109 protein-coding genes, 1 other RNA gene, 2 pseudogenes and 1 riboswitch are annotated in these 115,343 nt (G+C 43.5%); of the genes and pseudogenes, 14 read left to right on the top strand and 98 right to left on the bottom strand.

Annotated elements, in window-relative coordinates; all coding sequences use genetic code 11:
* Positions 1–27 precede the first annotated feature (27 nt).
* The 6 genes from mcrC to xerA are packed head-to-tail and all read right to left on the bottom strand — an operon-like array spanning position 28 to position 9,301.
* On the bottom strand, positions 28–1,056 hold the full coding sequence (mcrC, locus tag EDD59_RS08825) for a 5-methylcytosine-specific restriction endonuclease system specificity protein McrC (RefSeq protein ID WP_132381048.1): 1,029 nt from the start codon (positions 1,054–1,056) through the stop codon (positions 28–30).
* Positions 1,053–3,182 carry a DUF8426 domain-containing protein gene (locus EDD59_RS08820; RefSeq protein WP_207670388.1) on the bottom strand — a complete coding sequence of 710 codons (2,130 nt, stop codon included), beginning with the start codon at positions 3,180–3,182 and terminating at the stop codon, positions 1,053–1,055. Before EDD59_RS08820 ends, mcrC begins: the two co-directional genes overlap by 4 nt.
* Positions 3,183–3,199: 17 nt before the next feature.
* Positions 3,200–6,274, bottom strand: a complete 3,075-nt coding sequence (locus EDD59_RS08815; RefSeq protein WP_132381046.1) for a type I restriction endonuclease subunit R — start codon at positions 6,272–6,274, stop codon at positions 3,200–3,202.
* A 16-nt stretch (positions 6,275–6,290) separates the two neighbouring features.
* Positions 6,291–7,082, bottom strand: a complete 792-nt coding sequence (locus EDD59_RS08810; protein ID WP_132381044.1) for a hypothetical protein — start codon at positions 7,080–7,082, stop codon at positions 6,291–6,293.
* Positions 7,083–7,121: 39 nt separating this feature from the next.
* On the bottom strand, positions 7,122–8,303 hold the full coding sequence (locus EDD59_RS08805; protein ID WP_132381042.1) for a restriction endonuclease subunit S: 1,182 nt from the start codon (positions 8,301–8,303) through the stop codon (positions 7,122–7,124).
* Positions 8,304–8,317: 14 nt separating this feature from the next.
* Entirely contained in the window at positions 8,318–9,301 is a 984-nt protein-coding gene (xerA, locus tag EDD59_RS08800) for a site-specific tyrosine recombinase/integron integrase (RefSeq protein ID WP_132381040.1), read from the bottom strand.
* A 94-nt stretch (positions 9,302–9,395) separates the two neighbouring features.
* On the opposite strand from xerA, the gene EDD59_RS08795 reads away from it, so the two are divergent.
* The gene (locus tag EDD59_RS08795) at positions 9,396–10,073 is read left to right on the top strand and encodes a restriction endonuclease subunit S (protein WP_165920897.1); all 678 of its coding nucleotides are present in this window, start codon (positions 9,396–9,398) and stop codon (positions 10,071–10,073) included.
* Here the strand turns inward: EDD59_RS08795 and EDD59_RS08790 are convergent.
* The 5 genes from EDD59_RS08790 to EDD59_RS08770 form a co-directional block, all read right to left on the bottom strand.
* A complete protein-coding gene (locus EDD59_RS08790) occupies positions 10,070–10,573 on the bottom strand; it encodes a restriction endonuclease subunit S (protein WP_132381036.1) in 504 nt (167 codons plus the stop codon). The two genes, EDD59_RS08795 and EDD59_RS08790, sit on opposite strands and share 4 nt — an antisense overlap.
* A complete protein-coding gene (locus EDD59_RS08785; RefSeq protein ID WP_132381076.1) occupies positions 10,563–12,068 on the bottom strand; it encodes a type I restriction-modification system subunit M in 1,506 nt (501 codons plus the stop codon). Before EDD59_RS08785 ends, EDD59_RS08790 begins: the two co-directional genes overlap by 11 nt.
* Before the next feature lie 49 nt (positions 12,069–12,117).
* Entirely contained in the window at positions 12,118–12,324 is a 207-nt protein-coding gene (locus tag EDD59_RS08780; protein WP_118374201.1) for a helix-turn-helix domain-containing protein, read from the bottom strand.
* 186 nt (positions 12,325–12,510) lie between these two features.
* Positions 12,511–12,726, bottom strand: a complete 216-nt coding sequence (locus EDD59_RS08775) for a hypothetical protein (protein WP_132381034.1) — start codon at positions 12,724–12,726, stop codon at positions 12,511–12,513.
* A 155-nt stretch (positions 12,727–12,881) separates the two neighbouring features.
* Positions 12,882–13,217 (bottom strand): helix-turn-helix domain-containing protein, encoded by a 336-nt coding sequence (locus EDD59_RS08770; RefSeq protein ID WP_132381032.1) that lies wholly within the window; start codon positions 13,215–13,217, stop codon positions 12,882–12,884.
* A gap of 226 nt (positions 13,218–13,443) precedes the next feature.
* Between EDD59_RS08770 and EDD59_RS08765 the strand changes: the two genes are divergently transcribed.
* Positions 13,444–13,869: a hypothetical protein gene (locus EDD59_RS08765; protein ID WP_230398517.1), complete on the top strand. Its 426-nt coding sequence runs from the start codon at positions 13,444–13,446 to the stop codon at positions 13,867–13,869.
* 89 nt (positions 13,870–13,958) lie between these two features.
* Here EDD59_RS08765 and EDD59_RS08760 read toward each other — a convergent pair whose 3' ends face one another.
* The 68 genes and pseudogenes from EDD59_RS08760 to EDD59_RS08430 form a co-directional block, all read right to left on the bottom strand.
* Complete coding sequence (locus EDD59_RS08760) at positions 13,959–15,698, bottom strand: lysozyme family protein (RefSeq protein ID WP_132381030.1); 1,740 nt, start codon at positions 15,696–15,698, stop codon at positions 13,959–13,961.
* A 14-nt stretch (positions 15,699–15,712) separates the two neighbouring features.
* Entirely contained in the window at positions 15,713–16,207 is a 495-nt protein-coding gene (locus EDD59_RS08755; protein ID WP_132381028.1) for a hypothetical protein, read from the bottom strand.
* Between the two features lie 17 nt (positions 16,208–16,224).
* Positions 16,225–16,992 (bottom strand): class B sortase, encoded by a 768-nt coding sequence (gene srtB / locus EDD59_RS08750; protein ID WP_132381026.1) that lies wholly within the window; start codon positions 16,990–16,992, stop codon positions 16,225–16,227.
* A 12-nt stretch (positions 16,993–17,004) separates the two neighbouring features.
* Positions 17,005–17,406, bottom strand: a complete 402-nt coding sequence (locus EDD59_RS08745; RefSeq protein WP_132381024.1) for a DUF6075 family protein — start codon at positions 17,404–17,406, stop codon at positions 17,005–17,007.
* 651 nt (positions 17,407–18,057) lie between these two features.
* Positions 18,058–20,391 carry a VirB4-like conjugal transfer ATPase, CD1110 family gene (locus EDD59_RS08740; RefSeq protein WP_132381022.1) on the bottom strand — a complete coding sequence of 778 codons (2,334 nt, stop codon included), beginning with the start codon at positions 20,389–20,391 and terminating at the stop codon, positions 18,058–18,060.
* Positions 20,384–20,749, bottom strand: coding sequence for a PrgI family protein (locus tag EDD59_RS08735; protein WP_132381020.1), 366 nt, complete (start codon positions 20,747–20,749; stop codon positions 20,384–20,386). Before EDD59_RS08735 ends, EDD59_RS08740 begins: the two co-directional genes overlap by 8 nt.
* Complete coding sequence (locus EDD59_RS08730; protein WP_132381018.1) at positions 20,733–21,020, bottom strand: hypothetical protein; 288 nt, start codon at positions 21,018–21,020, stop codon at positions 20,733–20,735. The genes EDD59_RS08735 and EDD59_RS08730 overlap by 17 nt, the downstream gene beginning before the upstream one ends.
* 182 nt (positions 21,021–21,202) lie before the next feature.
* Positions 21,203–22,039, bottom strand: coding sequence for a VirB6/TrbL-like conjugal transfer protein, CD1112 family (locus EDD59_RS08725; RefSeq protein WP_132381016.1), 837 nt, complete (start codon positions 22,037–22,039; stop codon positions 21,203–21,205).
* Positions 22,040–22,110: 71 nt separating this feature from the next.
* Positions 22,111–22,470 (bottom strand): glutamyl-tRNA amidotransferase, encoded by a 360-nt coding sequence (locus tag EDD59_RS08720; protein ID WP_132381014.1) that lies wholly within the window; start codon positions 22,468–22,470, stop codon positions 22,111–22,113.
* A gap of 18 nt (positions 22,471–22,488) precedes the next feature.
* Positions 22,489–24,279 carry a VirD4-like conjugal transfer protein, CD1115 family gene (locus EDD59_RS08715; RefSeq protein ID WP_132381012.1) on the bottom strand — a complete coding sequence of 597 codons (1,791 nt, stop codon included), beginning with the start codon at positions 24,277–24,279 and terminating at the stop codon, positions 22,489–22,491.
* Positions 24,269–24,472 (bottom strand): hypothetical protein, encoded by a 204-nt coding sequence (locus EDD59_RS08710; RefSeq protein WP_002587806.1) that lies wholly within the window; start codon positions 24,470–24,472, stop codon positions 24,269–24,271. The genes EDD59_RS08715 and EDD59_RS08710 overlap by 11 nt, the downstream gene beginning before the upstream one ends.
* 11 nt (positions 24,473–24,483) lie before the next feature.
* On the bottom strand, positions 24,484–25,368 hold the full coding sequence (locus EDD59_RS08705) for an LtrC-like protein (protein ID WP_132381010.1): 885 nt from the start codon (positions 25,366–25,368) through the stop codon (positions 24,484–24,486).
* Positions 25,369–25,373: 5 nt separating this feature from the next.
* On the bottom strand, positions 25,374–26,180 hold the full coding sequence (locus tag EDD59_RS08700) for a PcfB family protein (RefSeq protein WP_132381008.1): 807 nt from the start codon (positions 26,178–26,180) through the stop codon (positions 25,374–25,376).
* A complete protein-coding gene (locus EDD59_RS08695; protein WP_132381006.1) occupies positions 26,164–27,528 on the bottom strand; it encodes a relaxase/mobilization nuclease domain-containing protein in 1,365 nt (454 codons plus the stop codon). Before EDD59_RS08695 ends, EDD59_RS08700 begins: the two co-directional genes overlap by 17 nt.
* Positions 27,519–27,860, bottom strand: a complete 342-nt coding sequence (locus EDD59_RS08690; protein ID WP_132381004.1) for a plasmid mobilization protein — start codon at positions 27,858–27,860, stop codon at positions 27,519–27,521. Before EDD59_RS08690 ends, EDD59_RS08695 begins: the two co-directional genes overlap by 10 nt.
* A complete protein-coding gene (locus EDD59_RS08685) occupies positions 27,829–27,987 on the bottom strand; it encodes a DUF3789 domain-containing protein (protein ID WP_132381002.1) in 159 nt (52 codons plus the stop codon). Before EDD59_RS08685 ends, EDD59_RS08690 begins: the two co-directional genes overlap by 32 nt.
* A 123-nt stretch (positions 27,988–28,110) precedes the next feature.
* A complete protein-coding gene (locus tag EDD59_RS08680) occupies positions 28,111–28,530 on the bottom strand; it encodes a DUF3846 domain-containing protein (protein WP_002594669.1) in 420 nt (139 codons plus the stop codon).
* Positions 28,527–29,489, bottom strand: a complete 963-nt coding sequence (locus EDD59_RS08675) for a DUF3991 and toprim domain-containing protein (RefSeq protein ID WP_132381000.1) — start codon at positions 29,487–29,489, stop codon at positions 28,527–28,529. Before EDD59_RS08675 ends, EDD59_RS08680 begins: the two co-directional genes overlap by 4 nt.
* Positions 29,490–29,509: 20 nt before the next feature.
* Positions 29,510–30,709 (bottom strand): annotated as a pseudogene (locus EDD59_RS08670) (helicase-related protein); the annotation flags it as partial.
* Positions 30,710–30,821: 112 nt separating this feature from the next.
* Positions 30,822–32,735 (bottom strand): group II intron reverse transcriptase/maturase, encoded by a 1,914-nt coding sequence (gene ltrA, locus EDD59_RS08665; RefSeq protein ID WP_132381074.1) that lies wholly within the window; start codon positions 32,733–32,735, stop codon positions 30,822–30,824.
* 284 nt (positions 32,736–33,019) lie between these two features.
* The gene (locus EDD59_RS17765) at positions 33,020–33,190 is read right to left on the bottom strand and encodes a hypothetical protein (RefSeq protein ID WP_165920896.1); all 171 of its coding nucleotides are present in this window, start codon (positions 33,188–33,190) and stop codon (positions 33,020–33,022) included.
* Between the two features lie 313 nt (positions 33,191–33,503).
* Complete coding sequence (locus EDD59_RS08660) at positions 33,504–39,515, bottom strand: helicase-like domain-containing protein (protein ID WP_330572000.1); 6,012 nt, start codon at positions 39,513–39,515, stop codon at positions 33,504–33,506.
* Between the two features lie 15 nt (positions 39,516–39,530).
* A complete protein-coding gene (locus EDD59_RS08655; protein ID WP_132380998.1) occupies positions 39,531–39,830 on the bottom strand; it encodes a hypothetical protein in 300 nt (99 codons plus the stop codon).
* Positions 39,811–40,071: a hypothetical protein gene (locus EDD59_RS08650; protein WP_023920501.1), complete on the bottom strand. Its 261-nt coding sequence runs from the start codon at positions 40,069–40,071 to the stop codon at positions 39,811–39,813. Before EDD59_RS08650 ends, EDD59_RS08655 begins: the two co-directional genes overlap by 20 nt.
* A gap of 12 nt (positions 40,072–40,083) precedes the next feature.
* On the bottom strand, positions 40,084–40,380 hold the full coding sequence (locus EDD59_RS08645) for a hypothetical protein (RefSeq protein ID WP_044682078.1): 297 nt from the start codon (positions 40,378–40,380) through the stop codon (positions 40,084–40,086).
* A gap of 160 nt (positions 40,381–40,540) precedes the next feature.
* Positions 40,541–44,791, bottom strand: coding sequence for a SpaA isopeptide-forming pilin-related protein (locus EDD59_RS08640; RefSeq protein ID WP_132380996.1), 4,251 nt, complete (start codon positions 44,789–44,791; stop codon positions 40,541–40,543).
* 285 nt (positions 44,792–45,076) lie between these two features.
* Positions 45,077–46,024 (bottom strand): ParB/RepB/Spo0J family partition protein, encoded by a 948-nt coding sequence (locus tag EDD59_RS08635; RefSeq protein ID WP_132380994.1) that lies wholly within the window; start codon positions 46,022–46,024, stop codon positions 45,077–45,079.
* Positions 45,981–46,805, bottom strand: a complete 825-nt coding sequence (locus tag EDD59_RS08630; protein ID WP_054754259.1) for a ParA family protein — start codon at positions 46,803–46,805, stop codon at positions 45,981–45,983. Before EDD59_RS08630 ends, EDD59_RS08635 begins: the two co-directional genes overlap by 44 nt.
* Positions 46,806–46,975: 170 nt before the next feature.
* Positions 46,976–47,104, bottom strand: coding sequence for a hypothetical protein (locus EDD59_RS18290; RefSeq protein WP_268885801.1), 129 nt, complete (start codon positions 47,102–47,104; stop codon positions 46,976–46,978).
* Positions 47,105–47,338: 234 nt separating this feature from the next.
* Complete coding sequence (locus EDD59_RS08625) at positions 47,339–47,518, bottom strand: hypothetical protein (RefSeq protein ID WP_055182540.1); 180 nt, start codon at positions 47,516–47,518, stop codon at positions 47,339–47,341.
* A complete protein-coding gene (locus tag EDD59_RS08620) occupies positions 47,515–48,900 on the bottom strand; it encodes a zinc-ribbon domain-containing protein (protein ID WP_132380992.1) in 1,386 nt (461 codons plus the stop codon). The genes EDD59_RS08625 and EDD59_RS08620 overlap by 4 nt, the downstream gene beginning before the upstream one ends.
* 145 nt (positions 48,901–49,045) lie before the next feature.
* Positions 49,046–49,435: an arsenate reductase ArsC gene (locus EDD59_RS08615; RefSeq protein WP_202030722.1), complete on the bottom strand. Its 390-nt coding sequence runs from the start codon at positions 49,433–49,435 to the stop codon at positions 49,046–49,048.
* Positions 49,436–49,437: 2 nt separating this feature from the next.
* Positions 49,438–49,803: a thioredoxin family protein gene (locus EDD59_RS08610; RefSeq protein WP_117568210.1), complete on the bottom strand. Its 366-nt coding sequence runs from the start codon at positions 49,801–49,803 to the stop codon at positions 49,438–49,440.
* 26 nt (positions 49,804–49,829) lie between these two features.
* Positions 49,830–50,828 carry a permease gene (locus EDD59_RS08605; protein WP_193735608.1) on the bottom strand — a complete coding sequence of 333 codons (999 nt, stop codon included), beginning with the start codon at positions 50,826–50,828 and terminating at the stop codon, positions 49,830–49,832.
* Complete coding sequence (locus tag EDD59_RS08600) at positions 50,828–51,124, bottom strand: ArsR/SmtB family transcription factor (protein ID WP_132380990.1); 297 nt, start codon at positions 51,122–51,124, stop codon at positions 50,828–50,830. Before EDD59_RS08600 ends, EDD59_RS08605 begins: the two co-directional genes overlap by 1 nt.
* A 254-nt stretch (positions 51,125–51,378) precedes the next feature.
* Positions 51,379–51,699: a TfoX/Sxy family protein gene (locus tag EDD59_RS08595; protein ID WP_072850661.1), complete on the bottom strand. Its 321-nt coding sequence runs from the start codon at positions 51,697–51,699 to the stop codon at positions 51,379–51,381.
* A gap of 220 nt (positions 51,700–51,919) precedes the next feature.
* Positions 51,920–53,890 (bottom strand): lysine--tRNA ligase, encoded by a 1,971-nt coding sequence (gene lysS, locus EDD59_RS08585; RefSeq protein WP_132380988.1) that lies wholly within the window; start codon positions 53,888–53,890, stop codon positions 51,920–51,922.
* Positions 53,891–53,965: 75 nt separating this feature from the next.
* Positions 53,966–54,451, bottom strand: a complete 486-nt coding sequence (greA, locus tag EDD59_RS08580) for a transcription elongation factor GreA (protein WP_132380986.1) — start codon at positions 54,449–54,451, stop codon at positions 53,966–53,968.
* A gap of 126 nt (positions 54,452–54,577) precedes the next feature.
* The gene (gene dusB / locus EDD59_RS08575) at positions 54,578–55,537 is read right to left on the bottom strand and encodes a tRNA dihydrouridine synthase DusB (RefSeq protein ID WP_132380984.1); all 960 of its coding nucleotides are present in this window, start codon (positions 55,535–55,537) and stop codon (positions 54,578–54,580) included.
* Positions 55,538–55,547: 10 nt separating this feature from the next.
* Entirely contained in the window at positions 55,548–56,321 is a 774-nt protein-coding gene (locus tag EDD59_RS08570; RefSeq protein WP_132380982.1) for a type III pantothenate kinase, read from the bottom strand.
* A complete protein-coding gene (locus EDD59_RS08565) occupies positions 56,305–56,646 on the bottom strand; it encodes a DUF6145 family protein (protein ID WP_132380980.1) in 342 nt (113 codons plus the stop codon). The genes EDD59_RS08570 and EDD59_RS08565 overlap by 17 nt, the downstream gene beginning before the upstream one ends.
* An 80-nt stretch (positions 56,647–56,726) precedes the next feature.
* Complete coding sequence (locus EDD59_RS08560; protein ID WP_132380978.1) at positions 56,727–57,707, bottom strand: biotin--[acetyl-CoA-carboxylase] ligase; 981 nt, start codon at positions 57,705–57,707, stop codon at positions 56,727–56,729.
* 59 nt (positions 57,708–57,766) lie between these two features.
* Positions 57,767–58,759, bottom strand: coding sequence for an ornithine carbamoyltransferase (gene argF / locus EDD59_RS08555; RefSeq protein WP_132380976.1), 993 nt, complete (start codon positions 58,757–58,759; stop codon positions 57,767–57,769).
* Positions 58,760–58,872: 113 nt separating this feature from the next.
* Complete coding sequence (locus EDD59_RS08550) at positions 58,873–59,652, bottom strand: TrmH family RNA methyltransferase (RefSeq protein ID WP_132380974.1); 780 nt, start codon at positions 59,650–59,652, stop codon at positions 58,873–58,875.
* A 4-nt stretch (positions 59,653–59,656) separates the two neighbouring features.
* Positions 59,657–60,349, bottom strand: coding sequence for a response regulator transcription factor (locus EDD59_RS08545; protein WP_132380972.1), 693 nt, complete (start codon positions 60,347–60,349; stop codon positions 59,657–59,659).
* Complete coding sequence (locus EDD59_RS08540; RefSeq protein ID WP_132380970.1) at positions 60,342–61,397, bottom strand: sensor histidine kinase; 1,056 nt, start codon at positions 61,395–61,397, stop codon at positions 60,342–60,344. The genes EDD59_RS08545 and EDD59_RS08540 overlap by 8 nt, the downstream gene beginning before the upstream one ends.
* 128 nt (positions 61,398–61,525) lie before the next feature.
* Positions 61,526–62,713, bottom strand: coding sequence for a methionine adenosyltransferase (gene metK, locus EDD59_RS08535; RefSeq protein ID WP_132380968.1), 1,188 nt, complete (start codon positions 62,711–62,713; stop codon positions 61,526–61,528).
* Positions 62,714–62,859: 146 nt separating this feature from the next.
* Positions 62,860–62,957: riboswitch (SAM riboswitch) on the bottom strand.
* Positions 62,958–63,057: 100 nt separating this feature from the next.
* The gene (locus EDD59_RS08530) at positions 63,058–63,630 is read right to left on the bottom strand and encodes a GNAT family N-acetyltransferase (protein WP_132380966.1); all 573 of its coding nucleotides are present in this window, start codon (positions 63,628–63,630) and stop codon (positions 63,058–63,060) included.
* Between the two features lie 4 nt (positions 63,631–63,634).
* The gene (locus tag EDD59_RS08525; RefSeq protein ID WP_243117373.1) at positions 63,635–65,149 is read right to left on the bottom strand and encodes a CapA family protein; all 1,515 of its coding nucleotides are present in this window, start codon (positions 65,147–65,149) and stop codon (positions 63,635–63,637) included.
* A gap of 135 nt (positions 65,150–65,284) precedes the next feature.
* Complete coding sequence (locus EDD59_RS08520; RefSeq protein WP_132380964.1) at positions 65,285–66,577, bottom strand: UDP-N-acetylglucosamine 1-carboxyvinyltransferase; 1,293 nt, start codon at positions 66,575–66,577, stop codon at positions 65,285–65,287.
* A gap of 200 nt (positions 66,578–66,777) precedes the next feature.
* Positions 66,778–67,296 carry a shikimate kinase gene (locus EDD59_RS08515; protein ID WP_132380962.1) on the bottom strand — a complete coding sequence of 173 codons (519 nt, stop codon included), beginning with the start codon at positions 67,294–67,296 and terminating at the stop codon, positions 66,778–66,780.
* 185 nt (positions 67,297–67,481) lie between these two features.
* Entirely contained in the window at positions 67,482–68,069 is a 588-nt protein-coding gene (locus tag EDD59_RS08510) for a hypothetical protein (protein ID WP_132380960.1), read from the bottom strand.
* A gap of 170 nt (positions 68,070–68,239) precedes the next feature.
* On the bottom strand, positions 68,240–68,899 hold the full coding sequence (locus EDD59_RS08505; protein ID WP_132380958.1) for a V-type ATP synthase subunit D: 660 nt from the start codon (positions 68,897–68,899) through the stop codon (positions 68,240–68,242).
* A gap of 30 nt (positions 68,900–68,929) precedes the next feature.
* Positions 68,930–70,303, bottom strand: coding sequence for a V-type ATP synthase subunit B (locus EDD59_RS08500; protein ID WP_132380956.1), 1,374 nt, complete (start codon positions 70,301–70,303; stop codon positions 68,930–68,932).
* Positions 70,304–72,070, bottom strand: a complete 1,767-nt coding sequence (locus EDD59_RS08495) for a V-type ATP synthase subunit A (RefSeq protein WP_132380954.1) — start codon at positions 72,068–72,070, stop codon at positions 70,304–70,306.
* A gap of 24 nt (positions 72,071–72,094) precedes the next feature.
* Positions 72,095–72,415: a V-type ATP synthase subunit F gene (locus tag EDD59_RS08490; RefSeq protein WP_132380952.1), complete on the bottom strand. Its 321-nt coding sequence runs from the start codon at positions 72,413–72,415 to the stop codon at positions 72,095–72,097.
* Positions 72,408–73,379 (bottom strand): V0D/AC39 family V-type ATPase subunit, encoded by a 972-nt coding sequence (locus EDD59_RS08485; RefSeq protein WP_132380950.1) that lies wholly within the window; start codon positions 73,377–73,379, stop codon positions 72,408–72,410. The genes EDD59_RS08490 and EDD59_RS08485 overlap by 8 nt, the downstream gene beginning before the upstream one ends.
* The gene (locus tag EDD59_RS08480; RefSeq protein WP_132380948.1) at positions 73,376–73,966 is read right to left on the bottom strand and encodes a V-type ATP synthase subunit E; all 591 of its coding nucleotides are present in this window, start codon (positions 73,964–73,966) and stop codon (positions 73,376–73,378) included. The genes EDD59_RS08485 and EDD59_RS08480 overlap by 4 nt, the downstream gene beginning before the upstream one ends.
* Positions 73,967–74,031: 65 nt before the next feature.
* Positions 74,032–74,508 (bottom strand): V-type ATP synthase subunit K, encoded by a 477-nt coding sequence (locus EDD59_RS08475; RefSeq protein WP_132380946.1) that lies wholly within the window; start codon positions 74,506–74,508, stop codon positions 74,032–74,034.
* On the bottom strand, positions 74,508–76,523 hold the full coding sequence (locus tag EDD59_RS08470; protein WP_132380944.1) for a V-type ATP synthase subunit I: 2,016 nt from the start codon (positions 76,521–76,523) through the stop codon (positions 74,508–74,510). Before EDD59_RS08470 ends, EDD59_RS08475 begins: the two co-directional genes overlap by 1 nt.
* A 22-nt stretch (positions 76,524–76,545) precedes the next feature.
* Positions 76,546–76,878 (bottom strand): ATPase, encoded by a 333-nt coding sequence (locus EDD59_RS08465; protein ID WP_243117372.1) that lies wholly within the window; start codon positions 76,876–76,878, stop codon positions 76,546–76,548.
* Positions 76,879–77,068: 190 nt separating this feature from the next.
* Complete coding sequence (gene xdh, locus EDD59_RS08460; protein ID WP_132380940.1) at positions 77,069–79,687, bottom strand: selenium-dependent xanthine dehydrogenase; 2,619 nt, start codon at positions 79,685–79,687, stop codon at positions 77,069–77,071.
* 21 nt (positions 79,688–79,708) lie between these two features.
* Positions 79,709–80,215 carry a tRNA (cytidine(34)-2'-O)-methyltransferase gene (locus EDD59_RS08455; RefSeq protein ID WP_132380938.1) on the bottom strand — a complete coding sequence of 169 codons (507 nt, stop codon included), beginning with the start codon at positions 80,213–80,215 and terminating at the stop codon, positions 79,709–79,711.
* A 6-nt stretch (positions 80,216–80,221) separates the two neighbouring features.
* On the bottom strand, positions 80,222–81,391 hold the full coding sequence (locus EDD59_RS08450) for an aminotransferase class I/II-fold pyridoxal phosphate-dependent enzyme (RefSeq protein ID WP_132380936.1): 1,170 nt from the start codon (positions 81,389–81,391) through the stop codon (positions 80,222–80,224).
* Positions 81,391–81,882: an Lrp/AsnC family transcriptional regulator gene (locus tag EDD59_RS08445; RefSeq protein WP_132380934.1), complete on the bottom strand. Its 492-nt coding sequence runs from the start codon at positions 81,880–81,882 to the stop codon at positions 81,391–81,393. Before EDD59_RS08445 ends, EDD59_RS08450 begins: the two co-directional genes overlap by 1 nt.
* 21 nt (positions 81,883–81,903) lie before the next feature.
* Positions 81,904–82,920: an AIR synthase-related protein gene (locus tag EDD59_RS08440; protein WP_132380932.1), complete on the bottom strand. Its 1,017-nt coding sequence runs from the start codon at positions 82,918–82,920 to the stop codon at positions 81,904–81,906.
* A gap of 92 nt (positions 82,921–83,012) precedes the next feature.
* A complete protein-coding gene (locus tag EDD59_RS08435) occupies positions 83,013–84,527 on the bottom strand; it encodes a VanW family protein (RefSeq protein WP_132380930.1) in 1,515 nt (504 codons plus the stop codon).
* A 301-nt stretch (positions 84,528–84,828) separates the two neighbouring features.
* Entirely contained in the window at positions 84,829–86,535 is a 1,707-nt protein-coding gene (locus EDD59_RS08430; RefSeq protein ID WP_132380928.1) for a B12-binding domain-containing radical SAM protein, read from the bottom strand.
* 56 nt (positions 86,536–86,591) lie between these two features.
* Here EDD59_RS08430 and ffs point away from each other — a divergent pair.
* Positions 86,592–86,854, top strand: an RNA gene (gene ffs / locus EDD59_RS08425) — signal recognition particle sRNA large type.
* Positions 86,855–86,861: 7 nt separating this feature from the next.
* On the opposite strand, the gene tadA is transcribed toward ffs, so the two are convergent.
* The gene (tadA, locus tag EDD59_RS08420; protein ID WP_132380926.1) at positions 86,862–87,341 is read right to left on the bottom strand and encodes a tRNA adenosine(34) deaminase TadA; all 480 of its coding nucleotides are present in this window, start codon (positions 87,339–87,341) and stop codon (positions 86,862–86,864) included.
* Between the two features lie 124 nt (positions 87,342–87,465).
* Between tadA and EDD59_RS08415 the strand changes: the two genes are divergently transcribed.
* Entirely contained in the window at positions 87,466–89,916 is a 2,451-nt protein-coding gene (locus EDD59_RS08415; protein WP_132380924.1) for a DUF6128 domain-containing protein, read from the top strand.
* Between the two features lie 96 nt (positions 89,917–90,012).
* On the opposite strand, the gene EDD59_RS08410 is transcribed toward EDD59_RS08415, so the two are convergent.
* The 13 genes from EDD59_RS08410 to EDD59_RS08350 form a co-directional block, all read right to left on the bottom strand.
* On the bottom strand, positions 90,013–91,425 hold the full coding sequence (locus EDD59_RS08410; RefSeq protein ID WP_132380922.1) for a deoxyguanosinetriphosphate triphosphohydrolase: 1,413 nt from the start codon (positions 91,423–91,425) through the stop codon (positions 90,013–90,015).
* A gap of 18 nt (positions 91,426–91,443) precedes the next feature.
* Complete coding sequence (locus tag EDD59_RS08405) at positions 91,444–92,421, bottom strand: helix-turn-helix domain-containing protein (RefSeq protein ID WP_132380920.1); 978 nt, start codon at positions 92,419–92,421, stop codon at positions 91,444–91,446.
* 129 nt (positions 92,422–92,550) lie between these two features.
* Complete coding sequence (locus EDD59_RS08400; protein ID WP_132380918.1) at positions 92,551–93,357, bottom strand: M15 family metallopeptidase; 807 nt, start codon at positions 93,355–93,357, stop codon at positions 92,551–92,553.
* Complete coding sequence (locus EDD59_RS08395) at positions 93,354–93,980, bottom strand: 4'-phosphopantetheinyl transferase family protein (protein WP_132380916.1); 627 nt, start codon at positions 93,978–93,980, stop codon at positions 93,354–93,356. The genes EDD59_RS08400 and EDD59_RS08395 overlap by 4 nt, the downstream gene beginning before the upstream one ends.
* A gap of 13 nt (positions 93,981–93,993) precedes the next feature.
* Complete coding sequence (locus EDD59_RS08390) at positions 93,994–95,613, bottom strand: bifunctional diguanylate cyclase/phosphodiesterase (RefSeq protein WP_132380914.1); 1,620 nt, start codon at positions 95,611–95,613, stop codon at positions 93,994–93,996.
* 138 nt (positions 95,614–95,751) lie between these two features.
* Positions 95,752–96,159, bottom strand: coding sequence for an ATP synthase F1 subunit epsilon (atpC, locus tag EDD59_RS08385; protein WP_132381070.1), 408 nt, complete (start codon positions 96,157–96,159; stop codon positions 95,752–95,754).
* Positions 96,160–96,171: 12 nt separating this feature from the next.
* Complete coding sequence (atpD, locus tag EDD59_RS08380) at positions 96,172–97,569, bottom strand: F0F1 ATP synthase subunit beta (protein ID WP_132380912.1); 1,398 nt, start codon at positions 97,567–97,569, stop codon at positions 96,172–96,174.
* A gap of 64 nt (positions 97,570–97,633) precedes the next feature.
* A complete protein-coding gene (gene atpG, locus EDD59_RS08375) occupies positions 97,634–98,524 on the bottom strand; it encodes an ATP synthase F1 subunit gamma (protein WP_132380910.1) in 891 nt (296 codons plus the stop codon).
* A 1-nt stretch (position 98,525) separates the two neighbouring features.
* Entirely contained in the window at positions 98,526–100,034 is a 1,509-nt protein-coding gene (gene atpA, locus EDD59_RS08370; RefSeq protein ID WP_207670387.1) for a F0F1 ATP synthase subunit alpha, read from the bottom strand.
* A gap of 5 nt (positions 100,035–100,039) precedes the next feature.
* Positions 100,040–100,576 (bottom strand): ATP synthase F1 subunit delta, encoded by a 537-nt coding sequence (gene atpH / locus EDD59_RS08365; RefSeq protein WP_132380906.1) that lies wholly within the window; start codon positions 100,574–100,576, stop codon positions 100,040–100,042.
* Positions 100,554–101,045, bottom strand: coding sequence for a F0F1 ATP synthase subunit B (gene atpF, locus EDD59_RS08360; RefSeq protein ID WP_330572011.1), 492 nt, complete (start codon positions 101,043–101,045; stop codon positions 100,554–100,556). Before atpF ends, atpH begins: the two co-directional genes overlap by 23 nt.
* A 46-nt stretch (positions 101,046–101,091) precedes the next feature.
* Positions 101,092–101,310: an ATP synthase F0 subunit C gene (gene atpE / locus EDD59_RS08355; protein ID WP_089983493.1), complete on the bottom strand. Its 219-nt coding sequence runs from the start codon at positions 101,308–101,310 to the stop codon at positions 101,092–101,094.
* 34 nt (positions 101,311–101,344) lie between these two features.
* Positions 101,345–102,007: a F0F1 ATP synthase subunit A gene (locus tag EDD59_RS08350; RefSeq protein ID WP_132381068.1), complete on the bottom strand. Its 663-nt coding sequence runs from the start codon at positions 102,005–102,007 to the stop codon at positions 101,345–101,347.
* Between the two features lie 797 nt (positions 102,008–102,804).
* Between EDD59_RS08350 and EDD59_RS08345 the strand changes: the two genes are divergently transcribed.
* Positions 102,805–103,479 (top strand): hypothetical protein, encoded by a 675-nt coding sequence (locus EDD59_RS08345; RefSeq protein WP_132380902.1) that lies wholly within the window; start codon positions 102,805–102,807, stop codon positions 103,477–103,479.
* Here the strand turns inward: EDD59_RS08345 and EDD59_RS08340 are convergent.
* The 3 genes from EDD59_RS08340 to EDD59_RS08330 form a co-directional block, all read right to left on the bottom strand.
* Positions 103,458–104,291 (bottom strand): DUF2238 domain-containing protein, encoded by an 834-nt coding sequence (locus EDD59_RS08340; RefSeq protein ID WP_207670389.1) that lies wholly within the window; start codon positions 104,289–104,291, stop codon positions 103,458–103,460. The genes EDD59_RS08345 and EDD59_RS08340 overlap by 22 nt on opposite strands.
* A gap of 87 nt (positions 104,292–104,378) precedes the next feature.
* Positions 104,379–104,963, bottom strand: a complete 585-nt coding sequence (locus EDD59_RS08335; protein ID WP_132380898.1) for a Maf family protein — start codon at positions 104,961–104,963, stop codon at positions 104,379–104,381.
* On the bottom strand, positions 104,960–106,258 hold the full coding sequence (locus EDD59_RS08330; RefSeq protein ID WP_132380896.1) for an amidohydrolase: 1,299 nt from the start codon (positions 106,256–106,258) through the stop codon (positions 104,960–104,962). The genes EDD59_RS08335 and EDD59_RS08330 overlap by 4 nt, the downstream gene beginning before the upstream one ends.
* A gap of 335 nt (positions 106,259–106,593) precedes the next feature.
* Between EDD59_RS08330 and EDD59_RS08325 the strand changes: the two genes are divergently transcribed.
* The 8 genes from EDD59_RS08325 (at position 106,594) to proC (ending at position 113,859) form a co-directional block, all read left to right on the top strand.
* Positions 106,594–108,258 carry a propanediol/glycerol family dehydratase large subunit gene (locus EDD59_RS08325; RefSeq protein ID WP_132380894.1) on the top strand — a complete coding sequence of 555 codons (1,665 nt, stop codon included), beginning with the start codon at positions 106,594–106,596 and terminating at the stop codon, positions 108,256–108,258.
* 11 nt (positions 108,259–108,269) lie between these two features.
* Positions 108,270–108,956, top strand: a complete 687-nt coding sequence (locus EDD59_RS08320; protein ID WP_132380892.1) for a propanediol/glycerol family dehydratase medium subunit — start codon at positions 108,270–108,272, stop codon at positions 108,954–108,956.
* Positions 108,957–109,349 (top strand): diol dehydratase small subunit, encoded by a 393-nt coding sequence (locus EDD59_RS08315; protein ID WP_132380890.1) that lies wholly within the window; start codon positions 108,957–108,959, stop codon positions 109,347–109,349.
* The gene (locus EDD59_RS08310) at positions 109,346–111,163 is read left to right on the top strand and encodes a diol dehydratase reactivase subunit alpha (protein ID WP_132380887.1); all 1,818 of its coding nucleotides are present in this window, start codon (positions 109,346–109,348) and stop codon (positions 111,161–111,163) included. Before EDD59_RS08315 ends, EDD59_RS08310 begins: the two co-directional genes overlap by 4 nt.
* Positions 111,160–111,489 carry a glycerol dehydratase reactivase beta/small subunit family protein gene (locus tag EDD59_RS08305; RefSeq protein WP_132380885.1) on the top strand — a complete coding sequence of 110 codons (330 nt, stop codon included), beginning with the start codon at positions 111,160–111,162 and terminating at the stop codon, positions 111,487–111,489. Before EDD59_RS08310 ends, EDD59_RS08305 begins: the two co-directional genes overlap by 4 nt.
* A gap of 45 nt (positions 111,490–111,534) precedes the next feature.
* Positions 111,535–112,107 (top strand): cob(I)yrinic acid a,c-diamide adenosyltransferase, encoded by a 573-nt coding sequence (locus tag EDD59_RS08300; protein WP_132380883.1) that lies wholly within the window; start codon positions 111,535–111,537, stop codon positions 112,105–112,107.
* A 15-nt stretch (positions 112,108–112,122) separates the two neighbouring features.
* On the top strand, positions 112,123–112,866 hold the full coding sequence (locus EDD59_RS08295; RefSeq protein ID WP_132380881.1) for an L-2-amino-thiazoline-4-carboxylic acid hydrolase: 744 nt from the start codon (positions 112,123–112,125) through the stop codon (positions 112,864–112,866).
* 195 nt (positions 112,867–113,061) lie between these two features.
* Positions 113,062–113,859, top strand: a complete 798-nt coding sequence (gene proC / locus EDD59_RS08290; protein ID WP_132380879.1) for a pyrroline-5-carboxylate reductase — start codon at positions 113,062–113,064, stop codon at positions 113,857–113,859.
* A gap of 120 nt (positions 113,860–113,979) precedes the next feature.
* On the opposite strand, the gene EDD59_RS08285 is transcribed toward proC, so the two are convergent.
* Complete coding sequence (locus EDD59_RS08285) at positions 113,980–114,576, bottom strand: VanZ family protein (RefSeq protein WP_243117371.1); 597 nt, start codon at positions 114,574–114,576, stop codon at positions 113,980–113,982.
* Between the two features lie 187 nt (positions 114,577–114,763).
* On the opposite strand from EDD59_RS08285, the gene EDD59_RS18085 reads away from it, so the two are divergent.
* Positions 114,764–114,859, top strand: coding sequence for a putative holin-like toxin (locus EDD59_RS18085; RefSeq protein WP_243117370.1), 96 nt, complete (start codon positions 114,764–114,766; stop codon positions 114,857–114,859).
* 211 nt (positions 114,860–115,070) lie between these two features.
* Here EDD59_RS18085 and EDD59_RS08280 read toward each other — a convergent pair.
* Positions 115,071–115,343: pseudogene (locus tag EDD59_RS08280) on the bottom strand (hypothetical protein); the annotation flags it as partial.

The raw sequence follows: 115,343 nt of genomic DNA, 5'->3' as shown, positions 1-115,343 counted from the left end.
TAAATTTTGCGAATATCCTGCCCATAATTAGGAACAGTCAAAATATCTTTGTACTATATCATCTAACTGCCTCTTTATTTCTGCAAATTCACAGTCCAAATCCAGTGTTTTTACTGATATTTGATTTCCACCCATTTTATAATCATTATTTGGCAACACAATCTCATCCGTTTTGGCATATAATAACATTCCAGCAACATTACCGGAGTTGCTTGTATCAAGATTTTTCACATAAGTAAATATCTGATACAAATTTCCAGAATGTAGCGTATTTGTATTGTACTGACTTTGCGTGGTATGAGCATAGTATTTTGCATCAATTACCAAAGTTTTATCTCCGCTTTTAAGCATAATATCGCTTTGCATAACAGGGAGCATTTCTCTGTAATCATCGTCAGTATCCCAAGGAATTTGAGACGCTGACGCCCGAATTTCAGGGTGTTCCTTACGGTAGTATTCAAGAATGAACTTCTCATAAAGCCTGCACATACGCTGCTCATCAAGGAAGTCCATTAACTTTGTGCTTCCGTCAGAAGTTGTTTGAAGCAAGCCTTTGAGTATCAGATAACAAATCGAAATCAACATCTGATAGGTTTGATTATTCTTATTAAATTGAAGCTTCCAATTTATGCTCTCACGATTCAAAGGTTCGACTTCTGCAAAATAAATGAGGAGTTTACGAAGTTGCTTTTTTCTATCCTTGCTGATATTGCTTCTTACGAGCGTGTCCATTGTTGTTCGGATAATTCTATTCATATATGAATTGACCGAAAACTCATCATAGTTGCAGACAAGGCGTTTTCTCAGCATAGTTTGCTCTTTTACCGAAGCAGAAATATCAATTTTACCCCTTAATGAAGATAATTCCTCCGTTTGAACAATATACTCTTTGCCCAATCCTCGTTTTAGCTGAGAAGAAACACCTTTTATCAATATGGCAGCACATAGTTCGGCTGCATTTTCAAATTCTTCGGTAGCAACCTGCTTATAGCCATCTTCGTTGAGAACCTGAAACGCATAGGAAAGCATATAGTATATGTTCTGTATGCGAATCATTTAATTGCACTCCTTAAAGTAGCAGACCAATCTCTAACTTTTGTCGGCTCGTCAAACCAATATTCTTTGATAAGCGGTATTACTTCATATTCCACAACGGATTTGAGCCATTCATCAGTAATTTCTCCATCGGTACAGAAATAGCTGTGACCGATTCTGAAACCATCTCCCAATGACTCATCAGCAGAAATAGTGTTATTCAATGACTCGACAGCAGTTATTAGGCTTTCTAATTTTGGAGAATTCTTTTCCGCCAAATAGTTCTTGAAGCCTTCCGAAGGAAACGCTGGTGCGAAATCAAAGAAAGCAAATCTTCTTCTCAACGCATAATCCATTAATGCAAGGCTTCTGTCAGCGGTGTTCATCATACCTATAATTCTGACATTCTGAGGTACAGTAAACCATTCATTAGAATAAAGCAGTTTGATTTTTTCGCCACGTTTATCTTTCTCGATTAACATCATAAGTTCACCGAGAATTTTGCTCAAATTACCACGGTTGATTTCATCAATAATAAAGAAATAGGGGCGTTCATTATCTTCTTCCGCTTCTTTGCAAAACTTATAGAATGTCCCGTTTTCAAGTTCAAAGCCGTCTTTTGACGGTCTGTATCCTTGAATGAAATCTTCGTAAGAGTAGCTTTGATGAAACTGTACCATTGCTACACGGCTGGTGTCTTTCTGTCCCATAATAGAGTAAGCAAGCCTCTTTGCTGCAAAAGTCTTACCTACGCCGGGTGCGCCTTGCAGAATAACATTGTATTTTGCTTCAAGCAATTCCGTAAGCGTGTTATATGTATCCTCATCCATATAGACTTCATTCAGGAAATCATCTTTTGAATACAACGGATACTTGATTTCCTTTTGTTCCGATACTTCCTCAGAAGTATCTTCCGCAAACAGAGCAAGCAGCTTTTGAACATAATCGGGATAAGCCGATATGTTGGTGAGCGTTTTCATAACTGCCTGACCGGGATGTTCCCATTCGCCCTTGTTTTGCCAGTCAACTTTTCTAATGTGCTTGTATGTGCTTCTTGAGGTATCATAGATATAATCGGAAGTTACAATGCCTTTTCCGATGATTTTATGCATTCCTTTTTTGACGAAAATCACATCGCCGACTTTAATTTCATTTGCAAACTGCCAAAGGCAATGAGCGTTGTTTTTGTAGGAGTAACTTGGGTCGTAAACCTTTTTCATATACTCTTTGATTTCCTCTTTTGAAGAAAATCCTTTAAGGTCTGTAACATCGTCCCAACCGATACCCATTATGCCGGATTTATAGAACTCGTCCCACATTGAAGCGTTGTCACCGGGAGAGTAAATCCAATAATTCGTTTCTTTTATATTTGAATCAACTGTGGTTGTTGTGGTTTCTTCTGTTTTGCCCGATTTGTTGCTTTTCCAAGCATAATAAGACAGTTCAGGGAAACTGTGATACTCATATTCTTTCTGATTAAGAGCGTTCTTTGCCTGCTCGCACATAAACAAATAGTTTCTTCCGTCGGGTAATCCTTTATTTATATCAGAGAATATGGTCGTGAAATAATGGGGCATATTGTCCACATCCGTAATAAAGGCTCCGTTGGTAGAGTCCAAATTGATGAATGTATATGGTCTTGCCCAATAAAGTCCCATCGTAATATTCCACTTAATCATTTTCTGCTTTGTAACTGTGTCATAGGCAGCAATGAAAGCATTTTTATTATCTGTGGAGGCTTCATCGGAATATGCTATTGCTTTTTCAAGCAAATCCCAAAGGTTATCTATGTCGTGTTCTCCACGATTTTCTTTATACGCAAAGAACCACGCACTTAAATTCATTACTACCGGAATACCGTCAAACTCTGTCGGCACAGCAGCCTTAATCGAAAATTGCTTTGCGAATTGTTCCAACAAAGCAATACGATTTGCATTTGTTATGCCCTTATTAAACGAGCCGAAAACGGTAAACGGGCAGATGTCCTCATATACTTCTTTTCCTCTTTCCTTAAACGGAAAATTCATTCCGGCATCGGCAAAGATAGTTTTGAGTTTAGCAATCAAGTCACTTCTATTGTTTTTGTAAGAAAGTAGGGCAGAAGCCAACTCCATATAAAATTCTGTCCATTGAAATCTCTTGTCCATATTCATTCTCCATCAACCTACGCTTCCATCATATTATCTGTCCAAAGTTCGCACTGAGTCATAACGGTTTGAACTGCATCGTCCATACCCTCCGGCGGATACTTATGCTTTTTCAAAAGTTTCTTAATGAGCATACGCATTTTTGCTCTTGCAGACTCACGCTTTTGCCAGTCAATCGTCTTGTTTCTGCGGAGTGTATCGGCAAGCTCTTTTGTAATGGCAATGAGTTCGTCGTTTTCGTAGAAGTCCTTGATTGCCTGCGGCTTTGTGAGGGCATCGTAGAATGCAAGCTCATCGGCTGTAAGTCCGAGTTGGTCTCCCTCTTTTTGTGCTGCCGCAATCTGCTTTGCCAGTTTCAGCATTTCTTCAATGACTTCTTCATTGGTCAGCATACCGTTCAAATACGCATTGAGCGCACGCTGCATAATCTCACTGAACTTTTCAGACTTAACCACATTCGTCCTGCGGTAAACAGAAACTTGCTCTGCAATCAACTTTTTCAAAAGTTCAACAGCAAGGTTTTTCTCTTTCATATTTGCAACTTCTTGCAGGAACTTTGGATCAAAGAGGGAAAATTCTTCTTTAACATCTGAGAATAGGTTTATTACTCCGTCGCTTTTGATACTCTGTTTTAATAATTCGTTAATTCTTGCATTCATTTCAGGTAGGGATATTTTCTTGCCAACTCCTGTGTTTGCAAGTCTCAAAACAAGTACACGAACTGCCTCAAAGAACGCTGCTTCTATACGGTCGCTTTCATCAACCATAGATGAACAGAGGGACAATGCTTGATGAAGCATAAGTGCTTCTTTTACAAACGAGTCCTTATCATCTATTTTTTCTCTGCCCATAATGAAGTTGACAGCACCGCTGATAGTCTTAGACCTTTCAAGGTCTGTGCCGGTTTGGAACTTGGAATAATCAAATCCGTGGAACTTATCACGGCAGACGGACAGCTTTTCTTGGAATTTCGGGAAAGCAACCTTTGCAACATCGGTGTCGCCATAATTCTTTTTATCACGGGCGGTATAGTCGTTCATTGCTTTTTTGAGTGCTGTTGCAATGCCGACATAGTCAACAACAAGACCGCCCTCTTTGTCACGGAATACACGGTTTACACGGGCAATAGCCTGCATTAGATTATGTCCCGACATAGGCTTATAAACATACATAGTGGCAAGGGACGGCACATCAAAGCCTGTGAGCCACATATCTACAACGATTGCGATTTTAAGCAGACTGTTGTTGTTCTTGAATTTCTTTGCAATCTCGTCCTTGTGGTGCTTATTACCGATTATCTCACGCCATTCTTCCGGGTCGTTGTTGCCGGAAGTCATTACAACCGCCACTTTTTCTGTCCAAGCAGGGCGCAGCTCTAAAATACGCTTATAAATTTTCATAGCGATAGGACGAGAGTAAGCAACAATCATTGCTTTACCTGTCAGCAGGTTTTCTCTGTTGTTCTCGTAGTGGTCGAGTATATCGCTTACAAGCGAATTGATGGTGTTATCGTTGCCAAGTATTGCTTCCATCTGACCGAGTTCACGCTTGCTCTTTTCGATAACTTCTTCGTCTGCGTTGGCGGACATAATATCATACTCGGTATCAATCATCCGTAGCGTTGCTTCATCGAGATTGAGCTTAATTACACGGCTTTCGTAATAGACAGGGCGTGTCGCTCCGTCCTCGACCGCCTGCGTCATATCGTAAATATCGATATAGTCACCAAATACCTCACGGGTGCTGCGGTCTTTTGAAGAAATAGGTGTGCCTGTAAAGCCGATATATGTAGCGTTAGGCAAGGTGTTGCGGATAACACGAGCCGTACCGATTTTAACCTTACCGGTTTTAGCGTCCACGGTTTCGGTCAGTCCATATTGTCCACGGTGTGCTTCGTCTGCCATAACCACAATGTTGCGGCGTTCGGATAACGCTTCGTAAGACTCCTCGAACTTTTGCATAGTGGTAAAAATAATGCCGTTTGCCTGTCTGCCATCCAACCAGTCCTTTAATCCGACATCATTTTTACCCGAAGTTTCTGTCAGCTTTCTGCAAGTAGCGTGTACCGGCTCTTGCCTTAAAAAGTCTTTGCACTTTGCAAACTGACCATAAAGCTGGTCGTCAAGGTCGTTTCTGTCTGTAATAACAACAATCGTCGGGCTGTCTAACGCTTCTTGCAACAAATGAGCATAAAACACCATAGACAGCGACTTTCCGCTGCCTTGGGTATGCCAAAATACGCCGCCCTTACCGTCGGTAACGGTAGCGTGTTTTGTGGATTCAATCGCTTTTCTGACCGCAAAGTATTGATGATACCCTGCAAGTATCTTAAACGAATTGATACCCTCGTTAGAAAAGCAAATAAAGTTTTTGATTATATCAAGCAGTCTTTCTTTTTGGAACATACCCTCAAAGAAAGTATCAAACTGTGCATATTGCGTGTTTTCGTAGTCGCCGTCTTTTGTTTTCCACTCCATAAAGCGGTCTTCACCGGAGGTGATCGTACCCGCTTTGGAGGTCAACTGGTCGCTCATTACACAAATTGCGTTGTAAATGAACATTGACGGAATCTCAATCATATAGTTACGGAGCTGCCTGTACGCTTCGGAAGCGTCCGTTTCTTCACGAGACGGAGATTTCAGCTCAACCAACACAACCGGCAAGCCGTTCAAAAAGAGAATTACATCGGGGCGTTTATTGCTGTTCTCAATAAAAGTCCATTGGTTAGCAACGATAAAGGAGTTATTGTCGGGATTTTTATAGTCAACAAGATAGACGATAGAGGAACGCTCCTCACCGTCAACAAAATATCTAACCGGGATACCGTTTTGCAGATAGTCCATAAACACGGCGTTTTTCTGTACAAGTTCTCCGTTTTCAAAGTTCTTCAGCTTGAATAGTGCGTCGGAAATGGCGTCATCGGGTAACTCTCTGTTCAAACGGTACAGAGAGTCAAGCAGAACTTCCTCATATAACGGACTGTAAAAGTCTCTTTCAATATCGGGACCGTATGCGTACTCGTATCCCAAATCATTTCTGAACAGCTCGATTACTGAATTTTCATAATCGGCTTCGGTATATAATCCCGGCATTTTCATTTCTCCTTTTTTACAGCTCGGAGCTGCATATTCTTTCTTCGTTATACTTGATTAAATTATCGTAGTTTCCGGTTTTACAGTCAAACATCACAACCTTAGGAAGTTCAAAAATCCCTTGTGAAGTTCTGAGCAGTTTATATGGTGCATACCAAATCAAATAATCAATACCGCTATGTAAAAAGACATTTACGAAGTTTTCATCCCAAAAGAACAAGTGTGGTTTTCCTGCTATCATTTCGCCTTCGTGTACTTCATCCATATTCGGCTTATTGCTTTCACATTGAAGATACGCAGAGGACTCATCCATAACGAACAAAACGGTTTTGTAACCGTCGTGGTTGCTTTGGTAAAGCGGAAGCTTTTTTATATGTTCGGAAACTATTCGTTCAAAGTTTGACTTGTAGAACAAATAGTTATGGTCTTGCTCTGACGGCAAAAGTGTTTTGGCATTAACTATAAGTTCTGCATTAGGGTAGATTTCTTGTATGCTGCTTTCTTTAAGTTCTTTATAAAGCTTGCTTTCTCCGGCGTTTGTCGGATTTTGAATTTTTCCCTTTTCATCTACAAAAGCGTGGTCGTCAACTCGCATAACATCCATCATCAGCTCGTCTTTTGGCGAATAGTAATCAGGCGGCGGGTCAGACTTGCCGGAACTATTTATCCAGTTTTTCCATAAGGTTTCTGTATGAATTGAGAAATAAACAGCTTCAATCGTCTCAGACTGAGTTGCAAACATAACCTCATTGTCGTTGACTTCCTGAAATTGAGATATTATCTTATCTTCATTATCAAACCTATTCACTTCTAACCCTCCTATCCTTATAAACAATAATTTAGCGGCTTAGATGTCTATATCAGAGACATCAAGTTCACTGGACATTAAACGAGGAAGCAAGGTATCACGAATATCCTGCAAACGGCAATTTTCATCGTAATTATTGCGAATGGTTAAATCCATCGGTGCTACAATCCTTTCAAATTCGTCCAAAATATCATCAGACGGTATAAGAATTGGCATATCATTCAACGAATTACGATTGATAGAACCAAAAACCGTTCCCTCGCCATTGAAAACATCTAACTGTTTTTTAAGCGAAAACATCGTGTAAAGAACAAAGGATTGATGGTGGGATTTAGAATGAATGGCAGCAAGTCCACGACCAATGCAGCAATCCATATGAGCGACATTTAAGTCGCCTACCGGTGCTCGAACGCTCATCAAAGTATCATTTGACCGTGCCATTCGTTTAGGTTCAGTGGTGTATAGACGAACTGACGGAAATCTAAATCCAAATTCCGCACGACCTTGAAAGAAAATTGTGCCAGTTCCGTCCTCGTTATAGCTACTGCCACTTGGCGACTGACCCATTGTAATATCAGCAATATCACTTAAAGTGCCTTCTGCCCAATCAGAACGAGCATTATCTATGAACATTTGCTGATAGATTGCCTGAGCTTGCTGCTCTAAATTATTGTTTATGATTTCATTTTGTTCTATTTTTCCGTTAATCGACTCAACAATGCTTGCAATTTTCTTTTGCGTTTCTAAAGTGGGTAGTTGGACACTAATTTGTCGGAAATTTTTCAACGGTTGCGATAACGCAGGTACACCAACCTGATTTGCAAAAGACAATATCTTATGTTTCCCCTCGTATGTATGAAAATAAAACACCAAATAAGGTACATATACTTTTGTTGTATCAAAAGTCACACGAAACTGTCTTTGCGAGCATAAATATTCTTCATAGTTGGAGTCATCAGGAATATATGCTATTTGTCCGAGTGTACCACTTATTGTAACAACAATGTCCCCACGCTTTGCGATAGAACGATGCAAAGAACGTGCCTTTTCTTCCGTAACAAATTTTGTTATATTGTCAGTAACCTTAAAACTCTTCAAGTTAGCACCATCAATAATGGGAAAACCATCATTTACAAAACAAGAAACTTTCAAATTTGAACCAAATGGTCCCGCTGCTATGTCCGTAATAACATCTGAAAGTTGAATTAGTTTTCTTTCCATAGTTTGTATCCTCTCTATCCAATGTATTTTCGATGTGCAATCTTAACATTGCTCTGCTTTACCATTGCATACTGCAAGGTTGTATCTATCTTTCTATGCCCCAAGAGTTGTTGAAGCTGTTCAATGGGCATTCCTTTATCTATTGCCATAGTTGCAAGTGTACGCCTGAACTTATGCGGGTGTACCTTGTTAATTCCTAATTGCTTTCCAAATTCTCTAAGGCGAACCTCAACACCGCCGATTTTCAGTCTTTCGTGTGGCGATTTCAGCGATACAAACAGCGCCGGATTGTCGTCCGTCCTGCTCTCCAAATAGTTCTGCAAATGTATCTTTGTGCGAGCGTCAAAATAGACTACTCGCTCCTTACTGCCTTTACCGAACACGATACATTCTCTCTCGTTGAAATCAATATCATTTCGATTAAGCAGTACCATTTCGCCGACACGCATACCCGTTGAAGCAAGCATATCAATAATCGCTAAGTCTCGAAGCTCTGAGCAGTTATCCCTCATAAGCTCTAACGCTTCATCGGAGTATGTCTCCTTGATATTCGTGCCGGTTTTTACTCTGTGTATGCGTCTTATTGGGCTTTTCAGTATGTAATCCTCGTCCTCTAACCAAGAGAAGAAGCTGGATAGAATACGGCGGATATTGTCTATCGTTACCTTGCTTGATTTCTTCTTTTCCTGATATTCCGTCAGGTATCCTCTGATGTCGTCTGTAACTATGTGTTTGACATCTTTTTTGAGTTCACAGAGCATAGCTTCGATAGTTGCCTTGTAGTATTTAAGAGATTTCTCGGAGCAGCCCTCAATTCGCTTTGCCGATAGGAACAGTTCTACATAGTTCTGCTCCGAGTATTCCTCTTTGTTTTGATTTTCCGTTACCTCATACTTTGCAAGGGTATATTTCAACACCTCTTGCAATTTTTCGTTTTGTGCGTTGTTCAAGTAGGGTAACATTCCCTGAATAACATCTTTGATTAACTCTTGTTTCATAGTCAATTCTCCTTTTTATTCTTAGAGAACGACTATGGGGCGGAAGTCCCCCGATATTAACTTCCGCCACCCACGGAAGTTATGGGTATGTTATATGCTAAACAATAATTTAGAGCAACAAGCAATGGCTCTTTTTAAATCGTGGTTTATAGACTTTGAACCATTTGACAGGCAAGTACCTAAAACTTGGATAAATGGTGTACTTGGCGATTTTGTTGAAATAAAACGTGGTGGTTCACCTCGACCTATCCAAAACTTTTTGTCAGATAGTGGATTTCATTGGCTGAAAATATCTGATGCAACTGGTATTACTTCTCCATTCATCAATGAAATTAAAGAATACATCATTGAGGCTGGTTTGAAAAAGACTGTTTACCTTAAATCAGGCAGTTTGGTTTTATCAAATAGCGCCACACCCGGTTTACCTAAGATACTTGATATAGATACTTGCATACACGACGGCTGGCTCTATTTTCCGTCATCAAAGTTTTCAAATGAATATCTGTATCTTTATTTCAAACACATTCGAGACAATCTAATTGCACTTGGTAATGGTAGTGTTTTCACAAATTTGAAAACGGATATTCTAAAGAACTATCCAACATATTTGCCTACCGAGGATGTCTTGAAAAAATTTGACGGATTAGTACAGCCTATTTTCTCTATGATTCTTTCAAAAACAAGAGAAATAAAGAGATTAGCTGAAATCAGAGACACGCTATTACCTAAACTTATGTCCGGCGAATTGGATGTCTCCGACACCGAACTCTAAGCCGCTAAATTATTGTTTATTTCATTATTAAGTTCAATTTTCTTGTCCAATGCCTTCAAAACACTTGCGATTTTCTCTTGCACCTGCAAATCAATCAGAGGAACTTCGTATTGCATTATTGAGGTTTTGTCTCCTCGTGGCATTTTTGTTCCCTTTGATGTTGCCATAGAATATGTAAAGAAATCATCATCCGCAAGTACATAATACAAGAAATCTTTATCTGTATTAGGTTTTGGAACAAAGACTAATACATCGTTTGAGCAACCGCCATCATATTGGGCTTGCCAAATTTTTTTGAAATAAGGGCGAATATTAGAAACAAGGACATCACCGTTTTTATATTCCTGTGTTAAAGAAACAGTCGGTAAAGAGCTTGCCTCCGTAATTCCACACTTATTTGGCAACATATTTTCGGTCGATATATAGTTTTTCGCATTTAGGCTTTCTACTTCTACTTTTCCTTTGCGAAAACTGCAAATATCAGAAAGCTTACATTTCATACCCAATCGCCCCCAGTTTCTTACGGATTTCGTTCTCCAGTTTGTGAGACTTTGCAAACATCTCCGATAATTCAGAAGTAAGACGGGTCATCTTTTCTTCAAACGGTTCTCCATCATCCTCAACTTCTTCGATACCTACATATCTGCCCGGAGTCAAAATGAAGTCCTGCTTTTCGATTTCCTGCAAATCAGCAACAGCGCAGAAGCCTTTCACATCTTCAATCGTTCCTTCTTGGAAAGAGGTAAATGTATCTGCCAACTTCTGAATATCGTCATCGGTAAAATCTCTGTGCTTACGGTCAACCATATAACCCATTTTGCGAGCGTCGATAAACAAGGTTTTGCCTTTTTGCTTTTTATTCTTTGTGATGAACCAAAGGGTAACAGGAATAGTAACGCTGTAAAAGAGCTGCGTAGGCAGAGCAACAATTCCTTCTACAAGGTCGGCTTGAATTATGTTCTTTCTGATGTCGCCCTCGCCGCTTGACTGAGAGGACAAAGCACCGTTTGCAAGAACAAGACCGATTTTTCCGTTAGGTGCAAGATGATGTATCATATGCTGAATCCACGCATAGTTGGCATTGCCGGCAGGCGGTGTGCCGTACTTCCAACGCACATCGTCTTTGAGCTTTTCCTGTCCCCAGTTAGAGAGGTTGAAAGGCGGATTTGCCATAATAAAATCTGCTTTCAAAGTCTTGTGCAAATCATTGAAAAATGTATCTGCCTGATACGGGCCGAAATCGGCGTCAATACCACGAATAGCCATATTCATTTTTGCCATTTTCCAAGTGTCGGCATTGGACTCTTGACCGTAAACGGCGATTTCGCCACGCTTACCGCTGTGAGCCTGAATGAACTTTGCACTCTGTACGAACATACCGCCCGAACCGCAGCAAGGGTCATATACACGGCAGTTTTTGAATGGCTTTAAGATAGCAACAATGGTTTTAACAATACTTGCAGGCGTGTAGAACTCACCACCCTTAACACCTTCGTAAGCGGCAAACTGCTGAATACAATACTCATAAGTTCTGCCGAGCAGGTCTTTGCTTTCCTCGGTGTCGCCCATATCCATATTAGTGAACAGGTCAACAACATCGCCCAAAACACGCTTGTCCAAATCAGGACTTGCGTAATTCTTAGGCAATACGTTTTTAAGGGTAGTATTTTCTTTTTCAATGGCTCTCATAGCATCATCGATAACCGTACCGATTTCAGGAGTATGAGCAGATGAAGCAATTTTGCTCCAACGAGCGTCCTCCGGTACGAAGAAAATATTGTCCTCAACATAGGCGTCTCTGTCATCTTCAAAGCCGTCGCCTTCTGCAACAAGCTCTTGATAACGCTTTTCAAACGCACTTGATATGTAACGCAGGAAAATAAGACCTACGATAACCTTTCTGTATTCTGCTGCGGGAATATGTCCCCAAAGGACACACGCTGCGTCCCAAATCTGTTTTTCAAATCCGATATTTGCATTATTACTCGATGCCATTAACATATCCTCCTATAAAATCAAGCGAACCATAATACATAACTTTTTATTACTCGTCTAAAATAACTTCGCATATATCTCCGATGTCACAGTGAAACACCTGACATATCCTCATCAGTACTTCAAGAGATACTGGCTCATTCTTATTTATCTTCGTTGCAGCGTATGATGTGATTTCGGCTGCACGCATTAAATCCTGTCTTTTCATTTGATTGTCAATCATAAGTTTTTGAAGTTTGTTATAGCATATCTTCATCAGTAACACCTCTTCATCTTATAATTCTTCTTCGTTACAGTTACTCATTTAACATTATATATTAAATTTTCAGGCATTTCAAGATTTCGGACAGAAATGTAACCTTTGAGGCATTAAGGTATCACTTTTTACAAACACCTAATGCAACTCTTTTAAAGAATAATAAAAAAGAGATGCCGAAGCACCTCAATTATACATTTTATTATTAACGTTCAATGCAATCATTGCTATGACCTTTTCTATCGGCGGCTCTTTTCCGTCCGGTGCAACTGCTTTCCAAAAAGCTATTGCTTCCGGTTCAGCACTTTTCATTGCTTCCCGAATGGCAAACTGCATTTCCTCTTTTACTGCTTTTTCAGTTGTTCCATTTTCTTTCGCTATTTGTCTGAAAATGTCGTTCACTTCTACTTCCTCCTATGTCTATTAGTATGTGTCTATCACTGACAGTTGTTGTTATAGCATATTCTCTCTATCGAAGTCCCGAAAAATTTGTCGATAGCTGAAATTTTTTATACTGAAAAAAAGAAAGCTCGTCGATTAGGACGAACTTCTGTGTTTTATGGAAGTATTTGCTTTGACTGCTTCACAAGTGTATCTATGACTTCATAAATTCTGTTTCTATCTTCAGGAGCAAGTTTTTCAAGCTTCTCATTCAGCATAGAGTTCTTGACTGTGTATCCCGTTTCCAAGACATCTGTAAGAACCATATCCGATGATACATCTAAAGCATTTAGTATCTTTATGAAAGTTTCGAGTGACGGAATTTTCTCTCCACGCTCAACCATACCAATATAATTTGTTGTCAAGTCTGTTTTCTCAGCCAAATCTTCTTGGCGTAATTTCTTCGCAAGTCGGAACTTTCTTATATTCTTGCCGATTGTATCGAGCTTCATCACATCACCTCCCTTAGTGTGTTTCCATAACTAATAGTATAGGTTAAGTAGATTCCAAATCACACGCACCAAAAGGAAGTCAAACCAACTATCAGTAATGATTTCCAACTATTTTTATGTTATACTATAAAAGTAGTAATTCACGATTGTTAATGGCGAAAGACAAAGTACAACCCAAGAGCCACGTTAAGCAATCTCCATAGAATAAACTTAGGGGTAAAAAGGAATGGACGAACAAAAGATAATATTCAGTAATCGGTTTGAAAAAGAGAAATTTGAGGATTACAAAACAGATTTGGAAACTGACAGCTCAATCACTCCCGACTTTTCAGAAGCTAATGATTTTTTGAAATTTATACAGAAGAACCGCAGAAGTGTTCCAAGTAAAGAGCGAATTGCTGACAAAGATAAATTCATCAAGACCGTTTACGAGCTATCCAATAGCTTTGAAATTGACGCTGACCTGATAGAATTTGCCGAGGGATATATCGCCAACATCTATGTAGATTATGCCTGCTACACTGGATATATCAAGAAGTTATTGGCAATTCTTTTTATCCTTGCCGATGATATTTCCTTTTTAGACGGCAGTAAAGAAAATGCCGATATGCTTTTCAGCTTCACTTATCACACACCATATTTTCCTGAATAACAGAGAAACAACCGATTTCTCATAATGTACCCGATGGCTACTCAACTGAGCAGCCATCTTTTCGATTTTCCAGACACCGTCTGGAATTTTTAATACGCCGGAATACCGTATCCATAGATATTGCTGCTTCCGACTGCGTACTGTCTTTGCTTGCAGGCGTCGCCTGAGTTACCCTCTACGGTATAAACTGTGCCATTCTCACACTTCTCTACGATACCAACGTGGTCTGTTGTACCGTCGCCTTCCCAATCAAAGAAGATAATATCTCCTGCCTTTGGTTCATAAGTGCGATTTTGCCATTTTCCATTTGACTTAAACCAATTTGCACCGTCCACACAACCTGCAAATTTCGGAACAAGTCCGCTTTCAATATACCCGCATTGGTCAGCACACCAAGATACAAAGCAGGCACACCATTCCACTCGACTGTTAAAGCCGTACCAACTCCAGTAAGGTTGTCCGCCCTGATTGCCTACCTGCGTCAAGGCAACTTCAACAATCGCCTGATTACCTCCGGCAGTAAAGGCTCGCCCATACGGATAGTACCTCAGAACGTGAGCCGGATATTGGGTATCTCCATAACTGTCCCAACCAAGCCTTTGTGCCTGCTGAGTGGAAAACTCTACTGCATTGGCATAAGAATAACCGCCATACTTTGTTTTTGCCCAAGAAATATACCCATTACCGAAGTTGTAGCCTTGTAGGGCAAGTTTGATATGCTCCATATCTATCGGACTTTCCACCTCTGCCGAGGTAAGAGCCGCTTTCAATTCCTGAACTCCACACTGGATAGAATATTCAGGGTCTTTAATCCCATTAGGTTCGTGCGGATACTTCGTATTGAAACTTCCCTCTGCTGCCTGCATAGGGTCAAGTCCTCTGCCGCCGCTTTCCTGCATCATAACCGCCTTGATAAGTTCTACATACTCAGGAATGCCGTACTCTTTGGCATACTTCTGTATGATGGGTTCGTAGGCTTCTACCTCTGCACTTACCGGAGTATAGGAATTACTGTCACTCCCTCCTCCGAACATTGCTACGGCAGCACCGAACAACACGACAATCATAATAATCAACACCGCTATCCAACCGCCTGCTGCGATTGCTGCTACAAGTGCTTTTGTCCCTGCAATAATCGCTTTGACTGTCGCAACAGTAGCTTTCGCTGTGGCTTTGACGGTATCTGCTGTAGCTTTCGCCGCTTTCTTCGCCGCCTGTGCCGCTTTCTGTGAAGCCTTAACCGTCGCCTGAGCGGTTTTCTGTGCGGCTTTTGCCGTCTGCTGACTGGTCTTAATGCTTGCCTTTGCGGTATTCTCGGCAGTCTTAACAGACCTCTGCGTTGTTTTTGCCGCTTCCTTACCTGCAAGTTTAATATTCTTCTTTCCTGCGGAAGTCGCAGATTGTTTAACCATTTTCTCCGGCTTTTCAAGTGTCCTGATTGCCGATGTTGTTTGAGTCTGTGCTGAAGAACTACCAACCGTTGTAGGTCTGCCTTGCGTTTTCTGAGCGTTCATTGCCTTTTCTGCTCTCTGCTGTTTGAAACGCTGTATGCCCTCTTTGGCAGATTGAATATTCTGCTTTGTTTCCTGAACGCCTTTTCGTCCAGCTTTATCAAAAGCATACGCACCTTTATGTGCGATTTCATCAATTCCGGCTTCCGTCTTATCGGCAGCATATTCTTCCGCAGTATTCTCATTTGTATTTACCGAATGTTCTGCTTTGTCCTTTGTGGCGATATATGCCTGTTTCATTTTCTGACCAGCAATGGCAGCTTTATCCAAGGTCTTTATCGTGCCTTTGACTGTTTCTCTTGTTTTAATATCAGCCACATCAAACCTCCTTCCTAAGCCGGTTGAATCACTCTCTTGAATTTTGTCGAACTGTCGGCAATATACTCGTTAATCAATCGGCTTTCTGCTTTTGTTTCAGGATAAGCGATAATAGAGATTGTCTTTGCGTTCCAATCGAGGGTGTAACTGTCGCTTGCAACATTTGTGATGTGGTGCTGTGCAAGGAAATCTCGTAAACGCTTCATTTCTTCAAGGTCATCGGACATAATCACATTCACATAGGTTCTGTCCTTTGACATTTTCTCATTGATAAAGCAGGCGAGAGAACAACCCACACCACCTGCAACGGCAACAACAAGCATTGCAATCTCGTTATTCGCAGAAACAACTCTTTTCGTTATCCAAAAATAAATGAAGTCGGATATGATAACCGCAATGCCTGCAAGTATCCACCGACTTCTCTGTACCAATATTGTTTTTGTTGTACTAAGGGCGTTGTCCGCAACCTTAGCTACGAACAACACCGCTAAATTTATCAAACTAATCATACAAGGCTTATCCCTCCTTACTCAGCCACTTTCTTTGCCATGACAACCATTCTTCCGTTGTTACGGGAATATTCACAGGTAGAAAGCGTAATCAATTTATCGCCGTATTCTGCGGTTATTCCCGTATCATACAAAGCAAGTTCCTTGCACTTGGCGATATACGCATTGAAATCATCTTCTGTATCTGCATTGACAAAATCATAATATCTGAAGCTGTTCGGACTGTCTGTATATACTACCGTCTTGTAAACTGCCACTACCTCGTATTTACCTTTCTCGGTCAGCGTATCAAACTGAATGGTTTTATGCTTTTCCCAAAAAGATTTATCGGCATACTTCATCAATCCGGCGAACATCGAATTGTCGTTCATATGATGACCGTAGACAACAAGGTTATCTGACGGAGCATCCACATCGCAGTTCTCCTGTACATACGGGCAACCGTACACTGTATAACCTTTATCAAATCCGTGTCTTAAATAGAAATTCGGATTATCCTTTGACTGCATAACCGGATAATTGATTTTGGTATCCTCAACCTTTATCCATCCTACCATATCATTGTTCTGCATATACAATTCCTGATAGTCAGGCAGAAAGTCCTTATCTTCGGAATAGGACATTGTATCTTGCGTATCATCTATTTCTTCAACGGTTTCAATCAGATTGTCGTAGAGTTCCGCCTGATTTTTGGAGTCGCAGTAGTCTTTAGCCAAGAATCCAATGCTCACAGCAAGCATAATACTCAAAAGCGAAATAACCGCAATTCTCAATTTCTTATTCATCGTTTTGTACCTTTACCTTTCCATATCTTTTCGTTTGGGCGGAGTCAAATCTCTGCAATATTCCGGATACCTGAGTTTGATACCCTCCATAAAGTAGGGAGCATATCCGCAACAGAACAATTCATCCGGTGTGAAAAGATTTTCTTTTCCCTCCTCCGTAAAACCGTTCCAAAGATTAAAGGCAAGGTGGCAGACCTTGACTGTTCCACTGGTCTGCCAGCCACCATACATCCCCTCCGGCACAATGCAATCGTTCTTAAAATCAAACATTTTTCCGATATTCATTCTGGTTTCTTCTGAAATTCCCATCACATAGAAAAATGCCTGATGATAGCAGTCATTGTGTCTGCACTTTTCGAGATTTTCAAAGACGAAATCTATGTGTGCTTTATTTCTGAATTGAATTTTTACCATATGTGAACATACAATAATGTTGCATACTCCTTTTGCTAAAAAATACATTAAAGTTTCATACAAAACGCATACAAACGCAGGCATCACCCATTTATAGAGCAATGCACACGCTCGACGTTACTCCTAACTTTTTGCGATAGCGCACAAAACACAACCCACAAATCTTGTAAACTCGATTTTATGCAACTTTATTGTCATTTTTGCATTTGAGTATATGACTTTGTTGTATTTTCATCGGGATTGCAGATTGTATATGACTTTATTGTGTTTTATGAAACTATACACGGAAATTATGGGACTTTATTGTCCCTGCACACCATTGTGAACATACAATTGTTAATCATACTCCTCTCCTTTAAATGACAATTATTAGACATAATTCTGGCGATGATAGATAACTACCTAAAGCACATCCGTGTTTTGAAAGCGGAAAAGCCACCCGATAACGAGTGGCCTTCGCATCTTTATTTTGCTACAAAGCTAATTTGCCGTTATTATAGTTAACAATTGTACTTTTGGACGGATTATTATCTATAATAATTGTACTTTAACGGCAGGTGTAGCCACTATGCACAATAATTGTGTTTTATGGCTTATTACACGGTTTTTATGCGTAACAATTGCTCCTACACAACCATAGAAAACACCTCCTTATATGCCTTCACCGGGCTTCGTCGTCATCAAGCGATACAATTTTGTATTCTTCGGAAACTTGTTTGCAAACGGTACAAGAGAACTACCCACCTTGATAAGTCCGTGTCCTGCATCAACATTCGTGATATACGAAAGCTGAAGGTCAGATATATTCAGAAGTTTTGCAAGTTCCAGTCTGTCGGTAGAAGCCTGATTGAGCATAATGATAAACTCGCTGTTTGCAAGCATTGTTCTTGCAGTATGGCTCTGCAAAAGGTCGTCCACATTCTGAGTGATACCGGTTGCGTATGCACCGTACTTTCTTACACGCTTCCAGAGTGTAAAGAGGAAGTTTGCAGAATACTCGTGCTGGAACAAAAGGTAAATCTCATCAATGAAGATAAAGGTATGCTTACCCTTTGCTCGGTTCTGTGTGATTCGGTTCAAAATGCTATCGAGGACGACAAGCATACCAATTGGCATAAGCTGCTTACCAAGGTCGAGAATGTCATAACAGATAAGTCGATTGTGAGTATCTACATTTGTCTGCTTTGCAAATGTGTTCAGCGAACCGTGAGTAAACAACTCAATAGCAAGAGCGATTTCCTTTGCTTCCGGCTCATCCTGTTTGAGAAGTTCATCTCTGAAATCCTGCAAGGTCGGAACCTGACCGGTATAATCGTTTTGCTGATAGGTGCGGTAAACGCTTGCAGTACAACGGTCAATGATGGACTTCTGCTTTGCTCCGAGATTTGTACCGCCGATAAGCTGTTCGCAAAGGGACATAATAAACTCGGATTTCAAGATAACAGGATTTGCTCCGTCGCCATAGTCCTTGTTCATATCCATTGCATTGATATGGTTTTTCGATGTTGCGGAGATATTGATAATCTCTCCACCAAGTGCATTTACAAGGTGGGAATACTCCCTCTCAGGGTCGATGATGATTACATCAGCATCGGAAGAAAGGATAATATTTTCAATCTCTCCCTTAGCCGCAAAGGACTTACCGCCACCGGATACACCGAGGATAAAGGAATTACCGTTAAGAAGCTGTTTTCTGTCGGCAATTATCATATTTTTGCTGATAACATTCTGACCGTAATAAATACCGTTTTCGTGGTAAATATCCTGAACTCTGAACGGAATAAACACTGCAAGGCTTTCGGTTGTAAGGGTTCTGAAGGTGTCAATTTTCCTTGTACCGTATGGCATAACGGTATTAAGCCCATCCATCTGCTGAAATTTAAGAACCGCAAACTGACAAAGATGTTTTCTCGCTGTTGTGAGCAACGCTTCCGTATCGTTATCGAGCTGTTCTTTGGTATCTGCGGTATGCACCATCGTAAGCACTGCGAACATCATTCTCTGGTCACGGGTGGTAAGGTCATCAAGGAACTCTTTCATTTCCTTTTTCTGCTGTTCCATATCATAAGGAACGGTTGCCGAAAAGTTGTTGTTCATATTCTGCTTTCTCTGCCAGTTTGTGATGTTGGTTTCTACACCGAGCAATCTGTTCTCGGCTTCTCTGACTGCTTCATCTGTAGGAACAGGTACAATATCAATGGACATCATCAGATTTCGGTTCATATCCGTAAGTTCTGCCACCATACTGTCCTTGATATAGGACGCATATTCACGTAAAAAGATAACTCTGCCATAACGATTGCCGATTTTGAAATAATTACTTTCAAATTCTAAAGAGTCCGGGCAGATATAGTCCTTAAAATCGTGTCCTTTCTTTCGGGTTTCCTTAATATCAAAATGATACGAAGTTTCCTCTCCCACACGGAAGAAGTCGTGGATAATACGAAGTCGCTCGTCCGTTTCAAGTTCCACACACTTACTTCCAAGTCGTGAAAAGTGTGAAATCAAGTCCGCACCTACACGGGCAAAATAGGTTCTTGCGTCATCCACATTCTTTTTGTTAATGGAGATGGTAACATACTTATCCTGCACCGTAGAATTTGCTCCCGTTGCCTTATCAAGAAGCATTTTGTTGTATTCCTCCCGATATTCGTCCAGTTCGTCTCCGGTTTCAGGGATAAGGATTGTTTTCTCAAAGTCCAAACGGTTCAGTCGTCTGTTGTTGATAGTGAGTTTTGTGGTTGCTCCACTGTCAAGAGAGTTAAGTAGTTCCGAATACTCAAGGAACATCGCTTCTTTATCTTCTCGGCTGGCAACCGCATAGTTAATATCCGTGAACTTAAAGGATTTAGAATACTTGTCTTTGCCCACTCTGAAAATACCGTCATCATAGATGGCAGTAACCGGAATACAGTCCTGCACACCCTTCGGCACAACAAATTTTTCCTTATCCTGCTTAAAGATATTGTTTAATGTCTTAATCATTATTCTTGTAAGCCTCCTTTATCTTTTTTTCAATGCTCTGTTTCATCAACCCCAAATAGGTGTTTGTGGAGTGAAATACCAATTTCTTAGGCATAAGAAATTCGGACTTAATCCACGCCCATATAAATTTCTCAGCTGTCATTCCGTTGTATTTCACAAATCCGAGAGTCGCAAAAGGCACAGCTCCCAAAATACACACCCACGATACCGTTTCTGTTCCAAGATGTGGTTTGAGTAAGAAGTACAATCCTACTGCCACACCACACGCAAGTACAGAAAAAATGAACTGTCTGAGCGACAGTCCGAAAAACATTGATTCTGTGTAATTTCGTATTTCTCTGTTAATCTTCACTTCCACAGTTCTTCACTCTCCTTAACAAGCAAGTATTTGTTTCAAATCGGTCAGGTTCAGCGTCAACTCTGACATCTCCGGTTGCAATATACGCAATATTCTTTTTCAGAATATAGCAAGAACCTAAGAGCAAATCAGTAATGAGAAAAATATCCTCATCATCTGCTCTTTGAAAAAGGCTGACGATTGTTTTCTTCCCTTTAAGTTCATAATCTTCAGTCGCCTGAACAACCTCGCCGGTAACGAGGTGTAAGTTATATATCTGTACTGTTTTCATTTGTTTTTCCTTTCTCTGCGAATCGGTCGAATTTTAGAAGGCACAACGCAAATATCCGTAAGACAAATACACTCGCCCCTTCTTTTACCGCCGTTATACACGCAGTCTTTACATCTACGGTCAGCAGAGAAATATTTCTGCCGACCTGTCCTGCTTGTGTTTTTCATTTTCTTGAACCTCCGTTATAAGCCCATCATTTCTCTGATAATACGGTCACTCATCTTTACTGCACCGACAAGAACAAGCATATTAAATACAAGTTCTCCGATATATGACCATACCTGTGTGACTGCCGCAGCATCCGGGTTTACTACCGGCGGACTTGACGCAAACAATGAGAAGATTATGCAGGCAAGCACGATAACTGCACCTTCAAGCAGTACCGCACAGTAACTTTTAATAAAACTCTTGCCCACATTCTGCGTTGGTTCTCCGGCAAAGGTAGATAGCGGTATCGGTGCTAATGCCGTATACATATACAGTTTGAAAAATCTGCCGTAAACCGTCATTATCAGAATGAATGTCAACACCGTAATAAAAAGACCGCCTATCAGAGTCACTGCCCATAGCGGAATGCTTTCAAAGAATCCGCAGTCCTCAATGGTTGTTACCATTTCGGATGGGAGCGTCGTTTGATTCGGTGTTCCAAATCCCGATGATGTCATAATAGTTGAAATGATACCTTGAACGATATTGAATAAAGCAAGCATAAGCTCCATACCGTAGGTTATGACACCTTTGGCAATGGCAAAGCGAACAAACAATTTCAGTGCGTGTTCCGGCTTTTTCACATCGGTAAAGCTTCCGCAGGTACGTACAACTCCCACCACAAAGAACAGCACTAATAGTGCAAGCCCGATTGCCTGAACTGCTCCGTTAATAGTTACCATCACATTCCATATGCTTCCGCCTTTGAAATCCTGCGGTGTTGTGGTTAAAAGCCGCCATATCTCGCTTAATTTATCGTTCCAAGTTTCAAGAGCGTTTTCGAGGTTTTGAACTACCCAGTTATCGCTCATTCATTCGCACCTCCTTGTAAAAATGGGGCATACCCGTTTTGGCGAGTATGCCCCGTGATAACTGTTGCTTCTTAGCCTGTGATAAGAGTAAGGATTTCTTTTGCGAAAGTAATGATGATACCTCCGGCAAGAGTAAGAAAACCGTTTGCTCTCTGGGACGGGTCGTGGGACTTCAAAGAAAGTCCGACCTGCACGATACCGAAGCCGAGCAGGATAAGTCCGATTGCACGGATAAGTCCGAAAATGAAATCGGACAGATTGTTTACTACCGTGATAGGGTCGTTTGCCGCAAATGCGGTTACACCTGTGCCGAGTACAACGGTCATCGCCAATACTGCCACGCAGTATGCACGATAGCCTTTCTTAACCTTTCCGGTCATCGGCAGTTTAGAGGTTGCTTTGTTTTCTATGTTTTTCTTAAAAAATCTCATTGTAATTTCCTCCTGTGATTAAAAATTGTTATCTACTTCAAAATCCTCATCGGACAGAAGTTCGTAAGTGGTTTCTCCGTAATTGCTTTCCTCAACATCATCCGGGTCAATGGCAAGAACGGAAATAGATGAGTGCGGTATCGTCACTTCTCCGTGCTTGTACGGTTTCTCTTTTCCGTCTGTTGTCAATGCCACATTCGGGTGTTTCAAGATGTCGTACTTAAAATCCATAATCGGTCGCTCCCCTCGGATAAATAAAATCGCATATTGGTTATCCAGCATACGCACTTCATCCGGAGTGAGAAGTTCACGACCGCTTATCTGATAATTGGTGGAGTAGTTACCGCTTCGACCGGAACTCTTACCATAAGTGTTCGTGTCGATAGTTTCTTTGCCGAGCAGTTCCGACACATATTTATGTGTGCTTTGCTCGTTGCCGCCAAGATACAGAAATTCATCGCAGTTGCCCACGATACTTTCCCATTGCTTTTCAAACAAGGCTTTAAGCTGTGCCAAGTTCTGTAAGATGATACTGACCGACACACCTCTGGAACGCATTACCGAAAGTATTTTGTCAAAGTCATCCGGCAATGAAACATTGGCAAATTCGTCCATCAGAAAATGGACGGGAACGGGAAGCGAACCTCCGTGGATATGGTCGGCGGCATAGAATAACTGCTGAAACAGTTGGGTATATAAAATCGACACCAGAAAATTAAAACTGGAGTCGTTATCGGGTATCAGTGCAAACAAGGCGACTTTCTTTTCTCCCATAGAGGGCAGGTCTAACTCGTCTGCCGAAGTTAAAGAAGCAAGGCTTTCAAGATTGAATTTCTCAAGTCTTGCGGCAAGCGTTATCTGAATGGATTTCAACGTCTTTGCCGAACCGGAATGATAGGAACGGTAATACTTTAGAGCAATATGGTCGGGATTGTTCATCTCAAGCTCTGCAAATAATTCATCGAGAGGAGATGGTCTTGTATCCTCCTCGTCCTCAATCGAACCGGCTCTGAGCATTTCCATAACCATTGCAAAGTTCTGTTCTTCCTCCGGTGCTTCATAGCGTAAATAAAACACCAACGCCAAAAGGAGCATAGAAGCTGAAGTGTCCCAAAACGGGTCTTGGGACTGACTACCCTTTGGTGTGGTGCTTTTGAATAAGTTAGTTACAAGTTTCTGCACATCGTTGTCGTTCTGAAGATACACAAACGGATTGTAACAGTGGCTCTTTTCCATAGAGATAAGGTCAAGAACTCTGACCTCATATCCTTTTTTCTCAAGAAGTTTTCCCGTATCCCTCAAGATTTCGCCTTTCGGGTCAAGGATTACAAAAGAGGTATTGCACTGCATAAGGTTGGGCTTACAGTAAAATCTTGTTTTACCTGCACCGGAACCGCCGCATACCAGTGTATTCAGATTTCGTCTGTGCTTTTTCGCATTCAATCCGATACGGACATTCTGCGTCATCAGCTTGTTATCGGAATACGGAGACTGTCTGTACTTCTTATCCACGGCTCTTGCATTGCCCCATTTTGCAGAACCGTGTTCCTCCCGCCTGCGGTAGTTTCTCTGTGTGGAGAAATATATCCCGATACCCATTCCATAGCACAAAAGCAAAATGAGGACGGTTTTCACGCTGTCCTCACAAACTTCTATATGAAACGGATTGTTAAATACATTCATCAGGCTCGGCAATATCTCCGGCAATCCGCCTTTAACTGACGGAGCTATGAGAAGTGCCAGCCACACAACCGGAAAAATACCGATGACAGAAAGAATAATCGCAGACTGTCTTTCGTTATCTCGCATCGCCGGAGCGTTCCTTTTCGATAACCTTGAATTTTTTCTTTGGGGCAGTCCCGACCTTGATAATCAGGTCGTCCACAGCATCGGTTGATTTCCCCTCGTTCATTAAATCTGTTTTCTCATCATTAAGAGAACGGATAACGATACCGTGTTCATAATCATCCAACGCTATATGGTAAAGTTCTTCTTTCGCCATATCTGTACCTCTTATCTTTCATAATCTTTTGTGCGTGCCTGCTTTTTCTTGTACAGTTCGTCTGATACACGGGAATGAATATCTGTCATCGCATTTCTCGTCTTGGAAAGTTCAAAACGAATGTCCTTTGGCTCTTTGTTAGCGAGCTTATCCGGAATACGGTTAATGGCAAAATTCTGTGTATCAATACCGTACTTTTTGCAAAGCATATATCCGATACATACCGCCTGAAATCCCATATCGGAACGACTGTAACTGTCGCTGTTAATGGAAAGCTGTGCGTGTCCCAGTTCCTGTGCCACACACTGAGCAACCGCTACGCTGTCTCCCACATCACGCTTTACATACAAGGTTTGCTCCTCATTGTTATAGAACGCTGCCATATTTGGATAAGGGAGGTCGTTTGTCGCTTCCACATTCACAGGCGAGGAATCAAGCATTGTGGTAATCAGTGCTTTCGGGTCACGATTAGCTGTCGGTGCGGGCGGTCGTTTCCCATTGGTCTGTGCCACATCAAACACTTTCTTCACATTGTAGGAAATGCCTGTTGTACCGTCACGCTTTGCATATTCCACCGGTTCAAGTATAGAAATGCTCTTAGCACCCTTTGTGATTTTAATGTTGTCTTTGCTCCAGTCATCAAAATCTTTAAGCTGTACCGCCTGCGGATACTGCTTGTAAATCAAAAGTGCGTTGACTGCTGAATATCTGTCAAGTCGGCTCTGTGTATCAAGGAACGCTTTGAATTTCTCCGGCGAAGATACAATCTCTTTCGCCGCTTCATCCGCAAGCTGATACACACCGTCTTTCTCGGCTCGTTTCTTTTCGGCATATTCCTCTTTGGAAAGTCTCGGTCGCTGAGTGCCTGCTTTTGCAGGAGTAAAATTTTCTGTCATTGTAATTACCTCTCTTTCGGTTTCTTGGATTTTGTTTTCGGCTGCTGGTGTACCGTCTGCTTCTGTGCAGAAGGATGCTTTGCCTTATCTGTTTCCGGCTCTTTGCGTTCTGCTTCTTTTTGCTGTTTTGCCTGAGCCTTATAGCGGTCAAGTTTTTCTTTGACCGATGGCTTCTTCTGTCTGTCAACAGCGATACCCTTATCAGTTTGCATATCTTCCGGCTCTGAGTTTTGCCTTGACGGAGGGTTTTTGTCCGTTTTGGCGGTTGTGGGGTTTGACTGTGCGTTTTCCTCTTTCTGAAGTGGTTTTCGTACAGCTTCCTCCGTGATGATTTCATTCTTGGATTTTGTCGGCTTATCTTTTTCCACGGCTTCTCGTTTTTCAACCGCTTTCTGCGATTCTGTTACGATTGCCGCCTTATCCACCTTACCGAGTTCAAATCTCTCAACGATTCTCCGAATTTTAGAAGCGTCCTCCGCACGTGCGATAATATCAATCGGGACATTATCTCCCCTTGTGTTCTTATCTCGGAGAACACAATAGAGAACACCGTAGCGTTTTGCCTGTTCGGTAAACTTCTTTAAATCCTTATTCGGAATGGAAAATACCTTCAACTCCTTGCCCGATTTAATCATATTGGTAAGACGGGCTTTACCTCTGGTCTTGTTCGCCTGCGTTGCTTCCTGTTTTAATACGGAAGCAAGAAGAATTGCGATATTCTTTGCGGCTGAACCGGTAAGTCTTGCAGCAACTTCAAAGCCTTCAAGGGATAACCTGACGACCTGTTCGGCTGCGTCACCTGAATTTGTCATTTCGCTTTTGCTCCTTTCGCTGTTGTTTTTCTTCTTCGGCTCTGATTGTTTCAAGGTTCTGCTCCATAACCTTTGACCTCTCGGCAATGTCGTCACAGAGACGAACCTCTTTGTTCAGCTCCCGAATTTTGTCGCTTACCGTCGAAATCTGTTCTTTGACCTTAGACAGCTCATCGTCACTCATCTTTGTTCTTGCTTTTTTTCGCAGGTGCGTTCTGTCGTCATTCAAAGTTTTAATTTGACCTTTCAGCGACTCTTTATATGAGAAAAGCTGCTCGTCCGTAAAAATATTTTCTCGTCCGAGCAGCCTTGTCTCTGCTGTGATTTTATCCAGCTTCAATAAATCTTCTTTGAGAAGATAATGAAGCCTTGCTGTATTCTGTTTTTTGTATTTTGGCAGATAACCGAGCCTGTAACAATAATGCAGATACAAACCATACAGTCCGCCCACTTTTTTGATTTTATTTTCTCTTGTAGGCAATCGGTACTGCCTGATAACCACCGTCTGCTTTGCAAACGGAACTATGCGTACTCTCTGATTTTCCATAAGCCTACGCCTAATTGCTTCCTCGGTATAATCTTCTCCGAGATTTTTAAGTCGTATGGGTTTCGTGTACCCTTTCGGTACAATCGTCCAATACTTTCGGCTCTCGCTTAGACAATGTTCATATCCCATCTGCGTCAGAGCGTAGTCAAGACTTCTGATATTTGTGCTGTGGGCAATCGCTTCATCTATGGCTTCTCGCACCATAGAATATCTGGTCGGCATTCCCGCCTGTTCCTGCTTATAGTAGTAAGAGGATTGCTTACTGCGATTCGGGTTTGGATTGTAATATAATCCATATTTCTCACAAATACGGTCGGCAACTTTTCTGAACTTAAACCACGAAGTATCTTGACATCGCTTGCCGTCTTTGAATGAAACAGAGTTGATTACATAGTGACAATGCAAGTGCTTAGTGTTCAGATGCGTTGTAACAACAACTTGAAATCTTTTCCCCCACACTTCGTTTGCAAACTCCATCCCGATTTTCTGTGCAAGCTCCGGTGTGATATTCTGTTCCTTGAAACTCAAATATCCGTGATAGGCTTGTATTCCATCCTCTTTACCGTATGCCTGCTTTACAGATACAAACTGGTCACGAGCAGTGGTCGGATTGCAGTTAATGCCCTCGACGTAATATTCCCTTTCGGTTTTTTCTTCGTCCTTTGCATAGGAGAGAACATCTGCAAGTGCCTGATACTGTTCATCGGTATAAATATCTGCCGCCGTCTTTTCAGGATTGGCGGCATAATCAATAACCTGACCAAGCCTTGAATTGACTGCCCACAACTTGCTTACTGCCATTTCATTTCACTCTTATTGGGTCTTAAATAAGTACGCTCAATATCTGCCTGAAACTTATGCCAACGCTCCGCTTCCTTTTTAAGCTGCGGTGCGTCAACAAAGCCAAGAGCGTTTGCTTTAACTGCAAGTTGATTGATGTTGTTGCCGATAGAAGAAAGCTCACGCATTACATCATAAAATCTTTCGTCCGGCTTTTCTCTCGGCTCATATCCTCGAAGAAGCAAACGGATAAGTCCGGCTTCACTCAGGCAAGCCTTTTTTGCTTTCTTCTGTAAATCCTGTGCTTCATCTCGACTGAACCTAACAATCTTCTGAATGTTTCTTTTCCTCATTTTCTGTGCCATCCTTTCTTGTGATGATATAGTGTCTGTCCTTATTTATCTGGAACAGACACATAAAAGTAACTCCGATAAAGCCGCCGGCAATTACACCGACGGCAACCAATGCTATCTCACACATAGCGTTCTCCTTTCTCTTGGGGTATTAGGGGCAACCCCTAACGAGGTATTTGGTAGTGTGCTATCCAAATACACTGCTCGCTAAGAATAAACATCTCCTCCGGGTTGCCCCGTTCTCAGTCTACTATCTCTCATAATCCTTTGATTTCGGCTTAAAAGGTTCAGCCACGATATTGCCGCCCACTTCCTTAGAAAAGCGTTCGGGATACTTGAACTGTTCCTTGTATTTCTTCATCATATCGTCCGGCAAGCTCTGAAAACTCTCACTCTCAGGCGGTGCATAACAGATAAAGAATTTGCCGCAGATAATATCTACCATCTCTTTCTTATCATTGTCCTGCACATAAACTGCACGGTTAAGCGGAAGTCCTCTCATCTTTCCTTCCTCATTACAGATGATTGCAACGTCATCGTCATAGGGCATATATTCCTCAATATCCCCGCCGACAACCTCCTGCATTGCTTCCAGACTGTCGTCAATTACAATTTCCTTTGGGTATTTTTCCGGTTCTACCAAGAGAACTTTAATCTTAGAATCATTCATCGTTCTTCATTCCTTTCGTGTGTTTTTTTATTGTAAATTCCCATCCGCATACAAAGAAAATCGTTGAAGTCCTTACCTGCTTTTGGTGGCTCATCAACGACTTCATACTTATCCGGCAGAATAGTTTTTAAGGTCTGTGCTGCCTTTCTGCCCGCTATATCATTGTCAAAATGGATACGGATTTTCCTGACAGATGGGTTACTGCCAAGATACTTTTCCAGTGCAATCGGCACTTTACTGTCCTCAATTTTCTTTGCCGGAGAATACACCCCGGACAGCGAAACAAAGCTCATTTCTTTCCAATCCTGCCCGTTCAGCTTCGCAAGCGTGGCATAGGATAACAGGTCTATGGCACACTCAAAGAGGTGTACTTCCTCCAAGTTTTCCTTACCAAGCCGAAAAGAATAATCTTTTTTACTGCCACTGCAATCGCCCATAATCCTACGCTTATTCGTGGAACGGTAGGCTGCATATTTCGGCTCTTTCTTCTCGTCATAGCCTACAAACACAACATTATGATACGGCAGGCTCTCAAAGATAAGGTCATTAGAGATACAGTAATTGATGATTTCAAAATCTATTCCTCTCCCGAAAAAATACTCTGTAATCACTCTGTTGGAAGAACATTTTTCAGGGAGAAGAAGCGGTTTATTTTCCTCTTTTGGCTGTGGCTTTTCATAGACCGGAGCCTGAATCGATGTGTGTCCGATAATGGTTTCCACCGCTTCAAGGAAGCTGTAACCTTTGACCTTAATCAGATAATCCAAAGCACTCCTGCCACCGATACCTCTCGACCACCATATCCATTTCCCGTTTGAAATCTTCAAACTATCGTGGGTTCTTGTGCAATAGGTGTTACCTGAAAACTTAACCAGCTCATACGGTTCATAATTTATCAGGTAGGTTAATAAGTCCATCTGCTTCGCCTGAATGATTAACTCAGGTGCGATAAATGGCATATCGACCACCGCCTTCCTGTTTATCTCTCATACGATTTCTCCTTTCTGCCGCCGACTGCTTCGCCCTCATCAGGCTCTCCGCCGACAATCTCATTTTCCTTTTTATCCATATTGAGCAGGATATTCAGCTCATCAAGTCGGGCAGTTTTTGCCCTCAATTCTTCCTCCTTTGCAAACGGCTTTTCGATTTCCTGCTTCGCTGTTTCAAACTGCTTCTCCGTATTTTCAAGGCTGTTTTTCGTATCAGCAAGTGCTTCCTCAAAGCGTTCTATGCCGTTATCTATTCTCACGATATTACCGTGAGCATCATCGCCAAGCGGTACATCTCTGCTCGTTTCGCCTTTCAATTTCACAACATAATTACGCTGCACCGTATCAAAATACAGTTCCATTTGAAAGCCACGGTACTCGCCAAGTGGTATCGCATCAGGACTGTTCATTGACTTGCAGGTATTGATGATTGCCTGACCTGCTTCGGCTTTTTCGGAATAAGAAACACCCGATACCGTCATTCCAAGCGGCTGCTCGTCTATCGGTTTCGGGTGTAATTTTGCTGTTTCAACATCTTTTGTAAGTCCCTCTACACGGGATTTTAAGTAAGCAATCTGTTGTGGGTAGAACTTGATGACCTTATCCTCTAGTCCATATTTCTCCGATAAAAAATTGGATTTTAACATCTTTAGCTTCTGCACCTGAATGTCTAAGTCCATCTTTTCTTTGATATACGGATTGCCTGTTGCAAGCATTTTTATCTCCGCATAGGACAGTGCTGTTTCATCAATATCCTCTGCCGACCTGACCGGAGATTTGCTCGTCATAATCTGACTTGCGAACTTCTGCTTACCTTCCACAAGCTGATAGAGGTATGCATCAAATGTCTGCTCTGTTACATAACGGTAAATATCTACCTGCGGATTTTCATTGCCCTGACGGACAATTCTACCGGAACGCTGCTCCAAATCTGAAGGTCGCCACGGACAATCCACGTCGTGAAGTGCGATAAGTTTGTCTTGCACATTCGTTCCTGCTCCCATCTTCTGAGTAGAGCCGAGAAGCACTCTGACTTCTCCCTTGCGGGTCTTTTGGAACAGTTCTTTTTTCTTCATATCCGTGTCGGCTTCGTGTATGAACTTCACTTCACTTTCAGGAATACCTCTCTCAATCAGCTTCTTTCTGATGTCGTTATAGACGGAAAATGTGCCATCATTCTTCGGCGTGGAAAATAGTGATAGGTAAGAGTTTGATATTATCTCCCCCTTTTCCCCCACTCTAAACCGTGCATGAACCTTTCAGCTCACACGGCTTGCCATCAAGAACTGATGAATTAGCAGTTTAACAACTCTCAACAAAAGCAAGGCTTCTAAGCTTTAGCAGTTTTTCCGACCGTTTTGCGTCAAGATTTAACTTCTCCACTTCCACATTAAAAGTATCTGTATCTTTGATATACAGCAATTTCTGTATTTCTCCACTAACAAGCAGAAGATTACTGTATTTATCAGTACCTCCATGCTCTTTTGGAATCTTTCTGATACATCCTACATTGTCCGTATCTATCTGTTTTCCAGTGACTGCACACTTTCCTTTTTGTGCTGAGTATAATGACAGCCTATTATCATTAAATTCAATTGATTCTCCCTCAATAGGATTTCTCATTAAATCATGCAGGACTGCCATATCAACGCCCTCCAGCTTTTTATGCACTAATTCCCTACCTTTTATTGTGTATGAGTTCGCCCCATACGCTTTTTGCATCGGATGGGAATGCCGCACATACCCTATCGGGGCGAGAGCGAGGTCATTCACATATCTCATTTGGTCACTTTTTCCATATTTATCACGGATAACATTTGTGATGTGAATCGGGATTTTGTTTTTCCTGACTTCTTTGGCGGTTTTAATCCGCTGTCTTAACCTTGCTTTTAAGCTCTTTTGGACTGAAAAGGCGATTGGTCTGAAATCTGCACTTACTTGGGTAGCCATGCTGTAATAACCATGGACACCCAACACAAACGAATTATATTTGCTTACTTCGGCATAAATACAATTAGCCTTGTTTGGCGGATATTCGATTGCATAAATCAGTTTTTTCAATTCCTCTCTTATCTTTTCTATTGATTTTTCTCTGACATGACTTTGTACTACATATCGTGGTTCTCCCATGTTGTCTTTATTCATACGTTTACCACGGGGAATCACTTTCATCTTAAATCCAAGGAACTCTGAATATTTCTCTTTAAGATTAACAATCTTCGACTTTTCTGGACTAATATCAAGCCCGAGGCGGTCTTTGAGCCACCCTTTCGTTGCATAGAACAATTTTACAGCATTCTGATAATTACTCGTAAAAATTTTAAAGTCATCAGCGTATCTGACACAGGTTATTTCTTTCAAACCGCTTCTCCGCAATGAGACAAACTTATTTCCTCTGCATGGACTACCGTTAGAATTTCGGCGGTCATTGAATGGATACTTTGTGGGAAATTCCTCCCATTGGCTTGCAAGCCACCAGTCAAGCTCGTTTAGCACCACATTAGATAACAATGGTGAAATAATTCCACCCTGTGGTGTTCCTTTTTCTGGAAACCCAATACCTGCTACCTCTGCTTTTAACATTGTTGATATAATTGAGATTAATTTCCTATCTCTGATACCAAGTGTCCAAAGCTGCTTTAACAACTTGCTATGATTCACATTGTCAAAGAATCCTTTAATGTCAATGTCCACAACATAATGCAAATGACTCATCTGCATGTTTTTATATGACTGTGCAATCGCATTTCCCGTGCTTCTATTTGGTCTGAAACCATAACTGTGTTCGTGAAACTTCGCTTCACAGATAGGCTCTAATACCTGTAGCACACACTGTTGCACCAGTCTATCCATTATTGTAGGAATTCCTAGTGGACGAACTTTTCCGTTACCTTTTGGTATCTCCACTCTGCGGACACTTTGCGGTCTGTACCATCTGAATTTTTCCTGTACCTTGCTTATCAACTGTTCATCAGCCAACTTTTCTATATCATTGATTGTCTTTTTATCTGTTCCCGGTGTATGACTTCCATGATTTTTCTTTAAATTTCTATATGCCATACGGATATTTTCAGGCATGGTAATCACTTCAATAAGATTGCGAAATTCTTTTCCATCCCCACTATCCTTGTACAATCTATCTTGAATATCTTGAAAGTCATAGTATTCTGCATGTCTTAGCTTTGTTTTCTTCAAAGCCCTTTTCTCTGTTGTCATAGTCGGCTCACTCCTTTCGGGTTCGCCTTTCTTAGTCCTACTCGAACCTATGATGTCTGTTAATAATGCTCCTTTCGTTTTATTCATCACATTCTTGACTACAGCCCGTCCCTCCACCGCTTACTTTTTTCACGGCTTCTAAATCCTGTTATCGCTAACGGACACGGTACCATGGCTGCTCTTTCATCCCAGATTAAGAAAAGTTATACCACACCCCCTCAATGGCGACATGGCTTTCCGTTTTCATGCTTCATAACGTGCAATCGCTCCACATCTGAGACTTTCTACGTTCCGATATTCTTATCTCTGCATAGTTCTTTTAGTGCTACCCTTTTTGCCAGTGTGCTTGCCGATGCCTGTAACACCGCAAGGTCTTTCATTGCGACCGCCTTACTCAACCTCACACACACCACTTTCGTGGCAACGGCATTTCTACCGCTCTTTCTTCTTGACATTTTCATTCGGGTTTTTGTCAGTGGTAGTCAACCACATTCTTGCCATGAGAACTTTATAGACCCCCGACCTATAGACCGCACCATCCACCTCTGGACAGCTTTCCACAACAGCATAAGCTTGTTTGGGCGATTTTCAGCCGACTTCAACGTGCTGTGTCAGCTCAGGATATTACACTCCTTAGCCTCCAACGTAGTATTAGGTGAGCGTTTCCAGGCGTTACCCCTTCATTCCACTCTTCAGAATATCAGTTAGAGAAAACTCTGTTTCCTCCGCTACTTTTACCTCCTCACAGGGCATAGCCCCATTCTTAGTTTATTTGTAGCAACGTATCGCTACACGGTCACAAAACACAAGCTGTGCTGATTTCTTGTCGGCATTTTCTTTCCATATCCGATAGATGTTATCGACGCAGGCATTGATTTTACTGCCCTCAAAATCAGGCAGCATATCGTTTAGCATACGCTGGTCAAGAGCCAGTTTTCTTCCGTCATTCGTGATTTTCAGCATATTATCTACGCTTGAATCCACACCGCCGCCACGCACCTGCTCGGCTCTCTCTGCAAGGGAAGCAACCATTTCTTTCTGCATTTCTGACGGCTTTACTGCAATGCTATGGTACTTTGCTTCCGGTACTGGCAGGTTCAACATATCCGCTGTCTTAATGTCCGCTATCTCCTTGAACATCGCCATTAGTTCAGGCAGGTTATAGAATTTTGCGAACCTTGTCTTTGCTCTGTATCCTGTTCCTTCCGGTGTAAGTTCCACTGCCGTAATGGTTTCTCCGAAAGTGGAAGCCCAGGCGTCAAAGTGCTGCAACCCATTTTTCACAAGCGTGCTGTACTGCAAATATCGCTGTATCGTATAGAGTTCCACCATGCTGTTTGAGATAGGTGTACCCGTTGCGAATACGGTTCCTCGACCTCCGGTAATCTCGTCAAGGTAACGACACTTCATAAAGAGGTCGGAAGATTTCTGTGCTTCCGTCTGTGCGATACCGCCCACATTACGCATTTTTGTATAAAGATAAAGGTTCTTGTAATAATGGCTTTCATCAACAAAAAGCCTGTCTACACCAAGTTCCTCAAAGGTTACAACATCATCTTTTTTCGTCTGGTCATTGAGTTTATCAAGTTTCTGCTTGATAGATTTCTTTGACTTTTCAAGCTGCTTTATGGAGAAGTTTTCCCCTCGGTTTCGCTTGAGTTCTGCAATTCCTCCAGTTATCTCCTCAAGCTGCTGTTCTAAGATTGCCCTCTGTCTTTCAATGGACATCGGGATTTTCTCAAACTGTGAATGTCCGATAATAACGGCGTCATAATCTCCGGTTGCAATCCTGCCGCAGAACTTTTTACGATTCTTGGTTTCAAAATCTTTCTTTGTTGCGACAAGGATATTCGCCGCCGGATAGAGCTGCAAATACTCAGCCGCCCATTGTTCGGTCAAGTGATTTGGTACAACAAACAGTGACTTATTACAAAGTCCAAGCCTTTTCGACTCCTGTGCTGCCGCTACCATTTCAAAAGTTTTTCCTGCTCCGACTGCGTGTGCAAGAAGCGTATTTCCTCCGTAAAGGATATGGGCAACCGCATTTTTCTGATGTTCCCTGAGTTCAATTTCAGGGTTCACACCATTGAAGATGATATGACTTCCATCATACTCACGAGGTCTGACGCTATTGAATTTCTCATTGTAGGATTTGCAAAGCCTTTCCCTTCGTTCAGGGTCAGACCATATCCAGTCCTGAAATTCCTGCTTAATCATTTCCTGCTTCGACTGAGCAATCGCTGTTTCCTTTTTATTCAGGACAGCCTTTTTCTTTCCCTCATCATCTTCGATATAATCAAAGATACGCACATCTTTTAAGTTCAGTGTTTCCTCGATAATCTTATAGGCATTGATGCGGGAAGTTCCGTAAGTGTTATATGCCCTTACATTTCCTTTGTCGTAAGATTTGCCCTCAATATTCCACTCACTCGTAAATGGAGAGAAGTGAACTTTGATATTCCATTGTGCATAGCGTGGTGTTTCAAGCAAATGAAAGATAAACTCCTGCACATCGTCCGGCGGCAGCCAAGTTGCACCAAGTCGCACGGAAATTTCACTTGCAGTCAGGTCTTTCGGCTGCACCTTTTGAAGTGCTTCCACATTGACCTTATAATCTTCCGGATAGAGTTCTGCCGAGTTCTTTGCAATCCTCAGCTTTTCCCTGACATTACCCGAAAGGTATTCATCAGCCATCAGATACTTCGGCTCGTAAGAATTTCCATACTCATAAAGCGGGTTTAAGAAGATAACACCCTTTAAGTCCTCAAAGATTTCATTCTCCGATTTACCGGAAAGCTCCATCATATAGTCCATATCAATCGTGGCTTTTTCTCCAAGAGATACCGCCAATGCTTCGCTTGCCGTATCAACAGAAGTAACCGGAGTATGCGGTTTAATTGTCCTCTTAGAAAACATATCAGCCTTACGCTCCAGTTCTCCGTCCTCTCCGATTATCTCCAATGCGGAAAGCAAAGAGAATGAACTGTCCTGCGAGAAAGCAGAAGTATTTGCACGGTTGTTAATGAGTCCGTACTTACCTGAAAAGGTATCATAAAGTCTGTTTAATCGCTCCTGCTCCGCTTTGATTTCGCTGTCAGGGTAATCTTCTGTCTGCAATTCAATCAGCGTTCTGACGGAATTTCTAATAGCAATCATACCCTTAATTCGGTTCTCTGCGGTTGCCGACACTTCCACCGGAGTCATACGGGAATTTTCACGATAATAGATTTTATCGTCCACCACCGTATAGGAAAAGTTTCTCACTGTCGGGTCTGCCGGAATAGAATTATCTTCCTCCTCCAGTTCTTCCTCGGTTTCATATTCCGTGATTTCTCCGTGAATGTTTGCTACTGCTTCATCAAGCTGTGCTGCAAGGTCTGCGTTTTCATATGGCACACAAGTTGCTTCCATACCAAAACGCCCTGATACCATTTTCATTTCTCCGAGTATCATTTCAGGGTGCTGCACAAAATAAGAGTTCATCTTAATTCCGTTCTCATCGGTATCAAGATGAACCCAATCCGGCTCAATATCTATCAGTCTGTCACGCTTTTGTAGGATAAGAATATCTGAAACGACTTCCGTTCCTGCATTACCCTTAAAGGTGTTATTCGGCAATCGGATTGCTCCAAGAAGCTCTGCCCTCTGTGCAATATATTTTCGTACCGCCGAGTTTTCCTTATCCATTGTGCCTTTGCTCGTTACAAGAGCCATTACACCGCCGGGTCTTAACTTATCAAGGGACTTGGCAAAAAAGTAATCGTGTATCAGGAACTTATGCTTGTCATACCTTTTATCCGATACCTTAAAATCTCCAAAAGGTACATTTCCGACAACTCCATCAAAGAAGCTGTCCGGCAGATTGGTTTCTTCAAATCCCTCTGCCGCAATGGTTGTTTTCTGGTAAAGCTGCTGTGCAATCCCTGCGGAAATCGTATCAAGTTCCACACCGTAAATCTTACTGTTCTGCATTGCGTCCGGCAGCATACCGATGAAATTACCGATACCGCAGGACGGCTCTAACAAGTTGCCTTCCTTAAAGCCCATCTGCTCCATTGCCTTATAAATAGCTGTGATAACTTCAGGCGGCGTGTAGAACGCAGTCAATGTGCTTTCTCTTGCCGAAGCATATTCCTCCGGTGTTAATACCGAAGAAAGTTCCAGATATTCCGTTGCCCACGCTGAATTATTTTCATCAAAGGCTTCTGAAAGCCCACCCCAACCGACATACTTTGATAAAACAATCTGTTCTTCAGGCGTGGCAAATCTGTTTTCTTGCTGACATTTTTTGAGAAGCTGTATTGCCATAATATTTCTGCGGAAGCGTTCCTTTTTACCAACCGTTTCAACCTCATTTTCTCTAAGATTAAAGGTGTGACGGTCTGCCATAGGCACATCAGGATGCAAGTCAAAGCCTTTGACTTTTTTCTTCTGCTCCCAAGCGGGAACTACCGGCTCAGGCTCTTTTTCATTTCTTTCTTCGGCAGGTTCTTCCTTTACAATCAAATGCTCATTCATCGGATTCTCTCGCACTTTTCTATCAAACTCTGTGCGTGAAAATTCCTTATTAAACAGTGGCACATCATAGTCATAGAGCATTACTCTCTCATCATCAACAGATAAGATTTCGTACTCAGAAGCACCGATATACACCTTATCGCCAAGATGATATTCATATTTCACATCTTGCAGCTGTTCTGCTTCTTCAGGTTCTTTTTCGGCTGGTTTGACCTCCTGCTCCGGTGGTGCATTAGAGAGTATCTCACGATTTCTTTTCGTTTCCTCGATTTTGGCTCTGCGTTCCTCTTGACTTTCAAGCCACTGAGGATAGTGTTCTTTTTCCTTTGGGTTTAAGTATCTGTCCATTCGGATAAGTTCCCCGATACGCTTCTCCACCTGCGACCAAGAAAGCGTGATATGTGGCTTCTCTTTACCGATGCCTTTCGTAATCGTAATACCTTTTCCATCATGGCTCTCATCAATGCCTGCTCCGATTATGACAGGATAAGAACCGCCCCAACCGTATTCATTTTTCAAGAAGTCGGCATTTTCTTTTGCAGAAAGGCTTTTTTCAAACTGTTCATAGATACGCATTTTTCCCTCAGAAAATCCGCTTCCATTCGCAAGAACAGCATCGATAATCTCCTGAGAAAAAGTAAAGGCAGAGGTTTTCTTTTCCTCTGCCCGACCGTCTAATATGAATGTCATCTGACCGTTCATTGACGGTAATGGTTTTATGCTGTCACTTAATTCTCCCAGTAATCGCATAGCTTCAAAATGTCGGGCAATAACAGCCCAATCATAAAAGCTCTGTGCGGTTCTGCTGTCGTATTTGCCCTCCCACAAATGCAGAACGTTTTCAAAGGTCTTGTACCCTACTATCCTGCCGTCCTCTAAAGTAAGTTCAGTATAATCATTATTGAAAATACTCTTTATATACTCTGTGCGGTCTTTGTTATCAGGATTACGTTCATAATAATCTTTGATTTCTTCCAGACTAGCCGACAAATGTGGTGTCGTTCTGAGAATTTCATTGATTACTTCATCACGTCCAAAGAACGGAAGGCTTTTATCCTCGTGTGTTCTGTCGTAATACTCTAAGCGAATATCACTTCCGCTTTCACGATTTCCTGTGCCGAGCTGCGAAGGGAGTTCATCAGACGAACCCATTTCATCATATCCTCCGCTTTCATCTGTTCGGTCACTCCCTCTTTCTGTGCCATCTGGCTCAGGATTGTTTCCTCCATCTTGCTGGCTCTCTGTTCCACTTCCGCCAAGTGCTGTGTCAGTTCGCCCCTCGTCAGGAGATTGTAGTAAAGGACTCTGTGATGTTCCTTCAGAAACTCTCTCCTCATCTGAGCGTATCTGCCCAAAGTCACTTCCGGCTGCTGTGGAAGTTTCAGGTTTGGAAGGCTGTAATCGCCCACCATCGTGTAGGTCAGTTCGTTCATTGTCCAAACTCCTTTCGTCGTTATTTTCAACCTTATTGTATTCATTTCTGTCCTGACCGACAATTATGCGATTTTGACGGTTGAGTGCAGTAATTGTTTTAGATATTTCCATCAATCCCATTTCTGCAATATCACTGGTAGCAAATCCAAGTGCATTGAGTGTTTCCTGCGTATTGAAATTGGTAACATCTCTGAAATCATCAAGTTCAAAATAACCATCCGTATCGATGCCAAGCCTTGACATCATCATATATGCCACACTGTTTGCTACAACATTTTTATAAATGGAAGCCACAATATCCTCTTCCACTTCCTCAAATGAACTGCCCTCGGTTGCATAGTAAAGGTCTTGCAGATAATCAGGGATATTATCCTCTGCCGCATTTCTTGCTGCTTCCATAATTGCTTCGGCAAGACTGCTCTTATTCTCAATCTCTCCGAAAGTGCTTTCCAATGTTTCAATCACATCAGCTTCGTATTCCTGACGCATATCCCAAATCGGGACTGTTCTTGAATATCTGCTTTCGTGAGTATCTGAAATGTCAAAGTAATGTGTCAGTCTTTGCCGTGAACGGTTTTCATCAGCAAAAACAGCAATACCTCTTGCACCTCGGTTGACCCATCTGCCAAAAATTTTGTTCCACTGCTCTATCTCAAGAACCGCTGTTGCATCAGGTCGCTGTGCATATACAAGAAGCTGTTCGTCATAACGTAACTTATAATTTCGGCAAGCCGAAGCTAAGAATGCCTGCCAGTTCTGAGGATTTGACACAACCGTTTTGCAGGTGCGGTTGTAAAGCTCAGAAATAAGGTCATATTTTCGTGCCATTACTCTTGCACCTCCTTATCGCTGTTTTTCTCTGTTTCTGGTCTTGTTTTTTGACGGTTCGGATTGATTGATAGGTTCAACTTTGCTTCCATTAAGCTCCATTTTTTCAGCAAACTCGCATATATGATAGCAGCAATTCCCGACGTACAAATGGTAGTCATCAATATACTTGCACACTCTGTCTGCTGTGTGTCCATCACGAAAAGTAATCCTGATTATTCCACCATCGGGAATATAGAATTTTAAGTTGTAATGACTGTCTATAAATCGAATTTGCTTTTCCTGCGGCTCTGCTCTATTCTCCTGTTGCTTCATTTTCCTTACCTCTCATTTTTGTTGCTTCATCAGAACCGCCGCCCAAATACGAAAAGAGTTTACCGGACTTTGTATTCTTCTGAAGCTCCATAATCACACCCATATCAGGAATCGTGATATTCGGGATTTTCAGGATTGCTTCCATATCAAGCTGCTGCAACTTTTTCTCCGTATCACAACCGGAGTCAAAGAGTTTATTCAGCACCTTGACCTTATTCTGAAAAGTTGCTTTGTCTTTCACGAAAATACCTCCTTAGTTAATGTTGATTACAATAGAAATACTCCCGCTCTGTTCTTCTTTCTGCGGATTACGTGAATACTCAGGAAAAAGGGACTGTACTCTCTGCCTTGCCCTGCGTATGGTTTCAAAACAAGGAAGTCCGTATGCTCGGTAATTAAATACAATATCCTCAAGCGGAAGATTTCCGGCAGGTATATATCCGTACCGATTGTAATAATGCAAAATAAGAAGCATATCATCATACCTCGACATCGGGCATTCCTTTAAGATTTCAAGCACTCGGCTCTCCACCGTTTTCTGTTGTTTCATAATGTTCCTCCAAAAATTAAAGGGACAGAGTTTTTACGCTCTGCCCCGACTGGTTAATGTTCGCTTGTTACTTACTTCTTACGGTTTTTAACCTGAAGAAAGATAAAGCCACCGACAATAACGGCAACTAATGCGATAGCGATAATTGTCTTTGCTTCCATTACTCGTTACTCTCCTTTTTCTTCTTTTTGTGTGCAACAACAGAAGTTACAGCGATACCGACAGCAGAAAGTCCGGCAAGGACATACCAAAGTTTCATATTGGTATCATCTCCTGTTTTCGGCGTATCTCTTAACTCATTGTGCATTTTTACAACGGCTGTTTCATCAAGTTTGATAGTAACATTCTGGTCGGCAGGTGTGATATATGCGGCAGATGCATTGTTTGCCACTTCTGATATGGTATATTCGCCAATACGAAGTCCCTCAATCACGATTTCGCCATTCTTATCTGTTTCAAATGTCATATCATACCCGTTTGCTCCGGTTACTCTGAACGCAAAACCTTTGACCTTACCGTCTGAAGATGTCTTGACGATTTTCAGTGTTCCACGCATAGCTTCATTGATAAATCCAACTCCAGCCTTATTCTCAACGGAATAAGTTGTTTCGTCTTTCTCAATGAAAACAGAGTATTCTCCCTTATCAAGCAGGAAGCCCTCCGGTGCTTTTGTTTCACGGACAATATATTTTCCGTAAAGCAGCTCTTTCATCTCATAAATTCCGGTTTCAGTTTCTTCAAGATTTCCGATAAGTTCATCTCCATCATCAATCTTTCCGTTCTCATTGGTGTCCTTATATACCTCAAAGGTTGCACCCGTAAGCTTGTTATCCGGATATTCAGCGTCCACCTTCGTGAGTCTGATATTGCCGTGAACATACTCATTGACAATCTCAATTTCAACTACCTGCTCGGCTTTGCTGATATTGACCTCATACGCTTTTTCATCAAGAACAAATCCCTTTGGCTGCTCGATTTCTCTTACAATCCATTTGCCATAAGGAACTTTTGCAAAAGAAAAACTACCGTCTTTTTCAGAGGTAGTCGTCATAAGTGCAGTATCCTTTGTAAATTCTGTTTCTTCGGCTTTGAAGATACCGATAACAGCACCCTCAAGTGCTTCTCCATTCTCGTCAATCTTCTTACCTGATACAGAACCATAGATAAGTTCATTCTTGATTTCTTTTCCGTCATTCACTTTGATTTCAACCGTTGCGGTATCCTGACCTGCGTATTCAAATACAACCGGATACTTCGTATCAGAGAGAATATAATGCTCATCGGTTGCAGTCTCTTTGACATAGTATTTGCCAAACGGAAGGTCTGACTTCATAACAACTGTTCCATTTTCATTTACGCTGACAATCTCAATCAGTCCATCAGCCGGAATAACTGTACCGCTTGCAGATACAATATCTTCTGCGGCATAAAGACCAAAGCTGATGTTTTTGATTTCTCCGTTATCGCCAATATCAAATGTCTTATCCTTTTCAATGGCTTTTGCAAGGCTTACCTGCACTTTCTGTCTTTCGTTATAGAACGATGTGGAAGTTTCGGTAACAGAGATATTCTGACCTGCATAAGTAAGCTCAACCGTATGTGTTTCGCCACTCACTACCATTCCATAAGGTGCGGTAATTTCCTTGACCTCGTATTTTCCGAGATAAAGTTCTTTGCTCTTAACAAATCCATCGGAGCTTGTTGTGATAGTATCTACCACTTCGCCCTTTGAATAGCGGAGTGTACCGTCCGGTGTGCTAATATCTTCCGCAGCACGGACTTCATAAACTGCACCCTCAAGTCCTGACACTTCATAAACAGGCTGATAGATAACATCACTGTCCTCAGAACCACTTACATTGACACCACTAAATACTTCTCCGGTCTTTTCAACCGTGATAGTACCTTTCTGTGCCATATTCGGTTTATTGACTTTCACAACAGTTACGCCGCCTTCCTCTGTGGAATTTTCTTCGGTAATATCAAAATATACCGGAGTATCATCAAGTACATATCCGTATGGAGCTTGTACCTCTACGATAGAATATCCCTTGCCGTAATCCAGTTTCTCAGGTGTGACAAGAGAACCATTTGCGTCGGTATAGAACACATCAATCGTGGTCGGTGTCGGATAAGTAAAGGTCATTTTGACCTGATTGCCCTGCGGGTCGTAAATCTTAAATCCTGCTCCTGCATACGGAATACTCTTTCCGCTTTCTGCGTCCACCTTGACTACATTGACAAAGCTCTCGAAGTTACGGTTATTGATGAGATAACGATAAGTCTGTGCGTTCTGTGAAATAAACACATCAAAATCATCCATCATCTCTCTGCCTTCCCAACCGGAAGTCTGGTGTACGGTATAAATACCATACGGCATATCTTTTGTCTGACCGAAGCCATTTTCATCGCAAACAATGGTATCTCTCTCATCTTTATTTGCTGCGTCATAGCTTCCGGCAGATTTCAGATAAATCTCAAAGGAAGCACCCTTTTCAGGTGTTTCAATCTTTGTTTCTCCGTCATCGGTATGTTTGATGATAGCCACATTGCCTTTGATTACCTGCTCGGTTACATCATTGGAAGTAAGGTTGTGTTCCACCTCATAAAGTTTCGGGTCTGCACCTACTTCATGGATAGTCTTATCAAGCAAATATCCCTCTGACGGTGTAATTTCTCGGATTGTCCAGTCGGTATCACAAACATATTCTTTGGTAGTGAACTGACCATTTTCATCAGTAACATATTCATCTACAAGCGTTTCGCCCTTATAGATACCGTAAACTGCTCCTGAAAGTTTGGCATTACCCTGTGCTTCGCCTTTTTCAGCGTCACTCTTTGTTACTGTTACAGTAAACTTCTTCAAAATGTTATTGAAGTTTCTTGTGGTTACTTCTTTCCACTTCACTGGTGCAGTCTGATTTTTTGGCACAACATAACGGATAGCTGTGTCTACTTCTTCAAGGGTATATGGTTCAGAACCACTGATAAGCACATCTTTGAAAGTTGCCACACCGTCTTTGTCCGTAACTGCATACTGGTCAACAGCATCACCGGAAAGAGAAGTACCGAGAAGATGGAACTTCACACCTTCAACAAGGTTATCTTCTGAGGACTTCACCACCTGAAGGTCGCCACGCTTCAATTTGTTATTGAAATTGACCTTTGCAACCTGCCCTGCCACAACAGTAACTCTATGTGTTTCCTGCGGCTCATACTTATCGTATGTCTGCTCGGTTACGGTATAGATACCCGGCATAAGGTTATCAATCTGGAACTTACCGCCATTGGCTGTTGTAACTGTCTGATTGATACCGTTTCCAGTAATCGTGAAGTTAATACCGTCAACTTTTCCGTCCTCACTGGTCTTTACAATCTGACAAGAACCATAGCTGACTTTCATCTTCACATAACCGTTGATACTGTCGCTTACTTCCTGAGCATAGCTGACAACATCCTGCACACTGGAGTTCTGACCGTGTTTACCCTCTGACCATACAACCACACCTCTGCGGACTGCATTTTTCTTCGTTGCGGTAATGGTAAATTCCTTACTCGGTGCAGTATCCATAGAAACAGTAAGTTTGTTACCATTCACTGAAAAGCTCACTCCACTGATACTTGCTTTGAAATTATATTTGGACAGCACATTATTGGAGTCTGTCAGAGTAGTTGTGTACTTACTTCCGTTCCACTCAAGTTCTATTGTCTTTGCTGAACCGGATGATTTATTACAAAAGCTCGGTATGGTCGCATGGTTCTGTACACTCTGCACCATACTGTTGTAATAACTGAAAATCTTATTGCGAAGCGGATGCTTTGCATTGATGACATCTTTCACATTGCTGCAACCACTGGCTGCTACATGATTGAAGTTTGCATCACGCTCTCCGATAACAGTTTCCCAAATAAGAAGCTGTGTGGCATAAGCCTGTGCAATGCTGTTTGCTGCCGCTTCATTCTGTGACCTCCAAGAAGTCGAGATTGTCCCACGATAGCCATACTGTAAAATACGACCAACGAAAAGACGGATTTCATCTCCGGAAATAACCCCATTGGCTGCAAGGTTATTAAAATAATTTTCGTCATACTTATTCATTGTCTGACCGACCTTGAGCGAAATTCCCGGCTCAATACAATAAGCAACATTACCTGAGTATGAGCCAATAGCCTTAAGATTGGTAAAATTGGAACGTCCGGTATGCCAACCATTTTTCAAGGTCAAATTGCTGTGTCCCCATACCCCATCGTAATTAGCATCGCCATCACGAGGGAAATCGACCATATAAACATCGGCTTTTTCTCCCGAAGCAGCATATGCTGTTGTCGAGCCAATGCCTGCAAAAGTGGTCACACACATAAGGGTCGCCAAGAAAAGCGACGTGACTCTTTTGAATTTTGACTTTATCATTGCGTTTCCTCCTGTAAAAATTGAAAAACACACCGTATTTCTACGATGTGCCTTTGTGGATTTTCTCTTACGACAAGATTTACCTGCCGAAAAACAAATGCGGATTTTTCGTTAATTTTTCATTTTAGCATACACCTCCAGTCTGTTCATACTGTGCGATTCCCCCTTAGAGATAGACATATACTTTGAGATAGTTATATTCAAGTGAGATAGTATATATCATTTTCGGTAGGTAAAAGTATAACTAAGGGGTTAGAGTGTGAGAAAGGGGAACTGTAAAACAGGCTATCTGCTGTCACGCTCTGCACGGTTACGCAAAAACTTGTTGTAATGCTCCAATGCCTTGCAGACAAAATCCTCCGTCTGACTGACGGGAATGTTTTTCGGGATAAGCTGTCTTACTCTGTCGCCCCTCAACACGATTTTTTCCTTTTGGTTCGGCTTTTCCTCAGACATAACAGCGTGGATTGCTTCTGTTGTAAGGTTGCCCTCGTTGAATAACTTTCGCATACGGATTGTCTGGTCGTGTGACGGGGTAGCGTCATTCAGGTCGATTTCGTCAACCACATCACGCTGACAATCTTCGTCAAGATAGGAAAGTTCTACGGCAGGACGCATTTTAATACGCCCCTCATCAACAAATTCAAGCAGCTCGGGAACAAGGTTTGTCAGGCGGACATAACGCTGTATTTGTGTGTTACTGTCCTGACTCTCAGAAGCTAAAATCTCTCTTGATTTACCCACAATAGAATTGTGTCCCACTGGGACTCCATTTTCTTTGCTCGGTCTGCCTGCTTGCCTTTTCATTGCTTCCAAACGCATTTTATAGGCAAAGGCTTTTTCACTCGGCAATATCTCTGACCTCTGGAAATTACTTTCAACCATTAAAATGGTCGCTTCATCTCTGTTCAGGTCTACAATCTCACTTCTCAGGGTTTCAAATCCTGCCAGTTCACGCGCTCGCTTTCGTCTGTGTCCTGAAACAAGTTCGTATCTGCCGTCCTCTTTCTGCCTTACCGTTGCCGGAGTAATAACCCCTCTTTCCTTGACACTCTCCACAAGCTGCATCATATCTTCATCGTCCCTGACCTTAAACGGGTGGTCGGGAAAATCATCAATCAGCTCCAATGGAATATCTCGGATTTTTGAAAGCTGTTCTTCATCTCTCTGTGCCTGCGTGGTAAATAAATCATCGAGCTTCGTGAGAGTGAAGTCGCTCTTTCTTCCTGCCATCGGCTAACACCTCCTTTGTAAATTCAGCGTATGCCTTAGACACTGTGCTGTTTGGCTCATAAGCATAAATGCTTTTGCCTTTGGAAGAAGTTTCAGCAGCTTTCACGGCAATCGGGATTTGTGTTCGATACATTCTTATCTGATTACCGAAATTCGCCCTGAGTGCTTCTACCGTACTCTTTGCAAGGTTTGTTCGGCTATCCACCAAAGTAAGCAGCATACCGTCTATCTTAATATCCGGATTGATATACTTCTTTACTTTTGAAATGGTCTGCACAAGCTGTGTCATACCCTTTGCAGGCAAATACTGAGCCTGAACCGGAATGATAACACTGTCTGCCGCCGATAAAGCATTGAGAGTAACCATACCAAGTGAAGGCATACAGTCTATAATTACATAATCATATCTGTTCTTCACTTGACTCAGATAATTTTTAAGGGTAGTTTCTCTGCTCATTGCGTTCACAAGGTTAAATTCCATTGCTGAAAGCTCAAGGTTTGCCGGAACAAGGTCAACACCTTCTTCGTGGTGCAGGATACCAACCATAGGGTCTGTCATCGTTTCATTGATTACATCTGTGAGTTTCGTTGCAAGCGTGATACCCAAGCCGTCTGTATCCTGCCAACCAAGACAAGTCGTTAAATCTCCCTGCGGGTCTGCGTCTATGAGCAATACTTTCTTGCCCTGCATTGCAAGCCCGACTCCAAGATTAACTGTTGTGGTGGTCTTTCCGACTCCGCCTTTCTGGTTACATACGGAAATCGTTTTGCAGTTTGACACTTCTTTTTGCCCTCCTTTCTGAAAATTCATAGCCACCGCATTATGGCTATGTACCTGACCGACTCATTTCCTAATCGGTCATAGCAATATTTGTTCTCAACACCCCTTGCCAAGCAAAATGCTTATGGGAAGTCACTAAGGAACAGACTGCTTATCTGTATCATAGGATTCTAACCTCTGCCGGGTACTCCGCCAGCTCCGTAGAGAAGTATCATTATCATTCTGACTGTCATCGCCATATTAGGAGCAACCTGATACTCATAACCGGAGTTCTCGCTATTCTGAAATACAGAAATCACGGCGTACCTGCTAAAGTGGCTATCATCAGAAATAAAGTCTTAGTGAATGACTTATTCAATTTTCAAGCGAAAAGGCTTCCGTTTTTGCTATCCGGAATGAACCCCTTCACTCATTTGGACAAAGGGGTATGAAATGCACACCCAAAATCTCCGCTTTTCCAAAAATTTTTTAAAAAATTTTTGAAATAAAAAAAGCCGCCTGCTCCGGTTAAGAAACAGACGGCAAAACACGTTCTAAATGTATTCAATTTTCAATTTCTTTTTCTTTGCTCCAAGCACTTTGCAGAGGACATCATCTACTGCGTCTGTGTATCGTCCCTGGGCTGCTAAATTGTTCTTCAGTTCAATGAGCGATTGTATCACTCGGCTTCGTTCTTCTTCATTTAAGTATAGATGATAGGTTTTCTCTCTCATTGGCTGTCCCTCCATCTTTCAAATGTATTTTTGATTATCTCCACATCTTCCTCGGTATCGGAAGAAATAAATATATGTACGCTCTGAAAAGCTTTCTTTAAATTATTGGCATAATCCAGTTCTGTGCCTTTCATCGGCAGCTTAATCAGCCTTATTCCTCTTTGCTTGCACATATATGCTTTCATTATTTCTAAATTCTCATCGGCACTTCCTGACTCAATAGCCAACTTCTCTGAAGGTATGTATGTTTCAAGCGGAACTCCAAGCAATCGGTCAGAACCAAGTTCTGCTTTCAAGCCTTTCCTATTAGAATAATAGCTGACAGCCAAAGCAGGAAACAAGGATAAATACTCCTGCTCACAAATTCGACAGCCTTTATTCAATATCGTTCTTTCATTTATCTTCATACTCCACGAATGACCGTGCCTGCATTTCCACCACGCTCTCTTTGCTGAAGTTCGTGATATTTCTGTCGGCTTCAATTTATTCTGTTCATAATCCCATTCGCTAAGAAGCTGACTATCTGTTGTCGCCAAATCATTATATCCGGTAAGGACTTCTCTCTCCGCACAAACAGGGCATACCGTACCTTTCACACGGGCATTGATAACTGATTTCCACTCGTTACCGCATTTACTGCATCTCCACCAGACATTTTTCCTCGACTTTGCATTTACCTCATCAGGTTTCAATGGTAAGTTCTTCTCCGACCACTCCGAAGCAATTTCAGGGTGTGTTGTCTGCAAATCGTTAAACCCTTTCGAGAATATGTACCCACTGCAATACGGGCATTTACTGCCACTGGAACGGGTAGAAATAAGGGTATTCCACTCTCTGCCGCAATCCTTACACGTCCACCAAGCCTTACGATTGGCAAAGACCGTAACCTGAGTTGGAAGTAACGGATAATTTCTGTCCGACCACTCGGCAGCTATATCCGGCAGAAGCGTTGCAAGGTCATTAAATCCTGCCAACACTTTATTATGAGAGCAATACGGGCAACCCGTTTTATTTATTGTCCTGCTCTTAACGACAGCTTCCCACTCGTGACCTTTTTTACATCTCCATATCACTTTCTTATGAGAACCAATAGAAACCTCTGTCGGTTTTATCTTATTCTTTTCCGACCACTGCTTTTCCAGTAGCGGCTCTAATGTTGCCAAATCGTTAATTCCTGCAATTACTCTTGCACCAGAGCATATCGGGCATTTCTCTCCATTAGAACGAGCCTTAACGCTTGCCTGCCATTCATGACCGCAAGCACTTCTCCACCATACTTTTTTATTTGAACCGAAAGTAATGTCATCAGGCGTAAGCGTTAAATTCTTTTCCGACCACTCCGAAACAAGCTCCGGGTGTACTTCAGCTAAACTGTTATTCATAGCCAAACCTCAACCTCCTTGTGCTTAGAGTATATGAAGTTTTGGCTTTATCTTGTAGTTTGCGAATATCCGTATAAATAGAAAAAGCCCTTTGAGAAAGGGATTTCTCCTCTCTCAAAGGGCAAGTTGGCAAACTGGAATCTGTCTATTTCATCCTATCTATCATATTCTTTATTTTCAGTTCTATCTGATTAATTACTTTGATGAAATCTTCGTCTGATTTTCCTGTCGGATCATCCAATCCCCAGTTATCATCAAATGGTCTTCCAATGAACGGGCATCCAACATTACATCCCATAGAAATAGCAATATCTGGCTCTGGTATATCCGAAATCAGCTTTGAATACTGTTCTTTCTCCATATCAATGCCATACATTTCTTTCATAATACGAACTGCATCCTGATTTATTTGTGGCTTCGTTTCCGTTCCAGCAGAATAACTTTCAAATACGTCGGATGCAAAATGCTTTCCCAATGCTTCTGCAACCTGACTTCTGCATGAATTATGGACACAAATGAACGCTACTTTCTTCATACCTATCCCCTAACTTTCTTTAATGCTTTTATCACATCATCCTTACTTAATACTTTCCCCATTGAGACTACTTTATTATCAATAACCAGAGCAGGTGTACTCATAACTCCCATTGCCGCAATCTGACCAAAATCTGTAACATGGTCAATCTCATCCGTCATGCCAAGCTCACTAAGCGCTTCCTTCACATTCTTCTCCAATGCATTGCATTTATCACAACCGCCACCAAGAACTTTCACATTTGCTCCTGATGAAAGAGTTTCCTTTGCTGCCTCAACGCTTTCTTCATTGCAATTTCCACCACAGCAACAACCTGATTGTTCCTTAACCATTTCCTTTTCGTCCTTTTTCTTTCCAAATAAGCTCATAATTTCAATCTCCTTTTTTCTTTTTTCTAAACCAGTAGATACTGAATTGCATTAAAGAAATATCCAACAATAATTATTCCAACTGCACATATTACAATAAAAATTCCTAGTAACTTCGGTTTCACTGCCTTTCTAAGCATAATCATTGACGGTAACGAAAGTGTAGTCACACCCATCATAAAACTTAAGATTGTTCCAAGCTGTGCCCCTTTTGCAAGTAATGCTTCTGCTACTGGTATCGTACCAAAAATATCTGCATACATAGGAATGCCGACCAACGTTGCCAGAATTACACCAAATGGATTATCACTGCCAAGAATCTTTTCTACCCAGCTCTCTGGAATCCAATTGTGAATAACAGCTCCTATTCCGACACCAATCAAAATATATGGAAATACTTTCTTAAAGGTGTCTATAACCTGTTGTTTTGCAAAAGAAAGTCTTTCTTTTTGCGTTGGTTCATCCATATCAATATCGACCGCATTCGCTTTTCGAATAAACGCTTCCACTTCATTCTCCAAATGAAGCTTTTCAATAATTGTTCCACCTATTACCGCAATAACAAGCCCTACAATCACATATATGATAGCAACTTTTGATCCAAAGATACTCATCAGCAAAACCAGACTTCCTAAATCTACCATTGGAGAAGAAATCAGAAAGGAAAATGTCACACCTAATGGAAGTCCTGCACTGGTAAATCCAATAAACAGTGGAATGGACGAGCAAGAACAGAATGGTGTCACCGTACCAAGTAATGCTGCAATACAGTTTGCCCAGATTCCATGAAAACGCCCCATAATCTTCTTACTTCGTTCTGGTGGAAAGTAGCTTTGAATATAGGAAATCATAAAAATCAGGATACAAAGCAATATCGTTATCTTCAAAACATCATATAGGAAAAACTGTACACTTCCACCCATTCTACTTGAAGTATCCAAGCCAATTTTCTCAAGAAGATTTCCAATTAATGTACTCATCCATTTCATTCCCAAAATCTGATTTTGAATAAACTCCCAAATCATTATTGACAGCACCCTCTTTCCTCTTTACAGCAGGATAATCCTTCAATAAAAGTTTTAAAGGCATTCAAGGTCTCACAATTCAATGAATAATGATGCCATCTACCTTCTTTCCAATCATTCACCAGCTCACATTCATTTAAGATTTTCATATGATGAGAAAGTGTAGGCTGTGTAATCTCAAAAGCCTCCAATAGTTTACAACCACATTTTTCTCCGTCGGAGAGCATTTGGATAATCTGCAATCTATTACTATCTCCCAATGCTTTACAAATAAGTGCTACATCTATTGTATTCATATTGTCCTCCTTTACATAGATAATTGTCTATGTTTCTATTATGCATTATGCATAGATGATTGTCAATGTTTATTTTTATGGTTTACAAAATTCCCATCACCCTTTATTAGAAGTGTATGCTCATGATTTCAGGAACAACAAGAGCCAAAAGAAAACACCTGCCGCTTCTGACAGATGTTCCACTATAAACTATCTATTTTTCATCAAGACAAACACCGAGTTTCTCAATTCTAATTCTCCAAACTGGGAGTTGTTTATTTCTTCTTTTTCGGTTTTGGGGCTGGCAGTTCATCATACATTGCATGAAACAAGCCTGTCAAAAATTCCTTATTATCAACTTCATCTACCAACAACATCTCTTTTGCTCCCTCATAGGGTAATTCATACGGAGCTGTCGGCATATAACTAATTGCTGATTTTACTGGTTTAACAAGTAATCTATCATCATAGATACCGCCTACAATCTTGCCACGATAATAAATAATAAATTCTCCCATCATAGCTCGATAAGTAATTTCTTCTAACTCAGATAGCTGCCCTAAAATAAACTCTAAGTATTCCTTGCTTGATGCCATATTTCCACCTCAAATTCCGATTTGTATTTCTGTTTGTTTTAAAAATGGGCAACTCCGATTGGAATTGCCCACTCATTGCACTAATTATGCGATTTTTTCTTGCTTGCACCGATTTCTGCATCAAATGATGTAAGTTTGATGTAAATCGCTGTTTTTTTAGTTTTTTATCAAATGAAGTACGTCCCGTCTATTCGGTAAAACGGTACATCTTTACATCATCTTAATAAAGCTTTGCACCTGCCGGAATGTGGTCATCAACCATCAGAAGATGAAGCTTTTCTTCGCCTTCTTCTTCATGAATAGCACTGAGGAGCATACCGCAAGAGTCAATGCCCATCATAGCTCTCGGCGGAAGATTTGTGATAGCAATAAGAGTCTTTCCAACCAGTTCTTCCGGCTCATAAAAGCTATGAATACCGCTTAAAATGGTTCTGTCTGTGCCTGTTCCGTCATCAAGAGTGAACTGTAAAAGCTTCTTCGACTTCTTAACAGCCTCGCAAGCCTTAACCTTTACTGCACGGAAATCTGACTTGCTGAATGTATCAAAATCAACAAATTCCTCAAATAAAGGCTCTACCTTTACCTTAGAAAAATCAATCTTTTCAGACTCAGTTTTTACATTTTTTTCAGGTGCTTCAGAAGCTGTATTATTTACATCATTTTTCTTATTTACACCATCTAAGGACTTCATTGTCGGAAACAGCAGTACATCTCTGATCGCGGTCGAGTCTGTCAGCAGCATGCACATTCTGTCTATCCCGAATCCAATCCCTCCAGTAGGAGGCATCCCAATTTCCAATGCATTTAGGAAGTCTTCATCAGTTGTATTTGCCTCTTCGTCTCCCTGTGCCAGCAGTGCTTCCTGTGCCTTGAATCTTTCTCTTTGGTCAATCGGATCGTTAAGCTCTGAGTAGGCATTTGCCATCTCCCAGCCATTCATGAAGAATTCGAAACGTTCTACATACTCTGGATTTTTGGGTTTCTTCTTTGTCAATGGAGATATTTCTATGGGATGATCCATGACAAAGGTAGGCTGAATCAAGTGTTTCTCAACATACCCTTCAAAAAGCAGACTCAGGATATCCCCCTTTTGATGCCTGTCCTCAAATTCGATTCCCTTTTCCTTTGCCAAGGCCTTTGCTTCCTCTGTAGTCTTAATCTCATTAAAATCTATATCTGCATACTTTTTCAGAGCATCTACCATTGTGATTCTTTCAAACGGCTTGCTCAGATCCATTGCGACTCCACTATATTCGATTGTAGTAGTTCCCAGCACTTCTTGCGCTACATAGCGGTACAGGTTCTCTGTCAGGTCCATCATACCGTGATAATCTGTATATGCCTGGTACAACTCCATCAACGTAAATTCGGGGTTATGTCTTGTGTCCAGTCCCTCATTGCGGAATACACGGCCAATCTCGTATACACGCTCCATGCCGCCTACGATCAGCCTCTTCAAGTAAAGCTCCAGAGAAATGCGGAGTTTAAAGTCTTCATCTAAGGCATTAAAGTGTGTCTCAAAAGGCCTTGCAGCTGCACCGCCGGCATTACTCACCAGCATAGGGGTTTCCACTTCCATGAAGCCTTCACCGTCCAGGTATCTTCTGATGGCGCTTAAGATTTTTGAACGTTTGATAAATGTATCCTTTACTTCGGGATTCATGATTAAGTCTACATATCTCTGGCGGTAACGGATATCTGTGTTTGTCAGGCCGTGGAATTTCTCAGGCAAAATCTGAAGGCTCTTAGAGAGCAGTGTGACGGATGCCGCATGGACTGATATCTCCCCTGTCTTGGTCTTAAATACTTCACCTGTGATTCCTACAATATCACCCACATCCATTTTCTTGAATTCTTTGTAGGCGTCTTCTCCTATGCTGTCTCTCGCCACATAGGACTGAATGTTTCCCGCCAGATCCTGGACATTACAGAAGGATGCCTTTCCCATGACACGCTTGGACATCATGCGGCCGGCGATGGAGACTTCTTTTCCTTCCAGTTCCTCAAAATTATCTTTCAGTTCCTGACTGTGGCGGGTTTGATTATATTTTGTGATAACAAATGGATCTTTTCCATTTGCCTGCAGCTCTGCCAGTTTTTCACGGCGGACCTTTCTCAGCTGGTTCAGGTCCGGCTCCTGTACATTTTTCTGCTGCGGGTTCTTTTGATTATTTTTCTGCTGTTCGGACAATGTTTTTCCCCTCCCTTTATATGCGAATTCAGACCCCTGGTAAATAAGGGGTCTGGACACTGCTTTAATTTTCTGTTACATGGAACGGCTGATCTCAAGCACCTTATACTGAATCTGCCCAGCCTGTGTTTCTACATCTACCAGCTCTCCGGCCTTCTTGCCGATCAGAGCCTGCCCTACCGGTGATTCATTGGAAATCTTACCTTCCAGGCTGTTTGCCTCTGTGGAGCCAACAATTTTGAATTCCATTTCCTCATCATATGTTACATCAAATACTTTGACTTTACATCCTACATTGATTTTATCAAAATCTACTTCATCCTCAACTACTACTTCTGCATTTTTAAGGATGCCTTCCAATTCTTCGATGCGGGCCTCAATGTCACGCTGTTCATCCTTCGCGGCATCATATTCTGCATTCTCAGATAAATCCCCCTGTTCTCTTGCTTCCTTGATTTTTGCAGCGACTTCCTTACGTTTGACAACCTTCAGATTCTCCAGTTCATCTTCCAGTGCCTTCAGACCTGCATAAGTAAGTAATCTTTTCTTTGCTTCTGCCATTGTTATTTGCTCCCTTTCTTTTCTCTTTCTTTTCCGTATTTTAGTCTCTTTATAATAGGCGGTTTCAGCCTCAATTCTCATCCTGTTTAAATTTATATTTCACAATTTCAATATTATAACCAATACCTATAGTGATGTCAAGATATTTTCGAGGCCTTCATAAGACTCTACCTTATTAATTTTATCTCTCAGCCTTGCTGCGCCGTGAAGCCCTTTCACATACCATGCCACGTGCTTTCTCATTTCACGGATTCCCAAATATTCTCCCTTATATTGAAGCTGGAGCCTCGCATGCCGCAACATGGTCTTCTTAATTTTCTCCTTCGTCGGCCTGGAGGACAGCTCTCCCGTTTGTTCATACGTTGTCAGTTCAGAGAAAATCCAGGGATTTCCCTGAGCACCGCGGGCTATCATGATTCCGTCACAACCGGTCTGTTCACGCATAGAGATTGCTTTTTCGCCTGATGTCACATCTCCGCTTCCAATAACAGGAATTGATACCGCTTCTTTTACCTGACGGATAATATCCCAGTCTGCTTCGCCGGAATAATACTGCTCTCTCGTTCTCCCGTGAACGGCCACAGCTGCGGCACCGGCGCTTTCAATGATTTTTGCTATCTCCACCGCATTGACATGCCTGCCGTCAAAACCTTTTCTAATTTTCACAGTTACCGGCTTTTCAATGGCCTTTACAACAGCACTGACAAGCTCGTATACCAGCTTCGGCTCCTTCATAAGAGCTGAACCTTCACCGTTTTTCACAACTTTAGGAACCGGGCAGCCCATGTTGATGTCCAAAAATGCAAAGGGACGTTCCTCGATTCTCTTAGCTATTTCGCTCATAATTTTCGGGTCGGAGCCAAAAAGCTGCAGGGATACGGGAAGCTCTTCAGGGTGGATTGTCAAAAGACTCTCTGTATTTTTATTATGGTACATAATTGCCTTGGCGCTTACCATTTCCATGCATACAAGCCCGGCACCCTGCTCCTTGCAGAGCAAGCGAAATGGCAGGTCTGTTACTCCTGCCATGGGACCCAGTATATAAGAATTTTTAAGTTCAACATTTCCAATTCTCAGATGTTTCATGTCTATTATCTCACCGTTTTTTGTTTTTATTATAAATGAGACGAAGTCCGTTCAGAGTTAAGTCTGATTTATATATATCGATACTTTCTGTCTCCCTGGCAATGATTTTTCCAAGACCGCCCGTGGCCACTACGGTCAAATTTTCGTATCCGGATTCTTCTTTTATTTTGTTAACAATATACTCTGTCTGCCCAATAGCACCGTACACAAGCCCGGCCTGCATACTGGATATTGTTTCCTTTGCCAATATGGATTTGGGCTTCTTTATTTCAATAGCCGGGAGCATAGCAGCTCCTCCCCAAAGAGAACGTGCCGCAGTTTCAATGCCGGGAGCCGTGATGCCTGCCTCAAAGGTTCCGCCCGGGCCAATCAAGTCATAGGTGGTTGCAGTTCCGAAATCTACTACAAGGACAGGTCCTCCATAAAGCTCATATCCTGCCACCGCATCCACAATACGGTCCGGCCCGATTTCCTTAGGATTCTCAGTCACAATCCGGATTCCTGTTTTTGTTCCTGAGGACACCACCAGAGGGCTCACACTTAAGTACTTGATAATCCCATTTATCAGAGAATGCATGATATCCGGTACTACGGAAGCTACAATAACCGCATCCACATCACGGACATGTATGTCTCGATGCTGCAGGATGTCACAGATGGAAAAACCATACTCGTCCGAAGTTCTTGGTTGTTTCGTAGTCATACGAAAAGTTCCGGTCAGTTTGTCATTATCGAACACTCCCAGCGTTATGTTTGTATTCCCAACATCAATCGTCAGTAACATCTACGTCCTCCCCTAAATAAAATACCCTGTAGAACATTTCCAGAGCCTCAAACAATTCTGTCTTAGTCTGCTGAAGTTCCTTTATCTTCAGGACACTTCCAATCTCATCAAATGTAAAATCATCTTCCTGATGTTCCACGCGCAGCTCCAAATTGCCTGCATCATCATATACTATCAACAGCACACCACCCACATCCTCTGTGAACAGCACACACATAATCTGCAGCTCCTGCCTGATGCTCTCCGGCAGCATCTCAAACTCAGGATTCAAGTAAAACTTCCGCTCATAATGACTCGCGGCACAAAGTACAACTTCCTCTTCCATCTATAGTCCTTTCTGTTGGGCAGTGCAAAAAGGGGTCAGACCCTTTTGCACTCCGTTTTCAGAATATTCTGAATATTTAACTATGCATACCCGTAAATTCCCCGTACGGAAATTTCTCCGCTGGAAATTGCTTTCGTAGTCCCGTCGCTCTCGCGCACCAGCAACTCACCTTTTTCATTGATACCCAGCGCATATGCATCATACTCCTCTTGACTCTCTATTATCCGCACTTCCTTTTCCCGGGTTATAAGTAAATTATTATATTCCTCCTGCAGCCGCCGTAAGTCCCCGTTCTCCATAAACAGTTGATAATTTTTTTCAAATTTCTTCATGATAAGGGCTATTATTTCACTCCGCCTCATAATCCGCCCCGTTTCCAGACGAAGGGAGGTTGCCTTTTTGGCCAGCTCTGCAGGCAGCTGCTTCATATTTACATTAATGCCGGTTCCTATAATAACATAATTGATGCAATCCATTTCTGTACTCATTTCGGTCAGGATACCGGCCAGCTTTTTCCTGTTGAGAATAATATCATTGGGCCATTTTATCTGAATATCCAGACTGGTGTATTCCTGCAGACCCTCAGCAGCACTTAATCCCATTGCCAGCGTGAGCATGGGGGCATTTACCGGCGGTATTTCGGGTCTGAGGAGTATGGACATATATATGCTGCTGCCGGCCGGTGATTCCCATGTCCTGCCGCGCCTGCCGCGTCCTGCACTTTGCTCCTCGGCAACAATAAGCGTTCCGTGAGAAGCGCCCTGCTCTCCCAGCTGCTTTGCGCAAGTATTTGTAGAATCTATCTCATCAAAATAATATATCTTTTGGCCTGCCCAGTCCGTATCCATCATGCTGATAAGCTCTTCTCTGGTGAGGATATCTGGACTGTCCACCATATGATAACCGCGGTTTCGAACAGCTTCGATCTGATACCCCTCTTCTTTCAGCTGGTTGACTGCCTTCCACACCGCTGTTCTGGACACCCGCAGTACTTCACACAACTGCTGACCAGATACAAACCCTTCACTCTCACGCAGCATTTTCAATATTTGCGCTTTCAATTTTCCACCTCAAGTCTAAAAGGGGTCTGACCCTTTTGAGCACCGTTTTCAGAATATTCTTAAAATTCTCCTAATGTCGCAGCCATTACTGCCTTGATAGTATGCATCCGGTTTTCTGCTTCATCAAATACTTTGGACTGTTCAGACTCGAAGACTTCATCTGTCACTTCCATATCCTCGATTCCGAACCTTTCTCCCATTTCTTTTCCAATTTTTGTCTTTAAATCGTGAAATGCCGGCAGACAATGCAGGAAAATCGCTTTTTTGCCTGCATTAGCCATAATTTCCTTTGTCACTTTATATGGAGAAAGTTCTTTAATCCGTTTTTCCCACACTTCGTCCGGCTCGCCCATAGATACCCAGACATCGGTGTAAATAACATCTGCGTCTTTTGTCCCGGCTTTTACATCTTCTGTTAATGTGATAGTCGCACCGGATTTTTCTGCATATCCTTCGCAGATTTCTACCAGTTCTTTATTTGGAAAATATTTTTCTGTCGTACATGCCACGAAATGCATTCCCATTTTTGCACATGCTATCATCAGAGAATTGCCCATATTAAATCTTGCGTCTCCCATGTACACCAGCTTGACATCCTTTAATCTGCCGAAATTTTCCCGGATTGTCAGCATATCTGCCATAACCTGAGTCGGATGGTATTCATTTGTAAGTCCGTTCCACACGGGGACCCCGGCATTCTCAGCCAGATCTTCTACTATCGCCTGACCGAAGCCGCGGTATTCAATACCGTCATACATTCTGCCCAGTACCCTGGCAGTGTCCTCAATGCTCTCTTTCTTTCCGATCTGTGAACCGCTTGGCTCCAGATATGTGGTCCCCATCCCCAGATCATGAGCTGCCACTTCAAATGCGCAGCGTGTTCTGGTGCTTGTCTTTTCAAAGATAAGAGCTACATTCTTGCCCTTATAATGATCCACAGGTACTCCATTCTTTTTTCTTTTCTTCAGCTCCTCAGCCAAATCAAGCAGATAAGAAATTTCCTCTGGAGTGTAATCTTTCAGTGTCAAAAAATTTCTTCCTTTTAAGTTCATACTATCTTCCTCTCCTGCATTCATTAGTATCTTATGATGTAGGGGGTCAAAAGGTATTTTGCCCCCTGATACCTACGGGTTGCTCCGCACTTTGTGCTCCCAGCAAACAGGCTTCATCCCTTCCGTCTCTGCCTGCTCACTTCAAACATCAATATTCCTGCCGCCATAGCTGCATTCAGCGACTCTGCCTGTCCTTCCATAGGAATGCGGAGCCAGGTATCGGCACACCGGGCAATGTCAGAGTTCAAGCCATTTCCCTCATTTCCGATTAAAAATGCGGTTCCCCGGCGGTAATCTTCCTTGTCGTAGGAATTATCCCCTTTCAGATGAGCGGCGTAGATGCGAATATTTTTCTCTTTCAATGTGCGGATACCCTTTTGCAAATCATCCAGATAAAGAAACGGCATCCTGTAGATTGCCCCCATAGTAGAACGAATCGTCTTGGGATTGTAAATATCCACACAGTCCCTGCTCATCAGTATTCCGGTCGCTCCGGCGGCCTCCGCGGTTCTGAAAATGGTCCCCACATTTCCCGGATCCTGTAAATTATCCAGAACCAGTATGTGCGGTGTTCTCTTTCTGAGTATATCCTCCAGTCTATAATCCATCTGCCGGATAACCGCTAAAATGCCCTGGGGGCTTTTTGTGTCGGAAACATATGCAAATACCGTATCCGTCAGTACCTCCGGATGGCTTTTCATTTTCTCCAGCTCTTCCCGGTGCTTATTATAGTAAGTCTCCGACACATACAGCTTCAACAAAGATTTCCGGGGTGTCTCCCCGACCATACGGCTGCCTTCTGCAATAAATACCCGCTCCTGATTTCTTGCTTTGCTCTTTTTCTGAAACTGCAGCAGTTCCTTTACTTTTTGATTGCTTGTACTTGTAATCATCTTTTTACACCTTAAATCGGTACCCGACTCCCCAGATTGTCTCAATATACTGTGGATGGGAGGTGTCATATTCTATTTTCTCCCGGATTTTCTTGATATGGACTGTGACTGTTGCAATATCTCCGATAGACTCCATATCCCAAATTTCCCGGAACAGCTCTTCCTTCGTATATACATGGTTTGGGTGTCCCGCAAGGAAAGTCAGCAAATCAAATTCCTTCGTAGTAAAAGATTTTTCCTCTCCATTTACCCACACACGCCTTGCTGTAGTATCTATCTTCAATCCTCTGATTTCTATAATTTCGTTTTCTTCTACATTACTTCCAATCAGACGCTCATATCTTGCCAAATGCGCCTTGACGCGTGCTACAAGTTCACTCGGGCTAAATGGCTTCGTCATATAGTCATCTGCCCCCAGGCCCAGCCCTCTGATTTTATCAATGTCGTCCTTTTTGGCGGACACCATAATAATCGGTGTGTTCCTCTGGCTCCTCACCTGCCGGCATATTTCAAATCCATCAACTCCCGGGAGCATCAGATCCAGGATTATTAAATCATAATCCTCCCCCAAAGCCTTTTTCAGTCCCAGTTCCCCGTCATTTGCCACTGATACGTCAAAATCACTTAGCTCCAGATAATCCTTTTCCAGATCAGCGATGCTTTCTTCATCCTCGACAATCAAGATTTTCTTACTCATCTAATGGTACCTCCTGATATTTTCTAACTACTAAATACATTGTTGTTCCAACCCCTTCTTCACTGGCGGCCCAAATCTTACCGCCATGCTCTTCTACAATCTTCTTGACAATAGAAAGTCCGATGCCGCTTCCTCCTTTCGAGGAATTCCGGGAAGCATCCGTCCGGTAAAATCTGTCAAAAATATTTGACAGATCCTTTGCAGCGATTCCTTTTCCATTATCTCCAAGTTCAACTTGAATAAAATCGCCTACATCTTTTAAATTCATTGTAATCCTGCCCTCTGGTTTGTCCATATATTTCAGAGAATTTGTCACAATATTGTTAATAACGCGCCTGAGCTGTTCTGGATCTACAATTACTTTTGAATCTGTCTCCACATAATTACGGTATGTGAATTCCACACCCTTTGCTTCCAGCTCAAGAGACATATCCTCCGCGCAGTCTCCAAAATACTGCTTTGCGGATATAGTCGTAAAGTTATAGGGAATACGGTTTGTATCAATTTTAGAATACAGCGTCAGCTCGTTAATAAGCAGATCCATCTCATTAGCCTTATTGTATATTGTTTTGATGTATCTGTCCATCTTTTCCGGCGTATCCGCAACACCATCCATGATTCCTTCCACATAGCCTTTAATGGCGGTAATCGGCGTCTTAAGGTCATGGGAAATATTACTTATTAATTCCTTATTTTCTTTATCATATGCAATTTTCTCCTCCGCATTCGCCTTTAACCGCAGACGCATTTCTTCAAAGTCCTGACAGAGCTGCCCAATCTCGTCGTCTGTCTCACTTTTTATTTCGAAATCAAGATTCCCTTCCTTAATATTCCTCGCGGCCCTCTGCAGCTTAGCAAGCGGCACAGATACTGTTCTGTAAATCCAGTAAATCAAAATTGCAGCTGTCATGAAAACAATCAGCAGATAAAGCTGCTGAAACTCCCCGCCCCTGCTCCCGCTAAATGTGTACACTGCTGCTGTGGTAAAAATAGTCGGCAATACCATCACCGTCATAAAGGCAATCACCAGCTTCGTCTTAAGCTTCATAGCGCACTCCTTTCGAAAAGCGAAAAGGGGTCTGACCCTTTTGCAGTTCGTTTTCTGAATATTCTGAAAATAGGCAGACACCGACGGTGCCTGCCCTACCTTTTCCTTAACGCACCTGACTACTTATATTACAGGTATTTTTTTAATGCGTCAACTTTATCTAACTTTTCCCATGGTAAATTTAAATCATTGCGCCCGAAATGGCCGTATGCTGCCGTTTGCTTATAGATGGGACGGCGCAGATCCAGCATTTTTATAATGCCTGCCGGACGCAGATCGAAGTTTTCACGAATAATGTCTACCAGCTTATCTTCGGAAATTTTTCCTGTGCCGAAGGTATCAACCATGATGGAGGTGGGCTGCGCTACCCCGATGGCATAGGAAAGTTGTATTTCGCACTTCCGGGCCAAACCTGCCGCCACAATATTTTTTGCTGCGTAGCGGGCAGCATATGCTGCGGAACGGTCCACCTTCGTGCAGTCTTTTCCTGAAAATGCGCCGCCGCCGTGCCGCGCCATTCCGCCGTATGTGTCTACAATAATCTTGCGCCCTGTAAGTCCGCTGTCCCCGTGTGGTCCGCCAATTACAAAACGTCCAGTCGGATTGACAAAGAATTTTGTATTGCTATCTACCATTTGTTCCGGTATAACTTCATCAAAGACATACTTTTTAATGTCCTTATGAATCTGCTCCTGGGATGTATTCGGGTCATGCTGGGTGGAAAGTACAACTGCATCCAGCCTTTTGGGTACTCCGTTTTCATCATATTCTACCGTTACCTGTGTCTTTCCGTCAGGACGAAGATAAGAAAGCGTACCATCCTTTCTTACCTTTGTCAGCTGTCTTGCCAGTTTGTGGGCCAATGCCACAGGATAAGGCATGTATTCCTCCGTCTCATCGGAAGCGTATCCAAACATCATTCCCTGATCTCCGGCCCCTATCGCCTCAATTTCATGATCCTGCATTTTATTTTCTTTGGCTTCAAGCGCCTTGTCGACACCCAGAGCTATATCCGGGGACTGCTCATCAATTGCTGCAATTACACCACATGTATCTGCATCAAATCCGTATTTTCCTCTCGTATATCCAATCTCACGTACTGTATCTCGCACAATTTTCTGGATATCCACATATGCGTTAGTCGTAATCTCGCCCATTACCATCACAAGCCCCGTTGTTGTGCAGGTCTCACACGCCACACGGCTCATTGGGTCTTTTTCCATCAGTGCGTCCAGAATTGCGTCTGATATCTGATCGCACATTTTATCCGGATGCCCTTCTGTTACTGATTCTGATGTAAATAATTGTCTTTCCATATTGTTTCTCCTTTGACATGTTGGGATTGCATTTTCTGCAATCCAAATCAGCTCTTTCTCCTCGGGGCCATTTTCTATGTACTTCTTCAGAAGTATAAAGAAAACAGTCCACAAAAAGCGGACTGTTTATATACCATAAATCAATCCTCTTATTGTTCGATTACTCGCTCAGGTTGGCACCTTCCTTTACAGGGGTTGCCGCGGTTTCACAGGTCCTTTGTACCTCCACCGCTCTGAATAAGAGAAAGCTTGCTTATTAAATTGTTATAGATTCATATGATATTTTACACCGTATTGCGCATATAGTCAATATACATCTTATAAATTTTGTAGCCGATTCTATTTCACCTATATTCAGTCCGGTCTATATCAACACTGCTCACAGGTATCACCGGAAGAGGCGCAGTCTCATGCCTCCCCAGCATCTTTTCCATCCATATCATATCATACCACATTCCTGCCTTATAACCGCATCTATGAAAATGAGCTGCCGTCTCATATCCCATTTTCTCATGGAATGCAATGCTTTCCGGATTTGGATAGGTGATGCAGGCATTCAGGTTCAGAATATGCTGCTCCACGAGAATCTCCTCCAGTTTCTGGTACAACTTCCTTCCTATTCCTCTGCTCTTGTATCCCTGCCCAATATAAATTGTAGTCTCCACCGACCAGTCATAAGCAGCCCGGTCTTTGAAAGAACAGGCATAGCAATATCCTATAATCTTGCCTTTTTCTTCTGCTACAAGATAAGGAAATTTCTCCATAATACCAAGCATTCTCCTGCGAAATTTTCTCAGGTGGGGCACCTCATATTCAAACGAATTTGCTGAATCTGTAACATAAGGAGCATAAATATCCAGTATACCCCTTGCATCCTTCAAAGATGCCATCCGAATCATAATTTCATCAAGCTTCATCTTCTCACCTCAACCATTTCTCACCGGCTGTTTCTTTAAATATGCCTTTAGAATTAATTTTTACATTAGGACTCAATTCTTCAAAAAACTTGTAAAACTCAGCCTGCTCCTCTTTACCTTCAATATACTGTGTTGTGTATCCTGTCTGCAGACAGGGCACAAATGACATCTCATCCAATCCCTCTGCACTGATATCCAACTTCAGAAGTCCGGTATATTTTGTCTCATCATTAAACCAGAAGTCTCCCATACTGTAAATAACCGGTTTGCCCTCTATATATTCCATCCCCTGCAGTACGTGGGGATGCCCCCCTACCACAATATCGGCACCCGCTTCAAGAAATTCCTTTCCCATATCATGCTGATACTGTGAATAAGCATTTGTATCCTCTTCGCCCCAGTGAATATAGGCAATAAGGTAATCACACTGCCCGGCTGCTTTTCTGATTACCTTATTATATTCTGTCGTATCATAAGCCTCCAGCACCCCCGGAGAATTCGCCTCAGCAGCAGGAGTATAGTAAACAATCTCCGCATTTGTTGCTGCAACAAAACCAACCTTAATACCATTTACCACAAAATAAATGGGGAGTTCGGCTTCTTTACTGTTCCTGCCGCCTCCCACATAAGGAAGTTCTGCTTCATCCAGCAACTCTAACGTATCCAGCATCGCATCCCTTCCGTAATCGTAAATGTGATTATTGGCCAGAGAAACCAAATCTGTTCCCATTTCTTCCAAAAGTTTCATACGCTCTGGCTTCGCCCGAAACGTGTACAACTTGTTTTCCAGCGGCTCTCCCCTGTCACTGATACAATACTCATGATTCAGGTAAAAAACATCGGCAGCATTGGACATTTTTAACAACTGTGGTGAAATGCATTCCGACAGATTATTTACTGTATCATAATAGTCCAATACAAATCCATTCTCGGCCAGGCAAAGATCCCCTGCAATCACTACCTCTACAGGTTTTCCGGCTTCCCCAGCCTTTAGATAAATCCCCTGTTCTTCCGCCTTTTTGGCATTGTCCAAATACCCCCTATACCTGTCATAGACAACGTACATAGTCTCTCCCACCGCTGTATAAATATCCTCGGTGGAAAACTTTCCGTCCTGTGTCTCCTGTAAAATAGCCTCTTTGCATTCAGGGTAAGCTTTCATAAACCATAAGGCAAAAGAGTTGTCCAGCTTTTTCCCCGCATCCGCCGAAGCCTCAACTGATGTATCAGTCACAGCAGGAATCTCTGTATTGCCTGCACTTTCCTGCTCGTTCAGAAACCTCTCGTAACAGCTCTGTACAGCTTCTATTCCCTGCTCCAGCCTCGCAGCCTGCTGCTTCTTGACTCCATGGTCCTTAATACCCCGCACACAAAGCACTGCAACAAGTACCACAAAAAAAGCTGTGCTTCCCAGAACAATCAGCCTCCTGCACCGAACCTGTTTCCTACGTAGAATCTGTCTTCTTTGTCTCGCAATCTGACGCCTGCGCATCTCCTCATCATATCGGTCATTCTGCAAGCTGCCGCCCCCCTTATCCTTAGGTGCACTGTTCCCTCACCGAAATATCACATAGAGCCGATAAATGTGGATGCCCACAATTACCGGCTCTGAATTCTTACAGGCTGGTCACCACTTTACTTTCCCGAAGCTGCTTTAACCGACCTTTAGCTTAAATTTCTGTATTTCCTTCTCGCTGGACACCTTCTCAATCATTCCGCCCAGAGTGCGCAGCTTTTCTTCAAATCTTTCATATCCTCTCTGGATATAGACAATATCGTCAATAATCGTAATTCCGTCCGTTGCAAGTCCCGCAATGCAAAGCGCCGCACCTGCACGCAAATCAGGGGCACTCACTCTCGCACCCGACAGCTTCTCTACTCCTTCAATTGTTGCAGAGTTTCCTTCAACCTTAATCGCTGCACCCATTCTGGCCAGCTCATCTAAGTATTTAAATCGATTCTCAAAAATGCTTTCCGTAATCGTACTCGTCCCTGCAGCCAGTGCAAGTGTCACACCAATCTGCGGCTGCATGTCTGTGGGATACCCGGGATACGGCAGCGTCTTCACCTGCGTGGAATGCAGTCTTCCCTTAGCCACTACGCGCACTGCATCATCAAATTCCTCCACCTCACAGCCAATATCAACCAGCTTGGAAATCGTTGCCTCCAAATGCTTCGGTATAACGTTGAGTACCGTCACATCTCCTCTGGTAGCCGCAGCTGCAAACATAAAAGTTCCCGCTTCTATCTGATCGGGAATAATAGAATACTCCGTCTTATGCAGTGATTTCACCCCGCGGATTTTAATTACATCCGTTCCTGCACCTTTGATATTGGCGCCCATGCTGTTCAAAAAGTTCGCCACATCAACCACATGAGGCTCCTTCGCCACATTCTCCATAATAGTCAGACCTTCTGCCATAGCTGCGGCCATCATCACATTAATGGTAGCTCCCACTGTAACCACGTCGAAATAAAGATGTGTTCCTCTAAGGACTTCTGCCTCCGCTACAATCTTTCCATGTTCAATGTCCACATCAGCCCCGAGAGCACGAAATCCTTTCAGATGCTGGTCAATCGGCCGGCTGCCGATATTGCACCCGCCTGGAAGAGCCACCTCTGCTTTTCTGTATTTGCCCAGAAGTGCTCCCAGTAAATAATAAGATGCTCTGATCTTCTTAATATAGTCATACTCAATACTGAAATCACCAACTGCGCTTCCGTTAATCTTTACTGTATGCCTGCCGATTCTCTGCACCACGGCTCCAATTCCGGCAATGGCCTCCAACATCACGTTGATATCATTTACATCCGGAAGATTATCAATCAGGACAGTTTCATCCGTCATAATGGCTGCTGCCAGAATGGCTAATGCCGCATTCTTTGCTCCGCCTATCTCAACTTCCCCTACAAGCGGACTGCCGCCCTTAATAATATATTGCTCCATTTCGCACCTCAATTATCATTCTGATATATGCTTATGTTTCTTAAATTGTAACAGTTCAGCCACAGCTTGATTCCGGCAAACTGTTACCTCAGATTTGACTTTCTCGCACCGTCCTCAAGTCCGGTTTTTCATATACTAGGGTATTATATCATAAAACCGGCATTTGTAAAATCATTTTTTTATATCATCGGGCAATCCGCCTATTCACTGGCATTTCTCATACTTTCCACTGCTGATAAAACGTTTTCGATTGTCTCTTCAATCCGGCATCCATCTTCACACACAGTTATATCTGCATACTTTTCAAAAAGTCTTATTCTCTCATTGTACAAATCCCTGAACGACTGCCCTTCTTTAAGGAGAACTCCCCTTTTTTTAGGATTTTGTATCCTCTTTTTTATTACCTGATAAGAGGCCTTTAAATATACAATCGTTCCGATTTCCCTAAAATGCTTCATCGCCTCGTCACAGTAGACAACACTTCCGCCGGGAGAAATTACTGCATTTTCCACATTTACATTCCGATTGACCTGATTTTCAATTTTCAGAAACCCTTCTTCTCCCTCATCTACAATAATCTCACGCAGAAGTCTCTTCTCCTGTTCCTGAATCAGCAAATCCGTATCAATAAAATGCATGCCTAACTGCTTTGCGACAACAACACCCACCGTACTTTTGCCGACCCCCGGCATGCCTATAAAAACAAGATTATTCTTCATATGTATATCCGCCCTTTATCTTAACTACATTTATGTCTTTCTAGGCTCGGAAATACCTCGCCAAGTAAGAGCATTATACCATAAATACTAAGCTCGTGAACTACCTCGCTAAGTGTTTAGGTATATGTCTTTCTAGGCTCGGAAATACCTCGCCAAGTAAGAGCATTATATCATGTTTTTTCTGATTAGTAAAATCTGCGCCCGCATCGACGGTTATCGCATCTGCGTCTATACAATTCCTGGTAAAGAATTACATCAATTAAATCCCTCAGCCAATCAGGATTTCCCTTACCCCCGGGCCTGTTATCAAAAGGAGGCCTTCCCGGTTTCGGCGGACGATTTCCCTGAGGCGGACGATTCCCTTGTGGCGGACGGTTACCTTGAGGCGGACGACCTCCATGGGGCGGACGATTTCCCTGAGGCGGGCGCCCCGGTGCGTACACTGCCTGTTCCGATATCTCTGTCTCCTGCGCGGCTGCTCTGTCATTCTGCTCTTCCGGTATCAAAAGATTGAGAAAACTTTTATCACTTTTTACCTTGTCATATACCCGGCTGCCCATCATACGAAGCTGCAGTTTATCCGGATATTCATCATACATCATACTGCAGTCATACTCCATCCTGTCACATTCATCTTCCACATATGGCAGGAGTTTTTTCGCCACGTCCGGATAAAGACTCTTCATATACTCAAAATCTCTGCGCTCAATTTTCTCATCATCATAGGCAAGGGGCATAGGGTACACCATGTAATACGGCAGTTTTGGATTCATAACTCACACTTCCATTTCAAGACATTATATGATTAGTATATGCGGCAGAAATTGAAGCGTTCGTTTAGAAATCCTTTAAGATATTCCTCTGTAATAGTCATAAAGCGGCCTGCCATTTTATTTCAGCAAGCCGCCACATATGTTTTGTAACTGTTTAAGCGGGCAAACTTTTAAGCCCGCTCTTTATAATGATATTGTTCTTCCAGCATCATATCCTTTACTTTCATCAGACGAACCTGAGTACTTCTCTCATTTTCATCCAATTTCATGGTAATATATTTAATGCTTTCCTCAGTCTCGGGAATAATGACATGCTCCAGCGCATTTACACGCCTTCTTGTCTTCTCTATTTCTGCTGCCATAAGCTGGCACGCTTTCTCGCATTCTGCAAGCCGTATCATATCCGGCAGGATATCTGCCAGGGATTTAACTGCCCCATCTAAATCGCTGGAAGTAAATGCAAAACCGTAGGAATAAATGTCATTTTCATCCGCTGTCCTTGTTTCACACTCAAAAGCCGGCACATTCACACTCATGACATTTCTTGCACCGGGGACCAGCCTGATTTCCTGCTTTGGTGCCATAAGAGCTGTGTTGAGTGCCTCCTCGGACATTCCGGCCTTGGCAATAACAAAATTTTTATTGGCAGAAAGAATTCCCTTTTCTACCTTCAAACGCACTTCCATATTTTCCCGCACCAAATCCAGATACTGGCGCATCAGCTCGTCACGTTTATCCTTCAGCAGCTTATGGCCGCGAACGGCTGTAATCCGCTTCTTTTTTAGCCGGGTCAGCTCCATACGGGTTGGATTTACCTGTGTTGATGCCAAATGTAATCACCTCGCTTTTCCAACTTATCCTCACTCTTTGCCATAATACTGATCCAGAAATTTATCATCGATACGTTTCAATTCTGCTCTCGGCAGCATGGAAAGTAACTTCCATCCGATATCCAATGTTTCTTCGATATCCCGGTCTGTACTATATCCCTGAGATACATATTCGGCCTCAAACGCGTCTGCAAACTTTGCATACATCAAATCTATTTCCGTCAATGCGGCTTCCCCAAGAATTACCATAAGCTCCTTGGCGTCTTTTCCACGTGCATATGCCGCAAACAGCTGATTCATTGTATTTGAGTGATCCTCCCGGGTCTTACCTGCGCCGATCCCTTTGTCTTTAAGACGGGACAGCGACGGGAGTACATCGATTGGCGGCATCACACCTTTGCGGTACAAATCACGGCTCAGGATAATTTGCCCCTCTGTGATGTATCCTGTCAGATCAGGAATCGGATGGGTCTTATCATCCTCGGGCATGGTCAGAATAGGTATCATCGTGATACTTCCCTTTTTGCCTTTCTGCCGGCCTGCTCTCTCATACAGTGAGGCAAGGTCGGTGTACATATATCCCGGATACCCACGGCGCCCGGGAACTTCCTTGCGGGCTGCAGACACCTCGCGCAGCGCATCTGCGTAATTTGTAATATCCGTCAGAATAACCAAAACATGCATATCTTTCTCAAAAGCCAGATATTCTGCTGCCGTCAGTGCCATACGTGGCGTAGCGATACGCTCAATAGCCGGGTCATTTGCCAGGTTTACAAACAGAACGGTTCTGTCAATAGCTCCTGTTTCTTTGAAGCTTTCAATGAAAAAGTTAGATTCCTCAAATGTAATACCCATAGCCGCAAATACAACGGCAAAATTCTCATCTTTTCCCAATACCTTTGCCTGTCTGGCAATCTGAGCCGCCAGTTGTGCGTGAGGCAGACCGGATGCGGAAAAGATAGGCAGCTTCTGGCCGCGGACCAGTGTGTTCAAACCATCAATGGCAGAGATGCCTGTCTGAATAAATTCTTCAGGATAGCTTCTCGCTGCCGGATTCATGGGCAGCCCATTGGTATCCATCCGGGCATCGGGCAATATCTCCGGTCCCTCGTCTATAGGACGCCCCAGACCATCAAAAACACGGCCCAGCATATCTTCGGAAACGCCAAGTTCCATAGTGCGCCCCAGAAAACGCACCTTACTGTTGGACAAGTTGACCCCCGTCGCACTTTCAAACAGCTGTACCAGCGCATCACCGCCGTTAATCTCCAATACCTTGCAGCGGCGTATTTCACCGTCTGCAAGTTCTATTTCCCCCAGCTCATCGTAGGCAACATTCTCAACACCGCGCACTAGCATCAAAGGGCCGGCTACTTCCTGTATGGTTCTATACTCTTTTGGCATTTAGAAGTCCTCCTTCCCCAATGTATGGTCAATTTCTGCGTGTAATTCTTTTTTAACTTCTTCATATACCTCGTCTGTCTGATCTTCTGTCGTGTATTTGAAACGTCCGATCTGCTCTCTTACCGACAGACTCACCAGCTCCTTAAGGGGCGCCCCCTCTTCAAGTGCTGCCACGGCCTGCTCATAATATGCCAGAACCAGCTTCATCATCATGTACTGTTTTTTCAGTGAGGTGTAAGTATCAATCTCATGGAAAGAATTCTGATGCAGGAAGTCCTCTCGTATAGAGCGCGCTGCCTCCATCTTTAGTCTGTCCCCCGGTGAAAGAGCATCCATGCCGACCATCTTTACAATCTCCTCCAGCTCCGCCTCTTCCTGCAGAAGGTTCATCATCTTCTGACGGTTTTCCATCCAGTCGGAAGCAACCTCTGCATTGAACCATTTCTCCATATCATCCAAATATAAAGAGTAGCTGGTCAGCCAGTTGATTGCCGGAAAGTGCCTCTTATAAGCAAGCGCAGAATCCAACCCCCAAAATACCTTCACGATACGCAAAGTAGCCTGTGAAACCGGCTCAGAAATATCACCACCGGGAGGAGAAACCGCACCGATAACCGACAGTGCTCCTTCTCTGCCTTCTTTTCCAAGAGAAATGACCTGTCCTGCACGCTCATAGAACTGTGCCAGGCGGCTTCCCAGATATGCAGGATAACCTTCCTCACCAGGCATTTCTTCCAGACGTCCCGACATCTCGCGGAGGGCCTCTGCCCAGCGGGATGTGGAGTCTGCCATCAGTGCAACAGAATATCCCATATCCCGGAAATATTCAGCAATCGTAATGCCTGTATAGATGGATGCCTCGCGGGCTGCCACAGGCATATCCGATGTGTTTGCAATCAGCACGGTCCTCTGCATCAGAGACTGCCCTGTCTTCGGGTCCTTCAGCTCCGGAAACTCATTAAGAACATCCGTCATTTCATTTCCACGCTCGCCGCATCCGATATAGACCACGATATCTGCCTCAGCCCACTTTGCCAGCTGATGCTGTATTACGGTCTTTCCGCTTCCAAACGGCCCCGGAACTGCCGCCACACCTCCTTTTGCAATCGGGAAAAATGTGTCAATTACTCTCTGCCCGGTTACAAGAGGCTTTTTGGGAGAAAGTTTTTTCTGGTATGGACGCCCCCTGCGTACAGGCCATCTCTGCATCAGAGTCAGATTCTGATCACCTTGGGCAGTCTCAAGCACCGCAATAGTCTCCTCTACGGTAAACTCTCCCGCCTTTATCTCCTTGATTTTACCTTTCATACCGTAAGGCACCATGATTTTCTGCTGAACAACAGGGGTCTCCTGTACTGTGCCGATCACATCCCCTGCTTCCATTTCATCTCCTTCGGAAACGGTAGGAATAAACTCCCATTTCCAATCCCTTTTCAGAGAAGGAACTTCTACTCCACGCTTCAGATTATTACCTGAAATCTTCATAATATCATCCAACGGTCTCTGAATTCCATCATAAATGCTGGAAATAAGCCCCGGCCCTAACTCCACAGACATGGGCACTTCCATAGATTCCACCGGTTCGCCCGGCCCCAGTCCTGAAGTCTCCTCATACACCTGTATGGAGGCCTCGTCTCCATGTATTTCTATAATTTCGCCAATCAATCGCTGGCTGCTCACACGAACCACATCAAACATGTTCGCATCACGCATTCCCTCCGCAATAACCAGAGGGCCTGCTACCTTTTTCACTATCCCTGTACTCATTTTGATGCATCAACCAACCTTCCTTTATTTTTGTGAAAAGATAATATCCGATCCTACTGCCTGTTCCACGGTCTTTTTTACGCCTTCCACACCTGCCCCTGTGTTGCCGGATACTCCCGGTATCTGGATAATCGCCGGCAGTGTCCGCTCTTTATAATGCTCGATCACATCCGTCAGCTCCGCTGAGAGTGCTTCTGTAATATAAATGATTCCATATTTTTCTTCGGCCAGCTGCCACAGCTTCTGCTTCGCTTCCTCTGGCGTCCGGACAGGGCAGATACTAAGACCCAGCGTAGCAAATCCATAAATGCTGTCATAATCACCGATTACTGCTATCTTATACATACATCTCCCTTATCCTTTCCCTGATTGAATCCTCCGGAAACCCATTCTGTTTTGCGGTCAGAATAATCCGGGCTGTCTTTATTTCATTTTCTCTGGCAACCACATAGGCTACCAGGGGGCCCACAGAAAAAGTATTATACTTCTGCGGCCTGATTGTCTCAATCATGCGGTTGTCACACCACCGTTCAAATGCGGACGGTGATTCCATAAGCGTCGCTGCCCCCTCCGCATAGGATGTCCCGGACAGGTAGTCCCGGATTGCATCTATACCGGATGCAGCCGCCTTTGCCAATTGTTCTGTATTGATGCTCCGGCAGTGTGCCATCGCACGTTTCATAAAATCAATTGATTTTGCAGTCTTCTGGGAACGCACAGCTATTTTAATATCTGCAATTGCAACTGTAGATTCTGCATATTCTTGAATAATTTCATCTTCAGCTTTCAGGCCGGCCTCATAAATGGCATCCAGTGTAGCTCTATCTACAATAACATCACACAGCTGCCCATCCTTTGTATGCAGCAGAGTATCATAAGCCTCCGCCGCAGCTGCTCCCATATTCCCGGGAAGGCGCTGGAATTCCTTGTTCTGCACAATCCGAAGCATTTCGCTGCCGGGAATTGCACAGTCTTCGTAGAAGACATTTTCCGTTACTTTTCCCGTGCATACCTGTTTCACCGCAGCCTTCAGATTGTGAAATAGCTTAGGGTAAGAGAGTACATCAAACACCGACATATCCGGTGCCACGTCCTCAATCACTTCCCAGGCTTTCTCCTCCTCCTTCTTCAGCATCGCAGGTGCATCCATAGAGCCGGTTCCGTCTCCCCAGCCTTTTTCAATCAAAAGCTGCAGACACTGACCTTCGTCCGGGCATGCAAGCAGGCGCTCAATATCGGCATCCGAAAGCAAAGAATTTTCCAAAGCACGTATACGGGCAACCGCATAGGTATACTCTAATTCATTCAAAATAAAACCTCCTGCACTCCATCAGACAATTCATCCCTCCTGGCATCAAACAAAGCTTTGATTGTACAATTTTCCTCGATCCCGCCATAGACCAGGATAAAGCCGCCGTCAATCTCCTTTGCTTCTTTGGAAACTTCTAAGGCACCGCCCTTGGAGACGGCAATTTCCCGAAGTTCTGCCTCAAATCCCGCAGGCATACGGGCCAGATCCCTTTCCGAAAAAAGGATTTTTCCTTCTTCGGTCAGCACATATTTATCCAGCATCTGACGGATCATATCAAAATACTCACTTGTTTCAAGGTTTATAATTTTATCGTAAGCCTTGTCAAGTACTTCGGCTATCATACCCTGCTTTGCACGCAGAATTGCCTGTCTCCGCTGCATATCGCAGGAGGAGGCAATCTTCTGTGCATATTGTCCGGCATCTTCTTCAGCCTTATGAAGGATTGTCTCAGCTTCTGCTTTAGCCTGAGCTTTTGCCTGTTCTAAAATCTCTTCTGCTTTTGCCTGGGCCTCTGCTATTTTCTTATCCGCCGAGTGGTTCGCCTCATCCAAAATCTGGTTTTTCATTTTGTCCAATCCACTCATTTATAAACTCTCCCTTTCTTGGTAAATGCAACTTTACACTTTATTTTCTATTGCCTTCTCTCCTATTAAATCTGAATTGCGCTGACTGCCAAAAATGAGATCAGAAGTGCAAGAATTGCATATGTTTCAACCATTGCAGGGAAAAGCATCGCCTTACCAAACTGATCCGGCTTCTTAGCAACTACTCCGATTGCAGCTGCAGAGGTCTTTCCCTGAGAAATTGCGGAAAACAGCCCAACAATCCCGACAGGAAGGCAAGCCCCCAATACCATAAGACCTGTTTTTACGGAAATATCAGCGGCACCTCCTCCTAAAAGCCCGATTTTAGACAGTGTGACGAATCCGATAATCAGTCCATAAAGTCCCTGTGTGCCGGGAAGAAGCTGCATAATAAGTACTTTTGCAAATTTACTTGGATCTTCTGATATTACTCCCGCCGCAGCCTGTCCTGCAATTCCTACTCCTTTTGCTGAGCCTGTTCCCGAAAGAAATACTGCTGCTGCCGCACCTAAAAGTGCATAAACCATTCCTAACTCATTCATTACTTTGTTTCCTCCTCAATATCTGCATATTTTGTGTTTTCTTTAAATGGGTGAAATGCACGTCCGCCCCCCTCATAGAACTTTCCGAAAAATTCCACGAACTGCAAACGGTTTGTGTGTACATAAGCCCCCAAAAGATTGATTGCCATATTAAATAGATGTCCTATAATAAAAGCTATAACGAATATAATTACACCTGTTATGCTCTTGCCTCCCATACTCCCCATCTGATTGATTACAGATGCGATGACTCCGGTAGCCAATCCTAAGGCCAGAAGCCTGGAATAAGACAAAACATCACTGAGCCAGCCGGAAATATTGTAAAGATCATATGCACCAAGAGCAATCCTAAGGCCAAAATTCTTGCGTCCGCGCCCCGACATCAGCAGGATTCCCAGGGCACCTAAAATAGCCAGCCATTTGCCAAGAGCATTTACTGCAGGCGGAAATACAATCGCTGTCTGAGCAATAGATGCAAAGAGTTCGCTTGGGAGCAGCATAATCAGCAATCCCACCAGCAACATATACCATAAAACTATGTCACAAAAAAAGTCCATATATTTTTTATCCTTCAAATACATGTAGCCCTTGAGTCCCAGGCCCACAAATAAATGAATTACGCCAAAAAGCATACAATATATCAACAACTTCATAGGCTCATCCAACGGGACAAACCATATGGCCGGCACTACAATATCACGTCCGAAAAATACCCTTGCAATAATTGTAATTGCATCTCCAAAATAGCCGCCGAACATAATTCCCCAGAACAACGTCGAAATACCGCACCAGAAAAACAGCTGCATATTCTGTTTTATGCCTCTTCCCATTCTTGGGAACTTTAGCAATAAGATTCCGCATACAACAGAGAGGATGACTCCGTATGCTGCATCAGAGAGCATCATTCCAAAGAAGAATACATAGAAAAATGACATGATTGTAGTCGGGTCTATCTCTCCCTTTCCCGGCAGCCCAAAGGCTTCCACAATTCCCTCCGAACCTGATGAGAATTTATTATTCTTCAAAAGCACGGGAGCTTCTTCCTCTTCCTTCAGCTCCTCCACGTCCACAACACAATCAAACTTGCCGCTCAAAGACTTTTTCACTTTTGCTGTCTCCCCTGCCGGCACATAACCGCTTACCAGAAATGTGCGTTCCGACTGAGGCAGCTCACCTAGCACCTCATACTTCTCCCCGCGGACACGATAATAATCCGATAAAATCTTTAATCCTTCTCTGTTCACCGCCAGGTCGGATATTTCTTTTTCAATCTCGGAAATCCTTTCCCCAGCTTTTTCAATTTCCTTTTCCATATCTGATTTTGCATCAGCCGGCACCTGTCCTATTACTGAGGACGGCCTGGCAAATCCAATGCTTCTGAGAGCCTCTTCAACCTCCGTTGCCATTTCTCTGAGGCATAACACCGTCAGATAAGTAGTATCCTGTTCTGCAGAAATGATATGAATGTCAACATCAAGCTCCTGAGTCTGTTCCGCCAGCTTTTCATATACATTTTCCCGTGTGAGCATTCCGGACATCACCCCTGGAATCATAACCGTATGCTTTGTACCCTCAAAATTCAGGGGCACTCCCAAAGAAAGCCATGGTTTGAGGCTCTCAATACTGTTTTCAATTTTAAGGATAGCTGCTTTTTTCTCTGCACTCTCCTTATCCAGAGCCTGTATTCTTCTCGCTGTCTTTAACAGAACGTCGCTTTTCTGCACCACAGAACTGTACCTGTCTCTGTCTACAAGTTCTTTTCCTGCCAGAGACGATAACATGGATTGTTTCACCGGAGCATAATACTGCAGAATATCCAAAGCCTGGTCGGCCATTGCTGCCGCTTTTTCAAAGCTGCTTCTTGCATTTGCCGTATCCATCCTGTGAAAGTCTTCATCTTCCTCCAGTATGTGATTTATCTCCATAACCCCCATACTCTGTAACTTCTCCAGAATCACCTTTCGGTCTCTCTTTAACGCGCAGATACTCATTCGCTGCATCTGCAATACTGCCATATTCTTGCCCTCCCTTCTCTTGTTAAACCAATTGTGACACTACGAGACTTATGGCTTCTTGCTCCCTTTTTGAAGCGTTTTCCTTCAATAGCTTGATTTCATTCTCAATATCAGACGCTGCCGTTCTCTGAAGGTCTTCTCCGCTCCTGCGGGCAGCCTCCCTCACGGCTTCTGCTTCTTTCAGAACTGTGTCCCTTTGCTCTGTCTTTAACCGCTGAGCCTTTTGGTTTGCTTCTTCCAGTATTATCCTATACCGTTCGTCTGCATCCTTCACAATAGCCTCGGCATTTGCCTCTGTCTCTCGAATCAACTCAATAGTCTCTTCCACCATACACCAGTCACCCCCTTTTCCCATATTCCTTTTAGCGTACCACATATGTTAGCAATAGTCTACAATTGAATTAGAATATCTGTTGTCCATATTGTATATATTTTTGTTTAAAAAATAACAAGATGCTGCAAGTATCCTGTTGTTTTTCTTTTATCAATCTATTTATTTTTCTTTTTAGAATAATATGATACCAGGGTCAAAAGGTCATGCTTTTTCATGCTTGCATGAAAAAGCATGACTTTGGGCCCCTGGTATCATAATATGTGTTTTCCATCGGCAGGCTGGTACGTAAAACATGGTCCATTGCATAGTACGCCCCCTGAACCGCCGGAGCTGTCGGAATCGTTGCTATCTCACCGATACCCTTTGCCCCATATGCTACGCCAAGCAATTCTTCCTTCTCCACATAAATGGCATGTATATCCGGAATCTGATTGGCACGCATAAGACCAAGAGTTCCGAACTTCACCTGGGGCACACAGTCTTTTAGTGGAAAACTTTCCGTGAGTGCATAGCCAAGTGACATCAAAACACCGCCTTCAATCTGTCCCTGAATGGCAATGGGATTTACCACCTTGCCGGAGTCGTGTGCGGCGTATACTTCTTTGACGCGCCCGTCGTCATCCAAAATCACCACATGGGTTGCAAAACCGTAGGCAATATGGCTCTTTGGATTGGGTTTATCCGCCCCCAGCTTGTCCGTGGGTTCAAAATATTCATAGAAATATTCCTTGCCTTGAAGTTTATTCAAATCGCCTCCTGCTTCTTTCAGATCCACATTCAGATCAAATGCCGCGCCGCGGACAGCTTCTCCGCTGAGCAGCGTCTGGCGGGAACCAGATGTAGTTCCTGAGTCCGGCGCCACCTCGGAATTACTTCCCATACTCTTAATATTTTTAAGGGGTAAACCCGTAGTTTCCGCCACCATCTGTATAAATACTGTAAAACAGCCCTGTCCAATATCCGAGGCAGCAGCATAAATTTCTACGACTCCGTTATTTACTATCAGCTTCGCACGTCCCTTGTCAGGAAGACCTACACCAACACCTGCATTTTTCAGCGCACAGGCAATTCCAGCGCGTCCGGGATTCTTCTCATAGACATCTTTCACGGCCTCAAGTGTTTCTTTCAGCGCCGTGGAACAGTCTGCTATCTGTCCGTTGGGAAGGACTTTGCCGGGCTCTATAGCATTGCGGTAGCGAATCTCCCAGGGAGAAATTCCAACCTTCTCAGCCAGCAGATTGATATTTGACTCCAGGGCAAACTCACTCTGGCAGACACCGAAGCCTCGAAATGCTCCTGCCGGAGGATTGTTGGTATAATATCCGTATCCCCGTATATCCGTATTCTGATAACAGTAAGGTCCCACCGAATGTGTACAGGCGCGCTCCAGAACTGGTCCACACAAAGATGCATAAGCACCGCCGTCAAAGTTGATTTCGCAGTCAAGACCTGTAAATATCCCGTTTTCGTCACACCCAAGTGTAAAGGTTCCTTCCATTGCATGTCTCTTAGGATGGAAGAACAAAGACTCCTGGCGTGAAAGTTTTATTTTCACAGGCCGCTGCACTTTGTAGGCTGCAAGAGCTGCTATGTGCTGCACAGAGACATCCTCCTTGCCGCCGAAGCCGCCGCCCACAAGTGCATTTTCCACCACAACCCGTTCCTCATCCCAACCGAACATAATTGCAATTTCCTTGCGGCTGTCATACACACCCTGATCGCTGCTGTATACTTTCACCCCATCCTTATAAGGCATGCCGATGGCACACTCCGGCTCCAGAAAAGCATGCTCGGTAAATGGCGTTGTATAGTTTTTTGTTACGGTATATTTAGATTTTTCAAGAGCCTTTTTTGCATCTCCCCGAGTGACATGGCGGGACTGGCATATATTCCCCGGGGCATGTTTATGCAGTTGCGGCGCCCCTTTAGCAGCAGCCTCATGTATGTCCCTTACAGGCTCCAGCACCTCATAATCAATGTTTACAAGTTTTTTGGCTTTCGCAAGAATATCTTCTGTCTCTGCTATTACAAGGCATATTGCATCACCTATACAACGTGTAATATCGCCTTTTGCAATCATTACATCCCAGTCTTGCTGGATATGCCCAACTTTATTATTTGGAACATCCTCGGCTGTTAAAACTGCAATAACACCGTCAAGAGCCTCGGCCTTTGATATGTCAATGTCCAGAATCCTTGCGCGGGGGTATTTTGTGCGGACAGCAGATGCATGAACCATGCCTTGGACAGTCATATCATCGACATATTGACCATATCCAAGCACTTTCTCCCGCACATCAACCCTGAAAGCACGTTTCCCTACGCCATAGTCATCGCCTTTTTCCAACTCATAGTCGATCTCTTCATCTCCGCGCAGAATCGCCGCCGCAAGCTGGATTCCTTCCATAATCTTCTTGTAGCCGGTGCACCGGCAGATATTTCCTCTCAACGCAATTTTTATATCTTCCTCTGTGGGGTTTTGATTTTTATCAAGCAGAGCTTTTCCGGCCATCACCATTCCGGGTATACAAAAGCCGCACTGGACAGCCCCCTTTGCCCCAAAGGCGTACACAAAAACTTCTTTTTCAAAACCGCTTAATCCTTCTACTGTAAGAATATCTTTGCCAGCCGCTCTTTTTGTTGTAAGAACGCAGGACTTTACAGCTTTTCCATCCACAACGATGGTGCATGTCCCGCAGGCCCCCTCGCTGCAGCCATCTTTTACTGAATGAAGATGCAGATCATCCCGCAGATAACGAAGCAACATTTTCTCTTCATTTGTCGTTCTTTCTATTCCGTTTACTATAAAGCTATATCCATTCTCTCCCATAAAACTCTAACCCCGTTATAATCATTTCATTGTTTCATCCCAATTTAACCGATGCAGATGTCCTTCCATATTCATGCCATTAAATTGGTTCTGTCTTAATGCTTCATACAAAATAATTGACACTGAATTGGCCAGATTTAAAGATCGTATATCTCCGACCATCGGTATACGCACACAGTTTTCTTTATTCTTTACCAATATCTCCTCCGGTATACCGGCACTTTCTTTCCCGAACATGATATAGCAATCTGGTTCATACTTCGCCTCCGTATAGACCTTCGGTGCTTTTGTTGTGGCCATATAGATCTTCACCCCGGGGTTTTTCTCAAGAAAATCCTGAAAGTCAATATAGGTTGTTACATCAAGGCTCGGCCAGTAATCCATCCCAGCACGTTTCAGTGCCTTTTCATTCAGTTTAAATCCTAACGGCTCAATTAAATGAAGGCGGGTGTTTGTGGCCACACAGGTACGTCCGATATTTCCCGTGTTTGCCGGAATTTCCGGCTCATGCAGCACAATATTTAGCACTTTTTCTTACCTCTCATTTCTAAGGCGCTGTATAAAATATCCCAGCCGCGCAAGCGCTTCTTTCAGATCTTCCAGAGAATAGGCATAAGAAATCCTTAAAAAGCCTTCCCCGCAGGCGCCAAACGCAGTTCCCGGAACCACAGCCACCTTTTCTTCATGCAACAGACGGTTAGCAAATTTTTCCGATGTCATATTAAACTCCTGGATACTGGGGAACACGTAAAATGCCCCAAAGGGCTCAAAACATTCTAATTGCATACGGGCAAACTCGTGCAGCAGAAACCGTCTTCTCTGATTGTAGGATTTTCGCATTTCCTCCACCTCATAAGCGCAGTTCTTCAACCCTTCGACAGCCGCATACTGACTGTTTGTAGGTGCACACATAATTGCAAACTGATGCAGCTTTATCATCTGCTCAATAATCGCTTCCGGTCCGCAGCAGTATCCAAGCCGCCAGCCTGTCATAGCAAAGCCTTTGGAAAACCCGTTAATGACAATGGTCCTCTCCCTCATTCCCGGCAGGCTTGCAATAGAAACGTGCTCAGACTTATAGGTCAGCTCGGAATAAATCTCATCCGACAAAACATACAGGTCATGTTCTTTTACAAACTCTGCCACCGGCTCCAGATCTTCCTTTGTCATAATAGAACCTGTAGGATTATTTGGAAAAGGCATAATCAGGACTTTTGTTTTAGGAGAGACGTATTTTTCCAAATCCTCCACAGTCAATTTGAATTCATTGTCATACTGTAGGGGAATTACCACCGGAACTCCGTCCGCCATAACTGCACACGGCAGATAGGATACATAACATGGCTGGGGTATCAGCACCTCATCTTTTGGGTCCAGCATACAGCGCAGAGCTACATCTATTGCTTCACTTCCTCCGACAGTAACCAACGTCTCAGTATCCGGATTATATTTCACATGTATTTTTCTGTCCAGATAGCTGCAGATTTCCGTCCTTAATTCCTGGAGTCCTGCATTGGATGTATAAAAAGTGCGCCCTTTTTCCAGCGTGAAGATTCCTTCTTCACGTATCCTCCAGGGAGTATCGAAATCAGGTTCTCCCACGCCAAGAGATATGGCATCTTCCATCTCACTTACCAGATCAAAAAACTTGCGTATGCCGGAGGGTTCTATTTCTACTATTTTTTTCGATAAAGGATTTCTCATTATGGCGTCACCGGCATCCTTTCTTCCTCTTTCTTTGGAACCATAATCGTCCCGTGATCTTTATACTTCTTCAAAATAAAATAGGTTGCCGTACCTATCACACCCTCAATTGTAGATAAACGTTCCGAAACAAAATGTGATACTTCTTTTAGGGTCTTCCCTTCCATTGACACAAGTAAATCATAGCCCCCGGATATCAGATATACCGCATGCACCTCATCATAGTTATAAATACGTTCTGCTAACCTGTCAAAGCCCCGATTGCGCTGAGGGGTCACTCTTACTTCTATTAAGGCACTCACTGACTCTATCCCTGTCTTGTCCCAGTCTATCAGTGTGTGATAACCACAGATAATCTTCTGCTTTTCCATGTCAGCAATCTCATTTGCCACTGTTACCTCATCCACACCCAGCATAACTGCCAGTTCTCCAAGATTTACCCTGCTTTGCTTTTCCATATACTTTAAGATTTCATATCTCAAATCATCCATTTTTCTTCTCCTTATATCATTTCATTCCCGCTCCCACCATAGCATCAGCTCGTCTGGTGCCGGCCGGTCCAAATATCGCTGTTCTGTTTTGCTTGTGATTACTCTGGCCTTCTTATGCCTGATAACCCCAAGCCTGGTGGCTCGTGCGCCCACCCCCTCCAGTGTCTTTACAAGCGAATCACCGTCATTCGATGTCATAAGTATACATCCCGCAGATGTCAGTTGATATGGATTCACACCATAGTATTCACATATTTCTATGGTTTCCTGTCTCACGGACAGCTTCAGCATGTCCACATCCATTCCAACCTTGGAAGCCTCCCCTAACTCCCACAGCGCTGCGAAGATACCACCCTCCCCGACCTGATGTATTGCAGAGGCTCCTGCACATCTGGCCGCTGCAATTGCATCCAGCGCCGCTAGCTGATTCTCAAGTTCCTTTGTCTTGCGGATAAATGCCGGAACAAATCTCTTGGCAAGTTCATCTTTTTGCTCTGCAAGAATCCTTAAGGTGCCCTCCAGCCCTGCATACCCACACAATACAAGTTCCTGTCCCGGAAGGGCCTCGGAGGCACGAGTCATACTTTCGGCCCCCATATATCCGGCAGCAACAGCAAAAACGATCGGGTAAGTTACCGCAGGACTGACTTCTGCCTTTACTCCTGTAATAGAGACACCTGCGGTTTGGCACACTGCCTCCATACATACAATCATCTCTTTCAGTCTTTCCTCAACGATGGAAGGTGTCAGAAGAATTCTCAAGGACACACTAACCGGGCATGCCCCCCGGACTGCCAGATCATTCAACGCCCTGTAAATCGCAAAATTCCCGACATTCACAGCATCTCCAAAGACCTCAGCATTAGTGTATATGACAACTCTCTTCCGCTTTTTACTTTTCTCCTGTTCTGCAGGAAGGCAAAAAGCGGAACAAGGTTCTTCCAGGGATGGAGGAAAAAAGATTTCATCTTCCTCAATATGTAGTTGTCTGCACACCGACCTGTTCCACACGGTCTGAGATATATTTCCGACCTTCATATTTTATGTGCCTTTCTTATTTTCTCACTATTTGGCGAGAGCCAAACAGTGAGAAAACTGTAGGTTTTTGAGTTTGGTTTTGAATCGTTACCTTATCCTGCTGCCTGCCCCGTGACTGCCTGAATTGCTTTCATAATCTGAGTCTCGTCCTGGGTCTGGACTGCATTATTAATCTTATCTGCATATTCTTGGTTCTCGGAGGCCGTCCCCACTGCGATTGTCTCTTTTGAAGGAACATATTCACTGTAATTTATAACCTCCCGGCTCTGTTCTGCACCGTCCTGGTAAACAACTTTCACAAGCTGTGCCGATATTCCGTTTTCTGCCTGGCTTAGAGTATAATAACTGCCAACCGAATCTTCTGTTGCGACAAACCGCTTTCCCTGGGATTCGGTCTGATTTGTGGTCTCACTGATGAAATCCAATGTTCTTCCAGGATTCCTTGTTTCTTTTCCATATATATTGAAGGTGAGGTTTCCATCTGCAACTATTCCCTCTATATAAATGGATGTCTGCTGGTTGTTCTTGAACTTTAGATCCTTTACATCATCTGCAATGGCTGCATCCATAGACGGCTGTACATAAGCCACCAGCATGGTGTGGGGGAACCTTTCAGTTACTTCCAGCTCTGCATACAGCACGGCATTATATAGAGTTGTGGAAATCTGACAGATTCCTCCGCCCATAGACTGTACCACTTTGTCATCCTCGTAGGATGCCGCTTCCGTAAAGCCATTTTCCTCTGTGTATGGCCGCATGGCAGCATCGGCAGAAAATTCCTCTCCCGGCTTAAGCAGCGTCCCGTTAATGAGAGCTGCACCCCTTTCAATATTCTGCGACCTGCCGGAGCCGTCGCTTCCGTAAAAAGTACTATAGCTCCCTAATAAATCTGTGATATCTGCTAAATCCTGTTTTGTCACGTCTGGATCTATATAGGTGACTGTAGCCCTGACACTTGTGCCCTTTTTATCCCAATCCCAGCCAAGCAGCCTGTTAATACTTTTTATCGTCTTCTTTATATCTAAAACTTCTCCCTGCTTCCCTTCAACTGCGGCTACCTTAGAATCCTCCTGGGTCACCCGTGCATTCTCGGGGGGATTTAGTACCCCCACCATCGCGTTTTCCAGTGCCTCCCCGGCAGGCTTTTCCGTCACCTCATATTCTACCGGAAAGCTTTTTTTATTCTGATTACTTTCTGCTTTTTTGAGAATTTTATAGCAATCTACGGCATCACCCTTTTTTCCATAGTCAACAGCAGCTTTCACAGCACTGTCCAAATTCTTTGCAGCAAGCCCCATATCTTTCAGGGTAACTTCGCCTTTTCGCCCATCCTCAAGGGTAATCTCTACTTTCTGTTTCCCGTAGGACAGCAGCTCTGTTTCGACCTTTTCCCTTGCTTTATCTTCCGTTAGACCAGATACATCCGTACTTCCGATTGAAACCCCCTGTATGATTTTATGTGCATCAAATTTCCTGATATAGTTTCGAAGAAAAATATTTACAAGAATAATCACTACGGATGCACACAATATTGTCAGACCGGCCCCCAAGAGTGCTCTTCTCTCTGAACGCTCTGTCCTTCTGCGTTTTTCTCTTTTGTCCCCCATAAATCTTCCTCTGTTTTTCCCAAAAGCCATATATCCATATGATTACTATATCAGATACGGAATAATCATAGTTACGACCATAGCCACAATAACTACTATAACTATAGTGGAAATAATTCTCCTTACCTTTTTATCATAAAAATTCATTTTCTCTCACCTTTCTGTTATTCAATAGTTTTAGTGTACTGTCTCATTGGCTTTCAGACAAGCTATTTTGCGAAATATCAATGGGACAATGCACTAGTACAATGTAGGTTACATTTTATACTCTTTACTTCATTTTTGCAAGAATCCCCTTTACCTAAATATAAAAAATCGATGCCTGATTTGTGAGTAAACTTCTATTTTTATAATCAAACAGCAAAAGCCTGCCATTTATTTTCTCCAAATGGGTCATCTTACGCATCTGGCGTTTGTCATAAGCTTCATATCCTTTGAGATAATTATGCCAAGCGGCTTCCTCGGTGTAAAATTTGGCGGCCTCCTCCTTTGTTACAGTGGGCTCCCCCGCAAAGGCAGGCCTGTTTTTCACATTATCCCGCAGATATAGATCCACGGTGAGTAGTTCCCGATACGTTTTCTTATTCATCACATCACTCTCTGCCGCAAAATCAAACAGTATCTCATATCTGGCAATCCGGGAATGGTTTACCATATTCAAGTCATTTTTTTTATAATATCCGCTGAGCTCCTCATACATGGCAAAAGCATTGGGAAAAGCTCTTTCCAACAACAGCAGTGTGTTCGTGAACTGGCCGCTGTTATAATATACCTCCACCATTTCCTCTATACCTTTTAAACGTATCACATCACTATAGGGCAGCCAGCTTGTGGACAAAACCTCAAAGGGCGGCCTATCCTGATATTGAAGCTGATATTCCCCGGCCATCTCATGCATATGGGAGCCTTTCAGCACCTTCAAGAAACCCAATTGAAGCTGGTCAGGTCTCAGAGCATAAACATCGTTGAAAGAATGACGAAAACTTTCATAGTCTTCATATGGAAGCCCTGCTATCAAATCCAGGTGCTGGTGAACATTTTCTCCTGCCCTTACACGGCTTACACACTTACTGACTTTATCAAATTTCATAACACGCCGGATTTCCCGTATTGTATCCGGATTCGTAGACTGCACTCCTATTTCCAGCTGAATCAAACCCGGACGCATGGACTCTATAAGCTCCAGTTCCTCCTCACTCAGCAGGTCTGCCGCCACCTCAAAATGAAAGTTGGTTTTTCCTTTGTCATGTTCAGCAAGATAAGACCAGACACCCATTGCATGTTTATGGCTGCAATTAAAAGTTCTGTCTACAAACTTTACCTGAGGAACTCCAGAATCTATAAAAAACTGCAGTTCTTTCTTTACTAATTGCAGACTCCGAAAACGAAGGCACCTGTCAATAGAAGAAAGGCAATAGCTACATGTAAACGGACAACCTCTTCCGGATTCATAATAAATAATCTTATTCTCAAACTTTTCCAGATTATGATAGTACACAAAAGGAAGCTTATCCATATCCATTGCCGGTCTCCAGGGGTTTTCCACAATCACCGGTTCAGTGTCAACATCCCCCGGCCTGCGGTACACAATCCCTTTCACATTTTCCAGCCCGGTTATCTTTCCAGTAAAATAATGCATCAGCTCAAGAAACGTTTCCTCTCCTTCTCCGCGCATGACTCCTTCCACCTGGGGATGTCTTTTTAAAAAATCCAGCGCATTGTAGGAAACCTCCGGCCCTCCGATCCAGATATGGACATGGGGCAGGACTTTTTTTATTTCTGTGATAAGCTGTCTTACATAGATTGCATTCCACACATAACAGGAGAAGCACAATACCTCCGGAGCCTGTCTGTAGATATCTGCCAGAATCTCATCTGTCCCCTGATTGATTGTATACTCTGAAATACCTATATTCTCGCTATACTCTGACGCATAGCCCTTGAGACTATAGACTGCCAGATTAGAATGTATATATTTAGCATTGACCGCTGTTAATAAAACCTTCATAAAATTAAATTCTCCTATCCGTTGACATATGGGTAAAAACAATGTAAAATTAAGTTCCGTGCAGCCGGGGTGCTAGCGGTACCTTGTACCTGCAATCCGCTATAGCAGGGGTGATATTACGCGGAGGGTGCTGATTTACAAAGCTGCCCTTGGAAAGTGGCGTTGAGATTTGGGTCTTACGCGACGGAAATCTGTGAATCGTGTCAGGTCGGGAACGAAGCAGCACTAAGCAGAACCTTCCGGGTGCCGTGAGGGCGCCTGAATTGAGTTAACTGCCAAGGTAACGTTTGTGGAGATGCATTCGAAGCGTAATGCACGTAATAAAATCAGTCTTTTTTCTTTTTCCTCTTCTGTTTTCCCCTGAGCTCTTTAAAAAACTGTTTCATCATATTACTGCATTCTTCCTCCAGTACTCCTGTTGTAAGTTCTGCCTGATGATTAAATTCTTTCATTTCCAACATATTCAAAATCGAACCGGCACAGCCTGCTTTCGGATTCATGCACCCCACCACCACTCTTTTAATCCTTGATTGAACAATTGCACCGGAACACATCTGGCACGGCTCCAGAGTAACATACATGGTACAGTCTTCCAGACGCCAGTCATTCATCTTTCTGCTGGCCTTTTTGATTGCCAGAAGTTCTGCATGAGCCAGTGCATTTTTGTCCGTGGTTCTTCTGTTATATCCCCTTCCAATGATTTTGTCCTGATAAACAATAACACAGCCTATAGGCACCTCTTCCAGTGCATATGCCTTTTCTGCCTGTCTGATTGCCTCTTTCATATATTTTATATCTAAATCCATTCTTCTTACCCTTGGCCTTTCCGATGTTTTTTCGCCTTTTTATTAATTTACCATAAATCCAGTTCTTTTTCAAAAGTTCTATGAATAGATTAGATGGAAAGAGAGACAAGACCAGAGGTGTAATATGAACCCCGGTATCTATTATTTATATGAATATAAAAATCAAGATAAGCTCAGAAATGTAGGTTTTCTTAGGGTTTCACAGAACTATCACACGATTGTCCTGAAAATCAATGCCCGCAGGATTCCTGTCCAATCCGGTGATACAGTTGACCTTTTCGCATTCTACGAACAGAGCCCGGATATTATTTCACGCAAAATTGCTGTAATCCCCTGTGAAAATGAAAGTGTCACGGCAAATCTTTCTATACCAGATTCCATGCTCCCCGGAAATAAAACACTGGAGTCGATAGATGGATTTTTCTTCCGCACTCCTACTCTGCAGTTTATTGTCGCAGCCACAGAAGAATCAAATTTTGACACGAGAAACATCAGAGAGGAAGTGCCCGAACCGAGCGAGACAGAAAATGCACCGGGTGCAGAAACAGGTAGGATACCTGCCGCCGTAACTGGAGCACCTCCAGCTACAGGTATAGAAGGAATCCCTACTGCTGTAACCGGAGTGCCTCCAGCTTCAGGTATAGGAGAAATTCCTACTGCTGTAACCGGAGTGCCTCCAGCTTCAGGTATAGGAGAAATTCCTACTGCTGTAACCGGAGTGCCTCCGGCGGCAGGTATAGAAGGAATCCCTACTACTGTAACCGGAGTGCCTCCAACTTCAGGTATAGAAGGAATTCCTACTGCCATAACCGGAGTGCCTCCGGCGGCAGGTATAGGAGGAATTCCTACTACCGTAAATGGGACCCCTCCGGATACTGCAGTGGGAAGAATACCGGCTCCTACAACAGAAGGAATACCTGTCCCTCCTGCGGAAAGAATGCCGGCTCCTACAACAGAAGGAATGCCGGCTGTTAATATAGGAACACCACCGGCCACAAATACAGGCACGCAGCCAACTGGTAATATGGGACGACAACCTAACATGAACATCGATACTCCTTCAAATGCAAATACAGGCAGGCAGCCGACTGGTAATATGGGACGACAACCTAACATGAACATCGGTACTCCTCCAAATACAGGTACAGGCAGGCAACCGACTGGTAATATGGGACGACAACCTAACATGAATGTCGGTACTCCTTCAAATGCAAATACAGGCACGCAGCCGACTGGCAATATGGGGCGACAACCTAACATGAACATCGGTACTCCTTCAAATGCAAATACAGGCACGCAGCCGACTGGTAACATGGGAACTCCTTCAAACACAGGTACAGGCAGGCAACCGACCGGTAATATGGGGCGACAACCTAACATGAGCATCGGTACTCCTCCAAATGCAAATACAGGCAGGCAGCCGACTGGTAACATGGGAACTCCTTCAAACACAGGTACAGGCAGGCAACCGACCGGTAATATGGGGCGACAACCTAACATGAACATCGGTACTCCTCCAAATGCAAATACAGGTACGCAGCCGACTGGTAATATAGGAACTCCCCCAAATGCAAATATAGGTTGGCAGCCGACTGGCAATATGGGGCGACAACCTAACATGAACATCGGTACTCCTTCAAATGCAAATACAGGCAGGCAGCCGACTGGTAACATGGGAACTCCTTCAACTGCAAATATAGGTTGGCAGCCGACTGGCAATATGGGGCGACAACCTAACATGAACATCGGTACTCCTTCAAATACAAATACAGGCACGCAACCGACTGGTAACATGGGAACTCCTTCAAACACAGGTACAGGCACGCAACCGACCGGTAATATGGGGCGACAACCTAACATGAACATCGGTACTCCTTCAAATGCAAATACAGGCAGGCAGCCGACTGGTAATATAGGAACCCCTCCAAATGCAAATATAGGTTGGCAGCCAACTGGCAATATGGGGCGACAACCTAACATGAATATCGGTACTTCTCCAAATACAGGCAGACAACCGACTGGTAACATGGGGCAGGAACCGACTATGAATACAGGAACTCCTCCAACTGCAAATATGGGGCGACAACCGACTATGAACACGGAAACTCCTCCAAACATAAGTACAGATAGGCAACCTGCTGCAGAAACAGCAGACAATATACCGGCAATGGAAACCCATGAGGAACTTCCTCCAGAAGTAAACAGCACAACAATTGCAGGGGCAGAACCTAAGACAACGCAGTCCTCCTTTTCCGAATCTCAACCCCAATATTTGGAGAATGTGCGAAAAATCCAGCGTTCAGACCTTTCCATTCTCCCACGCAAATATTGGAACATTGCCAACAACAGTTTTCTGATGCATGGATATCACAATTATCATCATCTGATGCTTGTGGAGTCGAACGGCCACTACTGGCTTGGAGTTCCGGGGGTCTTCAGTCCCCGGGAAGCACGGGCGGCAGAATTGTTCGGGTTCCCCCAGTTCACCAAGTCTCATGTTAAGCGGCTGACTCTGAGCGATGATGAGAGAGATGATTCTGAGGAGTTCGGACACTGGTGCCGTTATATGATGTAGATCATACGAAAAAATTTATATTGTTTCATTCCACGAAAGAAAGTCGAACATCTGTATAGCAATGTCCGACTTTCTTTTTATCAACCCATTCATTTTTTAAATCAACCCATTCATTTCCTGATACAGGCGTTTGGCATAGCTGTCTGTCATGCCGCACACGTAATCCGTCACAAGCAGCAGGCGGAGATATAATTTTTCTGCCTCGCTCTTCCCCTCTGCCTGATGCTTATATGCATTTTTGTAGTTATCAGAGATAAACGACACCACCCTGCTGTCAATGGGATCCAACATCTCATCTGTATCGTAGTACAGTACCGCATGTACCATCTTGTCCATGAGAAAGTCCAGTATCACAGATTCCGTAACTTCCATCTTATATATTGCTGTGGAAGTAAATACATAACGGTATGCAATATCGCCCAGCAAGTCCATAAGCCTGCCGCCAAAACTCCCATAAAATAAATCATGCTTAAAAGTTCCCGCCATAATCTCCTCATAGTGGGATGTAAATCCAAAGGTCGCGCAGCTGATGAGATATCCTTGTATCCGCACAATCCAGTTCTTAACTGCATAAGATTCCGGGTGGCTCACTTTTTTCTCTATTCCTCGTTCATACAAAGATTTCAACTTGTCCAATGTCTGAAAGTCCGCCTCCGGATTCTCCTTCTGCAGCTTTTCCAGTTCCCGGCTCAGCTCATGGAATGAAAGGAATCCTTTCACAAATGCGTCTTCAATATCCGCAGTTTTATAGGCCAGGTCATCTGCCGCCTCCAGAATGTAAGTCAATGGATGGCGGTTGTTTTTTGCACCGGTTGCTGTAGAAACTGCTTCAAATATATCCTGATCGGCATAATAATAGCCCATTTTCTTCTCTTTGATATTTCCTGAATGTATGCTAATTTTTGTAGAAGGAACCGGATATTTTACAATCGTGTTCAAAAGTGCATAAGTCAGGTTCATACCGTACTCGTCCACAAGATAATGTAGTTTTGTCACCAGCCGCAGTGCCTGAGCATTTCCCTCAAAATGGTAGAAATCTGCCTTCATCTGGGGTGTCAGCATCCTCTCTACGGGCTCATCTTGGTAAGTCATACATGGCAGATTTTTTATAAACCATTCCCTGATTGCATTTTCTCCAAAATGCCCAAAGGGAGGGTTTCCAATATCATGAATCAGTCCTGCACACTGAAGTATATGACAGATGTCCTCTTTCATCTTAGGAGTAAAACCAGGGTCTTTTCTGCAGTTAATAATGTTTTCTCCTATATTCTGTCCGAGAGACTTTCCCAATGAAGAGACTTCGAGTGAATGGGTAAGCCTGGTTCTGATAAAATCACTCTTATCCAGAGGAAATACCTGAGTTTTATCCTGCAGGCGCCTAAAAGAGGCGCTGCCGATGATACGATGGTAATCCTTTTCAAACTCGCTTCTCAAATCTGTTGTCTTTATTCTCCGGTTTCCTGCACCGCTCCGCATGCGCTCGGTGCAGAGTAATGTACTCCACTCCATAATTTGCCTTTCCTTAAACTAGTCAAGATAAATCGGCGGTTCATATTCTTTGCCAAGCAGAGCTTTCTTCCGCTCCTGATAACCCAGAAAAGCCCACTCTGTCATATCCGTCCATTTGTGAGTAGCCCGGTCATACACTTGAACATATCCTATTCTGGTGGGATGCATGCGGACACTGTTAGATTGATATTCCCGGCCTGTATATGGATTTACATCACCCAGCTCCCTGTCCTCCTCGGCATCGTCATGCCTGATAACCGGCTCAAAATCATCCGGCTCCGAAACAGGCACCTCGCCTTCCGATATATCCAATCCCTGTGCATCCGAAATCTCCGGCTCAGCCACATTTTCCGTCCCGGCTGCAGGCTCATCCGCCGGCTTCGGCTCACCCGCCAGACCTAACTCAGCCGCAGAGTCCTTCACCTCTTCTGCAGAATCGCCTTTCTTCCTGAGGAAAATTGCACCGGTGCGGAAGAGTCCCTTCTTTTCTTCCCCGGGCTTCTTCTGTGTGCCTATAACTGAAGCTTCGGTCTTCTGCAGCTCTTCTTTAATGTTTTCAATTGGCTTACCTTCCTGAATATTCTCTTCCAGCTGGGATAGTCCCTCATGAATCTTATAAAGTTCGCCAATCGTCATATCCCGCTCTTCCAGCGTCTGCCCTTCCAGCTCTTTCACAAAGTTTGCCGGTTCTGCGGAATTTACTGATTCTATGGATTTTACAATATCAACAGATTTTTCAGTTTCTGCGGACTCATCCTCTTTGACCTCCGGGATATCACCTGATAGAATACTTAAGTGAAACGGGCATCCCAGAATCTCTGCAATTTTGCGCATGTCCTGTTCCTGAAAATTATCTCTTCCCAGACGCTGTGTCAGATTTTGCCTTGACATCTTCTGTCCGGTACGTTTCTCAATTGTCTCTGCAAGTTCTTTGATAGTCATGCCTTTGCGGCCAAGAATAATTTTGACTTGTTCTCCAAACGTAAGATCTTCCATTATTTTCCTCCTTATTAAAACGAACTTATAACCGGTGGTTAGAAACAATATAGTTTCCTCATAAACCTATCTTTTTCCCCTTTTTTCATTTTAACAAATGCATGAAAACACGTCAAGATTGCAGCCGTTCTATTTTACACCAAGGTATTCTTCCAGGGTGATTCCTTTTTCTGTAATCTCTTTTGCCGCGTCTTTTCCTACATAGCGGTAGTGCCATGGTTCATAGGTAATGCCTGTGGTTTCCATTTTTTCTGAAGGATACCGCAGAATAAATCCATACTTATAGCAATTCTTCATCAACCACTTTGTTTCAGGCGTATCTGCCTGCTTTTCATCCAGGCCCTGATAATCCTCAGAGGTAATATCCAGAGCCAGCCCCAACGCATGTTCACTGTATCCCGGCACTGCTACAGATTTTTTCGTTTCATTGTAGGCATCCAGATAGCTCTCTCCCTGATTGACCCAATCCTGCATTGTATCGTTAAACACTGCCGTCTGATCGTCATAAGAACGGTATGCAGACAAAATATGAACATTAAGCCCTGCACCCTTTGCATCTGAGAGCATCTTTTTTGTATCCTCAGCGATTCTGGCATCCACGGAATTCTCCGAGGTAATCTCCGTGAGCTCCGGAACATACTTTGTGTCCAGGGGATGACAGTCATTCACCAGTACAAGAGCCCAGTCATCCGGCTGTTTCTCCGAAAGGCTCGCAGCTGCCTCCACTGACTTTCCCACTTCTGACTCTGTCTGAATCTGAGATTGGAGTCTTTTATTCTCCGCCTGCCATTTCTTTTCTGTCTCGGCCATAACGGTTTTCTTTTTGTCAACCGCTCTTCTTGCCGCAGCGAAAGTAATCACCGTTCCCAGCACTGTGCCGCATACTATTCCCAGAATCAATACCTTTTTCATCCTTTTGGTAAACTTTACATTCATAACTTCAACTCCATCCGTATCCTTGAATCTATTTCTTTATCAGTGGAACAAACCGCTATCTTATAAGGTATTCCGGCATCATATTCCCGGTAATAGTATCTTTGCGGATAACAGTCCGGCTTTTTTAAAAGGATTGGCGGATCTGTCATCTGAATCTCGAAGCTTTTTGTGTCCATAGCCATTCCCTGGAGGGTTGCCTTCATAAAGCTTTCTTTGAGTACCCATAGCCGGTAAAACATATCATTCTGCGATTCTTTGTTGTGCTCTCTCAAAATCGTGTCATATTCCGAGGGGCAGAAGAACCGTCTCGCAATCTTTAGTTTTGCCCTTTTCACCGCTTCTATATCACAGCCCACCTGGGTTTTATTTCCACAGTCCATATCAATAGAACACAGCACGTAATCCCCCGAGTGTGAGAGATTAAATGCTGCCTCCTCTGCAATTCCATATTCTTTTCGTATTCTGTCCAACAATATCCAGGCACCTGTGCTCTGTGCCTTTCCTCTTCGGGACTGAAGTCTGTCGGCCTTTTCCTTCCTAAATGCCGGAAGGGCATTATAGCATGCCTGATATTTGTCTGCTTCATACAGCGGACGAATATCTAAAATCCAAGTTCTTATCATAGATAAGCTGCCTTTAACCTTTCATATAGCGTACTTCAAAAGTATCTATTGTAATTGGTTTATTGAACAAAGTTCCCTGTGCATAATCGCAGCCAAGTTCTTTCACTACATTTAACTGATCCTGTGTCTCTACTCCTGCAGCAGTTACATGGACGCCAAGCTGCCTGCACATATCAATAACAGCTCTTGCCGTAATCTGACTCCGTTTGTTTCCCACTATATTGGTGATAAGGCTGCGGTCGAGTTTCAAACCATCAAATTCCATCATAGAGAGAATCGAAAAGCTAGAATCCTTTGCACCAAAATGGTCTAACGTAACACGGATATTCCCTTTTCTGATCTTGTCACTTGTCTCGGCCAGCATGCCCTGACTCATGGATACATATGACTCAGAAAGCTCCACTTCAAGATATTCACAAGAAACATGGTATTCTTCTACAAGAGACATCATTTTCTCAATGATTCCCTCCTGCACCAGCGTTGTCTCTGAAAAATTAACAGAAACCGGAAGCATAGGCATGTCCTCCGTCTCCCAGTGTCTTAAGGTTTTGCAGACCTGCTCAAATACATACATGTCCAGATAATGTGACAGTTTGGTCTCTTCTAAGAGAGTAATATATTTTCCCGGATTCATAATCCCCAAGTCTTTATGGTGATAACGTACAATAGCCTCGGCTCCGACTACCTCTTCTGTTGTGACATCCATTTTGGGGACGAAACATACAATAAAATTCCCCTGTCTGATATCCTCCAGCAAATCTTCCTTGATAATCGGTTCATGATGCCCTTTTTTCAGATGCTTATAATACTTCTGTTTTTCCTCCTGCATCATATTCTCGGCCCGTCCTGCAAGCCTGCCTACATTGATATCCACCTTCTCCCAGGCATATCCCATAGAGACAAGCCCAAGACTAATGTTATCCAGCTTCTTATGGACTCCGTGGACATTCTTCATAAAGTCTTCGTATGATACATTTTCCATGATTACCTGATATTCATCGCCGGTCATCCTAAATACCATGGCACCTCTGAAGTATTCTTCCAGAACTTCTCCGACACGGATCACCACTTCGTCCCCATACTCACGCCCAAACTCTTTATTAAAATCCTTCAGACCGTTAATATCCAGCGATACAACTCCTACAGATTTAAGCTTGTCTTGTTCGGAGTCTGACAGATATGCTACAAAGCTGTTTCTGTTGAGCAGTCCCGTCAGATCATCATGATAACTCAGATATTCCTGCTGCTTTTGTACTTTCTGCAGCGCAATAGACTGTGAAATATATGGGATAACAGCACGCATAAGAGAAAGATCACATCCCCCTCTGTGTACACCCACTGCGGCCAGTATAGCCACCTCGCCGTCACTTAAGGGGCTGAATATGCTATAATCCTCTTCCCTCGTATCAGTAATCTCCTGTTTTATCCACTTTGGCAGCTGGTCCGCATCCAGCATCTTAAGACGGTCTCTCTGCCACGGTACATTTTCTGCGCACCACTCATAAATGGTGAGGATGTCCTCATCATCTTTTTCTATATAATAAACATATTCAGAATCATAGTAATCGCGTATTGTACTCAATATTTCATTCATAATTTCTATGATTGAACGTTGTCGATATTTTTCTCCCATGAACTTCTCTCTCCTGAGTTTTGATAGGTTTATTGTAGTATAATCTTATTTAAATTGCAAGACGCAAAAACAGCACCGCAATATGATCTGCCGGGCAGCCCGGCCGTTACGGCGCTGTTTCTTTTTAAAAACATGCATCTATTTCTTTCTCTGAGATATTCTCAGACGGTTCATTGCCCGTGCCAATGCGGCCTGTGTCTGGTAGTACTCCTGGGTGCTTTGTTTCTGTCTCAGACGTTCTTCTGCACGTTCTTTCGCTTCCTCAGCTCTGTGTACGTCAATTTCATCCGGACGTTCGGCAGTATCCACCAGGATAGTGACACGGTTATTTACAATTTCGGCAAAACCTTCGCCCAACGCAATTTCTACCCACTGACCCTCTTCATGCTCCAGCCGTGCATCGCCGACGCCCAGGGCAATCACCGCATTCTCGTGGTTTGCAAGAATCCCTATTTCCCCATCGGGGGCAGGCAAAATCAATTTTCTGCAGCGCCCTTCATAGAAGATTTTATCGCTTGCTATTATTTTCAGCCCAAATGTATCCATATGCATACACCTCTATTCTGCGGCACTCTCTGCCTTCGCTTTTTCGATGACATCATCGATTGTTCCCACATTAAAGAAAGCTGACTCTGGATACTCATCCATTTCTCCATCGATAATCATTTTAAAACCACGTATTGTTTCTTTCAGCGGCACATATTTTCCCGGAGTGCCAGTGAAGGTTTCCGCAACAAAGAATGGCTGGGATAAAAATCTCTGAATTTTTCTTGCACGGAGAACAACTGCCTTATCTTCATCTGACAACTCTTCCATACCGAGAATTGCTATAATATCCTGCAGTTCCTTATATTTCTGCAGAATCTCTGTTACCTGGTTTGCTATTTCATAGTGCTCCTCACCCACAATGTCTGCCTCTAGAATACGGGAGTTGGATTCCAGCGGATCTACTGCCGGGTAAATTCCCTGCTCTACAATCTTTCTGGACAACACAGTTGTGGCATCCAAATGGGCAAATGTCGTTGCCGGCGCAGGGTCCGTCAGGTCATCGGCCGGTACATACACAGCCTGTACAGATGTAACGGAGCCATTTTTTGTAGATGCAATACGCTCCTGCAGTTCGCCCATTTCGGTGGCTAGTGTGGGCTGGTAACCTACGGCGGAAGGCATACGTCCAAGGAGTGCCGATACCTCAGAGCCTGCCTGGGTAAAACGGAAAATATTATCGATGAACAGAAGCACATCCTGATGCTCCACATCTCTAAAATATTCTGCCATAGTCAGTCCTGTCTCTGCCACACGCATACGCGCTCCGGGGGGCTCATTCATCTGTCCAAACACCAGGGCTGTCTTTGCCAGCACTCCTGATTCCCCCATCTCTGTCCACAAGTCATTTCCCTCACGGGAACGCTCCCCGACTCCGGTGAATATAGAATATCCCCCGTGCTCTGTGGCAATATTGCGGATCAGTTCCTGAATCAACACAGTTTTGCCGACTCCGGCACCGCCGAACAAACCAATTTTACCGCCCTTGGCATACGGAGCAAGCAGGTCAATGACCTTAATCCCTGTCTCCAGTATTTCAACTACCGGACTCTGGTCCTCGAAGCTGGGGGGATCCCTGTGGATTACCCACTTTTCTCCCTCTGCCAGCGCCTCTTTGTCATCAATAGTCTCTCCTAAAACATTAAATAATCTGCCCAGTGTCTGATCTCCGACCGGTACTTTAATTCCTGCTCCGGTAGCAGTCACTTCCATATCCTTATGCAGCCCTTCACTGGCAGCAAGCATCAGGCAGCGCACCTCATTATTTCCCAGGTGCTGGGCAACCTCCATAATACATTTCTTTCCGTTATTTTCAACTTCCAGTGCATCTTTAATAAAAGGAAGATTGCCGTCCTCAAACACTACGTCAATGACAGGTCCCATAACCTGTACAATTCGTCCTTTATTCATATCAGTTCTCACTTCCTTACTGCAAAGGGGACTGTCCCTTTTGCACTCCATTTTCAGAATTGTTTTACTTTTTCCGCTTCTGTGCATTTGCACCACTGCAAACCTCTGTTATTTCCTGTGTGATTGCAGCCTGTCTTGCTCGATTGTATTGAATAGATAGCTCCTTTATAATGCTCTCCGCGCTGTCTGTCGCTGATTTCATGGCTGTCATGCGGGCATTATGCTCGCTGGCGTAAGCCTCTACCAAGCAGCCGTATATCATACCGCTCACATAATGCGGCACTATAATGTCCATGACACTTTTGGCAGACGGATAAAACACGATTTCTTCTCTGTACATATTCAACGGTAAAGTCCCGGGATTAAAGGATTCCCGCTCCAAAGGCAGAAGTTTTACTTTTTCAGCCTCAACCAGCATAGAGTTCTCCATACGGGTATAGAGAATATAGACTTCATCTAATTCGCCCGCCTGAAACTGCTCCAGGATTACAGAGGATATATTTCTGGCCCGGTGCATTGTGGGTTTCTGAACCGTGTACTGGAACTGTGATGCTATCTCCACGTCTCTTTTAGAAAAATAATGACGTCCCAGCTCACCGACAATAAATAATTTGTGTATCCCCGGCTGTTTTAGCAGTTCTTCTTCCAGCTTGATGATATTATGGTTATATGCGCCGGCAAGTCCCTTATCGGCTGTAACAACAATAGAGCCTATCTTCCGCTCATCAGGCGGTATATCCTCACGGGCATCAAAGTGAGAATGCTCCAGCTCAGGCACATGGCGCAGGATTCTGGCAATTTCCCCCTGCATTCCATAAAAATATGGCTCAGTATCTGTTAGCTTCTTCTTTGCCTGTTTCACCTTGGAGGAGGCAATCATATACATCGCATTTGTAATCTTCATCGTGTCCTTGACACTGTTTATACGAGTCTGAATTTCTTTAATATTTGCCATACTAACACCTGCTCTTCTTAAATTCCTTCGCCGTCTCCACAATCTTTTCTGTCAGTTTATCAGTAAGAACCTTTTTATCTTCAATCTCTTTTCCAATCTCCGGATGGTCTGTGTCAAAATAATGCAGCATATCCATCTGGCACTGTTTTACCTTTTTCTTTTCAACATCTGAGAATATCTTATGAGTCGCCGCACAGAGGGTAATCACCTGCTCATGCATACTCAAAGGATGACTTAATGGCTGTTTGAGGAGTTCCATCAGCCCACCGCCATATTGCAGCTGTTCTTTTGTTGCCGCATCCAAATCCGAGCTGAACTGCGTAAACACTTCCATCTCACGGTACTGGGCCAGATCAATACGAATACTTCCCGCTGCCTTCTTCATAGCTTTTGTCTGGGCCGCACCACCTACACGGGATACAGACAATCCCACATTGACCGCCGGCCTCATGCCGGAAAAGAACAAGTCACTCTCCAGGAATATCTGGCCGTCTGTAATGGAAATAACATTCGTAGGAATATATGCAGATACGTCGCCTGCCTGTGTCTCAATAATAGGCAGCGCTGTAATAGAGCCGCCTCCTTTGGCCTCACTTAAGCGGCTGGAGCGCTCCAAAAGCCTGGAGTGCAGATAAAATACATCTCCGGGATAAGCTTCACGTCCCGGTGACCTTCCCAGAAGCAGGGACAATGCACGGTAGGCAACCGCGTGTTTGGACAAATCATCATATACAATCAGTACATCTTTTCCCTGATACATAAAGTGTTCTGCCAATGCTGTTCCCGCATAAGGTGCAATATATTGGAGCGGTGCACAGTCACTTGCGGTGGAGGAAACCACTATGGTATAGTCCATTGCGCCATTTACCGACAAAGTATTTACCACCTTTGCCACTGTAGAAGCCTTCTGTCCGATTGCAACATAGATGCATATTACATCTTTACCTTTTTGATTGATAATCGCGTCCAACGTTATAGACGTCTTGCCTGTCTGCCTGTCCCCAATAATCAGCTCCCTTTGTCCGCGTCCTATGGGAAACATAGAATCAATAGACAAAATACCTGTTTCAAGAGGCACGGAAACTGATTTGCGGTCGACGATGCCCGGGGCCTCCTCTTCAATCGGCCGGTAATCATCTGCAGGGATTTCACCTTTCCCGTCAATGGGCGCACCCAGAGAGTTCACAACTCTTCCTATATACTTATCTCCAACCGGAACGCCGGCTTTTTTCTTTGTACGGCTTACTTTTGTGCCTTCCTTAATTCCTGTCTCATGGCCAAAAAGGATACATCCCACAGAATCCTTGCGGATATCCTGTACCATTCCCTTCAGTCCATTTTCAAAAGTCACAATTTCCCCATACATGGCGTGATCAATCCCGTAAACAGTGGCAATACCGTCGCCTACTGAGATGACAGTTCCAACTTCACTGTTCTTGCTGATTGCATCAAAATTTTCTATTTCGTTCTTCAGAATAGAAATAATTTCATCTGAATTGATTGAACTCACCTTGTTCACCTCCAGGTCAATTTTTCTTCTAATCGATTCAAGCGTCCTTTTAGACTCCAGTCGTACTCGTCACTATTTGCATATAACACAAAGCCGCCGAGCAGCTCCTTATCTTCCCTGATTTCAATATCTGCGCTGCGGACATCATATTTTTTGCAGAGGAACGCCTGCATTTGTTTTAACTGTACCTCGCTTGGAGGTTCTACACAAGTCAGTACCGCTTTCAGAATCTGCTTCTGTTCATCGCAGTATCTGTCATACGCCGTAAAAATATCCATGAGAAGGTTAATTCTCTGATACTTGCAGGTCACTTTCAGGAAATTCCTGATCTCTTCAGGGAATGTCTTATCTATCACCTTCAGCTTCTGTTCTTCCCGGATCGTCGGGTTTATAAGAGCATCATGAAGCTGAGGAACCTCGGCAAAAATTTCCCTGGTTTTTTGTACGGCTTCCTCTGGAATCTTCAGCTCATACAGCACACGCGCATATCTCACTGCCGCCTGCGGGCAGTACAAATGATTAGTCGTTGTCTGGGTCTTCATGAGCGTCACCTACTTCTTCCAGAAATTGATTATAGATTCCCTGATTTCCTTGATTCTCTGTCTTTTCGCTTACAATCTTTGTGGCCGCCGCCATAGCAAGGCCTGCAATTTCTGACTGCAGCGCTTTCTTTGTCTGCTCCTGTTCTAATTGAATATTAGATTTAGCAGAATCCAGCAAGCTTCCGGCTTTTTCATCAGCCTCAGCCACAATCCTGTCATACTCGGCTTTCGCCTGTGTCTGTGCTTTTTCCACAATCTTGACGGATTCTTCCTTGGCTCCTGCCAGGGCTGCTGTATATTCCTGCTTCATCTGTGCAGCCTCTTCCTGAGCAGCACTGGCGTTATTCAAGCCATCAGCAATCATTTTTTCACGTTTTTCCATGATATTAGTGACCGGTTTGATTAAAAACTTTTTCAACAGAAGATAGAAAACAACAAGGTTTATAATGGTAAAGAGAAGGTTGCTCACACTTAATTGTAACACCTGTCCCACCTGCCTTTCTAAGTAACTGTTATTATTTCAAAAGTAATATAATCAGCAAACCAATAATAAAACCGTAAATAGCTGTCGCCTCGGCCAGTGCACACCCCAGAATAAGGTTCTTACTAATCTTGCCCTCTGCCTCCGGCTGCCTTGCGATTGCATCCACTGCCTTTCCTGTTGCAAGGCCAATTCCAATACCTGCTCCAACACCTGTTAAAACTGCTATAGCTGCTCCAATTGCGATTGTCATAATATTAATCTCCTTTATACTGTTTTTTAATTTTTTATTCTTGTTCCTCGTTCATAAATAATGCCGTCAGGAACACAAATACATAGGCCTGTAAAAATCCGTCAAATATATCAAAATAAAAACTAAATGGTATGGGTATCAGCACCGGTGCGACCAGCTTCAAGAGCTCCATAATAACAAAGGCTCCCAGTACGTTGCCAAACAGCCGCATGCAAAGAGACAACGGGCGGATTATAATCTCCAAAATGAGAATAGGCGCCACAACGGGTACCGGCTCCGCAAAATGTTTGACCCAATGCTTCAGGCCATTTCTGTGTATTCCTGAATATTCAATTAGGAACATACTCATAATAGCCAGTGCTGCCGTTACATTTAGATCCTTTGTGGGCGGCTTAAAACCAAATAGACCTATAATATTGGAAATGCCCAGATAGAGAATCACAGTAATCAAATACGGGACATAGCGCTTATTTTCCTTGCCCATAACATCTACAAAGAAATCCTGTATCCAGCCAATTGCGGATTCCAGCACAAGCTGCTTCTTCCCGGGGTTCTCAACACGAAGATTCCGGACAAAAATGATGGAAAGCAGAATCACGACTGCCATGATAATCCAGGTGACGACTACTGACTCCGACACATCAATCCCACCAAAGACAGGAATCGTAAACACAGTTTCCACGTTCAACTCTTCCAACAAGTTCTTTGTTAAACTTTCCGTATTGCTCCCTCCCTTTCTTTTCATATTTATTTCCCTATCAGATTGTTAATATCCAATAAGATTTGCTTTCTGAACCTCTGCCGTCCAAGAAAGCCTGCATCGGGAAAGGGCATTTCTTCATAATTTACTGTATAAGCCAAAGACCCCGCAGCAAGCTGCGGGGTCTTTGACCCTCGCGGCAGTCGCCAAATGGAAATGCAAGCATTTCCGCTTGGCTCATTGCTCGCGGAAATAAAAAAGGAAATTTCGCTCTCGAAATTCCATCCCCGTGCCCCCTTTTAAGGTGTAATATCCCCAAAAGTTGCCTAAAGTTTACACCCAAACTTTTAGCTTGTCAACGATAAAAAGCGACATTTTTTACATACATAAAGGCAACATTTTTTATCCAACTTTTATGCGATTTAAAGCAATTTTTATCAATTTTCATAAAAATTTAATCTTAATTTTTAATTCTAAATCTTTCAGGGGAGCAAAAGTAACAATTGAATCCACACACCACACGTAAAGAGCAGTGTTTTTCGTTATTTTACCCATCATATTGCCCATATTTCTATATAAAATACAAAACTCTGCATATCTGGAGTATACTATTAAATGATACCAGGGTCAAAAGGCCATGCTTTTCATGCTTGCATGAAAAAGCATGACCTTGGGATCCGCAAAACATGAGAAAGTAGCCCGAGTAGGGCGGATTTCGAATGTTTTTAGGATTGCGGGAGCACAAAGTGCGAAGCAATCCGTAGGTATCTTAATATTATACGAGAGGGTTTACTATGAATAAATTTAGAATGAATACTTCTTACAAATTCAACAGCTTTTTCCTTGGCTGCGGCATTCTAATGGCCGCCAGCGAGGTGTGGAAGCAATGGTATCTGACCTTTGTCTTAAATGGCGGTTTTTATCAGTGGTGGTTTTTTCCTTTTCAGCTATGCAGTGTACCCATGTATGTTCTCGTGATTCTTCCCCGAATCAGGAACTTTCGCGCACGCAATGCCCTTCTTACTTTTCTGATGTGCTATGGACTCTTGGGGGGAATCGCTGTTTTCGCTGATACCAGCGGACTCCAGTATCCTTCGCTCTGCCTGACGGTGCATTCTTATTTGTGGCATATTATGCTTATTACCGTTGGAGTAATAGCCGGTATCACTTGTATCATAGAAAGCAGCAGCCATATTCTTAGCTGGCGCCAATCTATAGACGGCACTTTGATTTATTTTCTTTGCTGCCTTATTGCTTCCCTTATAAATCACCTTTTTGGTGCCTTCGGCAGTATCAATATGTTTTATATTAATCCTTACTACAGGATGCAGCAGATTGGATTCACTTCTCTTGTGAGATATTGTGGAAACAATCTGGCTATTTTAATTTATATTTTAGCTACGGTTTTCGGAGCTTCCATTCTTTTTTGTGTCTGGATGCTTATTTCTCATTTTTCCTGTTCTTCATGATTTGTTCTTTCTTCCCGGACAATTTTCAGGAAATCTCGGCCCTCTTTCTTTTTGCTGGGCACAAATCTTCTCACCACACTGCCTTTTCCTCTGTTTTTTACATAAAAGTATCCTATTATCGAAAATATGGCTGCACCAATAAAGTTTACCAGTAAATCTTTCATTGTGTCTATCAGGCCAATATCCAGGTAGCCGCCAAGTCCCAAGTCCTTTCCGTTAATCACCACACTGGTTATGTTGTCGATTTCCATCGGCACGTTTCTTCCCGCCGGATTAAGCATAACCGATCTGATGGTTTGGATTACAGTGTCCTTCTGCATATCGTATCCAAAAATACAGTCCATTCCAAATTCAAAGAATTCCCATATTACACCGATGGTCATAGAAAAGCAGAATGCTACAATTGCCGTAAACACCGGCGAAAGCTGAAATACCATCTTTTCGCTGCGGTTCAGTAAATCGACCATCGAAAAACCTATGGCTGCTGCAAGGAATCCATTGATAGTATGCAAGACTGTGTCCCAAAATGGATACATAAGATAAAATTCACTGATTTCCCCAAGAATTTCCGCTGCAAATATAAACACGAGAATAATAATCTCCAGAGTGGTAGGCAGCTCCACTCTCATAGTAACCTGCACAAAACTTGGGATAATCAGAAGCAGCAATGTCAATATGCATAAAAACACATTCTCATAATTTCTGTTAAAAATCTGTAAAATCATGACGGCAATTACAAGCAGCCGCAAAATGAAATAAACCAGAAATGAGCTTCTATGTTCCCTCTGCTCCATCTGGAGTGCCTTCCACATAGTACGAAAGCGGTTTGTATTCCTTTTTTTACTTTTTTTCACCTATTATCCCCTCTCATTAAAGCCAGAATATTCTGAAAATGGAGCTCAAAAGGGTCTGACCCCTTTTTTCACTTTCTGATACACGTAAGAGACTGGAAGCCCCACTACATTATAGTAGTCTCCCTCTATTTTATCTATATAGACTGCAAACTTTCCCTGGATTCCGTATGCTCCTGCCTTATCCATGGGTTCTTTGCTGTGAATGTATCTCCAGATTTCGTCATCTTCCATTTTATGCACATACACCTTTGTTGCCTCAGCATGGCTGCTGACCTGACACCCCCCGTTGCTGTCATAGTCCAGAATTGCCACCCCGGTAAATACTTGATGAGCCTTTCCCTGTAAACTCTTCAGCATGTAATATGCATCTTTTTCATCTTTTGGTTTCCCTAAAATCTTATCATCCAGTGTCACAATTGTATCTGCGCCAATCACTATCATATTTCTTGCGTCCTGTTCTGATGCAACATTCTCTGCTTTCATTAAAGAAAGTTCTTTTACAATTTCTTCCGGCAGGACGCTTTTATAATATTCATCTTTATGACTTACTGCAACCTCAAATTTCAGTCCAATTTGTTCCATCAACTCTTTTCGGCGGGGGGATCCGGAGGCAAGTATAATCTTTTTCATTCTTTTCCAAAGTCCTCCCAGGCTTCCTTTAACTTTTCTGGTTGTTGAACCAGCATCCAGGACCCTAGTGCCATGCACTTTGCCACATACAGCATGGCCTTGTGCCCGATACTCATCCCTGCCTGGGCAGTCGCCGACCAATGGTGCAATGGAGTACCTTTGCAGAGGGCAGCTGCACTGAGCATTATTGTAGGTACTGTATGACTGACATCCGACACATCTGTTCCAATAGGCAATACTACAGGCTCATCCTCAAGAGGCTCCAGCCCTGCAAAATAAACACCATCATTGTGCAGCCCTGCCTGTTCACTGATTTCCTTTGCAAATGCAAGTTCTTCTTCGGTATGCTCCGGAAGGGGAATTCGTTTCATTGCTTCATAGAACACTTCAGCCAGAGTCCGATTTACCTTCATCTCTTTGTTCTGGGTCACACGCTCTATTTCAACTCTGGTTCCCGTCATCAGTGCAGCGCCCCGTGCACAGTCATCTACTCTCCGTGAGGCATTCTGCGTCCGTTCATGCTTACTGGAACGGATAAAATAATTTGTAGATGCAAAGTCCGGCACAATATTCGCCGGGCCATTTGGGCTGGTATAAGCATAATGCATCCGCACATCATCCGGCACATGCTCCCGCAAATAATTGACACCTACGTTCATCAGCTCCGCAGTATCCAGAGCACTGCGCCCCATCTCAGGATTCTTGGCAGCGTGCGCTGTGGTGCCATAAAATTTGTAATTTTTTATATCCTGGGACAGCCAGATATCATAACTTACCCGGTTCCTGTCAAAGGGGTGCCATGTGATGGCCGCCGACAGATCCTCAAATGCACCCTGCTCGTTCATTCGAATTTTTCCAATCACAATCTCCTCTGCCGGACAACCGTATACTCGGATTGTCCCTGTAGTTCCTGCTTTCTCCATCTGAGCTTTCAGTGCACAGGCGGCACCGGCACAGGCAGTACCCAGAAGATTGTGTCCACATCCATGTCCAGGGCCAGTCTCGGGATGGTGTTTAGGTACTGCCTTTTGCCCCAATCCCGGAAGTGCATCATATTCTGCCAGAAACCCCAAAATTGGTTTCCCGTCCCCCCACTGGGCAATAAATGACGTAGCAAATCCGGCGATATTCCACTGGATTGAAAACCCCCGCTCTGCCAAAAAATCTGCCAGACATTTGGATGAATATAGTTCCTTTTCCGATAATTCCGGATGGCAGAATATATCATCGGCTGTCCTTATCATCTCTTCTTTATTTTTCTCGAACCATGTCTCCCATATTGCATTGTCTTTCATTTCCCTGCCCCCTCCCTCTTAAAAGTATCGTGTATCTGCCACCTTAAGTTTCTCTTCTATATTATAACATGATACCAGGGTCCCAAGGTCATACTTTTTCATGCAAGCATGAAAAAGTATGACCTTGGGACCCGCAAAACATGAGAAAGTAGCCCGAGTAGGGCGGATTTCGAATGTTTTTAGGATTGCTTCGCCTGTTGTTTCTTGTGGTTTCTTTTGTTATTCGTGTGGTTTTCTGTATGTTTTATGCGATAATACATTGCTATTTTCCTGTGGTTGTTGTATAATGAATTTATTGTAAATCGTGGGTTATCATCCGATAGGAGAAGAAAGAGATGAAAAGATCAAAACGTATTGAAACATTGGACAAACGTCCTGTCAATCTGGACGGTTATATCAATGAATGGCCGGAGATGGGTTTTGTGGCAATGACAAGCCCTTACGACCCAAAGCCTTCTATTAAAATAGAGAATAGCCGAATTACAGAGCTGGACGGCAAAAAGAGAGAAGATTTTGACTTTATCGACCAGTTTATTGCCGATTATGCAATTAATATTGAAAGGGCCGAAAGGTCTATGACTGTTCCTTCCCTGGATATTGCACGTATGATTGTGGATATTCATGTGTCTAGAAAAGAGATCCTGGAGGTTGTCAGCGGCATCACTCCTGCCAAGATGACAGCGGTCATGAACCATTTAAATGTTGTAGAGCTGATGATGGGGATGCAGAAAATCCGAGCCCGCAGGACTCCGGGTAATCAGGCACACATTACCAACCTGAAGGACGATCCGGTGCAGATAGCCGCAGATGCTGCAGAAGGTGCGCTCCGTGGCTTTGCTGAGGAAGAAACCACTATGGGTGTTGCCAGATATGCACCCCTTAGTGCCATGGCACTTTTAATCGGCTCCCAGGTGGGCCGGCCGGGCGTACTGACACAATGTTCCGCCGAGGAGGCAACCGAGCTGGAACTTGGCATCAGAGGTCTGACTACATACGCCGAAACACTTTCCGTATACGGCACGGAAAAAGTATTTATAGATGGGGATGACACCCCTTACTCCAAGGCATTTTTGAACTCAGCCTATGCTTCCAGAGGATTGAAGGTTCGTTTCACCTCTGGCTCCGGCTCCGAGGTTCTGATGGGAAGCAGTGAAAAGAAGTCCATGCTTTATCTGGAGTGCCGCTGTCTTTATGCCACAAAAGGGGCAGGAAGCCAGGGGATTCAGAATGGCTCCGTCAGCTGTATCGGAGTACCCGGCGCAGTGCCGGGAGGTATCCGCGAAGTCATGAGCGAGAATCTGGTGGCTGCACTTCTGGGGCTAGAATGTGCTTCCTCCAATGATCAGAGCTTTTCCAACTCTGACATGAGACGGACTGCAAGGACTATGCTCCAGTTTCTTCCGGGAACAGATTTCATTTTCTCCGGCTATGCGGGAGAACCCAACTATGACAATATGTTTGCAGGCTCCAACTTTGATGCCGAAGATTTTGATGACTATAATGTATTACAGAGAGATATGCAAGTGGACGGGGGCCTTCGTCCTGTGACGGAAGAAGAAGTCATTCATGTCAGGGAAAAAGCCGCAAAAGCCGTGCAGGCAGTATTCAAATATCTTGGATTATCACCGGTTTCCGACGAGCAGGTAGAGGCTGTCACCTACGCCCACGGAAGTAAAGATACCCTTCCCCGTGATGTCACAGCAGACTTGATGGCTGCAGAAGATGTGCTGAAACGGGGCATTACCGGAATCGACGTAGTAAAGGCGCTTGCCGAGTCGGGCTTCCAGGATATCGCAGAAAGCGTGTTGAGTATGCTCAAGCAGCGTGTTGCCGGAGACTATATGCAGACATCTGCTATACTAGACAAGAATTTCCACGTTATGTCCGGAGTAAATACGCCGAACGACTACATGGGCCCCGGAACCGGCTATCGTGTGGAGGGAAAGCGCTGGGAAGAGATTAAGAAGATTCCTCACATTATAAACCCACAGGATATATAGGAGGAGAAGACATGCAGATAAATGAAGATTTAGTAAAACAGATAACAAATGCGGTTCTCGCCCAGATGGCGCCAAAAAGTGGCGAGGTAAACCCGGCAGATGCTCCTGTCTCTTCTGAGGTTCCGTCTATGACAGGGCATGAAAGAATCAACGAAGTAAAAACTTCCTACGTTTCCTATCCAAAAGCCAAAAAGGGGACTGACCCCAAAGAGGTTGTAATCGGAGTCGGCGCCGCATTTCAGAAAGAGATTAAAAAAACAATCTGCGGCATACCCCTGGAGGAGGTTTTGAAAAATGTAAAAGCCGGAATTGAAGAGGAAGGCATGATTCCGAGAGTTGTTAAAATTCTTGACACCTCCGATGTCTGCTTTATGGCTCTGGAATCTGCCAAGCTGTCAGGCTCCGGCATCGGTGTCGGAATTCAGTCCAAAGGAACCACTGTTATCCATCAGAGGGATCTGTACCCCCTCTCGAACCTGGAGTTATTTCCCCAGGCACCTTTGATGACTCTGGAGACCTATCGAAGGATCGGACAGAATGCGGCAAAATATGTAAAGGGTGAGCAGGTCGTGCCTATCCCTTCTGCCAACGATCCCATGACCCGGCCAAAGTATCAGGTAAAGGCTGCACTGATGCATATTGCAGAGACAGAGCAGCTTGACCCCGAGGTAGGAATTATTGAATGGGAGGGAAAGTAAATGCAGTATCCATTAGGTGAACACGAGAAAGAAAAAATCACATCCAGAACTGGTAAAAAATTAACTGACATCACACTAGATGAGGTCATGAAAAATCATGTTGCTCCCGATGATATCAAGATATCAAAAGAAATGCTCAAAGCCCAAGGGCAGGTTGCAAAGGAAGCTGGAAATGCCCCTATGGAAAAGAACTTTGAGCGCGCTGCAGAGCTGGTAGATGTGCCGGACGATGTGATTTTGAAAATGTACGACAAGCTCCGCCCCAACCGCTCCACCAAACTGGAGTTAGTAATGATGGCCCAGGAGCTCTTGGAAAAATATAACGCCAAAAACTGTGCACGGCTTGTTATGGAAGCCGCAGAAGTGTATGAAAAGAGAGGTGTTCTGCTTTGACTTATATTGCCGGAGTTGATATAGGAAATTCTACTACTGAAGTATGTGTCGGGGAAGCTGACTTAAACGGCAGTATTCATTTCCTGACCAGCTCTTCCTGCCCTACAACAGGAACGAAAGGTACGCTTTCCAATACCCACGGCATCAAAACAGCCTTAAAGCAGGCCATGAGCAAAATAAACAGGAACATGGAAGATATCACCCTGATCCGCCTCAATGAGGCAGCACCGGTCATCGGTGACACTGCTATGGAAACTTTGACAGAGACGATCATTACAGATTCATCCATGATTGGGCACAACCCTTCCACTCCCGCCGGTGCAGGCCAGGCTGTTGGGGAGATTCTGCTTATTGACAACCTCTCCCGGGGCGTTTCTGGAACTGCTTATATTGTGGCGGCACCATCCTCCTTTTCCTACGAGGAGGTTGCTGCTCTTCTGAACCAATCCGCAGATTCCTTGGATATCACCGGAGTGATTCTGCAGGCTGACGAGGCCGTTCTCGTAGAAAACCGTCTCCATAAAAAAGTACCTATTATCGATGAGGTGGCGCGGATTAACAAGCTCCCCGATGGAGTTCCGGCAGCAATCGAAGTTGCACTGCCCGGGCAGACCATACGCATGCTGTCCAATCCCTACGGAATTGCAACCCTTCTTCACCTGAATGCAGAAGAGACACGCACAGTCACTCCAATTGCCAAGAGTCTGATTGGGAAACGCAGTGCAGTTGTCCTGAAAACTCCCGGAGGCAACGTCCGTGAAAATGCACTCCCTGCCGGAGAAATATATCTGGAGGCAGAGAACAGTACTTCAATTAACCTGGATGAAGGCGCAGAAAAAATCATGCAGGTTGTTTCTGATGCCGGGAATATCCGGGACCTCAGCGGCCAGCCGGACACGAACGTCGGCAACATGTTCAACCGAATCAAAAAGGGCATGAGCGAAGTCGATAATATACCGGACGCAGATATACATATCACAGATATTTTGGCCGTCGATACAATGGCACCCGTTTTAATTTCCGGTGCCCTGGCAGGGGAAACCTGTCTGGAAAAAGCAGTGGGTATTGCAGCTATGGTAAAAACCCAGCAGCTTCCCATGCAGAAAATCGCTGAGATTTTAAAGTCAGAGCTCCACACAGACGTAAAGGTAGCTGGAGTTGAGGCGGTTATGGCCGGCCTCGGTGCGCTCACCACTCCGGGCACAAAGCTCCCCCTTGCCATTTTGGACATGGGAGGAGGCTCTACCGATGCAGCTGTAATATCCGAAGAGGGACGGGTTATCATGACACATCAGGCAGGAGCCGGCGAATTAGTCTCCATGCTGATTGAAACGGAATTGGGCTTGTCAGACCGGCATATGGCGGAACAGATTAAAAAATATCCCCTTGCAAAAGTGGAGAGCCTTTTCCACATGCGCATGGAAAATGGACAGATGACTTTTGTGGACGAATCTATCGACCCGCGGTTTTATGGGCGTGTTGTTCTTCTCGCGGAAGAAGGTTTTATCCGCATTGAGGAAGATATCCCCATGGAGAAGATTGTACAAGTGCGCCAGGATGCAAAGCGCAAAGTATTTGTAACAAACGCTTTTCGTGCCCTTCAAAAAGTAGCACCTGATCATGACCTGAAAAACATATCAAATGTGGTGCTTGTCGGAGGATCTGCTGAAGACTTTGAGATACCTGAAATGCTCATGGATGAGTTTTCCAATTATCGTATTGTATGCGGCAGGGGAAACATTCGAGGACAGGAAGGCCCCCGAAATGCTGTGGCAACCGGACTTGTGCTTTCATATGCAGGAGAGATACAATGATTATTAAAAAACCTTCTATTTTTATATATACAAATGAACCCGATGCTGCTGCTCTAACGGAAATATGCGCCGGCATTGAAGAAGAAGGCGTATTTTTTGAACTGAAAGAAATGGAGACATCCAATTTAGATGACCTTGCCTGGAATGCAGCCAATGACTCCATGCTTGGTTCTGGAATTGCCATAAAGGGAAAGTATGCTGCACTTCAGATGCGTGGTCTCAATAAAGGCCGCAATATACAAAGCTATCAAAATCCTACTAAAGAACAGTGCAGGAAACTGGGCGCAAACAGTGCAAGAGCCATTAAGAAACTGGCGTTTAAATAGTTACTTATGTTTACCTTTATCTATTAGGCGAAGGAGGGCTTTACAATGAAAATCTATACCAAAGGCGGGGATAAGGGCAAAACCTCTCTCATGAACGGAATCAGAGTTTCCAAGTGCGATGCCAGAATCGAACTGCTTGGAGCTATCGATGAGCTCAACAGCCACTTAGGGCTGGCAAAAGTAATTGCAGAGCCCAAGCTTCAGGGGCGTCTTTCTAAAATACAGAGGGAATTGATGTTGATCATGGGGGGAATCGCCGATCCCCGGAATCCTGAATATCGTGTTTCCGATGAACAGATTCAGGTATTGGAAGTAGAAATCGACAGAATGGAGAATTCATTTCCCCGCCCTAAGCTTTTTGTCCTGTATGGCGGATGCGAACAATCCGCCCGGCTGGATGTGGCAAGGGCCGTGGCAAGAAGGGCCGAGCGGAGATTCCATAAAGTTGCCCAGAATTACGGAGCAGATCACACAGCCTTGAAATATATCAACCGACTCTCCGATTTTCTGTACGAAACAGCAAGATATGCCGATTATAAAGCTTCCTCCGAGCCAAACGATGAAATAATGCAGCAAGTCATTAAAAATGTAATGCAGACGTTTAACAAACGTATTTAAGGAGATGATACATATATGTCTGCTGACAAAGATGTGCACTGTAAAATTGAACATCATGCCGTTATGTTCGCATTGCTATCTAAAAATGTTATAAAACAATTTCATGTGGAGGGCAAAGATGCAATTTTAACGGCCATGACAAAATATGGGAATGAGCGCGGTGCCAGAATGGCTCAGAATGCCTTGAAAAATGGTGATGAGCTCACAGTTATGACAAACCAGGCCTATGGAGAATGGCAGCCTGATTATGACGGGCAGATGACATTCGGGCAGCTCAGGACACAGCCCACACTTCAAACCTACATCAGCAAATGTGCATGGTGCGAGGCCTGGAAAAAGCATGGCCTTCTGGAATATGGAAAATATTACTGCGTAGATGTGGACAACGCTGTATTCCAAGGATTTCGTCCGGATTTCGTCTGTTCGCACCTGACAGAAAGCATGAGTTTTGGAGGGGACAGATGTGAATTTGACTGGGGAGCACCTCTCACAGATGAGGATGTAATAAAACTGCAGGAAAAAAAGAAAGAGCTGGGAACCTCCCGCATGAAAGACTTCAACTTTCATACCGCACATTTACTACATAGTATTTCCGAAACTTTGCTGGAAGAACTTGGGGACAAGGCACGGCCCGCCATTGATAAGGCAAAGCAGGAATTTGCAAATACATTTGGCAAAGAATATCTGGACGTATTAGAGAAATCATATGATACCAGGGTCAAAAGGTCATGCGTTTCATGCTTGCATGAAAAAGCATGACTTTGGGACCCGCAAAACATGAGAAAGAAGCCCGAGTAGGGCGGATTTCGAATGTTTTTAGGATTGCGGGAGCACAAAATGCGGAGCAATCCGTAGGTATCAGGGGGCAAAATACTTTTTGACCCCAACATCATCATATGTATAAAATCATCCATGTCGATAATTAAAATACATACATGAAGGAAGGAGAACGCTATGTTAAAAAAGAGGATTGGTGTTATTGGATACGGAAATATGGGAAGTGCAATTTTGCGCGGTGCAATTGGTACAGATGCTTTTAGCAAGGAGGATTTTGCAGTTTACGATATCCTTTCTGGGCCCATGAAGCGGGCAGAGGATCTGGGCATCAGCACAGCTGACAGCAATGCCCGGCTGTGTGACGAATGCGATATCATACTTCTAGCAGTAAAGCCACAGAATGCAGCCGAAGCACTGGAAAGCTGCAAAGGCCATTTGAAAGGTAAAGTACTGGTTTCCATCGTTGCCGGGCTCTGGGCAGAGCGCATTGCAGCCATGATTGATGAAAATGTACGCATATTGAGAGTGATGCCCAACACTCCCGCCTTAGTTTCAGAAGGTATGTTTGTCCTTTGCTCAGACAACACCTTGAATGAGGAGGAAATTACTCTCATGAGCCAGTTATTTTCCTCCATCGGAATTATTGAATGGCTTCCCGAAAAATTAATTGATGTTGCATGCGGACTAAGCGGAGGCGGTCCTGCCTACACGGCAATGTTTATTGAAGCGTTGGCTGACGGAGCCGTCAAACAGGGGCTGCCTCGTGACACAGCTTACAAACTTGCCGCCCAGACTTGTCTTGGAACATCAAAAATGATACTAGATACAAAAATTCATCCCGGGGCATTAAAAGATATGGTCAGCTCCCCCGGCGGAACTACTATAGAAGGTGTAGAGGCTTTAGAAAAGGGCGGTTTCCGTTATTCCGTTATGAATTGCATCAAAGCCGCTACCGAAAAATCAAAGGAACTGTAAACTGTAAAATTAAAAAATTGTAAAAATGGACAAACCGGGGCCGTCTTCTCTGAAAAAATACAGAAGGAGACGGTCCCTTTTACTTTGCCTGGCTCAGTATGCTCTAATATTCTTCTAATTTTAATATTCTTCCCACCTGCCGTGTGTTCTGCCCGTTCTTCTCTGGCGTGCTCTCTGCTTTTCACGCTGTACTTTTCTTTCTAGACGCCGTTTGTCGCGCTCCATTATCCTGGCCGGGGCGAGAGCTGTCCAGCAAAAAATACGTACAACCATGATCCCGAGAAAGACACCAATGCTGTCAATCCCTACATCTTTGATGGAAGGCCCGCGTCCCTCCACAAAGGACTGATGGTACTCATCTCCGCAGGCAAATCCGACACATATCAGGCCGGCAACCAGTACCAGTCCAAAGCCTCGAAGACCGTACACATAAAACGGAAGAGCTACCGTAACTGCCAGAACAAAATATTCCGTCATATGTGCCGCCTTCCTTACTGGATATTCTATTCTTTGGGCAGCCTCATCAATCTCCCAGTCCTCCAGGTTCTTATCTAACACCTCATTGCCTACCTCCACAAGCTTGTGGCTCACAGTGTAGCTTAAATTTCCGGAATCCATGCCGGACTGAGCAGAAAAACTGAAAATCACATACATCATAATAATTGCAGGAAGAAAAGATAAAGGTTTTAATATAAATAAAATGAGCTTTTTAAGCATCCCATGTCACATCCTTTTCTTAAGTAAATATTTTACTATCATACACTTATGAGAAGACAAAATCAAGTTTGGTTTTAGTACTTCTATAGTATTGATTACAAGTTCAATGTATGCTATGCTTCCAACAGAACAACCGTGTACAGGGTGGTTGCCTCCCGGACTTCACCGAAGAAGGGAGGTGGTGCAGATGAACATACAAGAGGCTATTTCTTTGATAATATCATTCGGGATTTTCCTGATTGCACTGCTTACCTACATAGATAGGATTAATAAGCGAAAATAAAAACTGCCCTGAGACTTTGACGAGCTAGGGCAGTTCATAATAAATGCTTCCGGGAGTCAACCCCTTGTGGGCGGTTGTTCTCTTCATATGTATAATATAACATATCTTCCAGAACTTCGCAACACCTCTGTTTCCAAGTCCAGGTTAAACTTATAAATTGTTATTTCAAGCAGCACCGTACTGTGCTGCTTGAAAAATATAGAGAGTTGTCTTATTTCAGGGAAGAACCCCCTGTAGACTCTAATGCTTTCTGTATACTATTTATATCCAACATGGAGAGCATACGTTCGGTTTCATTTTCATAATCCAAGGAGAGTTCATACCGAATCCTTTTCATGCTTATCTTATAGCTTTCTTTTACCAACCGTAAGATCGACATTACTATCTTCTTCATAATCTGCAGATTTTTGGCCCCCGTTTTGGCCATGCTTGTATTTTTATCATCCTGGAACGTGAAATCCAACTGCCAGTGTAACTGGTTCTC

It is taken from the genome of Muricomes intestini (assembly GCF_004346165.1).
Lineage (GTDB): Bacteria > Bacillota > Clostridia > Lachnospirales > Lachnospiraceae > Muricomes > Muricomes intestini.
The sequence above is the reverse complement of the archived record's forward strand: the minus strand, read 5'-3'. Positions and strand labels throughout refer to the sequence as shown.

Excerpts from the sequence above, each read along its gene's own strand:
- EDD59_RS08530 (WP_132380966.1), bottom strand. The coding sequence starts at position 63,630 with ATGAAGCTTGATGAAATTATGATTCGGATGGCATCTTTGAAGGATGCA.
- EDD59_RS08635 (WP_132380994.1), bottom strand. The coding sequence starts at position 46,024 with ATGGCAGGAAGAAAGAGCGACTTCACTCTCACGAAGCTCGATGATTTA.
- EDD59_RS08395 (WP_132380916.1), bottom strand. The coding sequence starts at position 93,980 with ATGATAAGAACTTGGATTTTAGATATTCGTCCGCTGTATGAAGCAGAC.
- EDD59_RS08500 (WP_132380956.1), bottom strand. The coding sequence starts at position 70,303 with ATGCCAAAAGAGTATAGAACCATACAGGAAGTAGCCGGCCCTTTGATG.
- EDD59_RS08655 (WP_132380998.1), bottom strand. The coding sequence starts at position 39,830 with ATGAAGCAACAGGAGAATAGAGCAGAGCCGCAGGAAAAGCAAATTCGA.
- EDD59_RS08745 (WP_132381024.1), bottom strand. The coding sequence starts at position 17,406 with ATGGTAAAAATTCAATTCAGAAATAAAGCACACATAGATTTCGTCTTT.
- EDD59_RS08320 (WP_132380892.1), top strand. The coding sequence starts at position 108,270 with ATGCAGATAAATGAAGATTTAGTAAAACAGATAACAAATGCGGTTCTC.
- EDD59_RS08295 (WP_132380881.1), top strand. The coding sequence starts at position 112,123 with ATGTCTGCTGACAAAGATGTGCACTGTAAAATTGAACATCATGCCGTT.
- EDD59_RS08545 (WP_132380972.1), bottom strand. The coding sequence starts at position 60,349 with ATGAGTAAGAAAATCTTGATTGTCGAGGATGAAGAAAGCATCGCTGAT.
- EDD59_RS08520 (WP_132380964.1), bottom strand. The coding sequence starts at position 66,577 with ATGGAGCAATATATTATTAAGGGCGGCAGTCCGCTTGTAGGGGAAGTT.
- atpG (WP_132380910.1), bottom strand. The coding sequence starts at position 98,524 with ATGGCAAATATTAAAGAAATTCAGACTCGTATAAACAGTGTCAAGGAC.
- atpE (WP_089983493.1), bottom strand. The coding sequence starts at position 101,310 with ATGACAATCGCAATTGGAGCAGCTATAGCAGTTTTAACAGGTGTTGGA.
- EDD59_RS08690 (WP_132381004.1), bottom strand. The coding sequence starts at position 27,860 with ATGAGGAAAAGAAACATTCAGAAGATTGTTAGGTTCAGTCGAGATGAA.
- EDD59_RS08610 (WP_117568210.1), bottom strand. The coding sequence starts at position 49,803 with ATGAGCTTATTTGGAAAGAAAAAGGACGAAAAGGAAATGGTTAAGGAA.
- EDD59_RS08440 (WP_132380932.1), bottom strand. The coding sequence starts at position 82,920 with ATGAAGGTCGGAAATATATCTCAGACCGTGTGGAACAGGTCGGTGTGC.
- EDD59_RS08410 (WP_132380922.1), bottom strand. The coding sequence starts at position 91,425 with ATGGAGTGGAGTACATTACTCTGCACCGAGCGCATGCGGAGCGGTGCA.
- metK (WP_132380968.1), bottom strand. The coding sequence starts at position 62,713 with ATGGAAAGACAATTATTTACATCAGAATCAGTAACAGAAGGGCATCCG.
- dusB (WP_132380984.1), bottom strand. The coding sequence starts at position 55,537 with ATGAAACATCTGAGAATTGGAAATGTTGAACTTAAAAATTCTTATATA.
- EDD59_RS08470 (WP_132380944.1), bottom strand. The coding sequence starts at position 76,523 with ATGGCAGTATTGCAGATGCAGCGAATGAGTATCTGCGCGTTAAAGAGA.
- greA (WP_132380986.1), bottom strand. The coding sequence starts at position 54,451 with ATGGCAGAAGCAAAGAAAAGATTACTTACTTATGCAGGTCTGAAGGCA.
- EDD59_RS08550 (WP_132380974.1), bottom strand. The coding sequence starts at position 59,652 with ATGATTACAAGTACAAGCAATCAAAAAGTAAAGGAACTGCTGCAGTTT.
- EDD59_RS08675 (WP_132381000.1), bottom strand. The coding sequence starts at position 29,489 with ATGCCATTTATCGCACCTGAGTTAATCATTCAGGCGAAGCAGATGGAC.
- EDD59_RS08430 (WP_132380928.1), bottom strand. The coding sequence starts at position 86,535 with ATGAAGGTTTTATTAACAGCGGTCAATGCTAAATATATACATTCTAAT.
- EDD59_RS08615 (WP_202030722.1), bottom strand. The coding sequence starts at position 49,435 with ATGAAGAAAGTAGCGTTCATTTGTGTCCATAATTCATGCAGAAGTCAG.
- xerA (WP_132381040.1), bottom strand. The coding sequence starts at position 9,301 with ATGAAACAAGAGTTAATCAAAGATGTTATTCAGGGAATGTTACCCTAC.
- EDD59_RS08315 (WP_132380890.1), top strand. The coding sequence starts at position 108,957 with ATGCAGTATCCATTAGGTGAACACGAGAAAGAAAAAATCACATCCAGA.
- EDD59_RS08340 (WP_207670389.1), bottom strand. The coding sequence starts at position 104,291 with ATGTGGAAGGCACTCCAGATGGAGCAGAGGGAACATAGAAGCTCATTT.
- atpC (WP_132381070.1), bottom strand. The coding sequence starts at position 96,159 with ATGGATACATTTGGGCTGAAAATAATAGCAAGCGATAAAATCTTCTAT.
- EDD59_RS08755 (WP_132381028.1), bottom strand. The coding sequence starts at position 16,207 with ATGATTAGTTTGATAAATTTAGCGGTGTTGTTCGTAGCTAAGGTTGCG.
- EDD59_RS08305 (WP_132380885.1), top strand. The coding sequence starts at position 111,160 with ATGATTATTAAAAAACCTTCTATTTTTATATATACAAATGAACCCGAT.
- EDD59_RS08515 (WP_132380962.1), bottom strand. The coding sequence starts at position 67,296 with ATGAAGAATAATCTTGTTTTTATAGGCATGCCGGGGGTCGGCAAAAGT.
- proC (WP_132380879.1), top strand. The coding sequence starts at position 113,062 with ATGTTAAAAAAGAGGATTGGTGTTATTGGATACGGAAATATGGGAAGT.
- EDD59_RS08300 (WP_132380883.1), top strand. The coding sequence starts at position 111,535 with ATGAAAATCTATACCAAAGGCGGGGATAAGGGCAAAACCTCTCTCATG.
- EDD59_RS08400 (WP_132380918.1), bottom strand. The coding sequence starts at position 93,357 with ATGAATGTAAAGTTTACCAAAAGGATGAAAAAGGTATTGATTCTGGGA.
- EDD59_RS08785 (WP_132381076.1), bottom strand. The coding sequence starts at position 12,068 with ATGGCATCGAGTAATAATGCAAATATCGGATTTGAAAAACAGATTTGG.
- EDD59_RS08490 (WP_132380952.1), bottom strand. The coding sequence starts at position 72,415 with ATGTATAAGATAGCAGTAATCGGTGATTATGACAGCATTTATGGATTT.
- EDD59_RS08510 (WP_132380960.1), bottom strand. The coding sequence starts at position 68,069 with ATGAATCCAAAACTGCCGTATTACATGGTGTACCCTATGCCCCTTGCC.
- EDD59_RS08625 (WP_055182540.1), bottom strand. The coding sequence starts at position 47,518 with ATGAGAGAGAAAACCTATCATCTATACTTAAATGAAGAAGAACGAAGC.
- EDD59_RS08600 (WP_132380990.1), bottom strand. The coding sequence starts at position 51,124 with ATGAATACAATAGATGTAGCACTTATTTGTAAAGCATTGGGAGATAGT.
- EDD59_RS08405 (WP_132380920.1), bottom strand. The coding sequence starts at position 92,421 with ATGGAAGATCTTACGTTTGGAGAACAAGTCAAAATTATTCTTGGCCGC.
- EDD59_RS08390 (WP_132380914.1), bottom strand. The coding sequence starts at position 95,613 with ATGGGAGAAAAATATCGACAACGTTCAATCATAGAAATTATGAATGAA.
- EDD59_RS08565 (WP_132380980.1), bottom strand. The coding sequence starts at position 56,646 with ATGGAAGAGGAAGTTGTACTTTGTGCCGCGAGTCATTATGAGCGGAAG.
- EDD59_RS08345 (WP_132380902.1), top strand. The coding sequence starts at position 102,805 with ATGAATAAATTTAGAATGAATACTTCTTACAAATTCAACAGCTTTTTC.
- EDD59_RS08680 (WP_002594669.1), bottom strand. The coding sequence starts at position 28,530 with ATGAATGATTCTAAGATTAAAGTTCTCTTGGTAGAACCGGAAAAATAC.
- EDD59_RS08795 (WP_165920897.1), top strand. The coding sequence starts at position 9,396 with ATGCTAAACAATAATTTAGAGCAACAAGCAATGGCTCTTTTTAAATCG.
- EDD59_RS08330 (WP_132380896.1), bottom strand. The coding sequence starts at position 106,258 with ATGAAAGACAATGCAATATGGGAGACATGGTTCGAGAAAAATAAAGAA.
- EDD59_RS08820 (WP_207670388.1), bottom strand. The coding sequence starts at position 3,182 with ATGGACAAGAGATTTCAATGGACAGAATTTTATATGGAGTTGGCTTCT.
- EDD59_RS08415 (WP_132380924.1), top strand. The coding sequence starts at position 87,466 with ATGAACCCCGGTATCTATTATTTATATGAATATAAAAATCAAGATAAG.
- EDD59_RS08730 (WP_132381018.1), bottom strand. The coding sequence starts at position 21,020 with ATGAAAACAGTACAGATATATAACTTACACCTCGTTACCGGCGAGGTT.
- EDD59_RS08570 (WP_132380982.1), bottom strand. The coding sequence starts at position 56,321 with ATGTTACTGACGATTGATGTTGGGAATACAAACATAACGCTGGGAGTG.
- EDD59_RS08465 (WP_243117372.1), bottom strand. The coding sequence starts at position 76,878 with ATGGGAAAAGGGGGTGACTGGTGTATGGTGGAAGAGACTATTGAGTTG.
- srtB (WP_132381026.1), bottom strand. The coding sequence starts at position 16,992 with ATGAATAAGAAATTGAGAATTGCGGTTATTTCGCTTTTGAGTATTATG.
- atpH (WP_132380906.1), bottom strand. The coding sequence starts at position 100,576 with ATGAAGACCCAGACAACGACTAATCATTTGTACTGCCCGCAGGCGGCA.
- EDD59_RS18085 (WP_243117370.1), top strand. The coding sequence starts at position 114,764 with ATGAACATACAAGAGGCTATTTCTTTGATAATATCATTCGGGATTTTC.
- mcrC (WP_132381048.1), bottom strand. The coding sequence starts at position 1,056 with ATGATTCGCATACAGAACATATACTATATGCTTTCCTATGCGTTTCAG.
- EDD59_RS08780 (WP_118374201.1), bottom strand. The coding sequence starts at position 12,324 with ATGAAGATATGCTATAACAAACTTCAAAAACTTATGATTGACAATCAA.
- EDD59_RS08660 (WP_330572000.1), bottom strand. The coding sequence starts at position 39,515 with ATGGCACGAAAATATGACCTTATTTCTGAGCTTTACAACCGCACCTGC.
- EDD59_RS08805 (WP_132381042.1), bottom strand. The coding sequence starts at position 8,303 with ATGGAAAGAAAACTAATTCAACTTTCAGATGTTATTACGGACATAGCA.
- EDD59_RS08595 (WP_072850661.1), bottom strand. The coding sequence starts at position 51,699 with ATGGCATCAAGCAAGGAATACTTAGAGTTTATTTTAGGGCAGCTATCT.
- EDD59_RS08480 (WP_132380948.1), bottom strand. The coding sequence starts at position 73,966 with ATGAGTGGATTGGACAAAATGAAAAACCAGATTTTGGATGAGGCGAAC.
- EDD59_RS08725 (WP_132381016.1), bottom strand. The coding sequence starts at position 22,039 with ATGAGCGATAACTGGGTAGTTCAAAACCTCGAAAACGCTCTTGAAACT.
- EDD59_RS08710 (WP_002587806.1), bottom strand. The coding sequence starts at position 24,472 with ATGGCGAAAGAAGAACTTTACCATATAGCGTTGGATGATTATGAACAC.
- EDD59_RS08640 (WP_132380996.1), bottom strand. The coding sequence starts at position 44,791 with ATGATAAAGTCAAAATTCAAAAGAGTCACGTCGCTTTTCTTGGCGACC.
- EDD59_RS08740 (WP_132381022.1), bottom strand. The coding sequence starts at position 20,391 with ATGATTAAGACATTAAACAATATCTTTAAGCAGGATAAGGAAAAATTT.
- tadA (WP_132380926.1), bottom strand. The coding sequence starts at position 87,341 with ATGGATTTAGATATAAAATATATGAAAGAGGCAATCAGACAGGCAGAA.
- xdh (WP_132380940.1), bottom strand. The coding sequence starts at position 79,687 with ATGGGAGAGAATGGATATAGCTTTATAGTAAACGGAATAGAAAGAACG.
- ltrA (WP_132381074.1), bottom strand. The coding sequence starts at position 32,735 with ATGACAACAGAGAAAAGGGCTTTGAAGAAAACAAAGCTAAGACATGCA.
- EDD59_RS08790 (WP_132381036.1), bottom strand. The coding sequence starts at position 10,573 with ATGAAATGTAAGCTTTCTGATATTTGCAGTTTTCGCAAAGGAAAAGTA.
- EDD59_RS08645 (WP_044682078.1), bottom strand. The coding sequence starts at position 40,380 with ATGAAACAACAGAAAACGGTGGAGAGCCGAGTGCTTGAAATCTTAAAG.
- EDD59_RS08335 (WP_132380898.1), bottom strand. The coding sequence starts at position 104,963 with ATGAAAAAGATTATACTTGCCTCCGGATCCCCCCGCCGAAAAGAGTTG.
- EDD59_RS08435 (WP_132380930.1), bottom strand. The coding sequence starts at position 84,527 with ATGGGGGACAAAAGAGAAAAACGCAGAAGGACAGAGCGTTCAGAGAGA.
- EDD59_RS08540 (WP_132380970.1), bottom strand. The coding sequence starts at position 61,397 with ATGAAGCTTAAGACGAAGCTGGTGATTGCCTTTATGACGGTGATGGTA.
- EDD59_RS08815 (WP_132381046.1), bottom strand. The coding sequence starts at position 6,274 with ATGCCGGGATTATATACCGAAGCCGATTATGAAAATTCAGTAATCGAG.
- EDD59_RS08285 (WP_243117371.1), bottom strand. The coding sequence starts at position 114,576 with ATGCTTAAAAAGCTCATTTTATTTATATTAAAACCTTTATCTTTTCTT.
- atpD (WP_132380912.1), bottom strand. The coding sequence starts at position 97,569 with ATGAATAAAGGACGAATTGTACAGGTTATGGGACCTGTCATTGACGTA.
- EDD59_RS08700 (WP_132381008.1), bottom strand. The coding sequence starts at position 26,180 with ATGACAAATTCAGGTGACGCAGCCGAACAGGTCGTCAGGTTATCCCTT.
- EDD59_RS08685 (WP_132381002.1), bottom strand. The coding sequence starts at position 27,987 with ATGTGTGAGATAGCATTGGTTGCCGTCGGTGTAATTGCCGGCGGCTTT.
- EDD59_RS08720 (WP_132381014.1), bottom strand. The coding sequence starts at position 22,470 with ATGAGATTTTTTAAGAAAAACATAGAAAACAAAGCAACCTCTAAACTG.
- EDD59_RS08705 (WP_132381010.1), bottom strand. The coding sequence starts at position 25,368 with ATGACAGAAAATTTTACTCCTGCAAAAGCAGGCACTCAGCGACCGAGA.
- EDD59_RS17765 (WP_165920896.1), bottom strand. The coding sequence starts at position 33,190 with ATGTCAAGAAGAAAGAGCGGTAGAAATGCCGTTGCCACGAAAGTGGTG.
- EDD59_RS08695 (WP_132381006.1), bottom strand. The coding sequence starts at position 27,528 with ATGGCAGTAAGCAAGTTGTGGGCAGTCAATTCAAGGCTTGGTCAGGTT.
- EDD59_RS08325 (WP_132380894.1), top strand. The coding sequence starts at position 106,594 with ATGAAAAGATCAAAACGTATTGAAACATTGGACAAACGTCCTGTCAAT.
- EDD59_RS08770 (WP_132381032.1), bottom strand. The coding sequence starts at position 13,217 with ATGAAGCTCGATACAATCGGCAAGAATATAAGAAAGTTCCGACTTGCG.
- EDD59_RS08495 (WP_132380954.1), bottom strand. The coding sequence starts at position 72,070 with ATGAGTACAGGGATAGTGAAAAAGGTAGCAGGCCCTCTGGTTATTGCG.
- EDD59_RS08445 (WP_132380934.1), bottom strand. The coding sequence starts at position 81,882 with ATGGATGATTTGAGATATGAAATCTTAAAGTATATGGAAAAGCAAAGC.
- EDD59_RS08450 (WP_132380936.1), bottom strand. The coding sequence starts at position 81,391 with ATGAGAAATCCTTTATCGAAAAAAATAGTAGAAATAGAACCCTCCGGC.
- argF (WP_132380976.1), bottom strand. The coding sequence starts at position 58,759 with ATGAACTTAAAAGGAAGAAATTTTTTGACACTGAAAGATTACACTCCA.
- EDD59_RS08475 (WP_132380946.1), bottom strand. The coding sequence starts at position 74,508 with ATGAATGAGTTAGGAATGGTTTATGCACTTTTAGGTGCGGCAGCAGCA.
- EDD59_RS08765 (WP_230398517.1), top strand. The coding sequence starts at position 13,444 with ATGGACGAACAAAAGATAATATTCAGTAATCGGTTTGAAAAAGAGAAA.
- EDD59_RS08605 (WP_193735608.1), bottom strand. The coding sequence starts at position 50,828 with ATGATTTGGGAGTTTATTCAAAATCAGATTTTGGGAATGAAATGGATG.
- EDD59_RS08620 (WP_132380992.1), bottom strand. The coding sequence starts at position 48,900 with ATGAATAACAGTTTAGCTGAAGTACACCCGGAGCTTGTTTCGGAGTGG.
- EDD59_RS08715 (WP_132381012.1), bottom strand. The coding sequence starts at position 24,279 with ATGCGAGATAACGAAAGACAGTCTGCGATTATTCTTTCTGTCATCGGT.